The following is a 112,436-nucleotide window of genomic DNA, read 5'->3' as shown; positions in this document are numbered from 1 at the left end:
CGACAATTCTCAATGCGTTGAAAGCACCACTGCTTGCGCCTGAGTAAGCCAGTTTATCCATCGTGAAGATGAATTCGGCGCCGCCCGCGGTATTACTGAGGCCGTTGACGACAGCTTTGGAATAACGTCCAGGCGTCGGGTCTAAATACTTGGTGTCGACCACAACCTTGCCGAACTCGGGTGCTTGCAATGCCTTGCCGATATTGGTCGGGTTGCCCATCGCAGGTACAAATCGATTGGGTTCGCCTTTATCCTTGAATGCGAGGGCGGGGATCTGGCGATCGGAAGCTGTGGCAATGACCGGTTCCCACAAGCCATTGGCCAACTGTTTACGGGTAACCGCTCCGTCGCTATCGATATAGGTAACGGGGTTGTTCAGTGCCATTGTGTAGAGGTTGCTCCCATCGATATAGCCTTTGGGATCCGGGTTCATCCAGCGCTGTAACCACGGGATGTAATACCGATAGCCGTAGTAATACAGACCCGTTGCATCGCGCTCTTTACCGGAGTAGCGAATCGTTCGATAACTGACTTCAGACTCCCGGTTCCATGCCGTCTCGCCGAATGGGTAGAACGTTTCCTGACTGATGATTCGCCCGTCTTCGGCCAGTTCAAGACTGGCCGATCCGAGGTGGTCGCAGAAGTGGTAACGGTACTGATCATCATTGTCCGAAGATGGTCGATCCTGCGGGTGCAACACGTTTACGCTGTTGAGTCCGGTCTGTGCCGAAATGACCTGCATTACCTCGCCAGCACTGTCGGTACGCAACTCCAGCCCCGGCAAATAGCGCACTTCGTTGATGACGGTGCGCGCGTTAGTCTGCAGCGAACGGATCTTGCGCACACGCTGACCACTGGCGTCATACACATACACTTCGCGATCGTCGAGCCCGCCGCGCCTTTCCACCGGGGTGACTGATTGCAACTGATTACGCAGGTTCCACTGCACGTTATGCCCTTGATCCAGCGCGAGCAGATTGCCACGAATGTCATAGGCCGCCGCGATCTGCGCTTCGCTGGGCGGCACACCGTTGAGATAGGGCAAACCGCGATTGCTGTAACGGGCAACTTGCAACTCACGTCCTTGGCCTTGTCCGCCGAGATGATTCAGCTTCGTCAGATTGCCGCCCGTATCGTAGTGATAAGTCTGCTGATAGTTGCTGACTGCCGCTGGGTCAGTACGACCGGGCGTACTCGCCCCCTGACTCGCTGCACCCGTCCCCCACCCGGTCGCCACGATCAACCGGTAAAGGCTGTCGTAGACAAACTCGCTGAGCGGATCGATACGCTGGTTGGCGAAATAGCGGATCGGCATTGCCTGATCCCTGATGCTGACAACGTTGCCCATGCGGTCATAGGCGTAGATCAGATCCTGCAATATCACACCGCCAGTTTTGCGCGCGTGACGATTCATCAGGCGACCGTCCTGCGGCCGGTACTGCAAACTCGTTCGCACACCGTTGCCGGCCGTTTCCCGCTCGACCTGGCCGTCGGCGTTGTAGTGGATATCACTGACCAGAACCTGCTCGACGGGCTCGTCCTTGAGTTGCAACCGGATAGCGTGCAACCGGCCATCGACAGTCTGGGTGAACCTCTGCCGATTGCCACGGGCATCGATTTGTTCGAGTACTTGCCCGTGTGCTCCGATACACCAACTACTGACCGCACCGTCGCCAGGCTCCAGTAACTGCAAACGCTCGTCGATCGGTTCGGGCCAGTCCGCACTGGTCAGTTGCAACGTGAAGTGGCGAGTGCTTTCGAGGCGATGGCCGCTGAGTGCAAAACGGTTGAACTGCAGGCTGCCGGCCGGATCGTCGTGACGGATCAACTGACCGAACTGGTTTCGCGCTTGCTCGCCTTGACCCGGCGCGCCGTAGACAAAACGCTCGGCACATGACCGCGGCTGCGCAGGAGCAGTTTCGAACACCGCTAGCGGACGCCGCATCAGGTCATATTCAATTTCACGCACACTGCTGCGGCTGTCCCAGGTCATCAGCACCTCAGCCGCGAGCCCCCGCAGTTCGATTTGCGTCCCGGCATCGACACTGTCAGTGCGCAACTCCTGACCGCTGAGGGCATACACCGTCGTCAGGTTGGCCGGTGTTTGCGGGTCGGTGGCTTGCTGCGCCCACAATCGCGGATCCCACTGCCGGATCGTGCGCCCGGCCTCGTCACAGACCATTCGGCTGGTACGCGATTGCGCCGCAAGACTGGCGTCGGCACGCCAGTAATCGAGGCTGCAAATGGTTAACCCGCGAGGGTCGACCACTACGAGTCGAGGAGTTTTGTAGTGCAAATCCATAGCGCTACTCCGCAGGACAAGTCGATTTCAACTGCTGCAGAGCATCTGAGCAGTTGGACAACGCTCAGGCTACTGACAGAAATGACAGTGCCGACCGGCGGCAAATCCCGCTCGCGTTCATGTCCATTTGCTTTGCCCTTCGGTAGGATGAAGTTCACGTGATTGCGGAGACTCGAACATGTTCATCGGCATCCTGCTGGTCATCACCTGGCTGGTCCTGTTACTGCGCTACCCGGCCAAGGCCTTGCCGGTTTCGGTGGCCGCCGCGATAGGTCTCGGTCTGGTGGCGATGTGGGTCGTCTGGCTGGACAACCGCGAGATCAAGCAATTGGCGCGGCTTGAGTTGCGCATCAGTTATGCGCCCGAACAGTGCCCGGCTGATCGTCCCTTGCAGCTGAAAATGAACAATGGCAACAATGTACCGCTGACCGAATTGCGCTGGCGCATCGCCGCCTACGCGCCGGGCGATACGGTCAACCTTGCCGACAATCAGTACACTGCCCCACGTTATCGCGGCCCCGGTGAATTACAGGCCGGCGGCAATTGGCAGGATTGTCTGCCGCTGCCGCCGCTGCGCCCCGGCTATCGCCCGCAGACCCTGGAGTTTCGCGCCGAGCGTTTGCAAGGCAGTTTCTCCGACTGATCGACCTTCTCCGATTTTTTGCACAAGGAATGCGCCATGCCCGTTGCGTTGATTACCGGTTGTTCCAGCGGCATTGGCCGCGCCCTTGCCGATGCGTTCAAAGCGGCGGGTTATGAAGTCTGGGCCAGTGCGCGCAAGGCTGACGATGTAGCAGCTCTGAGCCGTGCCGGATTTACTGCGGTGCAGCTGGACGTCAATGACAGCGTGGCGCTGGAGCAACTCGGCGAGCGGATCAACCAGCAACATGGCGGCCTCGATGTGCTGATCAACAACGCCGGTTATGGCGCCATGGGGCCACTGCTCGATGGCGGTGTAACGGCAATGCAACGCCAGTTCGAGACCAATGTATTTTCGATTGTCGGCGTCACGCGTGCACTGTTCCCGGTATTGCGCCGGGCCAAGGGGCTGGTGGTGAACATCGGCAGTGTGTCCGGGGTTTTGGTCACCCCGTTTGCCGGTGCGTATTGCGCGTCGAAAGCCGCCGTACATGCTTTGACCGATGCCTTGCGCATGGAGCTGGCGCCGTTCGGTATTCGTGTGATGGAGGTGCAGCCGGGGGCGATTCAGTCCAGCTTTGCCAAGAATGCAGGGCACGAGGCCGAGCAGTTGATCAATGAACAATCGCCGTGGTTTCCGTTGCGCGAGGGCATTCGCGCCCGGGCCAAGGCCTCGCAGGATAAGCCGACGCCGGCCAGCGAGTTTGCTGCCGAGTTGCTGCAAGCCGTGCAACAGAGCACGCCCCCACGGCTGATCCGCATTGGCAATGGCAGCCGGGCGTTGCCGCTGTTGGCGGCGTTGTTGCCGAAGGGGTTGCTGGAGTCGGTGTTGATGAAGCGGTTCGGGTTGGGTGGGCAACTTTGAGACCGGGTTGACGCCTTCGCGAGCAGGCTCGCTCCCACATTTGAAATGCGTTTTCCTGTGGGAGTGAGCCTGCTCGCGAAGAGGCCTGGCCTGGCAACGCATACCCTCAGCCCCAACCCTTCATGAAATCAATGAACGCTCGCACCTTCAACGGTAAATGCCGGGTATCCGGATACAGCGCATACACCCCTTGCTGAGCAAAACGGTAGTCCGCCAACAACCGTTGTAACCGTCCCGCATCGAGATCGTCCTGAATCAGCCATTGCGGCAAAATCGCCACACCCTGCCCGGTCAACGCAAACGCCCTGAGCGTCGCCGAGTTGTCCGCAACGATAGCCGTGGTACCCGGTTTGGGCTGGTAGAAATGCTCCACGCCGTGTGGATCGCTCACGGTCATTTCCGGCACCCGTCCGTGCCCCAGCGTTGGCATCGACTCCAGCGTCGCCAGTGTGGCAACCGGGGCAAAACGCTCGATCAACGCAGGCGTGGCCACCGCAAACACCTCGAATGTCGACAGCTGCACCGCGCGTAGATTGGAGTCGTGCATGCGCCCCAGGCGAATCGCCATGTCGAAGCGTTCGGAGATCAGATCGGCGTGAGTCGAGGAGGTCGACAGGTGAATATTCAACTGTGGCTGCTGTTGACGAAACACCTCCAGCGCCGGCACCACCTGTGCCAGGGCAAACTCCACCGTGGTGGTGATGCGCAACGTGCCTTTGAGCTGTGAATGCTCCGAACGCGCTTCCTCGATCGCCAATCGTGCCTCGTCCAGGGTACGTAAACAGCGTCGATAAAAACGTTCGCCAGCGTCAGTCAGCGCCAGTTGTCGCGTATTGCGGGTGAGCAAAGTCACGCCCAGCTCTTCTTCTAGCCGTTTGAGATTGAAGCTCACCACCGCTCGCGTCTGGCCCAGAGTTTCGGCCGCAGCGGTCAACGACCCGGCCTCGACCACGGCTTTAAAGGTGTCAAAACGATCCAGACTGACCATATTCAGCCCACCCCCATGTCAAAAATATTTTGACAAACTAGCAGCCAAACCAGCGTTTTCCTATGACTGAAAGCCCCCTACCCTGCACGTCTCATCACAGGGAAGCTGCCATGGCTTATCGCTCGAAAGTCGCGCTGGTGTATCTGTTGGGGTTCGCCCTCGACTTGTTGAACATGTTCGTCGCCAGCATTGCCTACCCTGACATCGCCGGACAAATGCAAGCGTCGGTGACACAACTGGCGTGGATCACCAATGCCTACATGCTCGGCCTGACGCTGATCATTCCGCTGAGCGTATGGCTGGCGGCGCGATTCGGTGAACGTCGACTGATCCTCGCATCGCTGCTGTTGTTTGGCTTCGGCTCTGCTCTGGTGGCGCAAGCGGGCTCGATTGAAAGTTTGATCGGTTGGCGGTTGTTGCAAGGGCTGGGTGGCGGGTTGCTGCTGCCGGTCGGCCAGGCGTTGGCGTATCGACAGTTTGCGCCGTCGCAGCGCGCGCATTTCACCGGTGTGGTGTTGCTGGTGGCGCTGATGGTGCCGGCACTGTCGCCGGCAGCGGGCGGATTGATTGTTCAGGCGTTGTCCTGGCGGTGGATTTTCTACCTGAATTTGCCGGTGGCGCTGCTCGCTTTTGGCCTTGGCCTGTTCTGGTTGAAACCCGATCAGCCTTCGACTGAACGCCCGACGCTGGATGCTCGCGGCCTGCTATTGGCCGCGACGGCGCTGAGTTTATTGTTAATCGCCGTAAGCCTGGTGAGTGAAACAGACACCCGCATCCCCGGCCTCTTCACCCTCGCGCTCAGCTTCTTGGCACTGTGTATTTATCTGCGTGACGGCTGGCGCAAACCCGACGCGATCCTCGAACTGCAACTGATCAAGAATCCGTCTTTGCGCCTGGCGATGCTGATCTACCTGTGCGTGCCTGGTGTCTTCACCGGCACCCACATGATCGCCGTGTTGTACCTGCACAACCTTGGCTTAGGTGCAGCGCAAATCGGGGCGTTGATGCTGCCATGGGCAGTGGGTTCGGGCGTGGCGATCCTGCTCGGAAAACGCAGCTTCAACCGAGTCGGGCCCAAGCCGTTGCTGAGTGCCGGCATGCTTTTGCAATGCCTCGGTATCGTCTTGCTGATGCGCATCGAACAACCCGCCAGCACGCCGCTGATCATCGCCTACGCCCTGATGGGCCTGGGCGGCAGCCTGTGCAGCGTCAGCGCGCAGACATTGGCGTTTGTCGGTATCACACCAGAAAAAATGGGCCACTCCAGTGCCTTGTGGAACATCAATCGTCAGCTCGGTTTCTGCCTCGGCGCGGCGTTGCTCAGCTCCTTGTTGGGGGCTTTGGGTGGTGAGGGTTTTCGCTACTGCTTCCTGGCCGCTGCGCTGCTCACGTTGCTGCCGATGGTCAGTGTTTTGCGGTTCGATTCGACGGCAGTGCTCGCGCTGCTGACTTCACAATTACCCAAGGAAAAATCTACATGACTGACTACAGCGAATATTTTGAGGAAGTGATTCAGGCACACGAAGCCATCGAGCGATGGTTTGCCGTGGAGGGAGACGACGCTGAGCTGGAGCGACTGCTAGCGCGATTTTCGCCTGAGTTCTCCATGGTTTCGCCGCTCGGCCGGGTGTTGGATTTCGAGGTGTTGAGCGGCTTGTTTCAGATGGCTGGAGGTAAGAAGCGCGGGTTCAAAATTGAGCTCAGCGAACTCTGCGGGATTGCATTACACGAGCGCGGTGCGACGGTGAGTTACCGCGAGCAGCAGACGGACGCGAGTGGATTGAATACGGATCGGCGTTCGACGGTGGTGTTTGAACAGACCGCCGCCGGGCGGGTGGTCTGGCGGCATTTGCAGGAGACGTTTTGCGCTGAGTGATGGTTCGGTATTGGTCTGAAATACCGGGTCGCTCTTATCGCGAGCAGGTTCACTCCTACAGGGATCTTCGGTGTGTAGGAGTGAGCCTGCTCGCGATGCAGACGACGCGATCTATCAGTTATCAACAGATTCCTGACTCACCACCACCGTACAGGTAATCCCCGCCGCCAACAGCACACCCTCCGGCACTTCATCGATGTGAATGCGCACCGGCACGCGCTGCGCTAACCGAACCCAGTTAAAGGTGGGATTCACATCGGCGATCAACTCACGGCTTTCCGGGTTGTCGCGGTCGTAGATGCCACGGGAAATACTTTCCACATGGCCCTTGAGCACTTCGCCGCTCATCAACTGCATGTCGGCTTTGTCGCCGACTTTCACGTGGGGCAGTTTGGTTTCTTCGAAGAAGCCGTAAACCCAGAACGAGTTCATGTCGACCACGGCCATTTTCGCTTCGCCGATGCGCGCATAGTCACCGCGATGCACGTTGAGGTTGGTCACATAACCGTCGACGGCGGCGCGCACTTCGGTGCGTTTGAGATTGAGTTCGGCGGCCTCAAGTTGCGCCTGCGCGTGTTGGTAATCGGCCAGGGCGGCGTCGGCGATGTTGCTGGCGTCGTCGCGGTTTTCCTTGGAGATCACCAGGTTGTCGAGGTCGGCGCGGCGATGGGCGTTGACCTTGCGCATCTCCCACGTCGACTTGCGCGAAGCGACCAGCGACTGCGCCTGCTTGACCGCAATGCGGTAATGCTCGGGGTCGATCTGCATGAGCAAATCGCCTTTCTTCACCAGTTGGTTGTCGCGCACCGGCACATCGATCACTTCGCCGGTAACGTCGGCGGCGACGTTGATGATATCGGCACGCACGCGGCCATCGCGGGTCCACGGCGTGTTCATGTAGTGCTCCCACAACGTGCGGCCGATCCACAATGCCAGGGCCAGCACCAGCAGGGTCGCGAGCAGGCTGAAAAACTTTTTCATCGGGACGTTCTCAACGGTAGACAGTCAGCGCCATCGCGCCGAACAGACAGGTGAACAGACTCAGACGCAGCAGCGCCGGGTGCCAGAAAAAACGGTACAAATCGAAACCGGACAAAAACCGGTCCACCGCCCAGGCCAGTGCCGCAGCGATGAAAAACATCAGGGTCATGGTCGGCATGTACACGCCGTGGAAGGCGATTTCACGAGGCATGGGCAAGTCCTTCGGGCTTGGCGGGGGCGAACGCGGCGAGCGGTGATTGCGGGTCGAGCAGCGAGGTGCGGATAAAGTGCAGATAGCTCTTCACCCGGCGCAACGCCGAGGTATCGAAGTGCGGCGCAAACGGTTCGTCAGTGGCCGCTACACGACTGATCGCATGGTCGACCGCGACCAGTGCGCGTTCGAGATTGCTGGAGTTCGGTTGCAGGAACAATCGCACCAGCGCGCGACCCATCACGCGAATTGCCTGGCGCCACGGCTGCGTTTCGGCATAGGCCGGGTGCACCGGCAGGATCGCCTGCTCCTTGCGCAACTCGATGATCGCGTGGCCGACTTCGAGCACCACGAACATCCAGCGCAGCAGGTTCTTTTGCACCTTCGGCTCACCCGCCGCGAGACCGTAGGCCTGATGCAGCAAATCGCGGGTGCGGCTCTCGAAACTCGAGGCCAGGCCTTTGAGTTTGCCGCTGATCGCGTAGACCACTTGCCCGCGCAGATCCTGCTCCAGACGTTTCCACAGCCAGCGGCTGTTCGGCGGCAAAATAATTGCCCCGGCTGCCGCGCAAACGAGCATGCCCATGACCATGGCGATGTAGTCGTTGATAAAGGTGTAGGGGTTGTAAATGGTCAGGTTGTCCGGCACTGAACCGGTACTGAAGAAGATCAGCAAACCGAGGCCGACCCCGGCGTATTGCGGCCGCGAGGTGAGGAACGAGCCGAGCACGATCACTGGCGCGAGCATCACGCAAAGCAAAGGGAAACCGTCGATCCACGGGAAGATGAAAAACATCTCGACGAAGCCGATCAATGCGCCGAGGAAGGTGCCGCAGGCCATTTGAAATGCCATGCGTTTCGGGTTCGGCGTAGCGGCGGAGAGGCCCACGGTGGCGGCGGCGATCAGGGTCATGGTCGCGCCACTTGGCCATGCGGTGGCAACCCAATAACTGCCCAACACTACTAGAATGAACGAGGCGCGAATGCCCGAGGCAGCGGCGGCCCACCAGTTGGTTTGCGGAGTAAAGGGCTCGTCCCAGCGCTCGCGTTCGTGGCGGTGATCGGCCAATGAGGCGTGAGTCTGTGCATAACTGTGCAGGTCGTCGACGAAGCGATAGAGCAATTCGTACGCGGTGTGGAAATCCAGTTGTTCGGCTTCACTTGGATCGGTGTCCTGAAAGATCCCGCGAAGGGTTCGCACACGCGTCGGCAGGCCTTCTTTGTAGCTCGCCAGCGCTGTCGCCAAACGAGCGGCATCGGGGCTGGTCAGGGCGCGGCCGCTGAAGCCGTCGAGCACTTCGGCGAGATCCTGCAGGCCCGGTCTGATCGCCGCGACAACGTGCTCTTCGCCGTTGACGCGCAGGCGTTCAAGCAACTGATGCAGGGCGTTGAAGCGCGTGGTGATGCCCATGAATTCGCTGTTCAAACGGCTCAGGCGACCGTTGCGTCGGCGCATGTGCGGGTCTTCGAAAACGGTCACACTGCGCAAGCCTTCAAGGCCCACCGCTTCGGCGATGAAGCGCACGTTGCTCGCCTCGAAAGACTCGGCTTTACTGCGCCCGCGCAGGCCATCGGTGACGAACAGCGCAAACACGCCGAAGCGCTGATACAAGGCGTTGCGCATGGCGGCGCTGGCGGTTTGCGGGAGGATCGCGGCGCTGACCAGGGTCGAGCAGAGAATACCCAGCGAGATCTCCAGTACCCGCCACACCGCCGCCATGAATGCGCCGTCCGGGTGCGCCAGTGCGGGCAAGCCGACCATCGCTGCCGTATAACCGGCGAGGACAAAACCGTAGGCGCGGAAGTTACGGCAGCGCGCGGCACCGGCCGAGCATATGCCGACCCAGATCGCCAACGAACCGAGGAACAGTTCGGTGTTCTGCGCGAATAACGCAATCAGCGCGACCATCATCGCCGACCCGGCCAGCGTCCCGAGGAAGCGATAGAAACTCTTGGCGAACACCTGGCCGCTTTGCGGCTGCATGACGATGAACACGGTGATCATCGCCGTGCGCGGCTGCGGCAATTCCAGGCGCATGGCCAGCCACAGCGTGAGGAATGCGGCGAGCAACACCTTGAAGATGTAGACCCAGGTCACGCCATCGCTGCGCGCCCAGTCGAAGAAACCACGGCGCCATTCCAGGGAGTAGAGCCAGCGCAGAGGTGCGGGCAAGGGAGTCATTTAATTGTGCTCATGGATTCAGGCAAGACGCGGTCCCTGTAGGAGTGAGCCTGCTCGCGATAGCCATTTCACATTCAACATTTCTGTCGACTGATGCACCGCTATCGCGAGCAGGCTCACTCCTACAATGGGTTGTGTGTTCAACGTAGGAGGGCCGGGGTTTTCGGCGCTTGGGTTTTCTCGGCCGACGGTACGTCGTTGCCGGCACCAAGGCCCCCGCCCAGCGCAGTCACCAACTCCGCATGCGCACTCAACCGCGCCGCCTGCACCTGCTGCTGCACTTGCTGCTGCTTGAACAGCAACGTCTGCGCATTGAGTACGTTGAGGTAATCGGTGAGGCCGCGCTGATACGCGATCATCGCGATGTCGTAGGTCTTCTGCGCCGTGGCCACCGACTCGGCAGCGAAGCCTTGCTGCTTGTCCATCGACTCGCGGCGGATCAACTGATCCGAGATGTTCTTCAGTGCATTCACCAGCGTCTGGTTGTAATGCGCCACGGCGATGTCGTAACTGGCGGAGGCTTCACCCAATTCGGCACGCAGTCGGCCACCGTCGAAGATCGGCAGCGAGATCGCCGGGCCGACGTTGTAGTTGAGTTTCTTGCCGGTCAAAAACTCCAGCGCGCCTCCGCCGGTGGCCATGTAACCGAGGCTGCCGACCAGATCGACGTTGGGATAAAACCCGGCGTGCGCCACATCGATCCCGCGAGCCTGTGCCGCGACTTGCCAGCGACTGGCGACCACGTCCGGACGCTGGCCGAGCAGTTCGGCGGGCAATGCCGACGGCAGTTTCAGCGCAGCGCCGAGAGACAGTGTCGGGCGCTGCAACTGCGCGCCCTCGCCCGGCCCTTTACCGGCTAACGCTGCCAACTGATTGCGACTGAGGGCAATCTCTTCGTCCAGCGCATCGATTTGCCGATGGGTTTCCGGCAGCGGCGTCTCGGCCTGGCTGACTTCGAAGTGCGTGCCGATCCCGCCGTTCAAACGCTTCTGCGCCAGATCGAGAATCTGCTGTTGCTGCTTGAGCGTCGCGTCAACAATGTCGCGCTGCGCGTAATGCAGCGACAGTTCGATGTAGGCGCGAACGATGTTGTTCTGCAATTCCAGCTGCGCCAGCCGCGCCTCGGCGGCGCTCATGTGCGCCAGATCCACCGCCCGCTCGCTGCTATTGCTTTCGCGGCCCCAGAGGTCGAGGGCGTAGCTGAAACCCAGTGCCGCGTTGTTGTCCCAGGTGGTGGTGTTGGCCAGCTCGCCCGGACCGTAGAACTGATCGGTCGGCCAGTTGTGTCGTTTTAGGGTCGACTCGCCATTGATCTGCAACGACTCCGCCGCTTCGGTAACGCCGGCCAGGGCTTTGGCCTGACGCACCCGCGCGGCGGCCATGGCCATGGTCGGGCTGCCTTGCACGGCGAGGTCGATCCAGCGGTTGAGTTGCGGGTCGCCGTAGGCTTGCCACCATTGCGCGGTGGGCCAGTTGGCGTCACGGGCGGCGTGGGCGATGGCGTCGTCGGTGGCCAGTGTATTGGCGTCCAACGCGTTGCCCTGCGGGGCAATTCCGTCCGTTGAGATGCAGCCGCCAAGACCCAGGGTAAAAGCCAGAACACTGAGCGGCAAAAGCGCTCTGTTGATGCGACGCGGCACAGCTGCGAATTCCTGAGAAGAGGATAAGGCGGGGCGTGTTCTCTGTAGGAGCTGCCGCAGGCTCGGGCCGCGTTCGGACGATCTTTTGATCTTGATTCCCTTAAAACAAAATCAAAAGATCGCAGCCTTCGGCAGCTCCTACAGGAATCGGCGCAATTCTAGGGGGCGCCCTCAATGGCGATAAGCTGGGATTTCTGTGAATCTTTGTTACGGTTAACGAGATAATCCCTTGGTCGGGGGTCTCGCCCCTGAAACTTCGTGTCACAATTTGCCATCTCCCTTGAGAGCACCCCATGGACACTTTGCAAAACATGCGCGCCTTCAGTTGTGTCGCCGAAGCCGGCAGCTTCACTGCCGCCGCCGTGCAACTCGACACCACCACCGCCAACGTCTCGCGCGCGGTCTCCAACCTGGAAGCCCACCTGCAAACCCGCTTGCTCAACCGCACCACGCGGCGCATCGCCCTCACCGAAGCGGGCAAACGCTACCTGCTGCGCTGCGAACAGATCCTCGCCTACGTCGAAGAGGCCGAAGCCGAAGCCAGCGACGCCCACGCGCGCCCGGCCGGGCAATTGAAAGTGCACACCATGACCGGCATCGGCCAGCACTTCGTCATCGACGCCATCGCCCGCTACCGCAAGACTCACCCGGATGTGACCTTCGACCTGACCCTGGCCAACCGCGTGCCGGACCTGCTCGACGAGGGCTACGACGTGTCCATCGTGCTCGCCAGCGAATTGCCGGACTCGGGCTTCGTCTCGCAACGCCTGGGCATCACCTACAGCATCGTCTGCGCCTCCCCCGCGTACGTGAAAGCCAACGGCGCCGCGCAAAAGCCCAGCGACCTGCTCAACCACGCCTGCCTGCGCCTGGTCAGCCCGGTGATTCCGTTGGAGAAGTGGGCCTTCGACGGCCCGGAAGGCCAGGAAATGGTCACCATCAACAGTTCGCCGTTTCTGGTGAACTCCGCCGATGCGATGAAAACCGCGATCACCAGCGGCATGGGCGTGGGCGTGTTGCCGGTGTATGCGGCGATCGAAGGTTTGCGCAACGGCACACTGGTGCGGGTGATGCCGAACTACCGCTCGCAAGAACTGAACCTGTATGCGATCTACCCTTCGCGGCAATATCTGGATGCGAAGATCAAGACGTGGGTTGAGTATTTGCGTGGGTCGTTGCCGGAAATTCTTGCGGCGCATCAAGCCGAATTGGCCGCCTACGAACTCAGCGGCAGCCTCGCCGGCGCCCGAGTCGCCAACTGACGTTTAAACACACCACGCCCCTGTAGGAGCTGCCGCAGGCTGCGATCTTTTGATCTTGCCGTTTAAAAATCAAAAGATCGTCCGAACGCGGCCCGAGCCTACGGCAGCTCCTACAGATTGAGGATTTCGCGGATGTTTCCGACAGGTCGCGTCGGTTGTCTGTCGGAAGTGAGGTGGATAGGCTTTGGGTGTCGCTGACGAATCAGCGACCGGGCTTGGTCGTCCGAATTATGAATGGAGCACTTCAAGGAGTTTCACCGTGCTCAATCCTGCTCAAAATCCATCTGCAAACGAAGATACCACCCCCTACGAATTCCCCGGCTCAAAAAGATTCCACGAAGCCGCCGAACGCGCCCTCGACCACTACCTCAAACCCAACGCCCTCACCCTGCGCTTCCACAAACCCAGCACCATGTTCCAGGTCGCCCCGGAACAGGACAGCGAAAGCCTGCTGGTCCACGCCTGCGAATCCCTGGCACAGGCCAGCCTCATGACCAGCGACATCGCCGCCTACATCGACCTGCCGCAACGACGGACGATCCTGGCGATCCAGCAGATCATCATGCTGGCTGAACTGGCGGTGAATCGAGTGCTGGATAACCACGAAATAGCCCAACCCCCAACCCACAACTGATTCCCCTGTGGGAGCGAGCCTGCTCGCGAAGACGTCAGCACACTCAATATTTACGGCGTCTGACACACCGCTATCGCGAGCAGGCTCACTCCTACAGTTGGATTGAGTACATCTGGCAGGAACTGGTCGGCTGTCAGGCCGCCATCGCTGGCAAGCCAAGCTCCCACAGGGATTGAGTGCGGTCTGAAAGAAATGGGGCGGCTGTCAGGCCGCCATCGCTGGCAAGCCAGGCTCCCACAGGAATTGTGTGCGGTCTGAAAGAAATGGGGCGGCTGTCAGGCCGCCATCGCTGGCAAGCCAGGCTCCCACAGGAATTGTGTGCGGTCTGAAAGAAATGGGTCGGCTGTCAGGCCGCCTTCGCGAGCAAGCTCTACTCCTACAAAAAGCACAAGCAAGATCAAAGGATCGCAGCCTGCGGCAGCTCCTACACAGGATGAGCGCAAGCTCGACAAAGCTTTTGATCTTGATCCACGAGCGACGTCGGAAGGCTGAGTGGAGGGATTGATCCGGGGGTGGGAGCGCAGCGACCGTTTGGCGCAGCCAAACACAGCGAGAGGAGGTGCAGCGAAGCAAACCGTAGGCGCTGCCCCCCGGATCGATCCCGGAGCGAAGGAACCCCGAGCCCCAGCGAGCGGGCCGAACGCAGGAGCAAAGCCTTTTCGGTTACCTTTTCGGCGTTTGGAAAAGGTGACTCGCCGTAAGGGCGAAACCGCCAGTCGCAACCCCAAAAAAAACGGATATACACCCAAAACCCCAAGAACATGGCCGGCCCAAAGGCCGCCAAGACATCCCCAAGGCAAAAATGTTAGCTTGCTTGGCATCAAGCCCGACAACGAGCCAAAACCAATGAAAAAAACTGTCCTGGCCTTCAGCCGCATCACCCCGCCAATGATCGAACGCCTGCAACAAGAGTTCGACGTCATCGTCCCCAACCCAAAAACCGGCGACATCAACGCCCAATTCAACGAAGCCCTGCCCCACGCCCACGGCCTCATCGGCGTCGGCCGCAAACTCGGCCAGGCCCAACTCGAAACCGCGACCAAACTCGAAGTGGTCTCAAGCGTCTCCGTCGGCTACGACAACTACGACCTCGACTACTTCAACCACCGCGGCATCATGCTCACCAACACCCCCGACGTCCTCACCGAAAGCACCGCTGATCTGGCCTTTGCACTGATCATGAGCAGCGCCCGCCGCGTCGCCGAACTCGACGCCTGGACCAAGGCCGGCCAATGGCAAGCCAGCGTCGGCGCCCCGCTGTTCGGCAGCGACGTACACGGCAAAACCCTCGGCATCGTCGGCATGGGCAACATCGGTGCCGCCATCGCCCGCCGTGGCCACCTCGGCTTCAACATGCCGATCATCTACAGCGGCAACAGCCGCAAAACCGACCTTGAACAACAACTCGGCGCGCAATTTCGCAGCCTCGACCAACTGCTGGCTGAAGCCGACTTCGTCTGCCTGGTCGTGCCACTCAGCGACAAAACCCGCCACCTCATCAGCCACCGCGAATTGGCCTTGATGAAACCAAGCGCCATCCTCGTCAACATCTCCCGTGGCCCGGTCGTCGACGAACCCGCGCTGATCGAAGCCCTGCAAAACAACCGCATTCGCGGTGCCGGTCTGGACGTTTACGAAAAAGAACCGCTGGCCGAGTCGCCACTGTTCCAGTTGAAAAACGCCGTAACCCTGCCGCACATCGGCTCGGCCACGAATGAAACCCGCGAAGCCATGGCCAACCGTGCCCTCGCCAACCTGCGCAGCGCCTTGCTCGGCGAACGCCCGCAGGATCTGGTCAACCCGCAAGTCTGGCGCGGATGACAGAACGGGCAAGTACGACAGTACTTGCCCGTTTTATTAAAAAACACAATGAAACACACACCTTGTAATTGAACCCGAACCAAAACCCGAAACAACCGTTATAAACTCTCCTCAACTATCGAATTCACGACAATAAGTTATGGAGAGATTTAACCTTGAACAGCCTTAGCACCGACGAAATAGTACGATATAGTAAAGTCATCCTCATGGCACTTATAAGCTTTTTTGGAATTCTGGTGATGTTCAGCAACTTTACCGACTATGCTTCAAATTATGAGTATGTCGGCCATGTTCTGAGCATGGACACCAGTCTGAAAAACCCCAATATACGCTATCGGGCAATCACTTCCCCCATGCTGCACCACCGGATCTACTGGCTGATCATAACGCTGGAGGCGCTCTATACAAGTTTCTGCCTCGTGGGCACTTATCACCTTTACCGAAAAATAAAACAATCGGCAGCGGTTTTTCATGAAGCCAAAAAGTATGCGGTTATCGGCTTGTTGATCGCAATATTCATTTACTACTTCTGCCTGCAAGTCGTTGGCGTCGAATGGTTCGACATGGACAACTCGGAAATCTGGAACGCCAAGGACTGGGCAAGGCATATAGTCGACTTTATATTCCCGCTAATGATTTTTATCATTCTGAAGATCGAGCAGTGATAAATAAGCGCTCGATCTTCAAAGCGATCAGGCTAACTTTTCCTGCGCTGAAAGTTGCGCTGGCCGAGGCTTGCGAAATACCAATAAGTTACCCAGCATCACCAGTACCAGGCCGGCCAGTGCTGGCGCTGTCCACTGATAACCTTCAGCAAACGCAGAAACGTTCAGTGCCACCACCGGGAACAGCACCGTGCAATAGGCAGCCCGTTCCGGCCCCATGCGCCCGACCAGCGTCAGATAAGCGGTGAAGCCGATGACTGAACCCGGTATCACCAGATACAAAAGCGCCCCGACATAGCGTGATGACCAGTCCATGTCGAACGGAATACCTTTGACCAGGCACCACAGCGATAACATCGCAGCACCGTAGGCCATGCCCCAGGCATTGGTGGTCAGCGGCTTGAGGCCGGCCTTCTGTTGCAGGCTCGAGAGCATGTTGCCCGCCGAGAAACACAGCGTGCCGCACAGCGCCAGACCGAGACCGAACAAGGTTTGCGGGGTAGCCTGATGCCCGGCCAGTTCCGGCCAGAACAACATGCCGAGGCCAGACAGCCCCAGCGCACCGCCCATCAGCACATTGCGCGCAATACGCTGAGCGAAGAACACCCGCGCATTCAGCGCGTTCCACAATGTCGCGGTGGAAAACACCACTGCTACCAGGCCACTGGGAATCCACTGACTGGCCGTCAGGAAACACATGAAATTCACGCAGAACAGGCACAACCCCTGCGCGACACAGATCAGGTGACCGCGCCGGTTCATCGGTTGCAGACGCCGACTGAGCAGCAGCAATGCAAACAGCACCAGTGCAGCGAGGCCGAAGCGATAAACGATCGACACCGCAATCGCCACCACGCCCAGTTGCCATTTCAGGGCAATCCAGGTGGTGCCCCAGATCAGCACGGTCAGCAGATACAACGAAAGATTCATGACAGAGGCTCCTCGATAGGCCTTGAGTGTCGACTGCATCTGCCAGACTGCGCTTGCACAATCTTGCGCTTTTGTCGCCCGCCGGGCTGGCAGGGCGGCGCCTACGGAGTAGGATGCAAGGCGTTGGAGAGAAACGATCATGTCCGCCATCGATACCCTGCAAGTCTTTCAGGCACTTAACCGTTCGCCCAATGCACGTCTCGTGCATAGCGCCGAACTCGGTGACGGTTTGTCTGCGGCCCTGTGGACCAATCACCATGACGCCCAGGAATACGAGGCGCCGAGTCATCACACTCTTTCCTGCTATATCGCGGGCGGCACCGGCACCTTTCGTCGCGGGCAACCGGGGCACAAAGGCGGGCCGGACAAGTTGTGCATTCTGCCGGCGGATCACCAGTCCGGCTGGGTGATCAACGGCGATATTCGCCTCGCGCACCTGTATTTCAGCGCCGAACAATTTGCCCTGGGTTGCGTCACGCTGCTGGATCGCGAGCCACGGGAAATGCAATTGCGTGAACAGACCTTTCTTGAAGACCCGCAGCAGGCGCAGCGCTTTCGCCAGTTGCTGACGTTGAACTGGGATGAGCCCGCGGAACGTTTGCTGACCAGCAGCCTCGCCCATGAACTGCTCAGCCACACGCTGCTCAGCCAGGTCGGTGCTCGTCAGGGCTTGCGGCTAAAGGGCGGCCTGGCGCCGCATCAGCGCCGGCAATTGGTGGAGTTCATCGACAGTCAGTTGGCCGAACCGATCAGCCTCGGTCAACTCGCGGGACTGTGTGCGTTGTCGGAATACCACTTTGCGCGGATGTTCCGTACGAGCTTCGGCCTGCCACCGCATCAATACGTGCTGGCGCGGCGCTTGAGCCGGGCGCGGGAGTTGTTGCGCAGCACTTCGCTGCCGTTGGGGGAGATTGCGCTGGCGTGCGGGTTTGCCAGTGCCAGTCATTTCACTAATCGGTTCAAGCAGGTTCTGGGCGGGACGCCGGGCGAATATCGGCTGGCGTTTTTGCGTTGAAGCCTTTTCCCCTCACCCCAGCCCTCTCCCTGAGGGAGAGGGAGCCGACCGAGGTGTCTGGCGCTATACGTCGACCTGAAACACCGAAGCGATTATGTATTCAAAGCATCACGTTCAAGTCGGTGTACCTTTGGAATATCCCCCGGTCAGTCCCCTCTCCCCCCGGGAGAGGGTTAGGCGGGCGGCGTTCCGATGAGGGGTTTTTGATCTTGGCTTAAAACTCCAAAGTGCTGGACAGCGAAACCTGCCGCGAATCGCCCATCGACACGAAGAACCGGCTCGCCGCCGAGGTGTAGTAAGTGCGATCAAACAGGTTCTTCACATTGAGCTGAAACTTGACCTTCTGCCCTTCAACCTTGGTGTCGTAAGTGGCAAACGCATCGGCCACGGTGTAGCTCGGCAGATCAAAATCATTCACCGCGTTACCGGCACGCTCACCGACATAACGAGCGCCAGCGCCAACGCGTAGCTGATCACCGCCGATCACGCTGCCGAAGTCATACACCGCCGACAATGAACCGGAATTCTTCGCCACATTCTGCAAACGCTTGCCTTTGTAGTCCGGGTCTTCGGTGACTTCGGCATCGGTGTAGGCGTAGCTGCCGATCATGCTCCAGTGCTCGCTCAACTGACCGGTCAGATCCATTTCCAGACCACGGGAGCGCACTTCGCCGGCCGCACTGTAGATCGTCGTCGGGCCTTCGGAATTGGCCACCAGCACGTTGCGTTTCTTGATGTCGAACAGCGCGATGTTGCCGGTGATTTGTCCCGGCATATCGAGGCGCGCGCCCAGCTCCCATGACTTGGCTTCTTCCGGTGCAATGCTGCCGTCGAGCACGGTGCTGCTGCCGCTCAACGGGGCGATGGTCGAGTTGGGTTTGAACGATTCGGTGTAGCTGCCGTAGAACGACAAGGCGTCGGTGTAGCGATACACCAGACCGGCGCGTGGCACCCACTTCTGGCCGTTGCTGTCGGTGTTGGCCTTGAACGGCATGCCTTTGCCTGCGTACTGGTCGTACTCCTGAAAGCGCCCACCAGCGACCAGAATCCACTGGTCGGTGAGGTGGATCGAGTCCTGCAGGAAGATCGAATCGCTGCGCAGTTCATCGGTCTGCGCGCTGTCGGCGGCACTGACGGTGGTGCCTTCGACTTCACGGCCATACACCGGATTGACGTAGCTGAAAGTGCTCAGGCTTTTCTGGCGGATCAGGTCGGCACGGTAGATCTTGCGATATTCGTCGTCGACGCCGAACACCAGGTCATGCTGCAGGCCCAGCACGTTGACTTTGCCTTCAAGGCTGGCGGTGGTGAAACGGTCGGTGCTGATCGCGCCTTGGGTGCCGTCCATGCTGCGGGTCAGTGTGCCGTTTTTGGTGTTGATGGCGGTGACACGCACCTGGCTGGCGTCGTAGGTTTCACGGTTCCAGCTGTAGCCGAAGTGGGCCTTCCAGTCGTCGTTGAGTTCGTGGTCAGCTTCGAAATGGTAGAGGTCGGAACGCCCTTCCATGTCGTTGAACGGCTCGTCCAGACGCTCGTCGCGCGAGATATCCAGCGGATGATTGGTGCGCGGATCGATCAGCGTGCCACGGTCGAACGGCGTGAGGAATTCACGGTGTTCGTAAGCGAACAGCAGCTTGGTGCTTTCGCCGAACCAGGCCAGCGACGGCGCGATCAGGGTTTCGCGATGGGTGCCGAAATTGCGCCAGTAATCTTCGTCTTCATGATCAAGCACCATGCGATAGGCCAAACCGGTATCGCCCAGTGCACCGGTGCTGTCGAAGGTGCCGCCACTGCCATTCTTGCCATCGCCGTAGGTCGAGCCACGCAAGGTCAGCGCGTTGTACGGCGTCAGTTCGGGTTTCTTGCTGACCATGTTGACCACGCCGCCCGGGTCCTGAATGCCATAGAGCAACGAGGCCGGCCCCTTGAGCACTTCGACGCGATCGACCGTGGCGTTCATGCCACGGCCCTGCACGATCGGCATGCCGTCGCGCATGATCGAACCGTTGCGGTTGTCACCGAAGCCGCGCGTCATCACCGAGTCTTGCGTGCTGCCGAGCGTGTTGCCTTGAGTGATGCCACTGACGTTGGCCAGCGCATCGTCGAGATTGCGCGGGGCCTGATCGCGGATGACCTGGGCCGCAATCACGTTGACTGTCTGCGGGACTTCCTGCAGCGAGGCCGAGGAACGCATCACCGAGCTGGTTTCCGGTGGCTGATAGCTCATTGAGTCGTTGCGCAACGAGGTTATGGTGGTGGCGCCGAGGTTCAGCGCGCCTTCAGTCGGTTTCGGTTCCAGCGCCAAGGTATGGCTGTCGGTGCGGCGGAAGCTCAGGCCCGAGCCGCTGAGCAGGCGCTGCAACGCCTGTTCGGCGTTCATCTGGCCGTTGACCGCCGGTGCAGTGAGGCCGTACGGCGCTTCATCGGTGTAGACCACGCTCTGCCCGGTGACACGACTGAAGTCGCTGAGGGCTTGGGGCAGCGGTTTGGCGGCCAAGGCGAAATTGAACTGTTTTTGCGTCTGACTGCTGGCCGCTTCAGCGGCGAGCGCCATGCTCGTCGGCAACAACGCCAATGCCGAAAAACTCAACGCCGACACGCCCAACCACTGTTTGACCGAACCCGATTTTGCCCTGGACTTCATTGCTCAATGACCTGTGTAGAACCGCTACGGATGCGAATGGATCGCAGTTTCAGTCACTACACGGATGGGGCAGATGTTTACCTCACCAACATTTGAAAATTATTTTTTGTGGTGTTCGATCGGGCGCCATCGCGAGCAGGCTCACTCCTACATTTGGAATGCGTTCCCCTGTAGGAGTGACCCTGCTCGCGATGGCTTTAGCCGCCTCAACGCAAAATAATCAGATGCCCCAACACCTGATGCTGCTCAAACCCCATCACTCCCTGCAGGGAACTGAGCACCGCCTGTGGATCCTTGCTCGGAAAACTGCCACTGACCTTACGCGCCGCCAACTCGTCGTTGAGCACAACAATCCGCCCCGGGTAATAACGCCGCAGATCTTCAACCACCTCGGCCAGCGTCGATTTGTAATACGTCAGCCAGCCCTGGCGCCAAGCCAGTTGCGCCTCACTGTCCGTCGCGTGAAGTTTTTCCGCCGCGCCGTCACCGTAAGCCACCTGCTGCCCGGCCGTGAGAATCTGCTGTTCGCCTTGACGATCGGCCTTCACCCCAACGCGCCCGGACAGCACCGTGACCTGCGCGCCGTGTGGCTGCAGGCGCACTTCGAATTGCGTACCGAGCACCCGCGCCTCGCCCTGCTCGGCCTCGACCACAAACGGATCACCGGTGTGCGTCACGCTGAAAAAACCGGCACCGCGACGCAGTTGCACATGCCGCTCGCCGTGACTGAAATCCACGGCAATGGCGCTGTCGCCATCGAGCGTGACTTGCGATTGATCGGCCAGGGTCACCGTACGAATTTCACCGGGGGCCGAGACGTAATCCGCGCCGAGATCTTCGACCCAACGCTGCGGCTGCCAGCCCGTACCGAGGCTGACCATCAACAGCAGACACGCCGCCATCGCCAGCGCTGCGGAGCAACGCAACAGCGGCGAACGACGCGGGCGCGCCATCGCATCGAGATAGCCCTGCAACGCCAACGCCTCTTCAGCGGCCAGTGTCTGCGCCGGACCTTCGCTCAATTCCCAGAGCACTTGCGCCTGCGCGTATGCCTCGGCGTGGGCCGGATCGGCGCGCAGCCATTGGCTGAATGTCAATTGATCGCCAGCACTCGGACGATCGTGCAACAGGCTCAGCCAGGCCAGTGCGGCCTGCTCCTGAGCGGGCGTCGGACGGATGCAATCGGTGTGCTTCACGGTGCTTTCCCTGGCGGACGTGGCGCGGGTTCGCGCAGGCTGGCCTTGCAGGCCTCGAGGGCGCGCATCATATGTTTTTCCACAGCACTTTGGGAAAGGCCCATGGCTTTGGCGATTTGCGCGTACTTGCGACCGTGGATGCGATTGAGCAAAAAGATCTGTCGAGTACGCTCGGGCAACGCACGCAACGCCGCTTCGACATGGCGCAAATCGTTGCCCGCTTCCAGCGCGGCTTGCGGCTCGCTGCCGTGGCTGTGCGGTTCGTCCGGTTGCCAGCCTTCATTGACCCGTGTGCGCGTGCCTTCGCTGCGCAGATGGTCGATGGCAATGTTGCCGGCACAGCGCAACAGGTAGGTGCTGAGTTCTTCGACCTGCACCAGCGGCCGTCGCCAGAAGCGCAGAAACAGGTCCTGCACCAGATCCGCCGCCGTCGCCCGGCAACCGACGCGCCGGCTCACCAGCGCTTCCATTTGCGAACGCTGGGACAGAAAAACCTGGAGAAAATGCGCACGTGCGCCACGCGGCTCGTCGTCGCGCGATTCTGGCGGCAGACCGATCAGCACCTCAGCATTGCGCCCAGGCTGCGACCGGACTGGCCAACAGGCTCAATCCGGCCAGTGCCAAGGCCAAACGCGGGCGATACGGCAGCAGCAACACCAAGGCCAGCGCACTGAGCATCAGCACGGCGAACCAGTCGACCAGACCGAAGCTCAAGCCGTTGGCCTTCACCGCTGCCGCGAGCGACAAGCACAGCAACAACCATCCGCCGATTTTCAGGCCTTGACGACGACGCTCAGAAGGCTTCTGCCCGAGTAGTTCATCGTGGTGCCGAGGCATCGACAGGCACAACGCGGTGAATCCGGCGTAGGTGAGCAACAAAGGCAAAAGCATCAGTTCGCCCCTTGCTCAAGGATGATCGGCGCAGCCTTTTCGCGACGGGGCTTTTTGGCGCTGGCGGTGTTTGCGGCGCGCTGCATTTTCCACGCAGCCCACGCCAGGAAGAGACCTGTTGCGACGCACGTCAGATCAAAACCGGCCAAGGTCCAATCGCCCTGCATCAGGGTTGCAGCAAGGTTCCACGGCGTGGTCAGCGCATTGATAAGCGGCACCGCGACGAACAGTACAGCGCCCAGCACAAGCTGTTCAATCCAGGCCTTGCGCCCCGGACGCCACAACGCATGCACCACACTCAAACCCCAAGCGATGAAGAACGCATTCACTTCCCAATCCGCACGTCCGGCAAGGCTCACCGGCAACAGACGATTGGCCAGAAAGAACACCGCCACCGCCGAAACCAGCCCGGCCATGCTGGCGATGTTCAGCACTTCCACCATTCGCAACTCGAACGGCATCACACCGCTCTTGGCGTGTTTGAGTTGACGCTTGCCGAGCCAGATCACCAGCCCGGTGCCGATCATTGCCGTCCCGGCCAGGCCACAGATGAAGTACAGCCAGCGCAAAACCGGGCCGGCGAAATGGCCCATGTGCAAACCATAGAACGCGCCGCCGACGGCCATCGCCACCGGTTGTTCCGGTGTGCTGCCGAGCCGCTCGCCGGTGACGCCGTTGAAGGTCACGGCGCTGCCGAAATCATGCACCACGCGATCACTGGCGCGTGACAGCACCACGCTGGCATTGGCGTCGCCCGGATTGTTCACTGACAGGCGTGCGGTGGCGCCACCCGACCATTGCTCGCTGGCCTTGGCCAACAGCGGCGCCATCGGCGCGAGTGTTGCGCTCACGTTGGCCCGCTCGGGAGTCTTCGAGGCGGGAAATACTTCGTCGTAGAACTTGCGCACGTCGCTGCCGTAAGACGCGACGATGCTCGCCGGCATGACCATCGACATGAAAATCACCAGGCTGCTGTAAGTGATCATCAAGTGAAACGGCAGCACCAGCACGCCGACGGCGTTATGCCCGTCGAGCCAGGAACGCTGGCCTTTACGCGGGCGGAAGGTGAAGAAGTCCTTGAAGATTTTCTTGTGGGTGATGATGCCGGTGATCAGCGCGACGAACATCACCATCGCAGCGATGGTCGCCAGCCAGCGGCCCCACGGGTAAGGCATCTGCAACTGAAAGTGGAAGCGGTAGAAAAACTCGCCGCCCATGCTTGCGCGGCCCTGCACTTCGGTGCCGGTTTGTGCGTCGAGGGTTTTCGATTCGAAGCGCCCGCGCTCGCCGGGATTGGCCGGCGCTTGCTGCCAGCGCACGGTCAGCCCGGGATCGCGGGCATCAGGCATATCGATCAGCCAGCGTGAGGCGCCAGCGGCATGTTGCTGCAGATAATCCTGGGCCAGGGTCAGGCTCGTCTCGGCACTCACCGAGCGCGCCGGGATTTCCGGCTGCATCCAGTGGCTGATTTCATCTTTGAAATAGGCCAGCGTCCCGGTCAGAAAAATCGCAAACAGCAACCAGCCGAACAGCAATCCGGTCCAGGTGTGCAGCCAGGCCATCGCCTGACGGAAACCTTCTTTCATGCCAGCCCCAATCCACGTGCAGCACCGGAAATGGTCGCCAGAATCACGCTCGGCACCAACAAACCGACCCACGCCGACCATGCGGTGCGGCATGCGAAACACCACAGTACGGCGACCAGATAGACCAGAAACGAAATGGTCATGCCGGTGACCACGGCTTCAGCGCGGCTCAACGGCAACCACAATGTGAGGGTGACGCTGGCCAGCGCGGCAACCAGATAGCCGCCGAACACCGCCGCCAATACTCGCGAGGTGACCGCCAGACGGTAGGACATGGGAAGTGTGGCGAGTTTGCCTTTCATGTTTCGACCCTGAAACGAAAAACGTCCGGCCGATGTGCCGGACTGCTAGGCGAGCAATATTAATGATAAATATTCTCATATGCAAAAGCATCTGATTGCCGGCTGAGCGCTTCACCCCCTACAATGCGAACAGTTCTTGTTCTCTAACGTACTCTCTACCGCGTCAAGAAAGCGCCCGGAGTTCACCGTTGTCGTCCGCCCACCCCGTCGAATCGCTCTATCAGGCTCATCACAGCTGGCTGACTGGCTGGCTGCGGCGCAAACTCGGCTGCCCGGACAGCGCAGCGGACCTGGCGCAGGACACGTTCATCAAGCTGCTGACCGCCCGCGAGCCGCCTGTGATCATCGAGCCGCGCGCCTTTCTAACAACGTTGGCCAAGCGCGTTCTGTTCAATCATTACCGCCGTCAGGATCTCGAGCGCGCCTACCTCGACACGCTGGCGCAGATGCCGGAGATGGTCGCGCCGTCGGAAGAAGACAAAGCGATCATCTTGCAAACCCTGATGGAGCTGGATCAATTGCTTGACGGCTTGCCGCGTCAGGTCAAACGCGCCTTTCTGCTGGCACAGGTCGATGGCCTGACGTATCCACAGATCGCTGCGGAACTCGGCATTTGCGTGGCCACGGTCAAACGGCATCTGAACAAAGCGGCGATGCGTTGCTACTTCGCCCTATGAATCGCGCCCCGGATTTCTCTTCGCAAGTGGCCGAACAGGCCGTGCACTGGCTGCTGGAAATGCAGCAAGGCGCGCTCACCCCGCGTCAGCAACAGGCCTGGCAACAATGGCTGGACGCACACAGCGAACATCAGCGCGCATGGGAACACATTCAACGGGTCAACCAGCGCTTGCGCGGTGTGTCTTCACCGTTGGCGCATGCGGCGCTGAACGGACCGAAGTCGGGTAGCCGTCGTCAGGCGCTCAAGCTGCTGCTGATTCTTGGCGCCGGATCAGCCGTCACCTGGAGCGTGCGCGAACACAACCCGCTGCCGTCAATGCTCGCCGATTACCGCAGTCCGGTCGGCCAGCGGCGCAAAGTGGCGCTCGGTGCTGGCGATCAGTTGCAGCTCAACACTGCCAGTGCGGTGGATGTGAACACTTCGGCACGTTTGATTCGTCTGCTCGAAGGCGAAATCCTCCTGACTGCCGCGCAATCCTTCGAAGTGCGCACGGCGCAGGGCACGCTGAAAACCCACGGTGCACGTCTCAACGTGCGCCAGTTTGCCGATCGTACGCAGGTCGCGCTGTTCGACGGTCGCGTCGAACTGAGCAGCAATGGACGCGCGCCAATGTTGCTGCCGGTCGCGCGCGAATCGAGTTTCACCTCGACATCCGTCAGCGCAGCAAAACCGCTGAATGCCAACAGCGGCGCCTGGGCCGACGGCATGCTGGTCGCGGCGCACATGCGCCTCGGCGACTTCCTTGATGAACTCGGCCGTTACCGTCGCGGGCAGCTCAATTGCGATAAAACAGTCGCCGATCTGCTGATCTCCGGGACGTATCCGCTGGACGACAGTGAGCGAATTCTCGATCTGCTGGAAATCAGCTTGCCGGTGAAAGTGAAGCGCTTCACCCGCTACTGGGTGACCGTCGAAGCGCGGGTTTAAAAAGCAAGATCAAGAGATCGCAGCCTTCGGCAGCTCCTACATTTGGAATGCATATTTCCGGTAGGAGCGGCCGAAGGCTGCGATCTTTTGATCATTGAAAAATAAATGAGCCGTTTTTCGGATCTGGCGTGACAGAGAAGGAAAGCCCCCTTGATTCAACCTTCTCAGGATCATCCGACATGCACCCCACCCGCCTCACGCCAATGGCTCGCAGCCTGCGCAACCTCGTCTTCGGCGCCAGCCTGAGTTTCAGTGCCATGCCTGCCGCACTGGCCGCCGATGCCAAGGCTTATCACATCGCGCCATCGTCGCTGGAAAGTGCGCTCAACCAGTTTGGCCGAGAAGCGGGTGTGCTGATTTCTTTTCGCTCGCAAGTCACCAGCGGCGTGCAAAGCCGTGGCCTGGAAGGCAGCTACACACCCGAGCAAGGTTTGAATGCATTGCTCGAGGGCACCGGCCTGCAAGCACGCGCCGAGGGCAATAACGCCTTCAGCCTGCAATCGGCGGGCGATGCGGCGCTGGAGCTGGACACCTCGAAAGTCGTCGGTGACTGGCTCGGCGACGCGGCGCAGATCAACGTCTTCGAACATCCTGGTGCCCGTGACGTGATCCGCCGCGAAGAATTCGAACGCCAGGGGGCGACCCAGGCCCGCGACGTGCTCAACCGTATCCCCGGCGTCAACGCCCCGGAAAACAACGGCACCGGCAGCCACGACATGGCACTCAACTTCGGTATTCGTGGATTGAACCCGCGTCTGGCTGCACGTTCGACGGTGTTGATGGACGGCATCCCGGTGCCGTTCGCACCTTACGGTCAGCCACAGTTGTCGTTCGCACCGATCAGCATGGGCAACATGGATGCCGTCGACGTCGTACGCGGCGGCGGCGCTGTGCGCTATGGCCCACAGAACGTCGGCGGCGTGGTCAACTTCGTGACACGCGCCATCCCGGATGAGCCGACGGTCAAGGGCGGCTTCCAGACCGAAACCAGTCCATCGTCGAGCCATGACGGCTTCAAGACCAGCGCCAACCTGCTGGCCGGCGGCACCAATGCCAACGGTCTCGGCGGCGCCCTGCTTTACTCCGGCACGCGTGGCGGTGACTGGCGTGAACACAGCGACACCGAGATCGACGACCTGATCCTCAAGGGTAAATATCAGCTCGACGAGGCCAACAGCTTCAACGCAATGGCCCAGTATTACGAAGGCAAGGCCGACATGCCCGGCGGCCTGAATGTCGCCGATTACGACGCCGATCCCTATCAATCGACGCGCCTCAAAGATCAGTTCTGGGGCCGCCGCACCCTGTTCAACTTTGGCTATCGCTATCAGGAAGATCGCCGCGAGTTCACCGCCAACACGTTCTTCACCAAAACCCTGCGCAGCGGTTATCTGGATCAGGGCACATTCCTTTCGCTGTCGCCGCGCGAGTATTGGGTACGCGGCCTGGAAACCCGTTTCGCCCAAGGCTTCGACCTCGGTCCGACCAGTCATGAAGTCGGCGTCGGCTACCGCTACATCAACGAAGCCGGCCACGAACTGCGGTACCGCACGCCGATCGCCAGCAATGAATACCCGACCACCAACAGCCGCAATGACCGCGACACCCGCGGCGGCACCGAGGCCAATGCGTTCTTCGTCGATGACCGAATCGACATCGGCAAATGGACGATCACCCCGGGCGTGCGCTACGAGATGATCGACTCGCAGCAGACCAACAACCTGACCAACGTCAAATACAAGGGCGACTACAACACCGCGCTGCCGGCGCTGAACGTGCTCTATCACCTGACCGACAGCTGGAACCTGTACGCCAACACCGAAGGTTCGTTCGGCAGCGTGCAGTACAGCCAGATGCCCAACCGCGTGAGCAGCGGCGAAGTGAAACCGGAAAAGGCCCGCACCTGGGAGCTCGGCACGCGCTATGACAACGGCGCGTTGCGGGCAGAGATTGGCGTATTCCTGATCAACTTCGACAATCAGTACGAAAGCAACCAGACCAACGACTCGGTGATCGCCCGTGGCGAAACTCGCCATCAAGGCATCGAGACCAGCGTCAACTACGCGCTGGATGACTTGAGCCCGGCGCTGGCCGGTTTCGATGTCTACGCCACTTACGCCTACGTTGACGCGACCATCCGCGAAGACGGGCCGAACAAAGGCAATCGCGTGCCGTTTTCTTCGAAGCACAAAGGCACGCTTGGCGTCGGATACACCGAAGGGCCGTGGAAGTTGAACCTCGACAGCAGCTTCCAGAGCGACCAGTTCGCCGACAACGCCAACACTTCGAAAGAAAGCGCCGACGGCAGCACCGGCAAGATCCCCGGTTACATGCTGTTCAGCAGCCGCGCGGGGTATGACTTCGGGCCGCAGCTGGCGGATCTGAATGTCGCGGTGGGGGTGAAAAACATCTTCAACACGCAGTACTTCACGCGTTCGTTTGATGACAACAACAAGGGCAAGTATGTGGGGGAGCCTCGGACGGTTTATGTGCAGACTTCTGTGGCGTTCTGAGGATTGAAAAGCCCCTCATCGGAACGCCGCCCGCCTAGCCCTCCCGAAACGTCGGACCGCCCAGAGGGAGAGGGGACTGATTGGGGGATGCTTGCGAGCTACGCCGACCTGAACGTGCTGTGCCGAATCCATAATCGACTCGACCTGAAACCGCTTTGCCGAATCTATAATCGACTCGGTCTTCAGGTCGATGTACCCCGCAAGACACCTCGGTCGGCCCCCTCTCCCTCCGGGCGGTCCGACGTTTCGGGAGGGCTGGGGTGAGGGTCAGCAGGTCAGCGGGTCATGGTCTAAAGTAAAACTTCAAACCAACTTCACAAGGATCGTGAAGCATGCAAACTCGCCCTACCCTCGCCCAATTCGCTCGCCATCTACGCGTCAATCAAACCGACTGCGAACACCTGCTGTGGCAAAAACTCCGCTCCCGCCAGATCGCCAATCTGAAATTTCGCCGGCAGTTTCCCTGTCCGCCCTATGTGCTGGACTTTTACTGTGCCGAGCTGAAATTGGCGATTGAACTGGACGGTGGTCAGCACTATGAAACCTCGGGACTGATTCATGACCAGCGCCGGACACGCTATCTGAACCAAAAGGGCATTGAAGTCGTGCGCTTCAGTAATTTTGAGATGATCCAGCAGATGGACGATGTGCTAGAGCAAATCATAAGAATTGCGGCGAATCGAAAAATGCCCTCACCCTAACCCTCTCCCAGAGGGAGAGGGGACTGACCGGGGGATGCTTTAGAAATGCATCGACCTGAACGTATTGGACCGAATCCATAATCGACTCGGTCTCTCAAGTCGACGTACCTCTTCAGACACCTCGGTCGGCCCCCTCTCCCGGAGAGAGGGGGCACTGATGGCGGGATGCTTCAGAAATTCATAAACCTGAAAGTACATCAGCCGAATCCATAATCGACTCCGTCTTTCAGGTCAACGTACCTCTTCAGACACCTCGGTCGGCCCCCTCTCCCGGAGGGAGAGGGCTGGGGTGAGGGGCCGCTCTCTTATGCCCTGCGCAAAAACCGCCACAAACAAAAACGGGCCTGCTTCCGCAGGCCCGTTCTCATTGGGTGGCTTACAAAATCAGCGCATCAACTGTTGATCGCTGCCTGCTCATTCTCATCAAATTCTTCCGCCAAGAGCTTGTCATTGGCCTTGCCGGTGAATGGCACTACAGCGGCGCGTGGTTTACCTCGCAGTTTGCCGAACAGGTGCTCCAGTGCGTGCTCGAGTTTTTCGGCAGCGCCGTCGATTGCCTGTTCCAGCGAATCGGCTTTATGGGTCACGGAAATCGGTTGATGGCCTTTTGGCCGCGCTTCCAGTTGGCAGCGCAAGTCATGGGGACCTGGTTTGTCACCGTTCTCGTCGCTCAGGTGGACTTCGACACGGGTCAGGTCTTCTTCATAACGGTCGAGCGTGCTCTCAATGGTTGTACGTACCCACTCCTCCAGTCGTTTACTGCCTTGAACATGGTTATCGCTGTTGACTTGGATTTGCATAGTTCATCCCTTATTTCAGCTAGCTCGTGAGAGGCCTTGAGTTGAATTTCCTGACCTCCTGGTTACAACAATCGGCCCGACCGGCGAACATTTCAACCCCTGAAAAAAGATAAATATTCATTCGCAAAAAAAGCCGGACAACCGAGCAAAGCATTGTTAAGGTCGGGAGTTGGGTCGCTTTGCAATCCGGCAAAATTTGCTCACAATTGCCCGTCGTTCAACGGGTGCAAGCTGCGAAAAATCCCCGCCTCTTCCACCAGCCAATCATGCACCGCACGCACGCCCGGATGGCTCAAGGCCCCCGGCGCATAGAGCAACACGTAGCGTTTGTGATTGGGCACCGACAGGCCGAACGGCACAATCAACGTCCCCCGTTCCAGCTCATCGTTGAGCAACGTGCGCCGGGCAATCGCCACGCCCATACCGGCAATCGCCGCTTCGATGGTCAGGTGATTGCGATTGAAAGTGTGCCCGCGCCGTACGTCGGCGCCCTCGAAGCCGATCGCGTTCAAATAAAATTCCCATTCCGCGTATTCATAACTGCCACGCCAGGCAGTGATGTCGTGCAGCAGCGGAAAATGCACCAGATCCGCCGGCCCATGCAGTGGCGGTCGTCCACGCAACAGGCTCGGCGCGCACACCGGGAAAATCTGCTCATCGAGCAACGCTGTGGATAACAACCCCGGGTAACTGCCGTCGTTCAAGTCGATAGCCAGATCAAAGTCACCCTCGTGCAACGGCACGCTGCTGTCCTCGGCCACCAGCCGTAGCTGAATGTCCGGATAGCGCTGCTGCAGACGTGGCAAACGCGGCGTCAGCCACTTGCTCAAGAACGAGGGAATCGAACGCACCCGCAAGATTCCGCTGATCATCCCGGCATCCAGTCGACGCAATTCCGCATCAATGCTGCCGTACGCCTCGTTGACGGTAATGGCCAACCGCTGCCCTTCTGCACTCAATTCCACGCCGCGCGCACGCCGGTGAAACAGGCGAAAACCGAGGCGCTCCTCCAGTTGGCGAATCTGCTGGCTGACCGCTCCCGGCGTGATGTGCAGCTCTTCCGCACAGCGGGTGAACGACAGGTGCCGCGCGGCACAGGAAAACACCTGCAGCCAGACGTATGTCTGGGCATGCAATTGACGACTCATCGTTTAGTCCTGCTAAAGGCTTACTTAGGAAGTTTCGTTAGTCACGTAGGACCGAGGTAGGCAGTATCGCCGACATTGCGCTTGTCCTACAAAAAATGGCAGCGATTCCTACTCCATTGCTTGTAAGGGTTTAGCATGGCTATCAGTGTTTTCGATCTATTCAAAGTCGGCATCGGCCCGTCCAGTTCCCACACCGTCGGCCCGATGCGTGCTGCCGCGACCTTCGCTCAGGCGCTGATTGATCAGCATTTGTTGAACGATGTGCGTCGTGTGGAAATCCGCTTATACGGCTCGCTGTCGGCTACTGGCGTCGGTCATGCCACTGACCGCGCCACGGTCATGGGCCTGATGGGTGAGTGGCCGGACAGCATCGATCCGGCGACCATCGATCCACGCATCCAGCAATTGCGCGAGACAGGCCAACTGTCCCTCGCCGGGCAAAGAGAAATTGCCTTCGACTGGCAGCGCGATCTCCTGCTGCTGGACGAGAGCCTGCCCTACCACCCCAACGCCATGTCGCTGACAGCCTTTGGCGAAACGGCTGAGCTGTTCGAGCAAACGTACTACTCGGTCGGCGGCGGTTTCATTATCGAAGCGGCCGAAGCGGAGTCCGGCGTAGCGCCGGCCGGTGATGTGGCGTTGCCGTACGACTTCTCCAGCGCCGCCGAACTGCTTGCACTGTGCAAACAGCACAACCTGCGCGTCTCCGAACTGATGATGGCCAACGAGCGTGCGTGGCGCACTGACGCGGAAATCCGTCAGGGCCTGCTGCACATCTGGTCGGTGATGCGCGAATGCGTCGAACAGGGTTTGCGACACGAAGGCATCCTGCCCGGCGGGCTGAATGTGCCGCGCCGCGCCGCGAAATTGCATCGCAGCCTGTTGGAAATCGGCAAGCCGAACGTGATCAGTTCGACGCTGTCGGCGATGGAATGGGTCAACCTGTTCGCCCTCGCCGTCAACGAAGAAAACGCCGCGGGCGGGCGCATGGTCACCGCACCGACCAACGGTGCAGCGGGGATCATCCCGGCGGTTCTGCACTACTACATGAAATTCAATCCGGATGCGTCTGACGATGACGTCGTCGCTTTCTTCTTGGGCGCGGCCGCCGTCGGCATTCTCTGTAAGAAAAATGCCTCGATTTCCGGCGCTGAAGTCGGCTGCCAGGGCGAAGTCGGTTCGGCCTGCGCGATGGCCGCTGCCGGTCTGGCTGACGTGCTCGGCGCCACCCCGGAGCAACTGGAAAACGCCGCCGAAATCGGCCTTGAGCACAACCTTGGCCTGACCTGCGACCCAGTCGGCGGCCTGGTGCAAGTGCCTTGCATCGAGCGCAACGCCATCGCCGCCGTAAAAGCGATCAACGCTACGCAAATGGCCCTGCGCGGCGACGGCAACCACTTCATTTCCCTCGACCGGGTGATCCGCACCATGCGCGACACCGGTGCCGACATGCATGACAAATACAAAGAGACTTCACGGGGCGGCCTGGCTGTGAACTGGGTGGAGTGCTGAGGCGCATTCCCTGACTGCCCCGGCAGACCGCATTCGACGGTCTGCCAACCGTGAGCCCGAGCAAGAATAATAACGAGGCGATACCGATGACCGATGTACGTACACCTGCTGCCGAAAAACCCGCTGTAGACCGCACACGCAATACAGAAACCACCCACAAGGGCTGGAGCAAATTCGACACCACCTGGATGCTTGGCCTGTACGGCACGGCGATCGGTGCTGGCACCTTGTTCCTGCCGATCAACGCCGGTGTCGGCGGTTTCTGGCCGTTGCTGATTCTCGCCGTGCTGGCCTTCCCGATGACGTTTTTTGCCCACAGGGGCCTGACTCGCTTCGTGCTGTCCGGGCGCTCCGGGGACATCACCGAGGTGGTCGAAGAACACTTCGGCATCGGCGCCGGCAAGTTGATCACGTTGCTGTATTTCTTCGCGATCTTCCCGATCCTGCTGGTGTACAGCGTGGCGCTGACCAACACCTTGAGCAGCTTCCTCGAACACCAACTGCACATCGCCCCGCCGCCTCGGGCGATCCTCTCGCTGGCGTTGATTCTGGGTCTGATGGCCATTGTCCGCTGTGGCCAGAGCGTCATCGTCAAAGCCATGAGCGTGCTGGTTTACCCGTTCGTCGCCGCCTTGCTGCTGCTCGCGGTCAGCCTGGTCCCGAACTGGAATGGCGCGTTTTTCGCCAGCGCCCAAGAGGCGATGCCGATGTCGGTGTTCCTCAAGACAATGTGGCTGGCGATCCCGGTAATGGTGTTCTCGTTCAACCATTCGCCGATCATTTCCGCCTTCGCCGTTGATCAGAAGCAACGTTACGGCGATCAGGCCGAACGCAAGAGCAGCGGCATCCTTGCCATGGCTCACGGCATGATGGTCATCACGGTGATGTTCTTCTGCTTCAGCTGTGTGCTGGCGTTGTCGCCGGCAGATCTGGCAGCGGCGAAGGCGCAGAATATTTCGATCCTGTCGTACCTGGCCAACCACTTCCAGACTCCGGTCATCGCTTACGCCGCGCCGCTGATTGCACTGGTGGCGATCACCAAATCCTTCCTCGGTCACTACATCGGCGCCAGCGAAGGCTTTCAGGGCATGATCGTGAAAAGCCTGCGCAGCCGTGGCCGGGTGATGTCGGCGAGCTGGCTGAACCGAGCGACCGCGCTGTTCATGATCCTCAGCTGCTGGGCGGTGGCAACGTTCAACCCAAGCATTCTCGGCATGATCGAAACCCTCGGCGGGCCGGTGATTGCCTGCCTGTTGTTCCTGATGCCGATGTACGCCATCCGCCGCGTGCCGGCCTTGCGCCAGTATTCCGGCCAGGCTTCCAACGTGTTTGTGGTTCTGATCGGCCTGATTGCACTGTCAGCGATCATCTACTCGTTTCTGCCCTGAAAACGCGCCATAAAAAAAGGCGAGCCATGTGGCTCGCCTTTTTTTATGCCCGTGTTCATTGTTCGACAATTTTCCCGGCACAGCCCTTGCAAACTCCCCCTGTAGGAGCTGTCGAGTGAAACGAGGCTGCGATCTTTTGACCTTCATGACCGAAATCAAAACATTGAAGATCAAAAGATCGCAGCCTTCGGCAGCTCCTACATGAGTAACCAGGACAGGACACGGAATGGCCGGTGATCCGGTTTGGCGAACCAACCCGATCACGGCCGGTCAACAACTGCACGTTCAATCAGGCGGTGACGCATCATGGACAACCCTTTTCAGATCATTACCGATGCCTTCGCGCCGGACTATCAGATCAATCTGAGCATTCAGGGCCTGGACGGCAGCATCATGCTGACCCTGTCCAACAGCGGTCACATCGTGGCCAAACGCATGATCAGTGCCGAGCAGCGCAACGATCCTGCGCGCCTCAAGCGCCTGGTGCAGAGCATTCAATTCGGCATCGCCATCGAACAGGGTCACAGCGCCATGGCAATCCTCGAAGCGATGACCAGCGGCACCGGGCTGACCCCGCCACCGCCACGCGTCATCGGCCAGCCCCGACCGACGGCCGGGCTTTAAAGCTCGCCCTTTTCGACTTCAGGATGCTCGCTGGAACCTGTACCGAGGGTGCGCTGCGGTTTCTCGATCTTCACCGAAGGAAATTGTGACGAAGCGTAACGCACCACCAGAATCGCCAGCGCCAGCAGCAGAATCCCGCCGCACAGGTAGATGATGCCCATGTCCGGCGGGTTGTGGTGCGAGACGTTGGAGATCAGCAAACGGGTCAGCGCAGTGATCGCCACGTAGATCAGGAAGCGCACCGGCATGTGGTTGGTCTTGAAATAAATCCCGACCATCGCCCCCAGTTCGAGATAGATGAACAGCAACAGAATGTCATCGATCTTGATGTGGCCTTCCTCGAGCATGCCGAGAAACTCCATCACCGCCGCGTATGCCGTCACCGCACCGATGGCAAACAGCGCCAGGTAGTGGAAGGTCTCGACGAACAGGTTGCCCAGGGACTCGGCCAGTTGATGCACGTTTTGCCGCAGTTTCTCGGCCCAGTTGATTTTCACGATGAGGTTCCTTAGCCCGATTCGAGCGGATGATGCGTGTTGGACGTGACGGTTTTCTGCACGTAACGGTTTTCATGCAGAAAAGAGGCCACGCCATCATGGCGAGCCGCCGCGAAACCCGCGCCGTGGCGTTTGGTCGCACCGCTGTGCTTTTGTGGGAGCGAGCCTGCTCGCGAATGCAGCGACACGGTCTCCCTGACAAACCCGAAATCCGGTCTACATTAAAAAGCCACTACCCATGGCGCAGGGATTCGCTTATCCTTTTCGCTGTATATGGATACAGTAGTCGTCAAGACAACTTAATGTGAAGGCATGTGAGGTGGTGAATGGCCGTCGAAGTGGTATACCGCAGCAGCCGAGATCTGGAGCGCTTGTTCATGGATAAAGCCGAAGCTGACCGTCATGACAAAATGCTCGAACTGGCCGAATATCTGGCCGATGTGCTGCAAAAAGCCGTTCCGTCCCTGACGGAGCAGCAAGTGGAGGAAGCCGGGATCTACATGGCGAAGAACCGCGATGTGTTCGCCCGGGCATTCAAGAGCCAGCCTGACGCATTGTCCGAGCTGCTCAACGCCCCGGCCGAGGCTGCTGAACAAGCTGAGGTGGTGGAAGCAGTTGAAGCGCTGGCCAAGCCTGCTAAAGCGGCAAAAGCGCCGAAGTAATCAGCTCCACATCAAAAGATCGCAGCCTTCGGCAGCTCCTACAGGGATAAATATTCCAAATGTAGGAGCTGCCGAAGGCTGCGATGTTTTGCTTTTCAGCGATACAAAACCTTTTCCGCCAACTCATCCGCCACCCGCGCCGGCGAACGCTTCTCCGCCTGCGCATGGGCGAACACCTCGGTCAACCGCGAACTGATCTTCGACAGATGCGCGGTGATCGTCGGCAATTCCTCTCCGCGATGCTTTAGCGAAACATAGATCAACCCTCCGGCGTTGATCACATAATCCGGCGCATACAGAATTCCGCGCCGCTCCAGATGATCAGCCACGTCCAGATGCGTCAGTTGATTGTTCGCTGAGCCCGCCACTGCCGAGCAACGCAATTGCGTGACGGTGTGACTGTTCAGAACTGCGCCCAGACCGCACGGCGCAAGAATGTCGCAAGGCGTACTGAGCAACGCATCGTTGGCGATCGGGTGGGCATTGAGCTGCTCCATCGCCAACTGCACCTTACCGTGGTCGATGTCGCTGACCAATAGTTCGGCGCCCGCCGCATGCAGTTGTTCGGCCAAGGCGAAACCGACGTTGCCCAGCCCCTGGATAGCCACGCGCAAGCCTTCGAGGTTATCGCTGCCCAGACGAGCCATGGCCGTCGCGCGAATGCCGGTGAACACCCCCATCGCCGCGTGCGGGGCCGGGTCGCCGGCCGAGGTTGTGCTGGTGACGTGTTGGGTCTGTTGGGCGATGCAGTCCATGTCGGCCACCGAGGTGCCGCTGTCGATGGCAGTGATGTAGCGGCCATCGAGCTGATCGATGCAGCGACCGAACGCTTCAAACAGCGCTGCGCGGTTCTCCACATGCGCCGCACGCACGATCACGGCGACGCCGCCGCCCTGCTCCAGCCCCGCCAGCGCAGCCTTGTAGCTCATGCCCTGGGCGAGGCGAATGGCGTCCTCGACAGCCGATTCGTCATTGGGGTAGGCAAGGTAACGACATCCGCCCAAGGCTGGCCCGAGGCGACTGTTATGAATGGCAATGACCGCCTTCAACCCGGACACCGGGTCAACGCTAAGGTGCAGCGATTCCAGGCGAGTGCTTTGCATGAGCGCAAACATCGTTGGGCTCCCGAATCACTTCTTGTAGAACGCCAGTATAGGCCTGCGCCTGAAAATTGCTGGAGCGCACCGGAATAAGCGCCCGTAGCGACAAGCGCTTTGCGGCATAACCGTTGCGCGGCGAACCCAGGCACTGGACGAATGACACGGACGGGGCTAAAACGAGGCATTCCCCGGAGATTTCAATGAGTCCGCGCCAACGTTTTTTCGACTGTCTGCACCGCTCACCACCCGCGCTGTTCGAAGCCGCGCTGTGGATCGCGGCCGAGCACGATAAAGCCGTCGATCCCGCGGTACTCTTGCTCGATTTCAAAGAGCTGCAACAAAAGGTCAGCTACGGTTTGCCGATGCTGCCGGTCAGTGAACTGGCGCAGCCGCTGCTGCGGCGCATGATTGAACTGGGATTCGCCCAGGACGACTTCTTGCCGCTGCGCCCGCAGGCGGCGTTGCTTCATAAAGTCTTGCAGACGCGGCGCGGTCAGCCCCTGGCGCTGGCGTTGATTGCCCTCGAACTGGCACGCGGCCTGGAGATTCCACTGGTCGGCGTCAATTTCCCCGGGCATTTTTTATTACGCGTACCCGGCGCGGATCATTTGCTCGATCCTTGCGGCGGTCGACGCCTGTATCCGAATGATTGTCGCGAACTGTTGCAGCGCCAATACGGGCCGAACATGAAAATCAACGCCGAGCACCTGTTGACCGCCACGCCGGTGCAGATGCTCCAGCGCCTGTCGCGCAACTTGCGCCAGTTGCACCTGACGCATGATGACTTTATTGCCGCATTGATCGACGCCGAGCGCGTACTCGAGTTGGGCGATGGCGCTGCCGCCGATTACCTGGCGCGGGCCAGTCTGTATCAGCGGCTTGATTGCCCGAATGCCGAACGCTTCGACCTTGAGCATGCCCTGCTGCTGAGCGACGACCCGATTCAACGACTGCGCCTGACCGAACGCCTCGGCCACCTGCCGCCCAATTCCGTGGTCCATTAAATGCAAAAGATCGCAGCCTGCGGCAGCTCCTACAGGTGATCTCATGTAGGAGCTGCCGCAGGCTGCGATCTTTCGATCTTCAGGATTTGACCGGCGTCCCGACACCCACCGCCGAACCATTTTCGGAGGGCGAACGCACCTGAATGATCAGCAGCGCAGCAATCACCGCCGGAATCGCGCAGAAAAAGAAAATCTGCTCCACCGGAATGTGCATCGCCAGCAGCAGGCTGCCGAACAGCGGCCCGAGGATTGAACCAAAACGCCCCACGCCCAACGCCCAACCGGTACCGGTCGCGCGCACATGCGCCGGATAGAAATTGCTGGCAAAGGCATTCAACGTCAGTTGCCCGCCAATGATGCAGAAGCCAGCGGCGAAAACGCAGGCCACCAGATAACGCGGATTGTCATGATTGAGTCCGAGCAGAATCGTGCACAGCGCTGCACCTGCCAACACCGCCGACAGCAAACGCACCTTGCGCTTCAAACGGTCGGCGAACCAGGCCATGCAGATCGCGCCCAGGGTACCGGCGAACAGGAACATCGACGTCACCAGATTGGCTTCGTTGAGTTTCAGGCCACTTTCCAGCAGCAGCGTCGGCAGCCAGCTGATCATGAAATACAGCAGGATCAGGCTGACAAAAAACGTCGCCCAGATCAGCAAGGTCGGTCGCGCGTAGCCGTTGCGGAACAACTCGACCACCGTCAGCTTGCTGCCCTGCTCGCGTTCGTTCTGTTCGAGGCTGGCAACGGGTGGCTGCCAGTCCGGCAACATCCGCGCGGTGACTTTGCGCAGTCGCGCATACGGCGGCGCATCACGCAGCAGACGTGGCAGCGACTCCGGCAGCTTCCACCACAGAAACGGAAACAGCAGCAACGGCGTGACGCCACCGGCGAGGAACACCGCTTGCCAACCGAATTGGTCGATGAAACCTGCGGCGACGAAACCACCGGCTGCCCCACCGAATGAAAAGCCACAGGCCGCCAGCGTCACCATCAAGGTGCGCAAACGCGGTGGCGAGTATTCCGACATCAACGCCATGGCACTGGGCATCGCCCCGCCCATGCCGATGCCGCAGATAAAGCGCGCGATCATCAGCGTATTGAGCGAATCAGCGAAGACCATCAGCACGGTCAACGTGGCGTAGATCAGTACGCAAGCGAGCAGAATCCGTCGCACGCCAAAGCGATCGGCCAGCGGCGTAACCGCCAGTGAACCAAGGGTGAGGCCAAGCAGGTTGGCACTGAATACCGGGCCGAACGCCGATTTTTCCAGGCCCCAATCCTGCGCCAAAGCAGGTACCACGTAACCGAGAACCTGGGCGTCGTAGCCGTCGGTGACCAGCAACAGCGCGAGCAGGATCAACAGTAACCACTGATAGCGGGACACAGGACGGGCGTCGAGTGCCGTCCGGAAGCTGGCAATCTGGTTGTGCATCGCAAGGTACCTGTTTTGTTTTTATGATTATGCGAATAGCGATATTCCCTTGTAGGAGTGAGCCTGCTCGCGATAGCGGTGGTTCAGTCAGAACATGAGTGACTGACACTCCCTCATCGCGAGCAGGCTCACTCCTACAGGGTTATGGGGTGTCTGGTTGGTTGGCGGGATGGGCCTTGATGAACGCTGGATGTTCAGCCGCAAGTGCGGCGACCCGGCGGATTTTCGGGTAAGCCTCCAGCGAAACATTGAACCGCTCCGCCGCATACAACTGCGCAATCAGGTACACATCCGCCACACAAGGCCACTCGCCGAAACAGAAACCCTCGTCGCCAATCAACTCCTCCACCGTCGCCAACCCTTGACCGATCCAGTGGCTGATCCACTCGACCACCTGCGGCTCGTCCTGCCCCGACTGGCGCAGGCGATTGAGCACGCTGACGTTGTGCAACGGATGCACATCGCAACCGATCACCGCCGCCACACCGCGCACATGGGCACGGGCAACCAGATCTTCCGGCAATAGCGGCACCTGTGGATAACGCTCCTCCAGATACTCGATGATCGCCGGCGATTGAATCAGCAACTCACCGCTTTCAGTACGCAGGGCCGGCACGCGGCCCTGTGGGTTGATCGCCAGATACGCCGCTTGCCGATGCTCGCCGCCGGCCGGCGCAATCAGGTTGACCGGCAATGCCTGATAGTCGAGCCCCTTCAACGCCAGCGCGATGCGCACCCGGTAAGACGATGTCGAGCGGTAGTAGGTATAGAGATCCATGAGCCGCTCCTGTCAGCGCGCCGCGAGCACTTTGCCGCGGCACTCACCGAAGCCGATCGACGCGAAACCGTCACGGGCACAACGTGCGCGAAGGATGATTTCGTCACCGTCCTCGAGGAATTTACGCACTTCGCCAGACGCCAGCTCGATCGGTTTTTTACCGCCCTCGGTGATTTCCAGCAGGCTGCCGAACTGACCGTTTTCAGGACCGGACAATGTGCCCGAGCCGAACAGGTCACCGGCCTGCAACTGGCAACCGTTGACGCTGTGATGCGCAACCATCTGCGCCACGGTCCAGTACATGTAACGGGTGTTGCTCAGGGTCAGGCGATGGGCCGGCAGGTTCTGCTCGCGCATGGCTTCGGTGAGCAGCAGCACTTCCAGTTCGATGTCGAAGGCGCCGCCGTCCTGATCACGCTTGTCGAACAGATACGGCAACGGTTGCGGATCACCTTCAGGACGCTTCGGCTGCGCGGTACGGAAGGGTTCCAGCGCTTCGGCAGTGACGACCCACGGCGAAACGCTGGTGATGAAACTCTTCGACAGGAACGGCCCCAGCGGCTGGTATTCCCAGGCCTGGATATCACGCGCCGACCAGTCGTTGAGCAGGCAGAAACCGGCGATGTGATCAGCGGCATCACCGATGGCGATCGAGTCGCCCATCTCGTTGCCCTGACCGATCCAGATGCCCAGTTCCAGTTCATAGTCCAGGCGTGCGCATGGGCCGAAGGTCGGCTCGCTCGCTCCCGCCGGCAAGGTCTGACCTTTAGGGCGGCGTACATCGGTGCCAGAAGCACGCACTGTAGAGGCGCGGCCGTGATAGCCGATCGGCACGTGCTTGTAGTTCGGCAGCAGCGGGTTGTCCGGGCGGAACAGTTTGCCCACATTTTGCGCGTGCTCGATACCGACGTAGAAGTCGGTGTAATCGCTGATGCGGGCCGGCAGATGCAGTTGGCAATCGGCAGCCAATGGCAGCAGTTTTGCGCCTTGGGCTTCGATGCTGCCTCGGTGCGTGCTGCCTTCGCTGAACAGTTCCAGCAGGCGCGTACGCAGGGCAACACGCGCCTCGCGACCGAGATTGAAAAACGCGTTCAGCTGTCCGCCCTGCATGGCTTCCACTGCACTGCGCGCAGCACCGTCGAACAGCCCGGCTTCCAGCGCCACTTGCAGATCGAAGATGTGCTCGCCAATCGCCACCCCAGCGCGCGGTGCCGAACCATCGCGGCTGAACACACCCAGCGGCAGATTCTGCAGCGGGAAATCGGCGTGGCCGTTGGCCGAAGCGACCCAACTGCGAGTGATGGAATTCTGCGTCATGGGTTATCTCCGGGTAGGGTCGAACGTAGCGGGCAGCGTGGCCCAGCAAGCGTCGTAAGTGGATTGCAGTTGTGGGCAGTCGAGGGCGAAGCGGCTTGGGCGCAGCACCTGGCTGGTCTCGAACATGAAGGCCATGGTGTTGTCGATCTTCGCCGGTTTGAGTTCGGCGTTGATTGCTTTGGTGCAGGTCTCGCCATCCGGGCCGTGCGCGCTCATGCAACTGTGCAGCGAGGCGCCACCGGGCACGAAGCCTTCGGCCTTGGCATCGTATTCACCCTGGATCAGGCCCATGAATTCGTTCATCAGATTGCGATGGAACCACGGTGGCCGGAAGGTGTTTTCAGCGACCATCCAGCGTGGCGGGAAGATCACGAAGTCGAGGTTGGCCAGGCCGTGCACGCTGGTCGGCGAGGTCAGCACGGTGAAGATCGACGGATCCGGGTGATCGAAACTCACCGTACCGATCGTATTGAAACGGCGCAGATCGTATTTGTACGGCACGTTGTTGCCGTGCCAGGCGACCACGTTCAACGGCGAATGATTGAGTTCGGTAGCCCACAACTGACCGAGGAATTTCTGCACCAGCGTGGTCGGTTGCTGGAGGTTTTCGTAGGCCGCGACCGGCGTCAGGAAGTCGCGCGGATTGGCCAGACCGTTGCTGCCGATCGGTCCCAGATCCGGCAGGCGCAGTGGCGCGCCATGGTTTTCGGCGACGTAACCGCGTGCTTGCGGGTCGAGCAATTCAACGCGGAACTTCAGGCCGCGTGGCAGCACGACGATTTCCAGCGGTGCGACGTCCAGCACGCCCAATTCAGTGGCGATGCGCAGACGGCCGAGTTGCGGCACCAACAGCAATTCGCCGTCAGCGTTGAAGAACACGCGCTCCATCGAACGGTTGGCAACGTAGTTGTAGATGCTGATCCCGGCCGGTTTCTCCGCACCGGTGTTCGCCGCCATGCTCACCAGACCGTCAATGAAATCGGTCGGCTCGGCCGGGATCTCCAAAGGATTCCAGCGCAGGCGATTGGGCGTCACTTCTCCCAGCGGCCCACCGGCCAGTTTCCGTTCCAGTTTGACGAACGCCGGGTGATTGGCCGACGGCTGAATGCGGTACATCCAGGTGCGCCGCGCTTCACTGCGGGTCATGGTGAACGCGGTGCCGGAGAACAATTCGGTGTAGAGACCGTACGGGGCTTTTTGCGGGGAGTTCTGGCCGACGGGTAGCGCGCCAGGCAACGCCTCAGAGCTGAATTCGTTACCGAAACCGGACTGATACGCCAGCGCCTGCGCGGTTGAATCGAGGTTCATGGAGCCTCCTGAACAGGGAGTCGGCAGTGGCCCATCGCTCTGGCTCAGAGGTTTCGGCACGCCGGGGTTGTTATTATCGTAATTCGATTACGCATAACGTAATTTGCTCGCTATCCAGCGTCAAGCTATAAAGACGCCCATTCGTATCGGAACCCGGCCGCACCATGGAAAAAACCAGCGACAGCAATGGCAAACAGAAAGTCCGCTCCGCCGAGGTCGGCACCGACATCCTCAAGGCCCTGGCCGAGTTGTCGCCATCGACTTCGTTGTCGCGCCTGGCCGAACATGTGCAGATGCCGGCGAGCAAGGTGCATCGCTATCTGCAGGCCTTGATCGCCTCCGGATTTGCCGAGCAGAACGCCGCTACCAACCATTACGGTCTTGGCCGTGAAGCGCTGCGCGTCGGCCTCGCCGCACTCAACAGTATGGACGTGCTGAAAGTCGCCGCCCTGCCACTGGCCGAATTGCGCGATGAGCTCAACGAAACCTGCTTCCTCGCGGTCTGGGGCAATCAGGGCGCAACCGTGGTGCACATCGAACCGGCGGTGCGCGCGGTGACCGTTGTAACCCAATTGGGCTCGGTGCTGCCGCTACTCAGTTCATCGACGGGATTGGTGTTCAGCGCATATCTGCCGCATCGGGAAACCGATGAACTGCGCGAAAAGGAGATCGCCGTAGCCGATCATCCGCTGAAGGATGACAAAGCCTACGCGACGCAGTGCGAACAGATCCGCGCGCGCGGCTTGCATCATGTCCACGGCCTGCTGATGCCCGGTGTCGATGCGTTGTCGGCGCCGGTGTTCAATGCCGTCGGCCAGATCGCGGCGGTACTGACGATTGTCGGCCCGACCTCGTTGTTTCACGCTGACGAAAATGGCCCTGCCGCCCGGCGCTTACTCGCGGCAACGCGCGCGGTGAGCTGGCGCATGGGCTATGACGCGGGCTAATTGACTTCGACCCTGTTCACATCAACACAGCCCGAGCACTTTAGCCTTTGCCACCGCTTGCGTTCTGCGCTCCACGCTTAACTTGGCGTTTATCCTGCGCGCATGGGTCTTGACGGTATGCAGCGAAATGTACAGTTGCTCGGCGATCTTCTGATTGGACTCGCCTTGGGCAATCAGCTTCAGCACTTCAACTTCACGCCGGCTCAACAGCGCCTCGGCGCCGACCGCAGGGGTTGCAGCGATGGCCTCGGCGGCTGCGCGGATCAGCGTTGTTTCAGGATGACGCAAGCGCCACTCGAGCAGCGATTGCTGCAACTGACACCGCGCTACCAACGCTTGCCCCTGATGCAGCGCTCGTTGAGCCAATGACACTTCACCTTTGTGCCAGGCGAGTTGCGCCAGCACCAGGTGCAACTCGGCTTCGAGGTTCAACATGCCTTTTTGCTGCGCGCCGATCAACGCGTGCTGGATCTCAACCAGATCGATCAGCTCAGGCTGCATCTGCGCCCTGGCGGTGAGCAACAGATATTCGAGACGCGGAATCAGCTCCAGAGTCGCCGGTGGCGCTTGCCGCGCCTGCGCCCCTTGAAAGTGGCGCAATACCCTGCTCAGCGCTTCATGCGCCAGCTCCGCCCTGCCCTGCTGCAACCAGAATTGGCTGCTGACCTGCAACAAGACGCCGCGATACACCGTGTCCGGAATCTGCCGCTGCTGCATCAACCGCTCAGCATCGCGCAGGTACACAAATGCTCGCGCGTAATCCTGCTGATTGGCCGCCAGTTGGGCCAGCCCCAGAAAACCATACAGCACGCGCTTGTCATGACTGCGCAGGCAGTCCTCCAGCCCCCTCTGGAATAGCTCGGCGGCGCGTGTTTCCTCACCCATGCACAGGGCCAGTCTGCCACGCCGCAACGCGATGCGACCGAGCAACGGCACAGGGCGATGTTCACGCTGACAAAGCAATTGCTGCATGCCGGCCAACAAACTGTCGGCGCGGGCCGGCGCACCGCGCTGCTCCAGCAGTTGTGCGTGATCGAGCTCCAGCAACCCCTCGAACAGCAATGACCCTTGAGCGCGCGCCAGACACAACGCCTCGCGGTTTATGCCCTGGGCCAGTTCCAGTTCGCCACAAAGCAAGGCTTGCTGGGTTTGCCCCGACAGGCACAACAGCCGCGCAGGCCAGGCATCGCTTGCCAACTCGGCCAGCGCTTGACGGAAATGCTCACGCGCAGGCGCCATTCGCCCCTGCAAATGTAGCAACCAACCTTGCAGCGCCTGCCATCGCGCCACCCATTGCCGCTGCTTTTGCGCCGAAGGTTGCGGAACGAATCTCGACATATGTTCGATGCTGGCAGCGGCCTGATCAAAACGGCCGGCGAACAGCAGCGCCGCCGTCATCAATCCGACCAATTGCGGCGAGCCCAACGTCAATTCTTCGCCTTGCTGCTCGTGCAGGCGCAACAGCAGCACTACCGTTTGATCGTCAAACAGATGCTCGAAAGTGAAGTGCTGCAACAAGCTCACCGCCACCTCGAACTCTTCGGCCAAAAGAGCTTGCTCGAACGCCGAGCGCCAGTCCTCCCGCGCGGTAAACCACTGGCACGCGCGCCGATGCCAAGAGCGCCCCTGTGGCCAGCGTGACTGCTGAATCACACGGGTCAGCGGCGGAAAAATCTGCAGCCATTGCGCCGAATCCTGCCACGGTTCGATAAAACAGCCGAGGCTGTGCAACGTGCGCAAGAGATCCGCGCCTTCGCCGGCTCCGAACAGATGCTCACACAGTTCATTATTGAAGCGCGGTAAATGCGCCAATACACGCCAGGCCTCCGCCAGCTCCGGCGACAGGCTGTTGAACAGTTCGTGTTGCAGGTAATCGAGCAAGGTGTCCACCCGTTGCTGCGGCTGATTGCTCTGCGCCCAATCGCACTTTTGCAGCAACGCCATGCGCACGCCGGCGCACCAGCCACCGGTACGTTGCACAATGCGCCCGGCAACACTCAGCGCTTGCTCGGCAGGCAAATGGTGCAGCACCTGAGCGATTTCACTTTGGCTCAAGGCCAGCGTCACGGGTTCACACTCATACAGCTCATCGTCGAGCAACAGGCGCGGCCAGTTGCACTGCGGGCGCCGGCGCGTGCCGATCCACCAGATCAAGGCCGGACTGCTGACTGCCAACAATCGATCGAGCAAAGCATCCAGCACCGGATCCGGCTGACGGCAATAATCGTCGATAAACAGCCACGTCGATACCGACCAGCGAGCCAGGGCAGCAACCAGGCCGGCTTCATCCGTGTCGATCAAGCCCAGCGCTTGCGTCAACCGCCGACAGAATTCACCCTTACTGAGCGCGCCGCCCGCCAGCGCTATCCAGTGCACCGAACACTGTGCCGGCGCCTGCAACAGGCATTCGGTGAGCAGTGCACTCTTGCCGCTGCCGGCCGGCGCGCAGATCAGCCTCACCCGTGCCACTGACGCCAGCAATGGTTCGCACAAGCGTGCGCGCGCCTGGTGGTGAGAGGACAGTCGGGGAAGAAATCCGGGGCGATCCAGGCACGGTGTCATGGCGGTCATCGGGTGAGCCTTTTTATCGTTGTACGGTCACCCTAGCCCTCTCCAGTGAGCTTGTTGACGAGTATTCAGCGCGCTGATTGCCAGCCATAAAAAAGGCGACCGTGCGGTCGCCTTTTGTGCAGCCGGTGTATCGCAAACGTTACCGAACGCCCTCTGCGCGCAGGGCCGACGGGGTGTAGTCGGCGGCCTTGGCTTCGAAGCCGAATTCGAAGCTGTGTTTCTCTTCGTTCTTCATTCCCAAGGCAATGTAGCGGCCGGCAATGATGTCGTAGAGGGCTTCCAGCGTATAAGCCTGAGCCTGGTGATCGTAGTAGTACTGCGCATGTCCTTCCGCGACCCGCCACAGTTGACCGCGGCCATCGTAGTGATCAACCAGTGCCACCTGCCAGCTGTCCTCGTCGATGTACATGTGGCGCTTGGCATAGATATGCCGCTCGCTCGGCTTCACCGTGCCGATGACTTCCCAGACACGGTGCAATTCATAACGGGTCAGGTCCTGGTTGATGTGCCCGGCCTTGACGATGTCGTCGTACTTGAGCGTCGGTGAATCAAGCTTGTAGCTGTTGTACGGAATGTACATTTCCTTCTTGCCGACCAGTTTCCAGTCATAGCGATCCGGGGCACCGGAAAACATGTCGAAGTTGTCCGAGGTACGCAGACCATCCGCTGCGGTGCCCGGACCGTCATACGCCACCTGCGGCGCGCGGCGCACCCGGCGCTGACCGGCGTTGTAGATCCACGCCAGACGCGGCTCCTTCACCTGATCGAGGGTCTCGTGCACCAGCAGCACGTTACCGGCCAGACGCGCCGGCGCAGTCACCGATTGCTTGAAGAAGGTCAGCACATTGGCCGCTTTGTCCGGATCGAGATCCTTCATCAACTGCGGCACGGCGATTTCTTCTTCGAAGCGGATAGGCGTGTAGCTGCCGTTGGTCTGCGGCGTCACCTGCGTGATGATGCGTTTGACGTTGCCACCGTGGTAACGAGTGATGTGGTTCCACAACACCTCGACGCCGTTTTTCGGAATCGGGAAGGCGTAATAGCGATTGCCAGTGAAATTGGCCAGGCCGTTACCGTCGTTGATCGTCGTCACGTTCAGCGCACTGCGTTTGGCCGACTCGTAGATGTCCGCCGGGGCGGCGACGGTTCGGTGAGTCGGATAGACCGGGATCTTGTAGGTTTGCGGGTAGCGTTTGAACATCGCCACCTGGCCTTCGGAAAGCTTGTCCTTGTACTTGTCGACGTTGGCCGGGGTGATGGTGAACAACGGTTTTTCGTTGGCGAACGGATCGGCGAGAAAACCCTTGCTGTCCACCGCCCCGGCGCTCTTCGGAATCCCGCCGGTCCATGGCGGAATCGAACCGTCAGCGTTACCGGCCTTCTCGGCGCCGAGCGGGGTCAGGCTGGTGCCAAGCTTGTTCGCCTCATCCGCTGACACCGCCGCCATCACGTTGGCCGCCAGCAGACTCAGGGCGAGGACACCACATTGCAGAATCATTTTGCGCATTGCTTTCATCCTTCTCGGGCAGATCAGAAGTTCACGCCGAAGCTCAGGGCCACGAAGTCACGGTCTTCGAGAACGTTGTAGTCACCACCAAAAAAGTCGGTGTAACTGAGGCTCGCGGTGTAGGTGTTGCGATAGTCGGCATCGACGCCGACGCTGATCGCTTTCGCCCCTTCGTTGAACAGCCCGTTAGGGCCGTAGCCGGCGACGTCATGCGACCACGACAGGTTGGGTTTGAGGTTGATGCCGCCGATCACGTTGGCGTAGTCGAGGATGGCCCGGGCGCGGTAGCCCCACGAAGTCGAGGTGACAAAACCGTCGGTGTCGCCACCGAAACCATACTGGCCGTAGACCGAATCGCGGCCATAACGCAGCTGGCTGCGCGACTCCAGCCCGCCGACATGCACGACCGCCGCTTCACCGACCACGGTCAGACGCTCAGCGCCCAGCACCTGATCGAAGAAGTGCGTGAGCGTGCTCTGGATCTGCGTGACTTCCTTGCGGCGATAGCCCTTGTTGTCCGCACCCGGCGCGGTTACCAGTGGAGATGCCGTGCCACCGGCAATCGGGTTGAGCAGTGCCAGTGTCAGGTCATTGGTGTTGACCTGTACCGGCGCGTTTGGCCGATAGCTGATCTCGCCGGTCCAGGCAGTGCCGGTGGGCAGCGTGGTCGAGAAGCTCGCGCCGTAGAGACGAATGTCTTCCGGGTATTCAAGGTAGTACTGACCGCGCCCGAGCATCACGCTTTGCGCCAGGCCTGAGCCGCTGCCAGGCGCCAGCCCGTTGGCGATACCGACCATCGCCGGCAACGCCGAGAGGGTCGATAGCCCCGCCGTGGTAGTACCCACCGACGGCGTGCGACTGTGATAATTCATGAAATAGAGACCGTACTCGGTGTCATCACCGAGCCAGCGCAATGCCGTACCCCACTGCCCGGAATCGCGCGCATCGCGGTCGCCGCCACGGGGAATCACCACGCCTTCGCGCGTCACCTGAATGCCTTGGCCAAACGCGGTGGTCAACGGCACCAATGGTGCGATCGCCGGGTTGCCAACGGTGTAACCGTTGTTGCAACCGTCCGCTGCCACATCGACGCCGAAGAACGTGCCGCAGTTGTCGAGGACGGTCTGGTCCCATTCCAGCTGATAGAAACCTTCAACCGAGAGTTTGTCCGTCAGGCTTTGCGAGCCGAACAGCATGTTCACCGGGATCAGGCCTTCCTTGATTTCCGCACCGGGACGCCGGAACGCGGAGACATCGATCGGGTTGATGCTGTTGATCGAGTTGCCAATGAACGTGCTCTCGCCCCAACTCACCACCTGTTTTCCCGCGCGCACGGTGCCCGGCAGGTCAGCGATGGTGTAGTTGTGATAGACGAAGGCATCGAGAATCTGCGCACCGGACGACTTGGCGCCCTCCTTGCGGCCACTGTCACTGATCGGCTTGAACTCGCGGTCTTCGTCCTTGAGCTCGAAGTCATACCAATACTTGCCACGCACAAACACACCGGTGTCGCCGTACTTGAGTTCGAGGTCGTGAATACCTTTGAAGATTTTCGAGAAGGTCTCGCCCTTCTTGAAGTTCAAACGCCCGTCATCCCCGGTGGAAGATTGCCCGGTGCCGCCGTTGACCGTGCCGACCAACGACTTGTCGGCATCGCGCAGGCCCCAACTCGCGCCCACCGACAGCGACGAGTCGAACGTCCCCTCGATCTCGCCGATATTGAACGAAACCGCGTGCGCCTGGGCGCAGCAACCCAGAGCCACCGCAGCGGCCAGCGCCTGCGGTGTGAAGATGGCGCGCATTGTTGTTTTTGTCATGCGTCTTCCCCGGTGAGTGACAGAAGACCCCACCCTACTGCCGGGCAATCTGGTCGATAAGCGCTCCAAGGAGGTATTCGCGTTGTCGCTCGAAAGGATGAATGCCCGCACGCACCGTGGCTTTGCGCAACTCATGAGTGAGCTGGATGGAGCATCATCAATGCAGCGCATGGCGCACATCGGGTCACGGGACTGTTGCATGCCCCGCAACAGTGCATGTCCGGAATCGGTATTTTTCCTACGCGCTCATGACCTTATTCTGAACGCGCTTTCACGGCAGCCGCCGAAAAGCGCGAAGCCAGCTACGCTGATTCACTGAAGCGATTGGCAACAGATTTCAGAGGAATCGAAGGATTCGGTTTCTTAACCCCGTGTTCACTGACGTTGATTTGTAGCTCCTTGATCCAACGTCTTACCTTGGCCGCTGCGTTTGCAGCGGCCTTTTTTATGCCTGATGAAAAGTTAAACGCCTCCCTCAGCGAAAAACTTCCGAGAACAATGTCGGACGTTTCTCTGTTCGCAGGAGAACGATGACCGACAAATTGAAAGTCCTGGAAAGTTCTTCCAAAACAAAACCTGTTTACTTACGAAGTTCTCAGATTTTGCAACTTGAAATCTGTTGTAACTTGAAACGCCTCAAACACTCGCCGGTGACATGGACGTCACTATTGGCCGCACTGACTTGCCGGCGACTTATCGCGCACATTCAAAAGGATATGAATATGCAAAAGCCTCCACCATGGGAATTGACCGAAGCTATCCATACAACGGCAATAGCGAGCAAAGGCCTGTCACCAAGTGCAGACATTGCAGAACACATTGGCAAGAGAAGAAAATTTGAAATCCACCATATCAATCCGATAAATGAGGGTGGCTCAGTCTACGATATATCCAACCTGACCCTATTAACACCAAAGCAGCATATCGATGCACATTCCAAAAAAGGCGAGACTCCATGATCAAACTTAAAAGCAAACTTGAAGAGTACACAGAGTCGGAATATGCGAGCCTTATCAACAGATTATTTGAGGGAAATTACTCCTCAGAAAAAGAACACGACGCGATAGTCGATAACATTGTGGATACATCGCAGCATCCCAATGGGACAAATATTTTGTATTATCCTGAAGACGGTGTCGAAGACAGCCCTACTGGTGTGCTGACAGCGATAAAACAATGGCGCGCTGCCAACGGAAAACCAGGCTTCAAACCTGAAGAATAACAACCAAGCGAGCAGGCATCTTGGCCTGCTCGCTTGGTTCTCCATTTACAACGAATACTTCTGCAAATTCGCCATCATTTCCTTCAGCGCTTCAATATTGTCCTTCGGATGCGCCGCCCCCTCAAAATCGCAAATCTGCTGCCAGTGCGCCGCGACATCTTCCGGCGAGAACCCGACTCGTGGATCAAAGCCGGCGCCGAGGCTACGCTCCCAACGCACTTTGCCCATCCAGCCACCGCCGACCTCGAACAACCCGGAAGTCTCCTGGCATTGCTCGCTGGCCAGATACACCACCAACGGGCTGACCAGTTCCGGTTTGAGTTGCTCGAACACTTGCGGTGGAATCAAACCCTCGGTCATGCGCGTGCCGCCGGTTGGCGCGATGGCATTGACCAGAATGTTGTTCTTGCGGCCTTCGATGGCCAGGGTGCGGGTCAGGCCGTACAGGCCGAGTTTGGCCATGCCGTAGTTGGACTGGCCGAAGTTGCCGTAGATGCCTGAAGTCGAAGCGGTGAAGATCACCCGGCCATAATTTTGCTCGCGCATATGCGGCCACGCGGCGCGGGTGACTTTGTAGGCGCCTTCGACGTGAACCCGGTAAACCAGATCCCAATCGGCGTCATCCATTTTGTGGAAGGTCTTGTCGCGCAAGATGCCGGCGTTGTTCACCACCACGTCAACACGGCCGAACACATCGAGGGCGTTCTGCACCAGTTTGTCGCCGTCGGTGACGGAGTCGTGGTTGGCCTCGGCGATGCCGCCGGCCTCACGGATTTCCGCGACCACGCGGTCGGCGGCGGAGGCATTGGCGCCCTCGCCCTGAGCCGAGCCGCCGAGGTCGTTGACCAGCACTTTCGCGCCTTGTTTGGCGAACAGCAGAGCGTGCGCCCGTCCGAGGCCACCACCGGCTCCGGTGACGATTACGACTTTATCTTCGAAACGCACAGACTCATTCATCAGGGCAACTCCAGCAGTCCAATGGAACATTGACCCCGAGTGTCAGGCACGGGGCTTTTGGTCACAATGAACACGGTTGGGGCTGAATGGTGTGCGATAAGGCTGAGGGATAGTGAGACACGGTAGTACTAAAAATCAAAAGATCGCAGCCTGCGGCAGCTCCTGCACAAATCCATGTAGGAGCTGCCGCAGGCTGCGATCTTTTGATCTTCAGGAGCAGGCGACTTTGCGCGGCGGCTGCACAAAACGCTCGCGAAACTCCAGATAATGCTTGAGCACCTGCACCGGCGCTTCGGTCTGTGGATAGTGACCGATACCCGGTAACTGCACGGTGTCTGCGTCAGGAATCAACTCCCGATAGCGCTCGACCATGTGCGCACCGGAGATCGGGTCGACATCACCATCAATCAACCGCAGCGGAATTTCCCCACGCTGCATGGCCGCCACCCAGCGGTCGCGCTGAACGCGGCGCTCGGGAATATAGTTGATCAACTTGTGCATGATGCGCGGCCCGCGATTGCTGTCGACCAGGCTCCAGAAATCATCCATCTCGCTTTCACTGGGCCGAGTCTGCGGGCCGAAGATCTGGCGAAAGCTTTTCACCAGGGCATCACGGGTAAACGCGCGGCCGATCATCCAGCCCAGCGGACTGAGCAGCAGCTTTTGCATCAGCACCGGACGATGGGTTTCCGGAAACAGGCCACCGTTGAGGAATACGCAACTGGCGATTTCGATGCGATCTTCGTAATGCCGGGCCAGCAGTTCTTGCGCAACGCTGTCGCCGTAATCGTGCGCCAGCACATGCACCGGTTGCTCGATCTGCAAATGCGCGAGCAATGCCTGTTGCAGATCGGCCTGTTCCAGCAGGCTATAGGTGTGATTGAGTGGTTTCGCCGAGTCGCCAAAACCAAGCATGTCACAGGCGATCATCCGATAGCGCTGAGCCAGTGGCTGCCACAGGTAATGCCAATCCCAACTCGCCGTCGGGAAGCCATGGATCAGCAGCAGCGGCTCACCTTGCCCCGTCGTCCAGTAACGAATCGGCTGGCCACGGAAGACAAACGTCTGGCTGCGTTTGCGCCAGACACACAGAGGAATCTCGGCGAGAGGCATTAGAGTTTATACCCCGGGTCTTGTTTATCGAGTTTGCGCAGCAACGCTGGCCAGGCCAGCGCGCCACCCATGCCTTGAGCACTTTTGGTGACGCCGGCGATCATCGCTTTGGCGCCCGCCAGAATCTGCGGTTCGATGGCGATGAGTTCCGCGCCACCGGTTTGCGCCATCACCTGGATGTCGCAGGCGCGCTGGAAGGTGAACATCATCAGAAAGGTGTCGGCGATGGTGCCGCCACAGGTCAGCAGTCCGTGGTTGTGCAGCATCAGGAAATTGTTTTCGCCCAGATCGGCCTGCAAGCGCGCCTTCTCTTCGTGGTTCAGCGCGACACCTTCATAGCCGTGATAGGCCAGGCTCGACAGCACGAACAGCGACTGCTGGCTGATCGGCAACACGCCTTGCTTTTGCGCCGACACCGCGACGCCCGACGCGGTGTGGGTATGCAGCACGCAAACCACATCGTGCCGCACTTCGTGCACAGCACTATGGATGGTGTAGCCAGCGGGATTGATCTCGTAAGGGCTGTCCATGAGCTTGTTGCCGGCCTGATCGACTTTCACCAGGCTCGACGCAGTGATCTCATGAAACATCAGGCCGAACGGATTGATCAGGAAATCTTCGGTGCCCGGCACCTTGGCGGAAATGTGCGTGAAGATCAGATCGTCCCAGCCATGGGCGGCGACCAGACGATAACAAGCGGCGAGATCGACACGGGTCTGCCATTCTGCGGCACTGACCTGGTCTTTGACATTCAGGGACGATTGGACGGGGGCTACGCTCACTGTATGCACCTCTGCGTTCTTATTGTTCTGCACGTGACAGCAGTCTAGTCAGGTGCAGGCAATCGCGTAGTTGCATTGGCAGCCAGCTTGATGACTGATCGAGTCAGCGATGCAAACAGCTTGGATCCATGTCAAAGCAACGACGCCAACAAAGGCGCGGCGAACAGATTGAGCAGTCCGGTGAGGACCATCACCAGGCCCGCCACAGAGCCTTCTTCACCGCCGACTTCGCGCGCCCGACTGACCCCGGCACCGTGTGCGCCCACACCGAACAACGCGCCCCGCGCCAGGGCGCTCCGCAACGGCAGCCACTTGAGCAGAACCCCGCCAAGCATCGCGCCGAACACGCCAGTGAACATCACGAACACGGCGGTCAATTCTGGTACGCCGCCGAGGTTTTGTGCCAACGGCATGGCGAACGGCGTGGTGATCGAGCGTGGCACCAGCGACAGGGTCACCGAACTGTCGAGCGCCAATGCCTTGGCCAAGCCGAACGAGGTGCCAATCGAAGCCGCACTGCCCGCCACCATGCCCAGCATCAGCGCCGACCAGTGCCGTATCAATAAATGTCGTTGCTGCCAGATCGGCACGGCGAAGGCGACGGTCACCGGGCCCAGTACCAGCATCAGCCAATGAGTGTTGCTGGAATATTCGGCGTACGCGGTGTGCAGCGGTACGGCGAGCGCGAGGAGCAACGCCGGCACCAGAATCAGCGGCGACAACACATAACGCCCGGTGCGCCGATAAATCCAGCGGCTGAACAAGTACGCCAACAACGTGAAGGCGAGCCAGAACATCGGCATCCATTCAAGCTTCATGGGAACGCCTCGCGCGCACGGCCAGTTCCACGGTGAACGCGGTCACCAGCATCACCATCAGGGTGCTGGCGGCGATCACCAGCAAAATCCGCCAGCCGTCATCGCGCAGCAACGTGCCGTAATCGAGCAGGCTCATCAACGCGGGAATGAAAAACAGCAACATCTCGGCCATCAACAGGCCCGCGCCCAATTGCAGCGCTGCCGGTTTGACCCAGCCGAACGCGAACGCCAGCAGCAACAGCGCCATGCCAATCACCCCGCCAGGAATAGGCCAGGGCAACCACGCGGCGATCAGGCAGCCGAGCAGGTAGAGACCGAGCAGTACGGCAAGTTCGACGAACAGACGGGAAAAGTGTTTGAGACGGGCGGCGTTCATGAGGTTGGCTCCTTACAGAAGCCTATTTTACGAAGCGACCTGCCATCCCCGAAGCGAATTGTTAGACTCGTAGCCATTCCAAAATGGAATCAGACTTATGGAACTCAAACAGCTGCGCAGTTTTGTCGAAGTCATGCATCAGGGCGGTTTTACCCAAGCGGCGAAAACCCTGCACATCAGTCAATCAGCGGTGAGTAAACAGGTCGCGCAATTGGAGCAAAGTCTCGGCACGCCGCTGCTCGAGCGGCTCGGCTCACAGCTGCGCCTGACCGCCGCTGGCAGCGTGGTGCTGCAACGCGCCGAAGCCATGCTGCGTTTGCGCAATGAGCTGCTGGTCGAGTTGGACGACCTCAGTCATCTGGCCCGTGGCGAGCTGCGCCTCGGTCTGCCGCTGTTGGGCAGCGATGCCCTGTTTGCCGGGCTATTCGCCGAATACCGCCGGCGCTATCCGAACATCAGCGTGCAGTTACTCGAGGGCGGCAGCCGTCATATCGAGCAAGCTGTGCTCAACGGTGAACTGGAATTGGGTGGCAGTCTGTTGCCGAAGGATCCGCAGTTTGACTGTCAGCCGTTCTGCGACGAGAAGCTCGATGCGTTGCTGCCGGTCGATCATCCGCTGGCCGAGCGCGGCGAGATCGGCCTGGAGGAACTGGCCGACACACCGTTCCTGCTTTATCAACGCAGCTTCGTGCTCAACGACCGCTTGCTGCAGGCGTGCCAGCAAATGGGCTTCACGCCGAAGGAAGGCGGGCGCAGCGGGCAGGCGGATTTTCTCGCAGCGCTGGTCGCCGCCGGGCAAGGCGTGGTCCTGTTGCCCAGGGTGGTCGCACGCGGGCTGGTGCGGCCAGGCGTGGTGCGCCTGACCTTGCGCGCGCCGGATTATCTGCGTTGGGACATCGCGTTTATCTGGCGTCAGGGCGCTTATCTGTCGAAAGCCGCGCAGGCGTGGCTGGCACTTTTACGCGAGCGGCCGATCAGCCCTTGAGTGCGTCGATCAACTGCGCCAGCCATGGCTCGGCGTCGGTTTCCGGGGTCACGCTTTCGCTGGCATCAATGCGCAGCATGTCCTGCACCTCACGCACGCCCAGTTCGCCGAACAGTTCGCGCATCTGCTCGCCACCACCGCAGAACGTGTCGCCATAACTGGCGTCGCCCAACGCAATAACGGCACCGGGCAAACCGCGCCAGGCTGCCGGCAACTGATCGCGAATGGTCGAATACAACGGTTGCAGGTTATCCGGCAACTCACCCATGCCAGTAGTCGAGGTCACGGCGAGCAACGCTTCGGGACCGAACGCTTGAAGGTCCGTCAGGCTGGCGCGCGAGTTGTAGAAGGTTTCAAAGCCAGCGGCTTTCAACAGGTTCTGGGCGTGGCGGGCGACTTCTTCGGCGGTGCCGTAGACCGAACCGGAGAGGATGGCGACTTTCATCAATCTGATCCTGAAACTGAAAAAATGAGCGGCGATAGTAGCAGCCTGAACTGCAAAGCTGCGATTGGATCTCATCTGCCGATAATGGCCAGTAGACAGCGCCGATGGTTCTTCTAGAATGCGAGCCACTGACAACTCTTGAAAGGATTCAAAGATGATCAAAGCCAGTCTGCTGCAAATGGTGATCAATGCGTCGAACGACGGCATCGTGGTCGCCGAAAAAGAAGGTGAGCAGGACAACATTCTGATCTACGTCAACCCCGCTTTCGAACGTCTCACCGGTTACAGCAGCGAAGAGATTCTCTACCAGGACTGCCGGTTTTTGCAGGCAGGAGATCGCGATCAAGAGAGTCTTGAGCTGATTCGCAACACGCTGCGCGACGGCGGAACATGCCGGGAAATCCTGCGTAACTATCGCAAGGATGGCACGCCGTTCTGGAATGAACTGTCGCTTTCAACGGTGAATGCTGATGATGGAATGACTTATACCGTCGGCGTGCAGAAAGACGTAACGGTTCAGGTCAAAGCTCAGCAGCGTGTTGTACAGCTCGAAGCAGAGGTTGCGGCGCTGCGTGCAGAGCTGGCGCAGCTGAAAGCGACGAACGGTTCAAACAAAACAGCGAACTAATTGTCATTAACTACAATCACCAATGACTTTGTAACTATTCCTTTCGAGTTAGCCATGCAGCGCGACGCCCTCCTCACTCAGGATGAGCTGGATTTCATCCAGACCATGCAGCACAACCCGCAACTGAACGTGCGGGATGCGACGTCGAGTCTGCTGGTCAATGGCGGATCGCAGATTCGTGATTTGCTCACGCGTCTCGCGGCTCATGAGCAAGTGACCATTCAGGCCAACTTCGAAAATCAACAAATGACTTTTCCGTTACACCTGGTGGAAGACGAGTTTCATGCGCTGCATTTGCGCCTCGGCGTTCCGAGCATTTACGAAGACGGCCCGATGGTGCGCCCATGGCGGCTGGTGCTCGAAGAGCCGGTAGCGCTGGAAAATGCCAAAGGCCAGCCAGGCATGATGTGGGTGCACGAGGTGTCGCACAAAGGTGTGTTGCTGGAAATGCGCAACAAGACCAAACCACCCAAGCACTTTGCCTTGTGGTTCAGCCCTTCGGGGTATGAGCGGATTGCATTGCGCGGCAATTTCGAACGGGAAACCGAACACGGCTTCTACGCTTACGAGCTGAACCAGACCGATGCCGATGAAACCGAACGTCTGCGTCAGTTCATCCTGCAACAGCATCGCTTGACCCATCCTGCCCTGCACACCTGATTTTCAGGTATCCAGTTTTCCGGCAAGAAATTGCGTCAGACGCTGACGCATGGTTGCTCCTTCGTTACCAATACAGCCAATCGAACTTGCCGCCAGACTGTCCTGCGCCAGATCGGCTGCATCCCCCGCCAGTAATAGCTGACAATCGAGACTCAACGCCAGCCGATGCAGGCGCCGTGGCAATTGCGCGCTGGGCGCATGATTGGAAAACAGCACCAGCGCTTCGGGTTTGATCTTCTCGCAAATCAGTGTCAGCTCGTCGAACGGCTGGCCTGTGGTCAGCACCCGCACGCCCGATTCGCTGGTACTCAGAAATAACGCCGCCACCAGCAATTCCAGTTCGCGGCACTGACCGGCCAAGGCGCTGACGACGATCCTGCGTGGCTGGGAAGCGCGCAACGTGACGATTCGCTGCAACACTCGCGCGCGGAGAAAACCATCGAAAAACAGCCATTCGCTGGTTTGCCCGAACGCGTCCTGGCGCTGCAACAATGCTCGCCAGAGCGGCATCAGAATGTCCTGAAAGACCACGGCCAATGAATACGAAGAAAATATCTGGCCATAGACCCGATCCATTTCCTGATCATCGAACGAACTGATCGCGCGCTGCACCTGATGCTGCCATTGCAGATAGTCCGCCTGCACCAGATCGTCGGAAATGATGTGCGCCAGCGCTTTCAAGGGTTCGGTCTTGGCGAGAATCCTGCCGATCTTGCTGACCGCTACGCCACGGTCGATCCATTCGACGATGCTGCGAACGCGCTCGATATCGTTCATCGAATACAGCCGATGCCCACTTTCGGTGCGTGTTGGCTCGATTAATCCGTAGCGTCGCTCCCATGCACGCAAGGTAACCGGGTTGACGCCGGTCAACCGCGAGACTTCGCGGATGGGGAACAGATCCTCGCGTTCAATCGCCGTAGATGCCTGAGAAACAGGGAGTACGTCAGTTATGACGGGCATTGTGCGGTCAACTTCCATGCTGGTTAATTGGATCCCATTCTACTCCTGACCGCCCTTCATCGTTCAAGTACAGATCTGCGACGAATGTCGCTGGTGTAATCGCTAAAATCAGGAATAATCCTTGCTAGTTGAAAAGCGCAGGCCTCTACCCCGGCCTGCGTCAGGCGAACTTCCTACCCGGAACGACGCAACCGAAATACGGAGATACACAATGTCTACTTCCCCCGTCACGTTGATGGTTGCGCGTCGCGTTGCCGATGGCCGCTATCAGGATCTGATTGCCTGGCTGCGCGAAGGCGAACAGCTGGCCACCGACTTTCCCGGTTATCTCGGCTCCGGCGTGCTCGCTCCGCCGCCCGGCGATAACGAATTCCAGATTATTTTCCGCTTCGTCGATGAACAGACCCTGCATGCCTGGGAGCACTCCGCTTCGCGCACTGCGTGGCTGGATCGTGGCAGCGATCTGTTTGCGCATCCGAAGGAACATAGAGTCAGCGGTATCGAAGGCTGGTTCGGTGCAGCCGGTCAGCGTCCTGCTCGCTGGAAGCAGGCGGTAGCAATCTGGCTGGCGTTCTTTCCAGTGTCGCTGCTGTTCAACTTTGTCCTCGGCCCACTGCTCGCTGAAATGAGCTTGTTGCCGCGTGTGTTGATCAGCACGGCGTGCCTGACACCTTTGATGGTTTACTTCTTTATTCCACTGTCGACGCGCCTGCTGGCGAACTGGCTGAACAGCACGCCGGTGCGACTGCCTGTTTCAGCGACACCTCAGAAACATTAAAGATCGCAGCCTCGTTGCACTCGACAGCTCCTACGGGAACGTAAGCCGGCCCGTGCAGGAGCTGCCGCAGGCTGCGATCTTTTCCGGCGTGTCGCTGTTATAGTTTTTGCTCCCTCCGCGATGCGAGCCGTTCATGCCAGATTCCGCAGCCCCGATCCTCATCACCGGTGCCGGCCAGCGGGTCGGCCTGCATTGTGCGCAGCGTTTGCTCGAGGATGGTCATCGCGTCATCTTCACCTACCGCACCGAACGTCCCGGCGTGCAGACATTGCGTGATCTGGGCGCCCTCGGAATGTTCGCCGACTTCTCCAGAGAAGCCGGGATTCTCGCCTTCATCACTGAACTGAAAAACCATACCGACAGCCTGCGCGCCATCGTGCATAACGCCTCCGAATGGCTGGCCGAAACCCCGGGCAGCGAGACCGAAGCCTTCACGCGCATGATCAATCTGCACATGCTTGCGCCCTACCTGATCAACCTGCACTGCGCCGATTTGCTGCAGTGCTCGACGCCCGCCGACATCATCCACATCAGCGACGACGTCACGCGCAAGGGCAGCAGCAAACACATCGGATATTGCGCCACCAAGGCCGGACTCGACAGTCTGACCCTGTCCTTTGCCGCGCGTTATGCGCCAGCCATCAAGGTCAACGGCATCGCGCCGGCCCTGCTATTGTTCAATCCCGACGACGACGCGGCGTACCGCGCCAAGGCCCTGGCCAAATCCGCGCTGGGTATCGAACCCGGCAGTGAAGTGATCTATCAGAGCCTGCGCTACCTGCTCGACAACCCCTATGTCACCGGGACGACCCTGACCGTCAACGGCGGACGGCACATCAAATAAGCCGCTTCGCGAGGATGTTCCATGACCCGCTCACTGCCCGAGAACTACCGCGACATCCTCATCGGCCTCGGTGAAGATCCCGACCGTGAAGGACTGCTCGACACCCCGGCGCGCGCGGCCAAGGCCATGCGATACCTGTGTCACGGTTATGAACAGAGCGTCGACGAGATCGTCAATGGCGCGCTGTTTGCCTCGGACAGCGACGAGATGATCATCGTCGCCGACATCGAGCTGCATTCTTTGTGCGAACATCACCTGCTGCCCTTCATCGGCAAGGTCCATGTGGCTTATATTCCGACGGGCAAGGTGTTGGGGTTATCGAAGATCGCGCGGCTGGTGGACATGTTCGCCCGGCGCCTGCAGATTCAGGAAAACCTTACCCGACAGATCGCCGATGCGGTGCAACAGGTCACCGATGCCGCCGGTGTCGCCGTGGTCATCGAAGCCAGACACATGTGCATGATGATGCGCGGCGTTGAAAAACAGAATTCGACGATGAACACCTCGGTCATGCTCGGCGCCTTCCGCGAGTCGAGCAACACCCGCCAGGAGTTCCTGCAATTGATTGGACGGAGCAAGTAAATGCCACAACTTCAACCGGGAATGGCGCGCATCCGGGTCAAGGATCTGCGCTTGCGCACCTTTATCGGGATCAACGAGGACGAAATCCTCAACAAGCAGGATGTACTGATCAACGTGACAATCCTGTATGCCGCACAAGAAGCGGTGCGTGACAACGACATTGATCACGCGCTGAACTACCGCACCATCACCAAGGCGATCATCGCCCACGTCGAGGGCAATCGCTTTGCGCTGCTCGAACGCCTGACTCAGGAATTGCTCGATCTGGTGATGAGTAACGGTTCGGTGCTGTACGCCGAAGTCGAAGTCGACAAGCCGCATGCGCTGCGTTTTGCCGAGTCGGTATCGATAACGCTCGCGGCAAGCCGCTGAGCTTCAAGCTTCAAGCTTCAAGCTTCAAGCGGTAAGCTAACGGCCGACCCCGATCCAATCTTGCAGCTTGAAGCTTGCCGCTCAAAGCTGTCTCGCAGAGACCCCCATGACCGATCAACAACGCCTCGAACTCGAAGCCGCCGCCTTTCGCCGGCTGGTCGCCCATCTGGACAGCCGCAAGGACGTGCAGAACATCGACCTGATGAACCTCGCCGGCTTCTGCCGCAACTGCCTGTCGAAGTGGTACAAGGCCGAAGCCGACGAGCGCCAGATCGAGGTCAGCCTCGACGACGCCCGCGAAGTGGTTTACGGCATGCCGTACTCCGAATGGAAAGCCCAATATCAGCAAGAAGCCAACGCTGAACAACAAGCAGCGTTCGCCAAAGGAAAAACCCATGAGTGATCTGAATACCCTGCGCGCCAGTCTCAACAGCGGTGAACACGCTTTCGCCGACACCTTGGCCTTCATCGCTGCCGGTTACGACTACCAGCCGCAAGCGTTCAACAACGGTGGCGTGGAGAACGCTGCCGGGCAGAACGAAGGCTCGTGCAAGACCTTGGGTCTGGCGCTGCTGGAAGGGCTGAGTGATCAGGAAGCGCTGTTGGCGTTTGGTGAGCATTACCGCTCGGTGGTCGCGACGCCAGAGGGCAGCGATCACGGCAATATTCGTGCGTTGATCCAGCACGGTCTGGCCGGCGTCAAATTCACCGCGCAACCCCTGACCCGCCGCTGATCAAGATCAAAAGATCGCAGCCTTCGGCAGCTCCTACACCGTGATCGTTCCCACGCTCCGCGTGGGAATGCAGCCGGGGACGCTCCGCGTCCCATCGGACGCAGAGCGTCCAGATGATCATTCCCACGCAGAGCGTGGGAATGATCATCACGTGGCTGAATCTGCGGGCACAAAAAAACCGGCCAATATGGCCGGTTTTTTTATGTCTGCGATTTAGAACGAAGCGTTCTGCAGACCGTCCAGGTAACGCTCGGTGTCCAGTGCCGCCATGCAGCCGGCGCCGGCCGAGGTGATCGCCTGGCGGTAAACGTGGTCAGCCACGTCACCGGCGGCGAAGATACCTTCAACGCTGGTCGCAGTGGCATTGCCTTCACGGCCGCCCTGCACCACCAGGTAACCGTCTTTCAGGGTCAACTGGCCTTCGAACAGCGAAGTGTTCGGGGTGTGGCCGATGGCGATGAACACGCCGTCGACGGTGATTTCGTCGAAGCTGCCGTCGTTGTTCTTCAGACGCGCGCCGGTCACGCCCATGTTGTCGCCCAAGACTTCGTCGAGGTTGGCGTTCAACTTGAGGATGATCTTGCCTTCAGCGACGCGAGCGTTGAGCTTGTCGATCAGGATCTTCTCGGCGCGGAAGGTTTCGCGACGGTGGATCAGGGTCACGGTGCTAGCGATGTTGGCCAGGTACAGTGCCTCTTCAACAGCGGTGTTGCCGCCGCCGACCACTGCAACTGGCTTGTTGCGATAGAAGAAACCGTCGCAGGTCGCGCAGGCCGAAACGCCTTTGCCCATGAACGCTTCTTCCGATGGCAGGCCCAGGTAACGCGCGCTGGCGCCAGTGGCGATGATCAGGGCGTCGCAGGTGTAAGTCGCGCTGTCGCCGGTCAGGGTGTAAGGCTTGGCGGCGAAGTCGACGGCGTTGATGTGATCGAACACGATCTCGGTTTCAAAACGCTCGGCGTGTTCACGCATGCGCTCCATCAACACTGGGCCGGTCAGACCGTGGACGTCGCCCGGCCAGTTGTCGACTTCGGTGGTGGTGGTCAGTTGACCGCCGGCCTGCATGCCGGTGATCAGCAGTGGCTTGAGGTTGGCACGGGCCGCGTATACCGCAGCGCTGTAACCGGCAGGGCCGGAACCGAGAATAATCACTCGCGAATGACGGACTTCAGACATGACCTGCTCCTGTTGACCGGGCCGAAAAACAGACCCGGATCGCCGGACTGCCGGCGGGAATAAAAAAGGACTGTGGATAACCTTGGGGAAGGCGTGAGCTCGACAGTCCTGTAAAAAGTTGGGTGCAGCGTATCGAGGGGGGCAAGATTAAGGAAATACGGTTTAACAATCCAGCTCATAGGTGGTCTCTATGCCGACACACTGACGAGATGGACGTCTTTGTTACAGTGAATGTCGATCGCTCTGCCGCGCTTTCGCCACCCGTGCAAAGTCGGTAAGGTCGGCGCGTTTTCCCTTGCTCGGAGCACCTTATGCCCGCCCCCGTTCTGTCCGGCCCGCAATACCTGCGCGAAGGCCTCAAACTGGTCTTGAGCCCAGGCTTGCGCCTGTTCGTGTTGTTGCCGCTGCTGATCAACCTGGTGCTGTTCGTCGGATTGATTTATCTGGCCGGCCACCAGTTCAGCCTCTGGGTCGATACGCTGATGCCGTCGCTGCCCGAATGGCTGAGTTTCCTCAGTTACATCCTCTGGCCTTTGTTCGTGGTGCTGGTGGCGCTGATGGTGTTCTTCACCTTCACCATGCTCGCCAACGTCATCGCCGCGCCGTTCAACGGTTTCCTTGCGGAAAAAGTCGAAGTGGTGGTGCGCGGCACCGATGACTTTCCGGCGTTCAGCTGGGGTGAACTGATTGCGATGGTCCCGCGCACCCTCGCCCGGGAAATGCGCAAACTGGGCTACTTCCTGCCCCGCGCGATCGGTCTGTTCATCCTCTCGTTCATCCCGGTGGTAAACATCATCGCTGCACCGCTGTGGCTGCTGTTCGGCGTATGGATGATGGCGATCCAGTACATCGACTACCCGGCGGACAACCACAAACTGGGCTGGAACGAGATGCTCGCCTGGCTGCGGCAGAAGCGCTGGCAGAGCATGAGTTTTGGCGGGATCGTCTATCTGGTGCTGCTGATTCCGGTGGTCAACATTCTGATGATGCCGGCGGCTGTCGCTGGCGCAACGCTGTTCTGGGTGCGTGAGCGCGGTGCCGAGAACCTGGTAACGCAGCGCTAAGCGCTGACCGACCGCGCGTCACAAATCCATCATCCGAACGTCACAAGCACGACATGGCCTCAGCCGACACTGAGGCCATGACGACAGCTCTACATATCACCCTGATCAGCGAAACCTTCCCACCGGAAATCAACGGCGTGGCCAATACGCTTGGCCGCTTGTGCGATGGACTGCGCGCGCGTGGGCATCAGGTCGAATTGGTGCGCCCGCGTCAGGCCGGCGATCCGCAGCGCAGTGAGGATGATGCGCTCCTGTTATGTCGGGGCTGGCCACTGCCGGGGTACCCGGGGCTGCAATGGGGGCAGTCGTCGATGCATAAACTGCTGCGGCGCTGGAAGCGCCAGCGTCCCGATGTGCTGTACATCGCCACGGAAGGCCCGCTCGGGTTGTCGGCGCTGCGGGCGGCGCGCCGTTTGGGGATTTCGGTGGTCAGCGGTTTCCATACCAATTTTCAGCAGTACACCAGTCAGTACGGCCTCGGCTTGCTGACGCGGATGCTCACGCATTATCTGCGCTGGTTTCACAATCGTTCGGCCATGACGCTGGTGCCGAGTGTCAGCCAACGCCTGGAGCTGGAGCGGCGGCATTTCGAGCGGTTGGCGTTGTTGTCGCGTGGTGTCGACAGCCAGTTGTTTCATCCGAGCAAACGCCTGAATGCCTTGCGTGAGCAATGGGGGCTGGGCGAGCGCGATATCGCCGTGATTCACGTAGGACGCCTCGCCCCGGAGAAAAATCTGGGCTTGCTCAAGCGCAGTTTCGACACCCTGCGCAGCAGTTATCCACAGCGCAATCTGAAACTGATCGTGGTTGGCGACGGTCCGCAACGGTTAGCGCTGGAAAAGGAACTGCCCGAGGCGATTTTCTGCGGTGCGCAGCGCGGTGAAGCGTTGGCGGCGCACTATGCGTCCGGGGATCTGTTTGTGTTTCCAAGCCTGACGGAAACCTTCGGCAATGTGGTGCTGGAGGCGTTGGCTTCAGGGTTGGGTGTGGTGGCTTACGATCAGGCTGCGGCGGCGCAACATGTTCGCCATGGCTACAACGGCGTGCTGGCGATGCCGGGTGATGAGCAGGCGTTTTGTGAGGCGGCGGCGTGGTTGCTGGAGGAGGATGAAGCGTTGCGCTGCGTGCGTTTGAATGCGCGGCAGCATGCGAGTCGCCAGGGGTGGGCGGCGATCATTGAGCAGTTTGAGGAGCACTTGCGTGGGGCTTGTGTGGGGGAGCAAGTGGTGCCGAATGCGCAGACATTGCCTTGAGTTCAGGCGACTCGGAGACCGTCATCGCGAGCAGGCTCACTCCTACAGGGGAACGCATTCCAATTGTAGGAGTGAGCCTGCTCGCGAAGGGATCATTGAGAACGCCGCTTAAACCAGCGTCATCAACGCCTCACGGCTGAACGGCAGAATATCCTGCTCACGCCCTTCGCGAACTTTTTGCGCCCAGTCCGGGTCGACCAGCAACGCACGGCCCACGGCCACCAGATCGAATTCCTCTTTGTTCAGACGCTCCAGCAGATTCTCCAGACTGGCCGGTTGCGCGACCTTGTCGGTGTTGACCATGAATTGCAGGAACTCGCCATCGAGGCCAACACTGCCGACGGTGATGGTCGGTTTGCCGGTCAGCTTGCGGGTCCAGCCCGCCAGGTTCAGCTCGGAGCCGTCGAACTCCGGCTCCCAGAAACGCCGCGTCGAGCAGTGGAAAATATCCACGCCGGCGTCAGACAAAGGCTTGAGGAACTCGCCCAGTGCTTCTGGGGTTTGCACCAGACGCGCGGTGTAATCCTGCTGCTTCCACTGCGAGAAGCGGAAGATGATCGGGAAACCTTCGCCGACTGCCGCACGCACCGCTTGAATCAGCTCGATGGCGAAACGTGAACGATTGGCCAGGCTGCCGCCGTATTCGTCGGTGCGCTGGTTGCTGCCTTCCCAGAAGAACTGGTCGACCAGATAGCCGTGGGCACCGTGGATTTCCACGCCGTCCATACCGATGCTTTGTGCGTCCTTGGCGGCTTGGGCGAATGCGGCGATTACGTCCTTGATGTCCTGTTGGGTCATGCCGTGCACCACGACCTGACCGTCCTTGAGTTTTTCCGACGGACCGTAAGCCGGCACGCTGGCGTCCGGCTCGGTGCCGATGCGGCGTACGCTGCCGACATGCCAGAGTTGCGGAACGATCTTGCCGCCTTCAGCGTGAACAGCGTCGACGACTTTCTTCCAGCCGGCCAACGGCGCTTCACCAAAGAATTGCGGCACGTTCGGGTAACCGTTGGAGGCGATGTGGCCGACGGTGGTGCCTTCGGTGATGATCAGGCCGACACCGGCGGCTGCGCGACGGCGGTAGTACTCAATGACTTTCGAATTCGGCACGCCACCCGGGGAGAAGGAGCGGGTCATCGGCGCCATGACCACGCGGGTCGGCAGTTCGAGGGCACCGAGGTGGAAGGGTTTGAACAAGGCTTGAACGGGCATCGAAGGGCTCCACAGAAAAGGCTTTATGACGGCGATAATATGGAGAGTCGAAGCCGTTGAACAGCACTATTGATTTGGGTGATTAAGGATCAGAAACGAAAAGACCGCAGCCCCGTCAGTCCCGTGTAGGAGCTGCCGAAGGCTGCGATCTTTTGATCTTGCTGTTTCAGCTCAGCGCTTTTTCAATCGCATGAACAATGGTCGGATCATCCGGCGCCGTGCGCGGCGAGAATCGCGCCAATACGCGGCCGTCCTTGCCGAGCAAAAACTTTTCGAAATTCCAGGTGATGTCACCGGGAAACTCCGCGCCCTCGCCCGCCAGCAGGCGATAGAGCTGATGCCGTTCGTGACCGTTGACTTCGAGCTTGCTCGACAACGGAAACGTCACGCCATAGTTAAGGCTGCAGAAATCCTGAATTTCCTTTTCAGAACCGGGTTCCTGGCCGGCAAACTGGTTGCACGGCAGGCCCAGCACACTGAAGCCTTTGCCTTTGAATTGCTGATAGAGGTTTTCCAGCGCCGCGTACTGAGGGGTCAAGCCGCACTTGGAGGCGACGTTGACCACCAGCACGACTTGGCCCTTGAACGGCGCCAGCGGTAGCTCCTGACCATCCAGGGCTGTCAACTTAAGGTCGTGAAAAGCACTCATGACGAACTCCAGGATTCCGATGTTCTACTCGAAACAGCCACTTGGCGAGGCCACCAAGGACAGCCGCGGACTAAAAAGGCGCCCGCAGGCGCCTCTCCAGTACTCGAAGCTTAGCGCAGAAAATCAGTGGTGATGGCCACCTTCGCCATGGACGTGGCCATGAGCGATTTCTTCCTGGCTGGCATCACGGATGTCAACGATCTTCACTTTGAAGTTCAGGCGCTGACCGGCCAACGGGTGGTTGCCGTCGACGGTCACGTCGTCGCCGTCGAGGTCACGGATGGTGACGATCTGCATCTGGCCGTCCGGCGCCGAAGCGTGGAACTGCATGCCGACTTCCAGCTCGTCAACGCCTTCGAACATGCTGCGGCTCAGGGTGCTGACCAGCTCGGCGGCGTATTCGCCGTAAGCGTCTTCCGGTTCAACGGCGACTTCCAGTTCGTCACCAACCGTTTTGCCTTCCAGCGCTTTTTCCAGGCCCGGGATGATGTTGCCTGCGCCTTGCAGGTAGACCAGCGGAGCGCCGCCGGCGGAGCTGTCGATGACCTCACCAGCGTCGTTGGTCAGGGTATAGTCGATGGAGACAGCCTTATTGGCGGCGATCAGCATGTGGCGAGACCTTTTGCAGAAGAATATAGAAAGGCCAAGTTTAGCGAAGCAATCGCGCGAAAGCGAACACAACCCGGACAAACGGGTTTCGACGATCACAGGCTTCCATCAGGACGAAGACGCTCATTGGGTGGTCGAGCTTTCCTGTGGCCACACCCAGCACCTGCGCCACCAGCCGCCGTGGCAATCCCGCGCCTGGGTGCTCGACCCGGCGCAACGTATTGAAAAAATAGGCCAACCCTTTGCCTGCGGTTGGTGCGCACAAGGCTCGGTTAGCGATAACCTTGGCGACTGAATTTCGGTAGGTCGTCAGACATAAGCGACCGCCATTGCCATGCAACTTTAGAGAATTCGCATGCAAACTTTTTTTATCGCCCCCACCGATTTTGGCGTGGGTCTGACCTCCATCAGCCTCGGGCTGGTGCGCACGCTTGAGCGCGCAGGCCTCAAAGTCGGCTTCTTCAAGCCGATTGCCCAGCCGCATCCGGGCGACACCGGGCCTGAACGCTCCACCGAACTGGTGGCACGCACCCACGGTCTGAAACCGCCGCAACCGCTGGGCCTGGCCCACGTCGAGCGGATGCTCGGCGACGGTCAGCTCGATGAACTGCTTGAAGAAATCATCACCCTCTATCAGCAAGCGGCCATTGGCAAAGACGTGCTGGTCGTCGAAGGCATGGTGCCGACCCGCAGCGCCAGCTACGCCGCACGGGTCAACTTGCACCTGGCCAAGAGCCTCGACGCCGAGGTGATTCTGGTCTCGGCGCCGGAAAACGAAGTGCTCGCCGAGCTCTCCGGCCGGGTCGAATTGCAGGCGCAATTGTTCGGCGGGCCGAAAGACCCGAAAGTCCTCGGCGTGATCCTCAACAAGGTCAAAACCGACGAGAGCATGGACGCCTTCGCCACGCGTCTGAAAGAGCATTCGCCGTTGCTGCGCAGCGGTGATTTCCGCTTGCTCGGTTGCATCCCGTTCCAACCCGAACTCAACGCACCACGCACCCGCGACGTCGCCGACCTGATGGGCGCGCAAGTGCTCAATGCCGGCGACTACGAAACCCGACGGATGACCAAAATCATCATTTGCGCACGGACCATGCGCAACACCGTCGAGCTGCTCAAGCCCGGAGTGCTGGTCGTGACGCCAGGGGATCGCGACGACATCATCCTCGCCGTCAGCCTCGCGGCGATCAACGGCGTGCCGCTGGCCGGCCTGCTGCTGACCAGCGACACGCTGCCGGATCCGCGCATCATGGATCTGTGCCGTGGCGCGTTGCAGGCCGGTTTGCCGGTGTTGTCGGTGAGCACTGGCTCTTACGACACGGCCAACCTGCTCAACGGTTTGAACAAGGAAATCCCCATTGATGACCGCGAGCGCGCGGAGATCATCACCGATTTCGTCGCCAGCCATCTCGACGCCAAATGGCTGCATCAGCGTTGCGGCACGCCACGGGAAATGCGCCTGTCGCCGGCGGTGTTCCGTTATCAATTGATCCAGCGCGCGCAAGCGGCGAACAAACGCATCGTCCTGCCCGAAGGCAGCGAGCCGTTCACTGTGCAAGCGGCGGCGATCTGTCAGGAGCGCGGGATCGCCCGTTGCGTGTTGCTGGCGAAACCGGAAGACGTCGAAGCCGTCGCCCGCGCCCAAGGCATCGTCTTGCCGCCTGGGCTGGAGATTCTTGATCCCGATCTGATCCGCGAGCGCTATGTCGAGCCGATGGTAGCCCTGCGCAAAACCAAAAGCCTTAATGCGCCGATGGCCGAGCAGCAACTGGAAGACACCGTGGTGATCGGCACCATGATGCTCGCGCTGGATGAAGTCGACGGGCTGGTCTCGGGCGTGATCAACACCACCGCCAACACCATCCGCCCGGCTCTGCAACTGATCAAGACCGCACCGGGCTGCACGTTGGTGTCGTCGGTGTTCTTTATGCTGTTTCCGGAGGAAGTGCTGGTCTACGGCGACTGCGTGATGAACCCGCACCCGAGCGCTACGGAACTGGCCGAGATCGCGTTGCAAAGCGCCGACTCGGCAGCGGCATTCGGCATCACCCCGCGCGTGGCGATGATCAGTTACTCCAGCGGCGAATCGGCGACTGGCGAGGAAGTCGAGAAAGTCCGCGAGGCCACCCTGCTCGCCCACGAGCAACAACACTCGCTGCTGATCGACGGCCCGCTGCAATACGACGCTGCGGCCAACGCAGAAGTCGCCCGGCAATTGGCGCCGAACAGTCAGGTCGCCGGTCGCGCTACGGTGTTTGTGTTCCCCGATCTGAACACCGGCAACACCACCCACAAAGCGGTGCAACGCAGCGCCGATTGCGTCAGCCTCGGGCCGATGCTGCAAGGCCTGCGCAAACCAGTGAATGACTTGCCGCGCGGCGCGCAAGTCGATGACATCGTCTACACCATCGCCCTCACCGCGATTCAAGCCGCCAACCGACCTATGGATGTGTAAATGCTGGATTTTCTACCTGCACCCGTGCGCGGCGTGATCGCCTCGCTGCTGTTGGCCCTCAACACGATTCTGCTCTGCTCGTTTCTGTTCTGCGTGGCGCTGGTCAAGGCGTTGCCGTTTGCCTTCACCCAGCGCATCGCCGGGTGGCTGATGAGCCACACCCATGAAGCGTGGATCAGCAATAACAAGGGCTGGATGAACCTGGTGCGCCGCACGCGCTGGCACCTCAGCGGCTTGCAAGGCCTCGACTATCAGCACTCGTATCTGATCACCAGCAACCACCAGAGCTGGGTCGATATTCTGGTGCTGCAATACGTGCTCAACCGCCGGATTCAGCCGCTGAAATTCTTCCTCAAGCAGGAGCTGATCTGGGTGCCGGTTATCGGTCTGGCGTGGTGGGCACTGGGCTTTCCGTTCATGAAGCGCTACTCCAAGGCGTACCTGGCCAAGCACCCGGAGAAGAAAGGCAAAGACCTCGAAACCACGCGCAAGACGTGTGCGAAGTTTCGCAATAACCCGGTGGGGATTTTCAACTTCGTCGAGGGCACGCGCTTTACCGACGGCAAGCATGCGCAGCAGCAGTCGCCGTTCAAGTACCTGCTCAAGCCCAAGGCTGGCGGGATTGCCTTTGTGCTGGATGCGATGGGCGAGCAACTGGAGTCGATCGTCAACGTGACCATTCACTATCCGGCCGGGCGTCCGGGGTTCTGGGATTTGCTCTGCGGTAATGTGCGTGATGTTGTGGTGCACTTTGAAGAGCTGAAGATTCCACAGCAGTTCATCGGCAAGAACTACGATCAGGACGGCGAATATCGTTTGCAGTTTCAGGGATGGATCAATCAGCTGTGGCTGGACAAGGATGCGCTGCTGGAACAGATGCACCGCGAATATCCTTCCGTATGATCGTTCCCACGCTCCGCGTGGGAATGCCTCACTGGACGCTCTGCGTCCGCTTTAGAGGGGACGCGGAGCGTCCCGGGCTGCGTTCCCACGCAGAGCGTGGGAACGATCACGAAAAGATCGCAGCCTTCGGCAGCTCCTGCATTGGATCGACGTACATCCTCTAGGAGCTGCCGAAGGCTGCGATCTTTTGACATTCTCAAAGCGACAAAAAAGCCCGCCGATGACTACTCATCGGCGGGCTTTTTCTTGCAGCTTGAAACTCGAAGCTTGCCGCTGCTTTATTGCTTAGATCGCGCCACGCTGACGCAGCAGATCCAGCACTTGCTTGACGCTTTCTTCCAGACTCAGTGTCTGCGTGTCGATCACCAGATCGGCATTCAGCGGCACGTCGTACGGGAAGGATTCGCCCGGGATGTTGTCGCCAGCGGCGGCATACAGACCTTGCGGATCACGCTCGGCGCACACGGCCGGCGAGGCCTGCACGTAGACCGTCAGCAGACGATCCTTGCCGATCAGATCCTTGGCTTGCTCGCGGCCTTCAGCACTCGGCGCAACGAACGCGGCCAGAGTCAGCAGACCGGCTTCGTTGAACTGACGCGCCACGTGCGCGGCACGACGCCAGTTCTCGGTACGCCCGGCGCGATCCTGTGGCAGACCTTTATTGAGGTCGTGACGCAGGTTCTGACCATCCAGTACAAACACCGCACGCCCCATGTCGAACAGCTTGCGCTCGACCGCATAAGCCAGCGTGCTCTTCCCCGCGCCCGACAGGCCGCTGAACAGCACGGTCGCCGGTTGCTGACCAAAGCGCTGAGCACGCTCTTCAGTCGCAACATGCGCCAGTTTGCCGTGGTGCGTGGCAGTGCCATGGGTCACCGGCTGGGCGACGATCATGCCGGCGCCAACGGTGCCATTGGTCAAACGGTCGATGATGATGAACGCGCCGGTGGTGCGGTTGCTTTCGTAACCGTCGAGGGCGATCGGCGCGTCGAGCGCGATCTTCACCTTGCCGATTTCGTTGAGCTGCAACGCGCTCGCCGGGCCTTCTTCCAACGTGTTGACGTCGACCTTGTTGACGATGCTGGCGATCGAGCCTGGCACGTAACTGGTGGCGCGTTTGATGTCGTATTTCTTGCCCGGCAGCATCGGCTCTTCAGCCATCCACACCAGCATCGCTTCGAAGCTGTCGGTAACCGGCGGCACGTTGTCGGCATGCACCAGCAGGTCGCCACGGGAGATGTCGATTTCGTCTTCCATGGTCAGCGTCACTGCCTGACCTGGACCGGCGTGTTCCAGTTCACCTTCGAAGGTGACGATGGATTTCACGCGGCTGCTCTTGCCCGACGGCAGCACCACGACTTCGTCGCCTTTCTTGACGATGCCGCTGGCCAGCGTGCCGGCGAAACCACGGAAGTTCAGGTTCGGACGGTTGACGTACTGCACCGGGAAACGCAGATCGGTGAAGTTGCGATCGCCCGCGACTTCCACGGTCTCGAGAATTTCCATCAGCGACTGGCCTTTGTACCAAGGCGAGCGCTCGGACTTGTTCACCACGTTGTCGCCTTTGAGGGCTGACATCGGCACGAAGTGCATGCTGGTCGGCTTCATCTTCAAGCCTTCGGCAAACTTCAGGTAGTCGGCCTTGATCGACTCGAACACGCCTTCATCGAAGCCCTTCAAGTCCATCTTGTTGATGGCAACAACGATGTGTTTGATACCCAACAGGGAGGCGATGAAGCTGTGGCGACGGGTCTGGGTCTGCACGCCGTAACGCGCGTCGACCAGAATGATCGCCAGGTCACAGGTTGATGCACCGGTGGCCATGTTGCGGGTGTACTGCTCATGGCCGGGGGTGTCGGCGATGATGAATTTGCGTTTGGCGGTGGAGAAATAGCGATAGGCGACATCAATGGTGATGCCCTGCTCGCGCTCGGCCTGCAGGCCGTCGACCAGCAACGCCAGGTCGATGTCGTCACCGGTGGTGCCGACTTTCTTCGAGTCGCGGGTGATCGCCTCGAGGTGATCTTCGTAGATCATCTTCGAGTCGTGCAGCAGGCGCCCGATCAGGGTGCTCTTGCCGTCATCGACGTTACCGCAAGTCAAAAAGCGCAGCAGCTCTTTACGTTCGTGCTGGCCCAGGTAGGCGAGGATGTCCTCGCTGATCAAATCAGATACGTGCGACATGACAGCCCCTTAGAAATAGCCTTGACGTTTTTTGTCTTCCATTGAGCCTGCGCCATCGTGGTCGATGACTCGGCCCTGGCGCTCGGAAGTTCGCGTCAGGAGCATTTCTTGAATGATGTCCGTGAGGCTTTCGGCCTCGGACTCCACGGCACCCGTCAACGGGTAGCAGCCAAGGGTACGGAAACGCACTTTCTTTTTGACGATGCGCGCTTTGTCTTCGTCGGACAGGTGCTCGAGGATGCGCTCGTCGTCGATCATGATCAGCGTGCCGTTCTTCTCGATCACTTCGCGTTCGGCGGCGAAGTACAGCGGCACAATCGGGATGCCTTCGAGGTAGATGTACTGCCAGATGTCCAGTTCGGTCCAGTTCGACAGCGGGAACACACGAATGGATTCGCCCTTGTTGACCTTGCCGTTGTAGACGTTCCACAGCTCCGGGCGCTGGTTTTTCGGATCCCAGCGGTGCTTGCTGTCGCGGAACGAGTACACGCGCTCTTTGGCGCGGGATTTCTCTTCATCGCGACGGGCACCGCCGAAGGCTGCGTCGAAACCATGCTTGTCGAGCGCCTGCTTCAGGCCCTCGGTTTTCATGATGTCGGTGTGCTTGGCGCTGCCGTGGATGAACGGGTTGATGTTCTGCGCCACGCCATCGGGGTTGATGTGGGTGATCAGGTCCAGGCCCAGTTCTTCGACCATCTTGTCGCGGAACTTGTACATCTCCTGGAATTTCCAGCGGGTGTCGACGTGCATCACCGGAAACGGCAGTTTGCCCGGGAAGAACGCCTTGCGTGCCAGGTTCAGCATCACGGAGGAGTCTTTACCGATGGAGTACATCATCACCGGGTTATCGAACTCGGCGGCCAACTCGCGGATTATGAGGATGCTTTCAGACTCCAGATGTTTCAGATGCGTCAGTTTGTCGACCATGGCTACTCACGAAAGCTTTCTTATGAACGGCCAGCGGGCCGTGTTCGAGCGAGGAATCCTAGCACAGCGACCTCTTCTAATCAGGACGCCAACTAGATCGAAAGGGTATATGAATATGCCTGCCAGTTCGGCCGTCCACCCCTGTAGGAGTGAGCCTGCTCGCGATAGCGGTGTGTCAGTCACCGCTATCTTGAATGTGACAAAGCTATCGCGAGCAGGCTCACTCCTACAGGGGAAATGCGGTGGATTCAGATCGGGTTGGGGCAGTCGATGAAGATGTGTTCGACGGCGAAGCGTTTTGCCAGGTAATCGCCCAGCGCCTGCACGCCGTAGCGTTCGGTGGCGTGGTGGCCGGCGGCGATGAAGCTGATGTCGTTCTCGCGCGCGCTGTGGAAAGTCTGCTCGGACGCTTCACCGCTCAAATACAGATCGACGCCTGCGGCGACGGCTTGATCGATGTAGCCTTGGCCGCCGCCAGTGCACCAGCCGACTCGACGGATCATCGGATTGCCTTCAATCAGCAGCGGCTCGCGCCCCATGACTTCCTGCACCTTGCGGGCGAAATCGCGGGCGGTCATCGGCTCTTTCAAAGACCCGACAAGGCCGACGATTTTCAGGTTATCCGGATCCAGTGGTCCTTCGACGGTGATGTCCAGTTGGCGAGCAAGCTGCACGTTATTGCCGACATCCGGATGCAAATCCAGCGGCAGGTGGTACGCAAGCAGACTGATGTCGTGCTTGAGCAGGGTCTTCAGTCGACGCTGCTTCATGCCGGTGATGCACGGGTTTTCGCCCTTCCAGAAATAACCGTGATGCACCAGCACCAGATCGGCCTCGGCCTCGACGGCTGCATCGAGCAACGCCTGGCTGGCGGTGACGCCGCTGACAATGCGCATCACCTGCGGACGGCCTTCGACCTGCAATCCATTCGGGCAATAATCGGCAATTTTCGCACTGCCAAGGTAACGGTCGGCTTCTTCGACGAGGGTGCTGAGGGCAACGGCCATGAAAGACTCCTAAATATCCCGTTCAGAGGCACGCGCGGCCTCGTATAATGCGCGACATTATGGGCGGTCTGACCCCGCCTGCAACTCTTCCAGGACGTGCTTAATGTTCAAGGCGCTGCGTTTTATGGGCTGGCCGCTGTTGGCCGGCGTGCTTATCGCTCTGTTGATTATTCAGCGTTACCCGCAGTGGGTCGGGCTGCCGAGCCTCGACGTCAACCTGCAACAGGCCCCGCAAACCACCAGCGTGCAGCAGGGCCCGGTGTCCTACGCCGATGCGGTGACCATCGCGGCGCCCTCGGTGGTCAACCTGTACACCACCAAAGTCATCAACAAACCGGCGCATCCGTTGTTTGAGGATCCGCAGTTCCGCCGTTTCTTCGGGGACAACTCGCCGAAGCAGAAACGCATGGAATCGAGCCTCGGCTCCGGCGTGATCATGAGCCCGGAAGGCTACATCCTCACCAACAACCACGTGACCAGCGGTGCCGACCAAATTGTTGTCGCATTAAAGGATGGCCGTGAAACCCTCGCCCGGGTGATTGGCAGCGATCCGGAAACCGATCTCGCGGTGTTGAAGATCGACCTGAAAACCCTGCCGGCGATCACCGTCGGCCGCTCCGACAACATTCGCATCGGCGACGTCGCGCTGGCCATCGGCAACCCGTTCGGCGTCGGCCAGACGGTGACCATGGGTATCATCAGCGCCACCGGCCGCAACCAACTGGGCCTGAATAACTACGAAGACTTCATCCAGACCGACGCGGCGATCAACCCAGGCAACTCCGGCGGCGCGCTGGTCGATGCCAACGGCAACCTTACTGGCATCAACACGGCGATCTTCTCCAAGTCCGGCGGTTCGCAGGGCATTGGCTTTGCGATCCCGGTGAAACTGGCGATGGAAGTGATGAAGTCGATCATCGAGCACGGTCAGGTGATTCGCGGCTGGCTGGGCATTGAAGTGCAGCCGCTGACGCAAGAGCTGGCCGAGTCGTTTGGTCTGTCCGGACGTCCGGGGATTGTCGTTGCGGGGATCTTCCGTGATGGCCCGGCGCAGAAAGCTGGCCTGCAATTGGGTGATGTGATTCTGAGCATTGATGGCGAGCCGGCCGGCGATGGTCGTCGTTCGATGAACCAGGTGGCGCGCATCAAACCGACGGACAAAGTGACCATTCAGGTGATGCGCAACGGCAAAGAGCTGAAGCTCACGGCTGAAATCGGCCTGCGTCCGCCACCGGCGCCGGTGAAAGAAAAAGAAGAGTAAAACTTTTCTCGCGCCAGATGCGCGAATAAAAGACATTCTCAAAAGGCATGTTATATTGTTTCAATTCTAAGAATTGGAACAACATAACATGTCGTCTCGAACAAAGGCCTCCCTGCTCGGTATGAGCCTTGGCTTGCTGGTCGATCCAGCCTTCGCCGAAGAATCAAAACCCCTCGAACTCGACGCCATCAGCGTCATCTCCGACTACGAATCGCCGACTGGCCCGGTCAAAGGCTATCGCGCTACGCGCTCGTCCAGCGCGACCAAAACCGACACGGCGATCCGCGATATCCCGCAGGCAATCAGCGTGGTGCCCGCCAGCGTGCTCAAGGATCTGGGCAGCACCAGCGTCGAACGCGCGCTGGATTTTGCCGGCGGTGTATCGAAGCAGAACAACTTCGGCGGCCTGACCCTTTACGAGTACAGCGTGCGCGGCTTCACCACCTCGGAGTTCTACAAGGACGGTTTCAGCGCCAACCGGGGTTATCCGAGCACGCCGGATGCAGCCAATATCGAGCGCATCGAAGTGCTTAAAGGCCCCGCCGCCAGTCTGTACGGCCGCGGCGATCCCGGCGGCACAGTGAACATCGTCACCAAGAAACCGCAGCCCGAAGCCTTCACCACGTTGCAAACCAGCGCCGGCAGTTGGGACCGCTATCGCACCGCGCTGGACGTCAACACGCCGCTGGATGATCACGGCAATGTGCTCTCGCGCATCAACCTCGCGGTCGAAGACAACAACAGCTTCCGCGACCACGTCGACAGCCAGCGCGTATTCGTTGCGCCTTCGATCAGTTGGCAACTGAACCCGGACACCTCGTTGCTGGTGGAAAGCGAAATCGTCCGCCACAGCTCGACCTTCGATCGCGGCATCGTCGCACCGAACAACAAATGGAGCGGCGTGTCGCGCTCGACCTTCCTCGGCGAGCCCAACGACGGCAACATCGATAACCGCAACAATCTGCTGCAGGCCACGCTCGAACATCACCTCAATGACAGTTGGAAACTGCGCCTGGCCAGTCACTACAAGGAAGGCAAACTCTGGGGCGACGCCTCTGAATCCCGTCCGTTGAACGCCGATGGCCACACCGTCAACCGCCGCTATCGCGAGCGTGATACCAACTGGCATGACAGCATCACCCAACTGGAGCTGCGCGGTCTGTTCGACCTCGGTCCGTGGCAGCACGAACTGCTGATCGGCACCGAGTACGAAAACTTCCGCAAGAACGAACGTGTCACCACCATTGCCGGCGGCCCCTACGCCATCGACATCTACAAACCGATCTACGGCCAGCCAAAACCCAACGGCGCCCGCTCGGGCACGGATACGTTCGAACACGTCGAAAGCCATGCGCTGAACCTGCAGGATCAGATCGTCTTCACCGACAAACTGCGCGGGATGATCGGCGCACGCTTCGAGCATTTCGATCAGCACATCGACGATCACAGCCGCCACGCCACGAGCAACCAGCGTCACGCTGCCCTCACCCAGCGCGCCGGCCTGCTCTACCAACTGACGCCGAACACCGGCCTGTTCGCCAACGCCTCGACCTCGTTCAAACCGAACAACGGCCTCGACGCCTCCGGCAAATCCTTCGACCCAGAAGAAGGCGTCGGCTACGAAGTCGGGATCAAGAACGAACTGTTCGACGAGCGCCTGAGCAGCACCCTCGCCTTCTTCCACATCGACAAGGAAAACGTCCTCGCCCTCGACCCTGGCACCGACACCAGCCGCGCGATGGGCAAGGCGCGCAGTCGCGGTTTCGATTGGCAAGTCACCGGGCAAGTCACCGAAGCCGTGCGGATCATCGGCGCCTTTGCCTGGATCGACGCCGAAGTGACCCAAGGCGACGCGGTAATTCCCACCGGCAGCCGCATCCTCGGCGTGGCCAAGCGCAGCGGCAGCCTGCTTGGGGTTTATGAGTTTCAGGATGGGCATTTGCGCGGCTCGGACGTCGGCGCCGCGTTCACTTATGTCGGCGACCGCTCGGGTGAAGCCGGCAGCGATTTTGAATTGCCGGCCTACCAGACCGTCGACCTGCTCGCGCATTACAAGGCCAGCGACAACGTCACCGTCGGCCTGAACCTGAACAACCTCTTCGACGAGAAGTACTACGAGCGCTCCTACAGCAACTACTGGGTCAACCCCGGCGAACCGCGCAACTTCACCGTCAGCCTGACACTCAACCTGTAAAAGGACGTCACCATGCAATACGGCAAAACCTCTGTGCTCATCGCCGCTTTGTTCGCAGGCCAGGTTTCGGCCCATGGCCTGTGGACCGAACAACGGCGTGGCAACATCGAAGTGGTCTATGGCCACGGCGCTGAAGACAACGCGTTCAAGGCACAGAAAATCAGCGGCGCGTGGGCTTATGACGGGGGCGGCAAGATGATTCCGGTCAGCGTCGAGCGTCTGGCGGATCACGCGCGTTTGAAACCTTTGAAGGCGCCTGCGGTGATGGCCGTGGCGCTGAATAACGGCATGTGGTCGCAAACCACCGACAAAAAGTGGGTCAACGAAGGTCGCAGCAAAGTGCCGGGCGCTGTCGAGGCAACCGAGACGTTTAAATACAGTCTGGCGATTTATCAGCCGGGGGCGAAGTTACCCAAGCTTGATCAGATCAAGTTGCTGATTCTGCCGGAGGTTGATCCGCTGACCGTTGGTCCGGGCAAGTCATTGCCGGTGCGGGTGTGGCTCGATGGCAAACCGGCGGCCGGGGTGAAGTTGATTGGTGATTATCGCAGTGCGCCGAACACGTTGAGCACCGAGACTGACAAGGACGGCCGCGCCCAAGTGTTGGTGAGGAATGAAGGGTTAAATGTGATTGCGGCGCAGGTTGAGGTGCCGGTGAAAGGCAGCGCGGATGTGGATAGTCGTGGGTTGTTTACCTCACTGACTTTCCTTGGCGAGCCGCATCACGAGTAACCACCACAAATCCCCCTGTAGGAGTGAGCCTGCTCGCGATTGCAGTGCGTCATTCAACTAACATGTTGAATGCTGAAACGCATCGCGAGCAGGCTCACTCCTACAGGGTGCAGCGGTGATTCAGAGGTCGCCGAGGCCGTCGATCAGCGCCTGATTCTGCTCCGGCGTGCCAATCGAAATCCGCAAAAACTGCGCAATCCGCTCCTGCTTGAAGTGCCGCACGATCACGCCCTGCTCACGCAGCTTGGCCGCCAGCCCCGCCGCATCATGGCGTGGATGCCGGGCGAAAATGAAGTTCGCCGCCGACGGCAACACGTCAAACCCCTTGGCCTGCAACTGCGCGATCACCCACTCACGGCTCTCGATCACCAGTCGGCACGTATTGGCGAAATACTCGCGATCCTCGAAGGCGGCTGCCGCACCAACAATCGCCAGACGATCCAGCGGATACGAGTTGAAGCTGTTCTTGATCCGCTCCAGCGCCTCGATCAGATCCGGATGCCCGACCGCCAGACCAACGCGCAAGCCCGCCAGCGAGCGCGATTTGGAAAGGGTCTGCGTTACCAGCAGGTTCGGATAACGGTCCACCAGACTGATTGCCGTCTCGCCGCCGAAGTCGATGTAAGCCTCATCCACCACAACCACCGAATCCGCGCTGGCCTTGAGGATTTGCTCGACCGCTTCCAGCGCCAGCAGGCAACCGGTCGGTGCGTTCGGGTTGGGAAAAATGATCCCGCCGTTCGGCTTGGCGTAGTCGGCCGGGTCAATCTGGAACTGCGCGTCCAGCGGCACCGCGTCGAACTCGATGCCGTACAGACCGCAGTAAACCGGATAGAAGCTGTAGCTGATGTCCGGGAACAACAGCGGCTGATCGTGTTGCAGCAAACCGTGGAAAATGTGCGCGAGCACTTCGTCCGAACCGTTGCCGAGGAACACTTGATTGCTCTGCACGCCGTAGTAGTTGGCGACCGCAGTTTTCAGCAGATCGCTGTTCGGGTCCGGGTACAGGCGCAGGTTGTCGTTGAGTTCGACCTGCATCGCCGCCAAGGCTTTTGGCGATGGGCCGTACGGGTTTTCGTTGGTATTGAGCTTGACCAGTTTGGTCAGCTTCGGCTGTTCGCCCGGCACGTACGGCACCAGATCTTTAACGAACGGGCTCCAGAATTTGCTCATCGCTCAGTTCCCCTGCCCTTTTAGAAAGTCTGCGTCTTTGATGCGGTACTCGGCGCTGCGCGCGTGGGCGCTCAGCGATTCGCCACGGGCCAGTACCGATGCCGTTTTACCCAGCTCGGAAGCACCGGCCTCGGAGCAAAAGATGATCGATGAACGCTTCTGGAAGTCATACACACCCAGCGGCGACGAAAACCGCGCAGTGCCGGAAGTCGGCAATACGTGGTTCGGGCCTGCGCAGTAATCGCCCAGCGCTTCCGATGTGTGACGGCCCATGAAGATCGCGCCGGCGTGGCGGATCTGCGGCAGCCAGGCCTGTGGGTCGGCAACCGACAACTCCAAGTGCTCCGGAGCGATGCGGTTGGCGACTTCGATGGCCTGCGCCATGTCCTTCACGTGAATCAGCGCACCACGGCCATTGATCGACGTTTCGATGATGGTCGCGCGATCCATGGTCGGCAGCAGTTTGTCGATGCTGGCGGCAACCTTGTCGAGGAACTCGGCGTCCGGACTGACCAGAATCGCCTGCGCATCTTCGTCGTGCTCGGCTTGCGAGAACAGGTCCATGGCGATCCAGTCTGGATCGGTCTGGCCGTCGCACACCACGAGGATTTCCGAAGGGCCGGCGATCATGTCGATGCCGACCTGACCGAACACGTGGCGCTTGGCGGTGGCGACATAGATGTTGCCCGGGCCAACGACCTTGTCGACTTTCGGCACGCTTTCGGTGCCGTAGGCCAACGCAGCGACGGCTTGCGCACCGCCGATGGTGAAGACGCGGTCAACGCCAGCGATGCAAGCGGCCGCCAGCACCAGTTCGTTGATTTCACCGCGCGGGGTCGGCACGACCATGACCACTTCGGTCACACCGGCGACCTTGGCCGGAATCGCGTTCATCAACACCGACGACGGGTACGACGCCTTGCCACCCGGCACGTACAGACCGGCGCGATCCAGTGGCGTGACCTTCTGGCCGAGCACGGTGCCGTCTGCCTCGGTGTAGCTCCACGAATCCTGCTTCTGTTTTTCGTGGTAGCTGCGCACGCGGGCGGCGGCTTTTTCCAGTGCTTCGCGCTGTGGCACAGTGATGCGCGTCAGGGCCAGCTCGAGACGTTCACGCGGCAGGATCAGGTCAGCCATCGAGGCCACTTCGAGGCCGTCGAATTTCTGGGTGAACTCGACCAGCGCCGCGTCACCACGCTCGCGCACAGCTTTGATGATGTCCAGCACCCGCTGATTGACCGAATCGTCAGACACACTTTCCCAGCTCAGCAGATGATCCAGATGATGCGCGAAATCCGGGTCAGCAGCGTTGAGTCGGCGAATTGCAGTCGTTGCGGTCATAGCGAGAGCCTCATAGGAATGGCAAAAAACTCAGGCGCCCGAAACTATCATTCGATCCGCTTAGGCACCTGAGAATTCTGGCTATGAGGCGGATAGACGGCGCGACCTGGGGTCGCGCAGGTAAATCAGCCGCGGTGTCGCGATTCCACTGCGTTGCGCAGGGTATCGATCAACGCCTGGATTCGGGCATGTTGCATTTTCATCGAAGCCTTGTTGACCACCAGGCGCGAGCTGATCGTGGCGATCAGTTCCTGAGGTTCCAGGCCGTTGGCGCGCAAGGTGTTGCCGGTGTCGACCACGTCGATGATCTTGTCAGCCAGACCGATCAGTGGCGCCAGCTCCATCGAGCCGTACAGCTTGATGATGTCGACCTGACGGCCCTGCTCGGCGTAGTAACGCTTGGCAACGTTGACGAACTTGGTCGCTACGCGCAGACGGCCCTTGGGCTCCGGCGCGCCGATCTTGCCGGCGGTCATCAGTTTGCACTGGGCAATCTGCAGATCCAGTGGTTCGTAAAGACCCTGGCCGGTGTATTCCATCAGCACGTCTTTACCGGCAACGCCCAAATCGGCCGCGCCATGCTCGACATAAGTCGGCACATCGGTAGCGCGCACGATCAGCAGACGAACGTCGTCCTGGGTCGTGGGGATGATCAGCTTGCGGCTCTTGTCCGGATTCTCGGTCGGCACGATGCCCGCTTCGGCGAGAAGCGGCAGGGTGTCGTCAAGGATGCGGCCCTTGGACAGTGCGATGGTCAACATGGGAAACGTCAGTCCTTATCAAGGTACTCATGTCCGGTCGCAATCGGCGCCGGACACACATCGAGCCGGAAACCGGCTCGACTCTTAAACTCAGTGGACACGTCCCTGTGTCCCAATCCAGCAATCAGCCCGGAACGCGACGGATCTTGGCGCCCAGCATCTGCAGTTTTTCTTCGATGCACTCGTAACCACGGTCGATGTGGTAGATGCGGTCGATCAGCGTGTCGCCTTCAGCAACCAGTGCCGAGATCACCAGGCTGGCCGAAGCACGCAGGTCGGTGGCCATCACTGGCGCGCCCTTGAGGACTTCAGTACCGGTGACGATGGCCGTGTTGCCTTCGACCTGGATCTTGGCGCCCATGCGGTGCAGTTCGTACACGTGCATGAAACGGTTTTCGAAGATCGTCTCGATCACCGCACCAGTGCCTTCGGCAATGGCGTTGAGCGAAATGAACTGCGCTTGCATGTCAGTCGGGAATGCAGGGTACGGCGCAGTGCGCACGTTGACTGCTTTCGGACGCTTGCCGTGCATGTTCAGCTCGATCCAGTCTTCACCGCAGGTGATTTCTGCGCCGGCTTCACGGAGTTTTTCCAGAACGGCTTCGAGGATGGTCGGATCGGTGTCCTTGACCTTGACGCGACCACCGGTCACGGCAGCAGCCACCAGGTAGGTGCCGGTTTCGATACGGTCAGGCATGACCTTGTAGAAAGCCGAACCCAGACGCTCGACGCCATCGATGGTGATGGTGTCGGTGCCAGCGCCGGAAACCTTGGCGCCCATGGCGTTGAGGAAGTTCGCCAGGTCAACCACTTCAGGCTCGCGGGCGGCGTTCTGCAGCACGCTGCGGCCCTTGGCCAGAGCCGCGGCCATCATGATGTTCTCGGTACCGGTCACACTGACGGTATCGAAGAAGAAGTGTGCACCGCGCAAGCCGCCTTCAGGCGCCTTGGCCTTGATGTAGCCGCCTTCGACGTCGATGACCGCGCCCATGGCTTCAAGACCACGGATGTGCAGGTCGACCGGGCGCGAACCGATGGCGCAACCGCCAGGCAGTGCCACTTCGGCTTCACCGAAACGGGCAACCATCGGGCCCAGTACCAGGATCGACGCACGCATGGTTTTCACCAGTTCGTACGGGGCGATCAGGGTCTTGATGGTGCGCGGGTCGATTTCGACGCTGAGTTTCTCGTCGATCACCGGCTCAATGCCCATACGACCGAACAGCTCGATCATGGTGGTGATGTCGTGCAGGTGCGGCAAGTTGCCAACGGTCACCGGGCCATCGCACAGCAGGGTGGCGGCCAGGATCGGCAGGGCGGAGTTTTTTGCGCCGGAAATGCGGATTTCGCCATCAAGACGAGCGCCACCGGTAATAATCAATTTATCCATAAGAATCTCGACGCCCTTAGGCTCAGGTGCGCTCGGCCCAGGCCGCGCTGCTGAAAAATTTCATAGTGACCGCGTGGATGCTGCCATCGGTGATCCACGGGTTCAAATGGGCATAGACCTGCTGCTGACGCTTCACCGGGCTCAACGCCGCCAGTTCATCGCTAATCACGTTCAGCTGGAAATTGCAGCCTTCGCCCTCAACTTCTACCAACGTTCCGGGCAGCTTTCCTTCAAGGAAGCTCTTCACTTCTACGGCCTGCATGCTCAACCTCAATCGGCGCCCTGTGCGCACGGGTCGGACATCATACAAAAAAGCCCCGCGCCTGCGAACCCCGCATGGCAGGACTCTGACGGGGGGCTTCTTTATAGATGCGGGTTCAGGGGTGCGCCAACAGCTCGGTCAGTTCACTGACCTGGGCGATTTCGCGCATGTCTTCGGGCATCGCGCGGATGCTCACGGCCTTGCCAGCTGCCTGGGCATCACGCATGAAGCACAGCAGCAACGACAAGCCGACGCTGCTGGATTTCTTCACCGCCGAGCAATCGATGACCAGCGATGAGGCCTTGCTGGACTTGATCAGCGCCTGGCCTTCCTTGCGCAAGTCAGGGCCGGTGCGGTAATCCAGCACTCCACTGAGCAGAAGCTCATCGACATCACTCATACGAACGGCGGCCTCACTCATTGTGCTGGGTTCTTTTCGGTAGATTCCTTGGCCTTCGCCACTTCACCGGCCCAACCATTGATGGTCTTGTCCAGATCGTTGCCATTGCGCTGCATCGCGTCGGCGAACTGGTCACGGAACAGCTTGCCGATGTTGATGCCGTTGATGATCACGTTGCGCAGCTTCCACTCGCCGTTGATCTTCTCCAGCGTGTACTGCACAGGGTAGATCGCGCCGTTGCTGCCCTTGACGGTCATGTTGACGCTGGTGCGATCGCCCGACTCGTCCTTCGCCGGATCTACGGTGATGCCCTGGTTGTTGTACTCGAGCAAGGCGTTGCCGTAGAACTGGAACAGTCCTTTCTTGAAGTTTTCCTGGAAGGTCTGCATCTGCGCAGGGGTGGCCTTGCGCGAGTATTTGACCGTCATGATGCTTTTGGAAATGCCTTCGGCGTCCACCACCGGCCCGACGATGCTGTTGAGCGCGGCGTAGAAATCAGTCGGATCCTGCTTGTATTTCTCTTTGTTGGCAGCCAGGTCGGTCAGCAACCGGTTGGTTGTGTCCTGCACCAGATCGTGTGCCGAAGTCGCAGCCGCCACGGCGTTACCCATCAACGGCAAGGCTGCCAACAGCACCAACAGACTGCGTCGCAAGATAGAGATCATTCAAAAGCTCCTCATTTGGCGTCTTTGCTAACGGTATTGAGCAGGAATTTACCGATCAGGTCTTCCAGTACCAGAGACGACTGCGTGTCGTGGATGGTTCCGCCATCCGTCAGCGGTTTGTCTTCACCGCCAACGCTGATACCGATGTACTTCTCGCCCAGCAGACCCGCGGTCAGGATAGACGCTGTGGAATCGGTCGGCAGGTTGTCGACCTTTTTATCCACTTGCAGGGTGACCCGACCGGTGAAGCTGTCGCGATCCAGATCGATCGCTGTGACCTTGCCAATGGTCACACCGGCCATGGTCACTTTGGCTCTGACCGTCAAACCGGCGATATTGTCGAAGTAGGCATACAATTTATAGGTGTCGGTGGTCGACGTCGGAGACAGGCCACTGACCCGCAACGCAAGCAGCAACAAAGCCAGGATCCCTGCCAGCAGGAACAGGCCGACACCGATTTCCAGGGTGCGGTTTTGCATCAGAAATCTCCAAACATCAAAGCGGTCAGAATAAAGTCCAGGCCGAGTACTGCCAGCGAGGCGAACACCACGGTCTTGGTAGTGGCACGACTGATCCCCTCGGAAGTGGGCTCACAGTCATAGCCTTGAAATACGGCGATCCAGGTCACGACAAAGGCGAAAACGATACTTTTGATGACACCGTTGAGCACATCACTGGTGAAGTTCACGCTGTTCTGCATGTTCGCCCAGTAGGAACCTTCATACACGCCCAGCCAGTCGACAGCCACCCACGAACCGCCCCAGATGCCCACCACGCTGAAAATCATCGCCAGCACCGGCAGGGAAATGAAGCCCGCCCAAAGCCGCGGCGCAATGATGTACTTGAGCGGGTCGACACCGATCATTTCCAGGCTGGAAAGCTGCTCGGTGGATTTCATGTTGCCGATTTCTGCGGTCAATGCCGAGCCGGCACGTCCGGCAAACAACAGCGCGGTCACCACCGGGCCGAGCTCACGCAGCAGGGTCAAGGCAACCATCTGCCCCACCGCCTGCTCCGAACCGTAGCTGGAGAGAATGCTGAACCCCTGCAGCGCCAGGACCATGCCGATGAAAATGCCGGAAACGACGATGATCACCAGCGACATGACGCCGACCGAATGCAACTGTTTGACCAGCAGACCGAAGCCGCCGCTGATCCCGCCACGACCGAGCAGTGCGTGGAACAGGAACAGCGTCGCGCGACCGAACACCGCGACGGCGTCGATCGCCGACTCGCCGAACCGGCGTACGCGTTCTATCAATGAAATTCTGCGCATCAGCGCTTCCCCAGAAGATCTGCGCGGTAATCCGTCGCTGGAAAATGGTACGGCACCGGGCCATCGGGATCGCCACTCATGAACTGACGGATACGCGGCTCGTCCGAGTTCATCAATTCATCCGGCGTGCCCTGCCCCAGTACCTGACCATCACCCACTACATAGATGTAGTCGGCAATGCTCGCGGTTTCGGCCAGATCGTGGGAAACCACGATACTGGTGATCCCCAGCGCATCATTGAGCAGACGGATCAGGCGCACCAGCACGCCCATGGCGATCGGATCCTGGCCGACGAACGGTTCGTCGTACATGAGAATCTGCGGGTCGAGCGCAATCGCCCGGGCCAGCGCGACGCGACGCTTCATGCCGCCGGACAGCTCGTCGGGCATCAGCTCGATAGCGCCACGCAGACCGACCGCCTGCAATTTGAGCAGGACGATGTCGCGGATCATTTCTTCCGGCAATTCGGTATGAACGCGCAGGGGAAAAGCGACGTTCTCGAAAACATCGAGGTCGGTGAACAGCGCGCCGCTCTGGAACAGCACACCCATATGCTTGCGCGCATCGAACAGATCACTGCGCGACAGCTTCGGCAGGTTCTGGCCGTTGACCCAGACTTCGCCGCTGGTTGGGCGCAACTGTGCGCCCATCAACCGCAGCAGCGTGGTCTTGCCACACCCGGAAGGTCCCATGATGCCGGTGACCTTGCCGCGCGGGATGCGAATATCGACGTTATTGAAAATGCTGCGCGCACCGCGCTTGAAGGAGACTCCCTTCAGCTCGACCGCGTAGGCGTTATCGGCACTCATCTAAACTCCTTGCGATGCAGCCTCTCACTCGGACGCCTGGCTTTCCTGAGAAAGCACATACCCTCCGGGCAGGCCGAACTGGCGGCGAACTATATCACTGCAAAGGCCAAGCGCCCAAGGTCTGTGCCGGCCTGTGTTCGGCGATCTGACAGGGTTGGAGCGGCTTTTTCAGGGTTTTGGTAACGAGGAATGACAAAGCACGACGAACTTGCGTGAGGCTTTGCAACATAACCGCTATAATCGCCGCCTTTTCATCGGGCTATACGATTTCTGACATGAGCCAATCCAGCGACCTGATTCAATCGGCACAACGCACCATTCGCCTCGAAGTGGAAGCCGTACAAGGCTTGTTGCCCCATATCGACGCCGATTTCGTACGCGCTTGCGAGATGATTCTGGCCAGCAAGGGCCGTGTGGTCGTAGTCGGCATGGGTAAATCCGGGCATGTCGGCAACAAGATTGCCGCGACGCTTGCCAGCACTGGCACTCCGGCTTTTTTCGTACATCCAGCCGAAGCCAGTCACGGCGACATGGGCATGATTACCCGCGACGACGTGATTCTGGCCCTGTCGAACTCAGGCTCGACCAACGAAATCGTCACCCTGCTGCCGCTGATCAAACGACTGGGCATCCAGCTGATCAGCGTCACCGGCAACCCGCAATCGCCGCTGGCCAAGGCTGCCGAAGTCAACCTCAACGTTCACGTCGAGCATGAAGCCTGCCCACTGAACCTGGCACCGACCTCATCGACGACAGCGGCACTGGTGATGGGTGATGCGCTCGCCGTAGCGTTGCTCGAAGCGCGCGGTTTCACTGCCGAAGATTTCGCCTTTTCTCATCCGGGTGGCGCGCTGGGCCGTCGCCTGCTGCTGAAAGTGGAGAACGTCATGCACGCCGGCCAGGAGCTGCCGCAAGTACAACGCGGTACGCTGCTCAAGGACGCACTGATGGAAATGACCCGTAAAGGTCTGGGCATGACCGCCATTCTCGAAGCCGATGGCAAGCTCGCCGGGATCTTCACCGACGGCGATTTGCGCCGCACGCTGGATCGCAGCATCGACATCCGCAGCGCCACCATCGACCAGGTGATGACCGCGCACGGCAAGACCGCCCGGCCCGAGATGCTCGCCGCCGAGGCCCTGAAAATCATGGAAGACCATCGAATCAACGCATTGGTAGTCGTCGACGAAGAAGATCGCCCGATTGGCGCCTTCAACCTCTCCGATCTGCTGCGCGCAGGAGTCATGTAAATGAGCACCGATCTGCTGCAACGCGGCAAAGCGATCAAACTGGCGGTTTTCGACGTTGACGGCGTCCTCACCGACGGGCGCCTGTACTTCCTTGAAGACGGCAGCGAATTCAAAACCTTCAACACCCTCGACGGCCAAGGCATCAAAATGTTGATGAACGCCGGCGTGCAGACCGCCATCATCAGCGGTCGCAAGACTCCGGTGGTCGAACGGCGCGCAAAAAATCTCGGCATCCCGCACCTGTTTCAGGGGCGTGAAGACAAATTGGTGGTTCTCGACGGTCTTCTCGAGCAACTGGGCCTAAGCTATGAACAGGTCGCCTACCTCGGTGACGACCTGCCCGACCTGCCGGTGATCCGCCGCGTAGGCCTGGGCATGGCTGTCGCCAACGCTGCCGATTTCGTCCGCGAACACGCCCACGGCGTTACTTGCGCCCGTGGTGGCGAAGGTGCTGCACGCGAATTCTGCGAATTGATCCTGCGCGCCCAGGGCCGCCTCGATGCGGCCAACGCCGCGTACCTGTGAGCCAAACCATGTTTAGCAAAAAATTTCGCAACTTCCTGCTGTTCGGCTGCATTGCTGCGTTGTTCGCAGCGGTAGGCTACTGGAACATCAGCCCGGAGCGCTTCCTCGACAAGCCTCCGGTCTCGTCCGTGGACACCCCGATCGACTGGTACGCGACCAACACGCATACCCTGCAATACCTGCCGGACGGTAAAGTGCAATACGAAATGACCTCCGACAAGGCCGAGCACGTCAAGGCGACCGACATCACCCTGGTCACCAAACCCGACCTGAACATGTACCGCGGCACCGATTTTCCGTGGCACGTGACCAGTGAGCGTGGCGAAGTGAACTCGGGCGGCACCGAAGTCGAATTGATCGACTCCGTACGCGTCAAACGCACCGATGAAAAGAAGCGCGACACGCTGATCACTTCCACCCGCATGACAGTGTTCCCGCAGCAGCAATATGCGCAGACCGAGCAACCCGTTAGAATCGACGGCGCTGGCGGTGTATCAACTGGCGTTGGAATGAAAGCGTACCTGAAGGAAAGCAGGATACACCTGCTATCGAACGTAAGAGGACAGTATGAGGCTCGTTAAAACCCTCCCTATTTTGCTCAGTCTGGGCGCAGCACTGGGAAGCGTGAGCGCCTGGGCTCTGCCGAACGATCAAGAGCAGCCAATCCGCATTCAGGCCGACGATGCCCAACTGGACGACAAGAATGGCGTTGCCACCTATAAAGGTGACGTGATCATCACCCAGGGCTCGATGAAGGTTACCGGCAATACCGTGACCATCACGCGCACCCCGACCGGTGATATCGACGTGGTGACTTCGGTCGGCAACCTCGCCTACTTCGAACAACTGCAGACCGCTGGCGATACCAAGCCTGTTCAAGGCTGGGGCGTGACGATCCAGTATCACGCCGCGCAAAACCGCGTCGTGCTGATCGACAAGGCCAAGGTTGTCGACAAGGACAACAACACGACTCAGGGCGAGAAAATCGTCTACGACACCGTGAAGAAACTGGCCAGCGCCGGTCGCGCTACCGGTAGCAAGGTCACCGAAGCGCGTCCGCGTATCGACATGGTGATCCAGCCGAAGAAGAAAACCGACGAGAAAACCCAGTAATGGCAACTCTGAAAGCTCAGCACCTGGCCAAGGCCTACAAAAGCCGCCAGGTCGTGCGTGACGTCAGCCTGTCGATCGACAGCGGCCAGATCGTCGGCCTGCTTGGCCCCAACGGCGCCGGCAAGACCACGTGCTTCTACATGATCGTCGGCCTGGTGCAGGCAGATCAGGGCCGCGTGCTGATCGATGACCTGGACGTCAGCCACCAGCCAATGCACGGTCGTGCCAAGGCCGGTATCGGCTATCTGCCGCAAGAAGCGTCGATCTTCCGCAAACTGTCGGTGGCCGACAACATCATGGCCATCCTCGAGACCCGTCAGGAACTCGACAAGGCCGGTCGTCGCAAGGAGCTGGAAAGCCTGCTGCAGGAATTCCACATCAGCCACATCCGCGACAACCTCGGCATGAGCCTGTCCGGTGGTGAGCGCCGCCGGGTGGAAATCGCCCGTGCACTGGCGACTGCACCGAAATTCATCCTGCTCGACGAACCGTTCGCCGGTGTCGACCCGATTTCGGTCGGCGACATCAAGCAGATCATCCACCATCTCAAGGCCAAGGGTATCGGTGTGTTGATCACCGACCACAACGTGCGTGAGACGCTGGATATCTGCGAAACCGCTTACATCGTCAACGACGGTCAGCTGATCGCCGAAGGTGACGCAGAAACCATCCTGGCCAACGATCTGGTCAAGGAAGTCTACCTGGGTCACGAGTTCCGTCTGTAAGCATGCTGGTGCCCCCGGTGAGCTGCGAGGGCGCTGTATCGATGAAGCAGCCTTTTTATACGCTTTGATTGTTACAGCGCTCCAGGCAAGCACCTCGCCTCTAAGGTCTTCAGCGCTCGCTTGAGTGATGCGTCAATAAAGTTTTCTATCTTTTTATTGTTACAGCGCTCTAGGCAAACACTTCAGTTTCAGGCATATAATTTGCTTAAGTTTGGCGCTCCGGCGCCCTGTAGTGGATGGCGCATAGCGCCGGCGAATAAGGTGTTAAGCCCCTGCCATGAAACCATCGCTAGTCTTGAGAATGGGCCAGCAGCTGACGATGACACCGCAGCTGCAACAGGCCATCCGTCTGCTCCAATTGTCGACCCTGGATCTGCAACAGGAAATCCAGGAGGCTCTGGAATCCAATCCGATGCTCGAACGCCAGGAAGAAGGCGACGACTTCGACAATTCCGATCCGATGGCCGACAACGTCGAGCAGAAGCCCAACACCGAAATCCAGGAACCCTCCTATCAGGAAACGGCCCCGACGGTAGATAACCTCGAGGACGGCGAATGGAACGAACGCATTCCCAATGAGCTTCCGGTCGACACGGCCTGGGAAGACGTCTACCAGACCAGCGCCAGCAGCCTGCCCAGCAGCGATGACGACGAATGGGACTTCACCACCCGCACCTCCGCCGGCGAAAGCCTGCAAAGCCATCTGCTGTGGCAATTGAACCTGGCCCCCATGTCCGACACCGATCGACTGATCGCTGTGACCCTGATCGATTGCATCAATAATCAGGGCTACCTGGACGAAACCCTCGAAGAAATTCTCGAAGCTTTCGACCCGGAACTGGACATTGAACTGGACGAGATCGAAGCCGTCCTGCACCGCATCCAGCAGTTTGAACCGGCCGGTATCGGTGCACGCAACCTCGGCGAATGCCTGCTGCTGCAATTGCGCCAGTTGTCTGCCAAGACCCCGTGGCTGGCAGAAGCCAAACGCCTGGTCAGCGACTACATCGACCTGCTCGGCAGCCGCGACTACAGCCAGCTGATGCGCCGCATGAAGCTCAAGGAAGATGAACTGCGTCAGGTCATCGAACTGGTCCAGAGCCTCAATCCACGCCCTGGCTCGCAGATCGAGTCCAGCGAAGCCGAATACGTCGTCCCCGACGTCATCGTGCGCAAGGACAACGAACGCTGGCTGGTCGAGTTGAATCAGGAGTCGGTGCCGCGCCTGCGGGTCAACGCGCAGTACGCCGGTTTCGTGCGCCGCGCCGACACCAGTGCCGACAACACTTTCATGCGCAATCAGTTGCAGGAAGCCCGCTGGTTCATCAAGAGCCTGCAGAGCCGCAACGAAACCCTGATGAAAGTTGCCACCCAGATCGTCGAGCATCAGCGCGGTTTTCTCGAGTACGGCGACGAAGCCATGAAACCGCTGGTCCTGCATGACATCGCCGAAGCGGTCGGCATGCACGAGTCGACGATTTCCCGGGTGACCACACAGAAATTCATGCATACCCCGCGCGGTATTTATGAACTGAAATACTTTTTCTCCAGCCACGTCAGCACCTCCGAGGGCGGCGAATGCTCGTCCACGGCGATCCGCGCGATCATCAAAAAACTGGTTGCAGCGGAAAATCAGAAAAAGCCGTTGAGTGACAGCAAGATCGCTGGTTTACTGGAGGCACAAGGCATTCAGGTGGCTCGCCGCACCGTCGCCAAGTACCGCGAATCTCTCGGGATCGCGCCGTCGAGCGAACGCAAGCGGTTGATGTAAGCCACGTTACAGCGTTCCAGTGGCAGGCTATCCCGCCTGCCGCTTTATGCACTGGCAACGAAGGAGAAGCTGTATGCAAGTCAACATCAGTGGACACCAACTGGAAGTGACCCAACCTCTGCGTTCCTACATCGAGGAAAAACTCCAACGACTGGAGCGCCATTTCGACAAGATCACCAACGTGCAAGTCACGATGTGCGTCGAAAAGCTGAAGCAGAAAATCGAAGCCACCTTGCATATACCCGGCAGCGAAGTGGTCGCCAACGCAGAAGATACCGACATGTATGCTGCGATCGACTCACTGACCGACAAGCTGGATCGCCAACTCAAAAAGCATAAGGAAAAGACCCAGAGCCTCCTTCAGGGCGCGACCGGTCGTTAACATCCCTAACCCATGATCCGACTTGAAACCATCCTGACCCCCGGCCGTTCCCAAGTGAACGCGCCGGGCGGCAGCAAGAAAAAAGCCCTCGAACAGATTGCCAACCTGATCCATCGCGAAGTGCCGGATCTGGCGATGCAAGATGTCTTCGAGGCGTTGATTGCCCGTGAAAAACTCGGTTCTACCGGTTTTGGCAACGGCATCGCCATTCCACACTGTCGCCTCAAGGGCTGTGAAGCGCCGGTCAGTGCGCTGATGCACCTTGAAGCCCCTATCGATTTCGACGCCATCGATGGCGCTCCGGTTGACCTGCTGTTCGTATTGCTGGTGCCCGAAGCTGCGACCGATGCGCACCTGGAGTTGCTCCGTCAGATCGCCAGCATGCTGGATCGCAAGGAAGTGCGCGACAGACTGCGCAGCGCCCAGACAAACGAAGCCTTGTATCAGGTTGTCCTGGACGAGCAAAGCGGGCAGTAATCATGCGTTTGATCATCGTCAGTGGCCGTTCCGGCTCGGGTAAAAGCACCGCACTGGATGTTCTCGAGGACAACGGTTACTACTGCATCGACAACCTGCCGGCGGGATTGCTGCCAGAATTGGCAGAGCGCGCCCTGATCCACACCGAACTGGCGCAACCGCTGGTGGCGGTGTCGATCGATGCGCGTAACCTGCCTAGTCATCTGTCGCGTTTTCCCGAACTGCTTGAAGATGCCCGAAGCAAGCATATTCAGTGCGATGTCCTGTATCTGGATGCCGACGAGGAAACCCTGCTCAAGCGTTTTTCCGAGACTCGCCGCCGCCACCCCTTGAGCAATGCCAATCGCTCACTGGCCGAAGCGATCCACGACGAAACCGCTCTGCTCGGCCCGATTGCCGATCTCGCCGACCTGAAAATCAATACCACCAATCTGAACCTTTATCAGTTGCGCGACACCCTCAAGCTGCGCTTGCTGAATCAACCGGAGCCGGGCACCGCCTTTCTGGTCGAATCATTCGGTTTCAAGCGCGGCATGCCGGTCGATGCCGACCTGGTGTTTGACGTGCGCTGCCTGCCTAACCCGTACTGGAAGCCGGAACTGCGCGAGCAATCCGGTCTTGATGCACCAGTGGCCGAGTATCTGGCGGCGCAGCCGGAGGTCGAAGAAATGTTCCAGGACATCTTTACCTACCTGCACAAGTGGCTACCGCGCTTTGCCGCGAGCAACCGTGCCTACGTCACCATTGCCATTGGCTGCACCGGCGGGCATCACCGCTCCGTCTACCTGACCGAACGTCTGGGTCAGGCCCTGCAGAAAACCCTGAAGAACGTCCAGGTTCGCCACCGCGACCTCACTTAAAGGATTCACACCGCGATGCCTGCTCTGGAAATCGAAATCATCAACAAACTGGGCCTGCATGCCCGCGCGTCGGCCAAGTTCGTTGGCGTGGCGGGTCAGTATCCGGATTGCACGATCAGAGTAGGCCGCACGCCGGAGACGACGGTCGACGGCAAAAGCATCATGGCGATGATGATGCTGGCGGCTGGCAAGGGCACCAAAATTTATTTGAGCACTGAAGGGCATCAGGAACAGGAAGCGCTCGATGCGCTGGTGGCGTTGATCAACAACTACTTCGATGAAGGTGGCTGACCGCCAGAAAAAAGAGTTCGCAGCCTGCGGTAGCTCCTACGCAGGAATGCATTCCCTGTAGGAGCTGCCGCAGACTGCGATCTTTTGATCGACTTCAACCCAACGCGGTATCCATCACCATCATCAGACAGAACCCGATCAACAAGCCAAGACTCGCCAGTTTGTCATGACCATTGCGTCGCGACTCGGGAATCACTTCATGGGTCACCACCAGCAACATTGCCCCCGCCGCCAATGCCAGCCCTAATGGCAACAACACCTGCGCCAGGCTGACCAGCCACGCACACAACAGTGCAAACACTGGCTCGACCAGACCTGACGCCGCGCCGATCAGGAACGCCTTGACCCGCGACATCCCGGCCCCGGCCAATACCAGCGCAATCACCAGACCTTCCGGCACATCCTGCAAAGCGATGCCCATGGCCAGGCTGTCGGCGTCCGGCATGCCGCCGCCAGCAGAAACGCCGACGGCCATGCCTTCAGGGATGTTATGAGCAATGATGGCGAACACGAACAACCAGATGCGCGGTGGAATCACCGGGTGCTCGACGGTGCCGACGAGCATTTCCGCAGACGCGCCAGACACCTTGCGATCGACCAGATACAGGCCGAAGGCTCCAAGCATGATGCCGAAGCAGATCAGACCACTAGCGCTCCAGGGTGTCAGACCAAGGCTTTCGGCGGCGGCGATGCCCGGCACGATCAGCGAAAATGCAGTCGCCGCCAGCATCACTCCCGCGCCAAAGCCCAGCAACGTATCGCTGAGTGCCTGAGGCATGCGCCGAATCACCAACACCGGGACAGCGCCCAGCGCCGTGCCAAGGGCACAGATCGCACCACCCTGCAACGCCCGTGACAGCCTCGGTTCGAGATTCAGCCATTGCAGCCCGTGGGCGACCAGCAAGGTCATACCCGCCAACAGCAATAGCGATCCCACTGCGTAACGAAACATACGCCCACTTCCGATCGCCAGTGTTTCAGTGCCCATAGTCAGCCTTGGATTGTTTTTATAGAAGACTTAAACCAGTGCGGCCTGATAGCGCGCAGCCACTTCAGGCCAATTGATCACGTTGTAGAACGCGTTGATGTATTCCGGGCGACGGTTCTGATAACGCAGGTAATAGGCGTGCTCCCAGACGTCGAGACCGAGAATCGGCGTGTTGCCGTTCATCAACGGGCTGTCCTGGTTACCGCTGCTTTCCACGATCAACGCCTTCTCGGGGGTCACGCTGAGCCAGGCCCAGCCGCTGCCGAATCGGGTCAGTGCGGCTTTGGTGAAGGCTTCCTTGAAGCTGTCGAGGCCACCCAGATGCTCATCGATGGCCTTGGCCAGTGCGCCATCCGGTTTGCCGCCACCGTTGGGCACCATCACTTCCCAGAACAACGAGTGGTTGGCGTGTCCACCGCCCTGGTTGATTACCGCTGCGCGGAGTTTTTCCGGCAATTGCTGAACGCTGGCGACCAGTTTCTCCACCGGCCACTCGGCGTATTCGGTGCCTTCAACCGCCGCGTTGAGGTTGTTGATGTAGGTCTGGTGATGCTTGGTGTAGTGAATCTCCATGGTCTGCGCATCAATGTGCGGTTCCAGTGCGTCGTAGGCGTAAGGCAAGGCAGGCAGGGTAAAAGCCATTTCAGTGGACTCCATGGTGATGAGGGGCAGGCGCGCGGCGCGCATTGCCGGTATCCGGGTGCAGCAGGCGCTGGGTACGCGGGTATTCGCCGTGCTCGCTGATGAAATTCAGCAGCTCGACGTAGGTCTTGCTGCTCTGGCGCAGCGCCGCTTCGCGCAATGCCAGACGCTGGCGTTCGTCCTGCATGGTCTGCAACAGCCGTTGATGGATAGCGCAAAGGTATTCGGCGCTCTCCTCCGGCTGGTTCAGGCGCAAGTGCAGATCCGCCAGGTTGTGATGGGAGATGACGCAAGCCGCCACCGCTTCGTCGGCGTCCGCCCAGCGCTCGAACAACACTTGCGCCAGGGCCAGGGCTTGCAGGTAAGCCTCACGGGCGTCGATCAGTTCGCCCAGCATGAAGCAGCGATTGGCCCGTTCGATCGTGCGTTTCCAGTGCTCCATGGTGAGCCTCCAAAGCGGTTGCGGGGGGGTTACACGCCGCCGGCGGTGAGTTTCTCGGGATTGAGCAACTCTTCCAGTTGGCTGCGCGAAAGGTCGGTGTGTTCCAGGGCAACGTCGATCACCGCGCGGCCTTCCTTGTAGGCCTGCTTGGCGATTTCAGCGGCTTTCTGGTAACCGATGATCGGGTTGAGCGCGGTAACCAGAATCGGGTTGCGCGACAACGCTTCTTTCAAGCGAGATTCATTGACCTTGAAGCTGGCGATAGCCTTGTCAGCGAGCAAACGGCTGGAATTGGCCAGCAGCTCGATACTGCTCAACAGGTTCTGCGCGATGATCGGCAGCATCACGTTCAATTCGAAGTTGCCCGACTGGCCAGCAATGGTGATCACCGAATCGTTGCCGATGACCTGCGCGGCGACCATGGCGGTGGCTTCCGGGATCACCGGATTGACCTTGCCCGGCATGATCGACGAGCCCGGTTGCAGGGCTTGCAGTTCGATTTCACCGAGGCCTGCGAGCGGGCCGGAGTTCATCCAGCGCAGGTCGTTGGCGATTTTCATCAGCGACACGGCGGTGGCTTTGAGCTGGCCGGAGACGGCAACGGCGGTGTCCTGCGAACCGATCAGCGCGAACAGATCCTTGCCCGGGGTGAATTGCACGTCGGTCAGTTGGCTGAGCTGGCGGCTGAAGCGCGCGGCGAATTCAGGATGCGCATTGATCCCGGTGCCGACTGCAGTGCCGCCCTGCGCCAGGGATTGCAGACTTGGCAGCAAATCCTGCAGATGGCCGATGTTGGCCTTGAGTTGCTGCGCCCAGCCGTTGAGCACCTGGCTCATGCGTACCGGCATTGCATCCATCAAATGCGTGCGACCGGTTTTGACGTGGTGATGCACTTGCCCGGCCTTGTCCTCGATCACTTGCACCAAGTGCAGCAGTGCCGGCAGCAACTGCTCGTGCAGGGCCAGCGCAGCGCTGACGTGGATGGTGGTCGGGATGATGTCGTTACTGCTCTGGCCACAGTTGACATGATCGTTGGCATTGACCGGTTCATCGAGCAGGCGGCTGGCCAGCGTAGCGATCACTTCGTTGGCGTTCATGTTGGAACTGGTGCCGGAACCGGTCTGGAAGATATCCACCGGAAAATGTTGCATGAAGTCGCCTTCGAGCAGGTCTTGCGCGGCATCGCTGATGGCTTTGCCTTGTGCGGCGCTGATCTGGTTGAGTTCGACGTTGGCGCGCGCGGCAGCGGCCTTGGCGAGGATCAGTGCGCGGATGAATTGCGTCGGCATCGGTTTGCCGCTGATCGGAAAGTTATCCACTGCGCGCTGGGTCTGCGCGCCGTAGAGAGCGTCCACCGGCACCTGCAGTTCGCCCATGCTGTCGCGCTCAATACGTGTCTTGGTCATCGGTAAATCCTTGGACTAATTCAATGAGAGGAATCGATGGAAGCAGTTCGCAGGTGGCGAGCTGCCAGGTGTAGCGTTGCCAGCGCTTGAGCCGGCAGTTGCACAGGGACAGGCGCTCCATTTCACGTAATGGGCGCCAGGCTTGATCGAGACAGAAGCTGCGCCAGTGCCACGGCAGTGCGATGTCGGTGGCGGTGTCGAGCAGCAGACGGAAAGAGGTTTCGGCGACCGTCCAGGGTGAGGTCGCGGTGCAACAAGACAGATACCGGCCTTCAGCCAGGTAATGTTCGATCAGGCGCGGCTCGTCGGGATCCATCGCGCAACGGATCTGGCGACTCATCCAGCGCCAGCTTTCGAGATAGGGCTGCTCGTGCAAGGCAGAACTCATGATTCGGGGCTCGTCCGATAATGAGATTTATTATTAGATGATAATGAGAACCAAAACAAGAGTCCCGGTTACACGGACTCCATTGTGGGAGCGAGCCTGCTCGCGAAGGTGCCGTGTCAGTCAACGCTGCGGTCGGCTGTTAAATCGCTTTCGCGAGCAGGCTCGCTCCCACAGGGTATTGTGTGGAGCCAATAAAAAAAGCGCGCCACCCGATGGGGTGGCGCGCCTTTTTTGTCACGGTTGGAGCTTAGCTACCCGCGACTGTCATACGCTCGATCAACACCGAACCGGTGCGAATGTTGCTGCGCAGTTCCAGGTCATTACCCACCGCAACGATCTGCTTGAACATGTCGCGCATGTTGCCGGCGATGGTGACTTCCTGCACCGCGAACTGGATTTCACCATTCTCGACCCAGAAACCTGCCGCACCGCGCGAATAATCGCCGGTGACCATGTTCAGTCCATGGCCCATCAATTCGGTGACCAGCAAGCCACGGCCCATGCGCTTCAACAGCGCCGCCTGGTCTTCGTCGCCGTGGGTGACAAACAGGTTATGCACGCCGCCAGCGTTGGCCGTGCTCGGCATACCCAGTTTGCGACCGGAATAGGTGCCGAGAATGTAGGAGACCAATTCGCCCTTTTCGACGAACGGTTTAGCGTACGTCGCCAGACCATCACCGTCGTAGGAGGCGCTGCCCATCGCGCGCATCAGGTGCGGACGCTCATCGATGGTCAGCCATTCCGGGAACAGTTTCTGCCCCAGGGAGCCTTCAAGGAACGACGACTTGCGATACAGACTGCCGCCAGACACTGCCGAGAGGAAACTGCCGAACAGGCCACCCGCCAATTCCGCGGAAAACAGCACCGGCACTTCACAGGTCGGTACCGGACGCGCGCCCAGACGGCTCGCCGCCCGTTGCGCTGCACGCTGACCGATGCTGACCGGATCAGCCAGCAAAGTGCCCTGGCGGCTAACGTCATACCAGTAATCGCGCTGCATCTGGCCATCGGCCTCGGCGATCATCACGCAACTCAGGCTGTGGCGGGTCGACGCATAACCGCCGATAAAACCGTGACTGTTGCCGTAAACCCGGCAGCCCTGGTGGGTGCTGAGGGTGGTGCCGTCGGCGTTCTTGATCCGCGCGTCGGCGTCGAATGCCGCCGCTTCACAGAGCAACGCCTTCTCGATGGCCTGCTCCGGGGTGATGTCCCATTCGTGGAACAGGTCAAAATCGTGCTGTTCCTTGGCCATCAGCGCAGCATCAGCCAGACCCGAGGCCTCGTCTTCTGAAGTGTGTTTCGCGATGGCCAGTGCCGCGGCGACGGTTTCGCGAATCGCATCCGGGCCAGTCGCCGAGGTGCTGGCCGAGCCCTTGCGCTGGCCAACATACAACGTGATGCCGAAACCCTGATCGCGGTTGAATTCGACCGTCTCGACCTCGCGCTGACGCACCGACGTCGACAGGCCCTGCTCCAGCGACACCGCGACTTCACAGGCACTGGCGCCCTGACGCTTGGCTTCGGCGATGATCTGTTCGACTTGATCCTGCAGTGCCGGCAACGCCTGCGGGCCGACGCTTTCAACTGCACTCATGCTCATCTCCACTCAAATTCTGCTTTCGGCTAGGGTCATCGAGCGACCGGGCCGGACAAGCGGCCCCCGACTGGTTATCATGGCGGCGTTTCTTTGCGGACTGCCACCAATGGTTGATTCTTACGACGACTCCCTCGATACGGGAGAAAAAAGCAAATCTCAGGTCAAACGCGAGCTGCATGCTCTGGTTGACCTTGGCGAGCGCCTTACAACACTCAAGCCCGACTTGCAGGCAAAACTGCCATTGACCGACGCTTTGCGCCGGGCGCTGGCCGATGCGCCGAAGCACACCGCGAACATCGCGCGTAAACGGCACTTGCAGTTCATCGGCAAGCTGATGCGCGATCAGGACACTGACGCGATTCTCACGCTGCTCGATCAACTGGATGCCTCGACTCGTCAGTACAACGAGCGTTTCCACAACCTCGAACGCTGGCGTGACCGCCTGATCGCGGGCGACGACGCCGTGCTGGAAAAATTCGTCGTCGAGTACCCGGACGCCGACCGCCAGCAACTGCGTTCCCTGATCCGTCAGGCTCAGCACGAGGTTGCGCAAAACAAACCTCCTGCTTCCAGCCGCAAGATCTTCAAGTACATCCGTGAGCTGGACGATACCCAACGCGGTCTGCGTTGAGATATCGCCACTTGCAGGAGCTGCCGCAGGCTGCGATCTTTGCTTTTAAAGATCAAAAGATCGTCCGATCGCGGCCCAAGCCTGCGGCAGCTCCTGCACAGGATGTTTCCATCCTTATGCGCCCGTACCACCCACGGTGATCGCATCGATCTTCAGCGTCGGCTGACCGACACCCACCGGCACCGATTGCCCATCCTTGCCACACGTGCCCACACCGCTGTCCAGCGCCAGATCGTTACCGACCATCGACACCCGGCTCATCGCCTCGGGGCCGTTGCCGATCAACGTTGCGCCTTTCACCGGAGCGGTGATTTTTCCGTCTTCGATCAGATACGCTTCGCTGGTGGAAAACACGAACTTGCCGCTGGTGATGTCGACCTGACCACCGCCAAGGTTGGCGCAGTAGATGCCCTTCTTCACCGAAGCAATGATTTCCGCCGGATCGCTTTCACCGCCGAGCATGTAAGTGTTGGTCATGCGCGGCATCGGCAGATGCGCGTAAGACTCACGACGACCGTTACCGGTACGGGCCACGCCCATCAGACGCGCGTTGAGCTTGTCTTGCATGTAACCCTTGAGCACGCCGTTTTCGATCAGCGTTGTGCACTCGGTCGGGGTGCCTTCGTCGTCGACACTCAGCGAGCCGCGACGGCCACTCAAGGTGCCGTCATCGACAATGGTGCAGAGTTTCGAGGCAACCATTTCACCCATGCGTCCGCTGTAGGCGGAACTGCCCTTGCGGTTGAAATCGCCTTCCAGACCGTGACCGACCGCTTCGTGCAACAACACGCCAGACCAGCCTGAGCCCAAGACCACCGGCAATGTGCCGGCCGGCGCAGGAATCGCTTCGAGGTTCACCAGCGCCTGACGCAACGCTTCACGGGCGTAACCCATGGCGCGGTCTTCGGCGAGGAAATAGCGGTAGTCGGTACGCCCGCCGCCGCCATGCCCGCCGCGCTCGCGACGGCCATTTTGTTCAACGATCACGCTGACATTGAAGCGCACCAGCGGTCGTACGTCGGCAGCCAGGCCACCGTCAGTGGAAGCCACGAGAATGCGCTCCCAGACACCGGCCATGCTCACGCTGACTTGTTGAATGCGAGGATCGAGCGCCCGAGTGGCGACGTCGATGCGTTTGAGCAGCTCGACTTTCTCGGCGCGAGTCAGCACTTCCAGGGGGTTATCCGGCGCGTACAACTGCGCTACGTCTTGAGTGCTGAACGCCTGCACCTTGCCGTTTTGCCCGGCGCGGGAGATCGAACGTGCGGCACGGGCCGCGGCTCCCAAAGCTTCGAGGGTGATTGCGTTGCTGTAGGCAAAACCGGTTTTTTCACCGGACTGCGCACGCACGCCAACGCCCTGGTCGAGGTTGAAGCTGCCTTCCTTGACGATGCCGTCTTCCAGCGCCCACGACTCGGAAATCTGGCCCTGAAAATACAGGTCGGCGGCATCGATGCCCGGACCGGCCAGATCGCCGAGCACGCCTTGCAGGCTCTCGATCGTCACGCCACCGGGCGCCAAAAGATGATCACTGACTGAGGACAACAACTCGCTCATAGGTTTACGCCTTAAATTCGTGTTCTGAAGCAGGTCGCTGTGCGCCCTGCGAGAAAAACCGCCGATGACGCGTCACCGGCATTCGCGCCCTGATGGACGCTTGTTCATCGCTATCGCGTTCGGCCAACAACACCGCTTCGCCTTGATCCTGATGCGCCAGCACGCGGCCCCACGGGTCGACGATCGCCGCATGCCCGAAGGTTTCGCGCGGTCCCGGATGGCTGCCGCCTTGCGCTGCGGCCAGCACATAACATTGTGTCTCGATGGCCCGCGCCCGAATCAGAACATCCCAATGCGCAGCGCCGGTCACCGCAGTAAACGCCGCCGGTGCGGTAATCAATTCGGCACCGGCAGCGCGCAATTCGCTGTACAGCTCGGGAAAGCGCAGGTCGTAACACACGGTCAGACCCAGTTTGCCAACCGGAGTGTCCGCGACCACCACGCCACTGCCATAAGCATAGTCATCGGATTCGCGGTAACGGCCGCGATTGTCCGCCACATCGACATCGAACAGATGCAGCTTGTCATAGCGTGCAACGATTTCGCCGTGTTCATTGACCAACAACGAGCAGGCATTGGCCTTGGCCGTCGGCTGATCCACCGGCGGCAACGGCAAAGTACCGGCCACTATCCATAACTTGAGGTCGCGCGCGGTCTGTTTCAACCACGGCAGGATCGGCCCCTCGCCCAAAGCCTCGGCACGGCCGATGTCGGCGACGTCGCGACGGCCCATGGCGGCGAAGTTTTCCGGCAGCACTGCGAGCTTCGCGCCGCCGGCCGCGGCCTGTTCGAGCAGGCGTCGGGCCTGAGCCAGATTGGCCAGCACGTCACTCTGGCTGACCATTTGAATCACCGCTAAAGACATGGCCGTTCCTCGGAATCTGCACACAACCTTGTAGGAGCTGCCGCAGGCTGCGATCTTTTGATCAGGCTCTTAAAAAACAAAATCAAAAGATCGCAGCCTTCGGCAGCTCCTGCCGAGGGTAGTGTCTGCTAGTTAAAAAGGCTTGTCGAAGGTGATTTTCGGCTCTTTCCACGGGCCTTTGACGGTGTATTTGACACTGGCAAAGCGCGCCACACGATCACCGATCAACTTGTCGATCAAGAACAATGCGCCGCCAACCGCCGGAGCGCCCACGAGTAGCGCGGCAATCGGCAAGTTGTTGGTCACCGGCAAAGTCACCAGCAACTTGGCGTCGACCTGTTCCGCCACCAGATCCAGCTTGCCGTTGAGCTCGATATTGCTCGATGGCCCAGTCAGGCGAATCGGCTCTTTCGTATCGTAAACACCGTTGGTCGCCACCAGCAGGCCTTTGACCCGGTCGTAGCTCAAGCCTTTGCCGAACAAGTCGGAGAAATCCAGACGCAGGCGTCGGCCAATGGAGTTGAAGTTGAGCAGACCGAACACGCGCAATGCCTGCGCGCCGCCATCCACTTCAACGAACTGGCCCTTGTTCAGTGACGCGTCAAGGGTGCCGGAGAAGCGCTTGGTCGCCAGCCATGCCGGTGAACCCGGCCAGCGGCCATCAACATCCATGTGGAACTCTTCGCTGGTCACACTCGGCGCAAAGCCCCAGCCCTTGAGTACATCGGCGAGGTTCTTGCCGCCGATTCGCCCCTTGAACCAGCTATTGGTCGAGCCCGGCGCCCCTTCCCAGCCGCCATTGCCTTGCAACAGGATGCCTTTAAGGCCCATATCGAGATTATTCAGGGCGATACCCTTGGCCGTCGGACGCACCTTGAGCGACCAGCCGCCAACCAGATCCGGCCCCTGGAACAGCTGATTGATGGTGATATCCAGCGCCGGAATCTTCGTCGGGTCGACGGACACCAGTGGATCAGGAGCGTTCTCGTCAGCCTGCACCGTAGGATCCGGCGCCGGCAGTTTCACGTATTGCATGTTCACCGCAATGGGCGTGCCCTTGGCATCCGGCAGACTGGCCGTGCCTTTGGCCTGCTGACTGTCGAGCGCCAGATTCCACGCCGCCTGCTTGCGATTCAATTGCACCGAAGCCTGATCCAGCGTGGTGCCGAACGCCGTCAGCTTGCCGACCTTGAAGTCTGCGCTGCTGAGCAACTTGCTGGCACTGCCACCCGGATCCTGTCCGGCGTATTTGCTAACCAGATCCTGCCACGGCGCCACGTCCAGCTCCGACAGCACGCCGCGAATCCGCAAGCCTTTGGGCCCCGGCAGCACAGCTTCGCCAGCGCCGAGGAACAATTCGCCACGACCATCGGCAAAATTGCTCGGCGGCGCGGCAAAGGTGAAATTGGCCAGTTGGTCATAGTTGACCCAATAACGCCGCTCCTGCCCTTGCAATGTCATGCGGAACACCGTGTCGCGCCCCGTTTCCGCCGTCATGCCGAACGGCGCCGGCAGATCGATCGCTACCCCCTGCATGCTGGAGCTGACCATCAATTGGCTGTCAGCACCGTCGAGGTTCAGTTGCAACTGATACGGAATCGTCCCGGAAACCGGCAGTGGCTGCGTCACGCCCAACCAATCGGTGAGTTTCTTCACCTCGACCTGCCCCGACGCCGCGACCCGGGTTCTGAGCTTGCCAGGGCTGCCATCGGCAAAAATCTGCGCGGTGACCGGTTTGTCGAAAGCGCGCGCCGCGATGTTCTGCCCGCTGAGGCCCTTGGCGCTGTCGAAGCGGAAATCGCCTTTGAGCTGAGTCAGCTCCAGCTTGGGTTCGGCGAGTTTCAATCGCGCATTGGCGGTCTTGAAGTCAACGAGGATCTTCGGTTGATCGCCCTTGGCCAGCGGTACGTCCAGTTTGAGCTTGCCTCGCAGGTCGCCCGAACCTTCCCAGCCGGCGAACGTGTCCGCCGTGCCGATCGGTGCTTCCTGAAGAATTTTCAGTCCGTCCCCCAAACCACCGGAAAATGCACCGTCGAGGAACAGGTGGCTGTTCTGTCCGCTCGGCACATGGGGAATATTAACGAAGACATCTTTGACCTGAGTGTCGAGCAACTGGCCCTTGCTGGCCCAGATGCGCACGCCGCTGTCTTCGATAAACACATCGCCGCTGACGTTGCTGACATGCGGCCAGCCTGGCTGAAACGCCAGCTCGGCGTCATGCACTTTGAAGAAGAGGCTGATGCTGCGGTCAGCCTCCCCCGCATTCTTGCTCAACGACCCCTGATACTGGAAAAAACCCTGATCGACCGCGCCCTTGAGAATCGCTGTACGCAGCCACTCGTCGAGCGCCGGGCTCAAGACTTCGGGCAGGTATTTGGCGGTGTAGCGACCGTCGCCATCGACCAGACCGACGCGCAGGTCCATGTAGTCTTCCTGGCTGTGATCGAAATGCAGGCGGATCAGGAAGTCACCGGCAATCTTGCCCTCCTCGCCCAACACCTTCAGGTACGGCGCGATCAGGGTGAAGCCTTCTTTATCGAGCTTCCAGGTCAGCCGCGCATTGGCTTGCAGGTATTGCCACGGTTTGGCGAAGATCGGGTCGAGGTGCAGAACGAAGTCCTTGCTGTCCATGCGCAGCTCGCCACCGTCGAGGTTACCGGTGAGGCTGCCGCTGACATTTCTTGCCGCTGGTGCACCGTGATAGGCATCGAAACCGACCTTATCGAGATTGGCGGCAAAGCTGAATTTAGTGCCGTCAGTGGCCGCTGGCCGGAAATCCAGCAGCACGTTGCGCAAGCCGCCGGTCACGTTCAAATGATCGACCACCTCAGCGAAACCTTTTGGCAGCGGTCCAAGTGCATTGAGCAACGGCGTGATCGGTGTCAGATCGAGGCGATCGGCCTGCAAGTGCCAGAGTTCTTCGACTTTATCGGTGGCGCGGGTCTGTTGCAGCTGGACGCGAGACTCCCAACGGTTTTCGCCGAAGTTCATCGCCAGCGAATCGAGGGTCACCGACGCGCCTTCGTCACTGTTCCGGTAATACGCGTTGAGTGCCAGATTGTTGATCTGGATTGGCTTGCGCTCGGCGTAGGCGCCGGTCACTTGTGGTGCATTGAGGCGCAGCGCGGCGCTTTGCAAAGTGCCGTCGCCCCAGTTGACCCAAAGTTCGCCACCGGCGTTGATCGCGGAAAAATTCCATTGTTGGGTCATGCGCTCGGGCAGCCATTTTGCCCAATCGCTTTGCGGCAGACTGGCGTAACCGTCGACGACGCTGTTCTGCCATTGGTCTGGACGCAGGCGCGTGCGCAGGCTCAGCGCGACCGGCTGACCATCGGGCAATGTCAGGCGCGCATCCAGGCGTTGACGACTGGCACCGGTCTTCAGATTGAGGCCGACATAGGTCAGGGTCATCGGCGCGTGATCCTGCGGCTGCAGCGTGACCTGACTGTCGAGCACCGAGAGTTGCTGAATCATTTGCGAACGATTGAACAACTGCTGCGCATCGAGTGGTTGATCTTTCTTCACGGGCAGACCTTCCAGCGCCCAACTGCCGTCCTCCGCTTCCTTGAGGCTGATCTTCAGGCCATTGAGTTCCAGATGCGCGATGCGCACTTCGCGAGCCAACAGGCTGGCCCAAAGATCCGGCACCGCGCGCACTCGGTCCAGGCGCAAGGCATTGGCACCGTCCCCGACCATAACGTCATGGGCCAGCAAGATCGGTGCAAAACCGCTCCAGTTACCTTCCAGCTCGCCGATCTGCAACGGCATCCCGAGCGCAGCACTGGCTTTGGCTTCGATATCGGCACGATACTCGGCCACCAGCGGGGTCAGTTCACGGCCGAGACTGACGTACAACGCCATCAATACCAAAACCAACGCGCACAGGCCCAGCCCCCAGCGGGTGATTGCGGCCAAAATGCGTGTCAGACGTTCCATGTCAGTTGGCTCCCATGGCAAAAATACTGCGAAAAGCTGAGGCCAGCCGCGGTGAAAAGGGTGTGACGCAAGGGTTCAGAGCAGCACCACGTCATATTGTTCCTGGGAATACATGGTTTCCACCTGGAAGCGAATGGTGCGGCCGATAAACCCTTCAAGCTCGGCGACGTTGCCAGACTCTTCATCCAGCAAACGGTCGACCACTTTCTGGTTCGCCAGTACGCGATAACCCTCGGCCTGATAGGCACGGGCCTCGCGAAGAATCTCGCGGAAAATCTCGTAACAGATGGTTTCCGGGGTTTTCAGCTTGCCGCGCCCCTGGCAACTGCTGCACGGCTCGCACAACACTTGTTCAAGGCTTTCGCGTGTGCGCTTGCGGGTCATCTGCACCAGGCCCAATTCGGTGATGCCGATGATGTTGGTCTTGGCGTGATCGCGCTCCAGCTGTTTTTCCAGCGTGCGCAGAACCTGACGCTGATGCTCTTCATCTTCCATGTCGATGAAGTCGATGATGATGATCCCGCCGAGATTGCGCAGGCGCAGTTGCCGGGCAATCGCCGTCGCGGCTTCGAGATTGGTCTTGAAGATGGTTTCTTCGAGGTTGCGGTGACCAACGAACGCCCCGGTGTTGACGTCGATGGTGGTCATGGCTTCTGCCGGATCGACCACCAGATAGCCACCGGATTTCAGCGGCACCTTGCGTTCAAGGGCTTTCTGGATTTCGTCTTCGACACCGTAAAGATCGAAAATCGGTCGTTCGCCCGGGTAGTGTTCCAGACGATCGGCGATTTCCGGCATCAGCTCGGCGACGAACTGCGTGGTTTTCTGGAAGGTTTCCCGGGAGTCGATGCGGATCTTCTCGATCTTCGGATTGACCAGATCGCGCAGGGTGCGCAACGCCAGGCCGAGGTCTTCGTAGATCACGCTCGGCGCGGAAATGGTCTTGATCTGTTCATTGATCTGATCCCACAGGCGTCGCAAGTAACGGATGTCCATAAGGATCTCGTCGGCGCCGGCACCTTCAGCGGCGGTACGCAGAATGAAACCGCCCGCCTCTTTGATCCCTTCCTTGGCCACGCAATCGCTGACCACTTGCTTGAGGCGCTCACGCTCGGCTTCGTCTTCGATTTTCAGTGAGATGCCGACGTGGGCGGTGCGCGGCATGTACACCAGATAGCGCGACGGGATCGACAACTGCGTAGTCAACCGCGCGCCTTTGGAACCGATCGGATCCTTGGTGACTTGTACCACCAGGCTTTGACCCTCGTGCACCAGGGAGCTGATGCTCTCCACCGCCGGGCCCTCACGCAGAGAGATTTCAGCGGCATGGATGAACGCGGCGCGATCCAGGCCGATGTCGACAAATGCTGCTTGCATGCCCGGTAGCACCCGGACGATCTTGCCTTTATAGATGTTGCCGACAATCCCGCGCTTTTGCGTGCGCTCGACATGGACTTCTTGCAGCACACCGTTTTCGACCACCGCCACGCGCGATTCCATCGGCGTGATGTTGATCAGAATCTCTTCACTCATGGCAGGATCTCGTTCAGGCATGTTCACGATAATGGCCGCATCTGGATGGGTACGACGCTTATTGCGCGTTCAGGTTTTGCCAACAGGGTATGCCGAAATGGCCCAACAGTTCTGCGGTTTCGCAAACGGGTAACCCGACCACTGCCGAATAGCTGCCATTGAGCCCGGCAACGAACACCGCGCCGAGGCCTTGAATGCCATAACCGCCGGCCTTGTCGCCGGGCTCGCCGCTGGCCCAGTAGGCGGCGGCTTCTTCGCGGCTGATCGGCCGGAACCGCACCAGGCTGCGGACCACTCGCGACTCGCAGCGCTCACCTTCGAGCACGGCGATGGCGGTCAGCACTTCATGTTCCTTGTCGGACAACATCATCAGCATGGCGCATGCGTCGGCTTCGTCCACCGGTTTACCGAGAATTTTGCCGTCGAGCACCACGGCGGTATCCGCGCCCAGCACGCAGAAAGGCCGGGCGCAATTGACCGTGCGTCGGCCGGCCTCGGCCTTGCCACGCGCGAGACGCTCGACATAGGCCGATGGCAGTTCTGCGGGAAGTGGAGTTTCGTCGATATCCGCACTGATGGCGGAGAACGCAACGCCGATCTGCGTGAGCAATTCACGTCGACGCGGCGATCCGGAGGCAAGGTAAAGCGGCTTCATCAAAACATCTCCCTGTTCAGTGCCCTGCTTCACCGGCTCAATTGATCTTGTAGCGTCGGCGTAATCCGCGGAGGGCAAAGCTGACCCAAGGCCAGAGCAAGGCACTGACCAGCGCCGGTAGCACCAGTGCCAACGTTGGCTGACGATTACCGGTCAAAGCGCTGAGCCACAATTGCACCAGTTGCGCGAGGCCGAAGATCACCAGAATCACCAGGCATTGCTGCCACATCGGGAACATTCGCAAGCGTTGCTGCAACGACAGCACGAGGAAGGTGATGAGCGTCAGGATGAGCGCGTTCTGGCCAAACAAGTCGCCCTGCAGCACGTCTTCAGCCAGGCCCAGGCAAAACGCCGTGACCATGCCGACCGTGTGCGGCATGTACAACGCCCAGAATGTCAGGAGCAACGCCAGCCATAACGGGCGCAGGATCTCCATGAAAATCGGCAACGGTGACACGCTGAGCAGCAGGCCAACGAGAAACGTCAGCCAGACAATCCAGCCGTTTCGCGATGCGGTAGCGCCGACCATTATTCTTGTCTCCCGGTTGTCGCCGGGGCACTGACTGGCGGTTTCGCCGCTGGTCGCACCGCTGGCTGGGCAGCTGGAGGTTTGCTGGCCGCCGGCGTCGCTGCCGGGGGTTTGCTCGCAGCCGGTTTGGCCGGTGCAGTGGTCGCAGCAGGCGTGACAGCCGTCGCCGGGGTTGGCGCTGCAGCAGGGGCGGTCACGGTCTTGGGCACGGTGGCCGGAATGACCGGACCGCCGCCAAAGGCATCGAGATTTTCCTGAGCCTGCGCGGCATCGTTGATGCGTTCTTCAGCCGTGCGGTTGTCGCTGAACACCAGCAGCAGGTAGCGGCTGCGGTTCAACGCAGCAGTCGGCACCGCGCGAACGATCGCAAACGGCTGACCGGAATCGTGAATGACTTCTTTCACCGTGGCGACCGGGTAACCCGCCGGGAAGCGCTGGCCAAGACCCGAGCTGACCAGCAGATCGCCTTCCTTGATGTCCGCCGTGTCGGCAACGTGACGCAATTCCAGGCGTTCCGGGTTTCCGGTGCCGCTGGCAATCGCGCGCAGACCGTTACGGTTGACCTGCACGGGAATGCTGTGGGTGGTGTCGGTCAACAACAATACACGCGAGGTGTACGGCATCAACTCGACCACCTGGCCCATCAAGCCGCGCGCATCGAGCACCGGCTGACCGAGCACCACACCGTCACGCTCACCTTTATTGATGATGATGCGATGGGTGAAGGGATTGGGGTCCATGCCGATCAACTCGGCCACTTCGACCTTTTCGTTGACCAGTGCGGAAGAATTGAGCAACTCGCGCAGCCGAACGTTCTGCTCGGTGAGAGCAGCAAGCTTTTGCATGCGCCCCTGCAGCAGCAGGTTTTCGGTCTTGAGTTTTTCGTTTTCGGCGACAAGCTCGGTGCGGCTGCCGAACTGGCTGGCAATCCCTTCCCACAGACGTCCGGGCAGGTCAGTGATCCAGTAGGCATCCATCAGCACCAGCGACGCTTGTTTGCGCGCAGGCTTGAGCAGATCAAAGCGGGCATCGACCACCATCAGCGCGACCGACAGCACGGCCAGCACCAACAGGCGTACGCCCAACGAAGGGCCCTTGGCGAAAAGCGGTTTAATAAGCCGCTCCTCCCAGGCAAATGTTCTGTTTATTCATACGGCATCAAACCGGCCTGGATGAAGACTGACAGAAGATAAACGCCAACAGGCAGCACTGCAAAGTGCTGCCTGCGCGTTCACCCACGTATTGCAAACCAGCACTTATTCGCTGGAGAGCAGATCCATGGTGTGTTTATCCATCATTTCCAATGCACGGCCACCGCCGCGAGCAACACAGGTCAGCGGATCTTCGGCAACGATCACCGGCAGGCCGGTTTCCTGGGCCAGCAACTTGTCGAGGTCACGCAGCAGCGCGCCACCACCGGTCAGCACCAGGCCACGCTCGGCGATGTCGGAAGCCAGTTCCGGCGGCGATTGCTCCAGGGCGCTTTTCACAGCCTGAACGATGGTTGCCAGGGACTCTTGCAGAGCTTCCAGCACTTCGTTGGAGTTCAGGGTGAATGCGCGTGGAACGCCTTCGGCCAGGTTGCGACCGCGAACGTCGACTTCGCGTACTTCGCCGCCCGGGTAGGCCGTGCCGATTTCCTGCTTGATGCGCTCGGCAGTGGATTCACCGATCAGGCTGCCGTAGTTACGACGTACGTAGGTGATGATCGCTTCGTCGAAGCGGTCGCCGCCAACACGGACGGATTCGGCATAGACCACACCGTTCAGGGAGATCAGCGCGATTTCGGTAGTACCACCACCGATATCCACGACCATCGAACCGCGCGCTTCTTCTACCGGCAGGCCGGCACCGATCGCAGCCGCCATTGGCTCTTCGATCAGGAACACTTCACGGGCACCGGCACCGAGGGCCGATTCACGGATGGCACGACGCTCAACCTGGGTGGATTTGCATGGAACGCAGATCAGCACACGAGGGCTAGGCTGCAGAAAGCTGTTTTCGTGAACCTTGTTAATAAAGTATTGCAGCATCTTTTCGCAGACG

111 protein-coding genes and 1 pseudogene (1 of these 112 running past the window's edge) are annotated in these 112,436 nt (G+C 59.7%); 49 read left to right on the top strand and 63 right to left on the bottom strand.

The genetic code is table 11. The annotated features are described in order from the left end of the window. On the bottom strand, positions 1-2,302 hold the 5' portion of the coding sequence (locus ACIPIZ_RS09860) for an RHS repeat domain-containing protein (RefSeq protein WP_401165130.1). It extends 524 nt beyond the left edge of the window; 2,302 of the gene's 2,826 nt are visible here — the first part of the coding sequence; its start codon is at positions 2,300-2,302; its stop codon lies beyond the left edge, outside the window. 178 nt (positions 2,303-2,480) lie between these two features. Between ACIPIZ_RS09860 and ACIPIZ_RS09855 the strand changes: the two genes are divergently transcribed. Both ACIPIZ_RS09855 and ACIPIZ_RS09850 read left to right on the top strand, forming a co-directional pair. Then, positions 2,481-2,945, top strand: coding sequence for a multidrug transporter (locus tag ACIPIZ_RS09855; protein ID WP_122662299.1), 465 nt, complete (start codon positions 2,481-2,483; stop codon positions 2,943-2,945). 36 nt (positions 2,946-2,981) lie between these two features. Continuing rightward, positions 2,982-3,806, top strand: a complete 825-nt coding sequence (locus tag ACIPIZ_RS09850) for an SDR family oxidoreductase (RefSeq protein WP_253480119.1) — start codon at positions 2,982-2,984, stop codon at positions 3,804-3,806. 106 nt (positions 3,807-3,912) lie between these two features. Here ACIPIZ_RS09850 and ACIPIZ_RS09845 read toward each other — a convergent pair whose 3' ends face one another. After that, entirely contained in the window at positions 3,913-4,794 is an 882-nt protein-coding gene (locus ACIPIZ_RS09845) for a LysR family transcriptional regulator (protein ID WP_064393318.1), read from the bottom strand. A 110-nt stretch (positions 4,795-4,904) separates the two neighbouring features. Here ACIPIZ_RS09845 and ACIPIZ_RS09840 point away from each other — a divergent pair, with 110 nt between their 5' ends. Both ACIPIZ_RS09840 and ACIPIZ_RS09835 read left to right on the top strand, forming a co-directional pair. Next, positions 4,905-6,275, top strand: a complete 1,371-nt coding sequence (locus ACIPIZ_RS09840; RefSeq protein WP_122853515.1) for an MFS transporter — start codon at positions 4,905-4,907, stop codon at positions 6,273-6,275. Next, positions 6,272-6,670: a hypothetical protein gene (locus ACIPIZ_RS09835; RefSeq protein ID WP_064393320.1), complete on the top strand. Its 399-nt coding sequence runs from the start codon at positions 6,272-6,274 to the stop codon at positions 6,668-6,670. Before ACIPIZ_RS09840 ends, ACIPIZ_RS09835 begins: the two co-directional genes overlap by 4 nt. 114 nt (positions 6,671-6,784) lie before the next feature. On the opposite strand, the gene ACIPIZ_RS09830 is transcribed toward ACIPIZ_RS09835, so the two are convergent. The 4 genes from ACIPIZ_RS09830 to ACIPIZ_RS09815 form a co-directional block, all read right to left on the bottom strand. Beyond that, entirely contained in the window at positions 6,785-7,651 is an 867-nt protein-coding gene (locus ACIPIZ_RS09830; protein WP_064393321.1) for an HlyD family secretion protein, read from the bottom strand. Between the two features lie 10 nt (positions 7,652-7,661). After that, positions 7,662-7,862 (bottom strand): DUF1656 domain-containing protein, encoded by a 201-nt coding sequence (locus ACIPIZ_RS09825; protein WP_007914106.1) that lies wholly within the window; start codon positions 7,860-7,862, stop codon positions 7,662-7,664. After that, a complete protein-coding gene (locus ACIPIZ_RS09820; RefSeq protein ID WP_401165127.1) occupies positions 7,852-10,044 on the bottom strand; it encodes an FUSC family protein in 2,193 nt (730 codons plus the stop codon). The genes ACIPIZ_RS09825 and ACIPIZ_RS09820 overlap by 11 nt, the downstream gene beginning before the upstream one ends. 140 nt (positions 10,045-10,184) lie before the next feature. Continuing rightward, positions 10,185-11,684 carry an efflux transporter outer membrane subunit gene (locus ACIPIZ_RS09815; protein WP_401165125.1) on the bottom strand — a complete coding sequence of 500 codons (1,500 nt, stop codon included), beginning with the start codon at positions 11,682-11,684 and terminating at the stop codon, positions 10,185-10,187. Positions 11,685-11,977: 293 nt separating this feature from the next. On the opposite strand from ACIPIZ_RS09815, the gene ACIPIZ_RS09810 reads away from it, so the two are divergent. The 4 genes from ACIPIZ_RS09810 to ACIPIZ_RS09795 all read left to right on the top strand — a co-directional run bounded on the left by ACIPIZ_RS09810 (position 11,978) and on the right by ACIPIZ_RS09795 (position 16,066). Continuing rightward, positions 11,978-12,946: a LysR family transcriptional regulator gene (locus tag ACIPIZ_RS09810; protein ID WP_007914118.1), complete on the top strand. Its 969-nt coding sequence runs from the start codon at positions 11,978-11,980 to the stop codon at positions 12,944-12,946. 259 nt (positions 12,947-13,205) lie between these two features. Then, positions 13,206-13,580, top strand: coding sequence for a DUF6124 family protein (locus ACIPIZ_RS09805; protein ID WP_401165123.1), 375 nt, complete (start codon positions 13,206-13,208; stop codon positions 13,578-13,580). A gap of 846 nt (positions 13,581-14,426) precedes the next feature. Beyond that, positions 14,427-15,401, top strand: a complete 975-nt coding sequence (locus tag ACIPIZ_RS09800; RefSeq protein ID WP_401165121.1) for a 2-hydroxyacid dehydrogenase — start codon at positions 14,427-14,429, stop codon at positions 15,399-15,401. Positions 15,402-15,556: 155 nt separating this feature from the next. Continuing rightward, positions 15,557-16,066, top strand: a complete 510-nt coding sequence (locus ACIPIZ_RS09795; RefSeq protein WP_064387942.1) for a DUF2165 family protein — start codon at positions 15,557-15,559, stop codon at positions 16,064-16,066. Positions 16,067-16,093: 27 nt separating this feature from the next. Here ACIPIZ_RS09795 and ACIPIZ_RS09790 read toward each other — a convergent pair whose 3' ends face one another. Next, positions 16,094-16,996, bottom strand: coding sequence for a DMT family transporter (locus tag ACIPIZ_RS09790; protein WP_064387943.1), 903 nt, complete (start codon positions 16,994-16,996; stop codon positions 16,094-16,096). A 139-nt stretch (positions 16,997-17,135) separates the two neighbouring features. Here ACIPIZ_RS09790 and ACIPIZ_RS09785 point away from each other — a divergent pair, with 139 nt between their 5' ends. Continuing rightward, positions 17,136-18,011, top strand: a complete 876-nt coding sequence (locus ACIPIZ_RS09785) for an AraC family transcriptional regulator (protein ID WP_122662310.1) — start codon at positions 17,136-17,138, stop codon at positions 18,009-18,011. A 214-nt stretch (positions 18,012-18,225) separates the two neighbouring features. Here ACIPIZ_RS09785 and ACIPIZ_RS09780 read toward each other — a convergent pair whose 3' ends face one another. From ACIPIZ_RS09780 to ACIPIZ_RS09755, 6 genes are all read right to left on the bottom strand, one after another. Beyond that, positions 18,226-20,655 (bottom strand): TonB-dependent siderophore receptor, encoded by a 2,430-nt coding sequence (locus ACIPIZ_RS09780; RefSeq protein WP_401165119.1) that lies wholly within the window; start codon positions 20,653-20,655, stop codon positions 18,226-18,228. Between the two features lie 206 nt (positions 20,656-20,861). Then, positions 20,862-21,851, bottom strand: coding sequence for a FecR family protein (locus ACIPIZ_RS09775; protein ID WP_401165118.1), 990 nt, complete (start codon positions 21,849-21,851; stop codon positions 20,862-20,864). Beyond that, entirely contained in the window at positions 21,848-22,414 is a 567-nt protein-coding gene (locus tag ACIPIZ_RS09770) for an RNA polymerase sigma factor (RefSeq protein WP_105705549.1), read from the bottom strand. The genes ACIPIZ_RS09775 and ACIPIZ_RS09770 overlap by 4 nt, the downstream gene beginning before the upstream one ends. Before the next feature lies 1 nt (position 22,415). After that, positions 22,416-22,742, bottom strand: coding sequence for a DUF3325 domain-containing protein (locus tag ACIPIZ_RS09765; protein ID WP_105705547.1), 327 nt, complete (start codon positions 22,740-22,742; stop codon positions 22,416-22,418). Then, the gene (locus tag ACIPIZ_RS09760; RefSeq protein ID WP_401165116.1) at positions 22,742-24,328 is read right to left on the bottom strand and encodes a PepSY-associated TM helix domain-containing protein; all 1,587 of its coding nucleotides are present in this window, start codon (positions 24,326-24,328) and stop codon (positions 22,742-22,744) included. The genes ACIPIZ_RS09765 and ACIPIZ_RS09760 overlap by 1 nt, the downstream gene beginning before the upstream one ends. Beyond that, positions 24,325-24,630, bottom strand: coding sequence for a DUF3649 domain-containing protein (locus tag ACIPIZ_RS09755; RefSeq protein WP_016986986.1), 306 nt, complete (start codon positions 24,628-24,630; stop codon positions 24,325-24,327). The genes ACIPIZ_RS09760 and ACIPIZ_RS09755 overlap by 4 nt, the downstream gene beginning before the upstream one ends. Before the next feature lie 188 nt (positions 24,631-24,818). Here ACIPIZ_RS09755 and ACIPIZ_RS09750 point away from each other — a divergent pair, with 188 nt between their 5' ends. From ACIPIZ_RS09750 to ACIPIZ_RS09735, 4 genes are all read left to right on the top strand, one after another. Further along, positions 24,819-25,307, top strand: coding sequence for a sigma-70 family RNA polymerase sigma factor (locus ACIPIZ_RS09750; RefSeq protein WP_122662318.1), 489 nt, complete (start codon positions 24,819-24,821; stop codon positions 25,305-25,307). Beyond that, the gene (locus ACIPIZ_RS09745) at positions 25,304-26,236 is read left to right on the top strand and encodes a FecR domain-containing protein (RefSeq protein WP_401165113.1); all 933 of its coding nucleotides are present in this window, start codon (positions 25,304-25,306) and stop codon (positions 26,234-26,236) included. Before ACIPIZ_RS09750 ends, ACIPIZ_RS09745 begins: the two co-directional genes overlap by 4 nt. Before the next feature lie 179 nt (positions 26,237-26,415). Beyond that, entirely contained in the window at positions 26,416-28,749 is a 2,334-nt protein-coding gene (fecA, locus tag ACIPIZ_RS09740) for a TonB-dependent Fe(3+) dicitrate receptor FecA (RefSeq protein ID WP_401165112.1), read from the top strand. Positions 28,750-29,081: 332 nt separating this feature from the next. Further along, on the top strand, positions 29,082-29,450 hold the full coding sequence (locus ACIPIZ_RS09735) for an endonuclease domain-containing protein (RefSeq protein WP_401165110.1): 369 nt from the start codon (positions 29,082-29,084) through the stop codon (positions 29,448-29,450). Positions 29,451-29,842: 392 nt separating this feature from the next. On the opposite strand, the gene ACIPIZ_RS09730 is transcribed toward ACIPIZ_RS09735, so the two are convergent. Both ACIPIZ_RS09730 and ACIPIZ_RS09725 read right to left on the bottom strand, forming a co-directional pair. Beyond that, a complete protein-coding gene (locus ACIPIZ_RS09730) occupies positions 29,843-30,250 on the bottom strand; it encodes an HPF/RaiA family ribosome-associated protein (RefSeq protein WP_064119419.1) in 408 nt (135 codons plus the stop codon). A 200-nt stretch (positions 30,251-30,450) separates the two neighbouring features. Next, positions 30,451-31,398: a LysR substrate-binding domain-containing protein gene (locus ACIPIZ_RS09725; protein ID WP_007914183.1), complete on the bottom strand. Its 948-nt coding sequence runs from the start codon at positions 31,396-31,398 to the stop codon at positions 30,451-30,453. Positions 31,399-31,533: 135 nt separating this feature from the next. Here ACIPIZ_RS09725 and ACIPIZ_RS09720 point away from each other — a divergent pair, with 135 nt between their 5' ends. The 3 genes from ACIPIZ_RS09720 to ACIPIZ_RS09710 all read left to right on the top strand — a co-directional run bounded on the left by ACIPIZ_RS09720 (position 31,534) and on the right by ACIPIZ_RS09710 (position 34,922). After that, positions 31,534-32,910, top strand: a complete 1,377-nt coding sequence (locus tag ACIPIZ_RS09720; protein ID WP_064387954.1) for an L-serine ammonia-lyase — start codon at positions 31,534-31,536, stop codon at positions 32,908-32,910. An 86-nt stretch (positions 32,911-32,996) separates the two neighbouring features. Further along, positions 32,997-34,298 (top strand): serine/threonine transporter, encoded by a 1,302-nt coding sequence (locus ACIPIZ_RS09715; RefSeq protein WP_064387955.1) that lies wholly within the window; start codon positions 32,997-32,999, stop codon positions 34,296-34,298. Between the two features lie 306 nt (positions 34,299-34,604). Beyond that, the gene (locus ACIPIZ_RS09710; protein ID WP_064387956.1) at positions 34,605-34,922 is read left to right on the top strand and encodes a DUF3509 domain-containing protein; all 318 of its coding nucleotides are present in this window, start codon (positions 34,605-34,607) and stop codon (positions 34,920-34,922) included. Here the strand turns inward: ACIPIZ_RS09710 and ACIPIZ_RS09705 are convergent. Together ACIPIZ_RS09705 and ACIPIZ_RS09700 are read right to left on the bottom strand one after the other, a co-directional pair. After that, positions 34,919-35,419 carry a phosphate-starvation-inducible protein PsiE gene (locus ACIPIZ_RS09705; protein WP_053117232.1) on the bottom strand — a complete coding sequence of 167 codons (501 nt, stop codon included), beginning with the start codon at positions 35,417-35,419 and terminating at the stop codon, positions 34,919-34,921. The genes ACIPIZ_RS09710 and ACIPIZ_RS09705 overlap by 4 nt on opposite strands. A gap of 11 nt (positions 35,420-35,430) precedes the next feature. Beyond that, entirely contained in the window at positions 35,431-35,607 is a 177-nt protein-coding gene (locus ACIPIZ_RS09700; protein ID WP_163030263.1) for a hypothetical protein, read from the bottom strand. Positions 35,608-35,745: 138 nt separating this feature from the next. Between ACIPIZ_RS09700 and ACIPIZ_RS09695 the strand changes: the two are divergent. Beyond that, a pseudogene (locus tag ACIPIZ_RS09695) lies at positions 35,746-36,000 on the top strand (YebG family protein); the annotation flags it as partial. A gap of 176 nt (positions 36,001-36,176) precedes the next feature. On the opposite strand, the gene ACIPIZ_RS09690 reads toward ACIPIZ_RS09695, so the two are convergent. Next, positions 36,177-37,196: a Glu/Leu/Phe/Val dehydrogenase dimerization domain-containing protein gene (locus ACIPIZ_RS09690; protein WP_064387959.1), complete on the bottom strand. Its 1,020-nt coding sequence runs from the start codon at positions 37,194-37,196 to the stop codon at positions 36,177-36,179. Positions 37,197-37,381: 185 nt separating this feature from the next. Here ACIPIZ_RS09690 and ACIPIZ_RS09685 point away from each other — a divergent pair, with 185 nt between their 5' ends. Continuing rightward, the gene (locus ACIPIZ_RS09685; protein WP_105705532.1) at positions 37,382-38,185 is read left to right on the top strand and encodes a SirB1 family protein; all 804 of its coding nucleotides are present in this window, start codon (positions 37,382-37,384) and stop codon (positions 38,183-38,185) included. A gap of 79 nt (positions 38,186-38,264) precedes the next feature. Here the strand turns inward: ACIPIZ_RS09685 and ACIPIZ_RS09680 are convergent, their stop codons facing one another. From ACIPIZ_RS09680 to hmgA, 4 genes are all read right to left on the bottom strand, one after another. Then, on the bottom strand, positions 38,265-39,620 hold the full coding sequence (locus ACIPIZ_RS09680) for an MFS transporter (protein ID WP_401165106.1): 1,356 nt from the start codon (positions 39,618-39,620) through the stop codon (positions 38,265-38,267). Positions 39,621-39,762: 142 nt separating this feature from the next. Then, positions 39,763-40,398, bottom strand: coding sequence for a maleylacetoacetate isomerase (gene maiA / locus ACIPIZ_RS09675; RefSeq protein ID WP_401165105.1), 636 nt, complete (start codon positions 40,396-40,398; stop codon positions 39,763-39,765). Positions 40,399-40,410: 12 nt separating this feature from the next. Continuing rightward, positions 40,411-41,715 carry a fumarylacetoacetase gene (gene fahA / locus ACIPIZ_RS09670; protein WP_064387963.1) on the bottom strand — a complete coding sequence of 435 codons (1,305 nt, stop codon included), beginning with the start codon at positions 41,713-41,715 and terminating at the stop codon, positions 40,411-40,413. A 3-nt stretch (positions 41,716-41,718) separates the two neighbouring features. After that, positions 41,719-43,023, bottom strand: a complete 1,305-nt coding sequence (hmgA, locus tag ACIPIZ_RS09665) for a homogentisate 1,2-dioxygenase (RefSeq protein WP_401165102.1) — start codon at positions 43,021-43,023, stop codon at positions 41,719-41,721. 164 nt (positions 43,024-43,187) lie between these two features. Between hmgA and ACIPIZ_RS09660 the strand changes: the two genes are divergently transcribed. Continuing rightward, positions 43,188-43,970, top strand: coding sequence for an IclR family transcriptional regulator (locus ACIPIZ_RS09660; RefSeq protein ID WP_105705524.1), 783 nt, complete (start codon positions 43,188-43,190; stop codon positions 43,968-43,970). A gap of 21 nt (positions 43,971-43,991) precedes the next feature. Here ACIPIZ_RS09660 and ACIPIZ_RS09655 read toward each other — a convergent pair whose 3' ends face one another. The 3 genes from ACIPIZ_RS09655 to ACIPIZ_RS09645 form a co-directional block, all read right to left on the bottom strand. Then, positions 43,992-46,541 (bottom strand): LuxR C-terminal-related transcriptional regulator, encoded by a 2,550-nt coding sequence (locus ACIPIZ_RS09655; RefSeq protein WP_064387966.1) that lies wholly within the window; start codon positions 46,539-46,541, stop codon positions 43,992-43,994. 139 nt (positions 46,542-46,680) lie between these two features. Then, entirely contained in the window at positions 46,681-48,048 is a 1,368-nt protein-coding gene (locus ACIPIZ_RS09650) for a DUF1329 domain-containing protein (protein ID WP_401165100.1), read from the bottom strand. 23 nt (positions 48,049-48,071) lie between these two features. Then, the gene (locus ACIPIZ_RS09645; protein ID WP_064387968.1) at positions 48,072-49,865 is read right to left on the bottom strand and encodes a DUF1302 domain-containing protein; all 1,794 of its coding nucleotides are present in this window, start codon (positions 49,863-49,865) and stop codon (positions 48,072-48,074) included. Positions 49,866-50,395: 530 nt separating this feature from the next. Here ACIPIZ_RS09645 and ACIPIZ_RS09640 point away from each other — a divergent pair. Both ACIPIZ_RS09640 and ACIPIZ_RS09635 read left to right on the top strand, forming a co-directional pair. Then, a complete protein-coding gene (locus ACIPIZ_RS09640; protein ID WP_401165097.1) occupies positions 50,396-50,824 on the top strand; it encodes an HNH endonuclease signature motif containing protein in 429 nt (142 codons plus the stop codon). Continuing rightward, on the top strand, positions 50,821-51,087 hold the full coding sequence (locus ACIPIZ_RS09635) for a bacteriocin immunity protein (protein WP_205125813.1): 267 nt from the start codon (positions 50,821-50,823) through the stop codon (positions 51,085-51,087). The genes ACIPIZ_RS09640 and ACIPIZ_RS09635 overlap by 4 nt, the downstream gene beginning before the upstream one ends. A 45-nt stretch (positions 51,088-51,132) precedes the next feature. Here the strand turns inward: ACIPIZ_RS09635 and ACIPIZ_RS09630 are convergent, their stop codons facing one another. From ACIPIZ_RS09630 to ACIPIZ_RS09610, 5 genes are all read right to left on the bottom strand, one after another. Continuing rightward, positions 51,133-52,044, bottom strand: a complete 912-nt coding sequence (locus ACIPIZ_RS09630; protein WP_064387970.1) for an SDR family oxidoreductase — start codon at positions 52,042-52,044, stop codon at positions 51,133-51,135. A gap of 210 nt (positions 52,045-52,254) precedes the next feature. After that, positions 52,255-53,157, bottom strand: a complete 903-nt coding sequence (locus ACIPIZ_RS09625; protein ID WP_401165095.1) for an alpha/beta fold hydrolase — start codon at positions 53,155-53,157, stop codon at positions 52,255-52,257. Beyond that, a complete protein-coding gene (locus tag ACIPIZ_RS09620) occupies positions 53,157-53,939 on the bottom strand; it encodes a class II aldolase/adducin family protein (protein ID WP_401165093.1) in 783 nt (260 codons plus the stop codon). The genes ACIPIZ_RS09625 and ACIPIZ_RS09620 overlap by 1 nt, the downstream gene beginning before the upstream one ends. A 131-nt stretch (positions 53,940-54,070) precedes the next feature. Then, positions 54,071-54,757: an LrgB family protein gene (locus tag ACIPIZ_RS09615; protein WP_401165092.1), complete on the bottom strand. Its 687-nt coding sequence runs from the start codon at positions 54,755-54,757 to the stop codon at positions 54,071-54,073. After that, positions 54,747-55,133 carry a CidA/LrgA family protein gene (locus ACIPIZ_RS09610; RefSeq protein ID WP_064387974.1) on the bottom strand — a complete coding sequence of 129 codons (387 nt, stop codon included), beginning with the start codon at positions 55,131-55,133 and terminating at the stop codon, positions 54,747-54,749. The genes ACIPIZ_RS09615 and ACIPIZ_RS09610 overlap by 11 nt, the downstream gene beginning before the upstream one ends. A 97-nt stretch (positions 55,134-55,230) precedes the next feature. On the opposite strand from ACIPIZ_RS09610, the gene ACIPIZ_RS09605 reads away from it, so the two are divergent. Further along, complete coding sequence (locus ACIPIZ_RS09605) at positions 55,231-56,118, top strand: LysR family transcriptional regulator (protein WP_064387975.1); 888 nt, start codon at positions 55,231-55,233, stop codon at positions 56,116-56,118. Here the strand turns inward: ACIPIZ_RS09605 and ACIPIZ_RS09600 are convergent. After that, positions 56,108-56,563, bottom strand: coding sequence for a flavodoxin (locus ACIPIZ_RS09600; RefSeq protein WP_064387976.1), 456 nt, complete (start codon positions 56,561-56,563; stop codon positions 56,108-56,110). The two genes, ACIPIZ_RS09605 and ACIPIZ_RS09600, sit on opposite strands and share 11 nt — an antisense overlap. Before the next feature lie 154 nt (positions 56,564-56,717). On the opposite strand from ACIPIZ_RS09600, the gene ACIPIZ_RS09595 reads away from it, so the two are divergent. Beyond that, positions 56,718-57,191, top strand: coding sequence for a PAS domain-containing protein (locus tag ACIPIZ_RS09595; RefSeq protein ID WP_150646895.1), 474 nt, complete (start codon positions 56,718-56,720; stop codon positions 57,189-57,191). A 54-nt stretch (positions 57,192-57,245) separates the two neighbouring features. Then, a complete protein-coding gene (locus ACIPIZ_RS09590) occupies positions 57,246-57,851 on the top strand; it encodes a hypothetical protein (RefSeq protein WP_064387978.1) in 606 nt (201 codons plus the stop codon). A 3-nt stretch (positions 57,852-57,854) separates the two neighbouring features. Here ACIPIZ_RS09590 and ACIPIZ_RS09585 read toward each other — a convergent pair whose 3' ends face one another. After that, a complete protein-coding gene (locus ACIPIZ_RS09585) occupies positions 57,855-58,814 on the bottom strand; it encodes a MerR family transcriptional regulator (RefSeq protein WP_064388013.1) in 960 nt (319 codons plus the stop codon). A gap of 211 nt (positions 58,815-59,025) precedes the next feature. Here ACIPIZ_RS09585 and ACIPIZ_RS09580 point away from each other — a divergent pair, with 211 nt between their 5' ends. The 6 genes from ACIPIZ_RS09580 to ACIPIZ_RS09555 all read left to right on the top strand — a co-directional run bounded on the left by ACIPIZ_RS09580 (position 59,026) and on the right by ACIPIZ_RS09555 (position 62,124). Then, positions 59,026-59,592 carry an antibiotic biosynthesis monooxygenase gene (locus ACIPIZ_RS09580; RefSeq protein WP_253480153.1) on the top strand — a complete coding sequence of 189 codons (567 nt, stop codon included), beginning with the start codon at positions 59,026-59,028 and terminating at the stop codon, positions 59,590-59,592. Between the two features lie 133 nt (positions 59,593-59,725). Continuing rightward, positions 59,726-60,436: a dihydromonapterin reductase gene (folM, locus tag ACIPIZ_RS09575; protein WP_401165090.1), complete on the top strand. Its 711-nt coding sequence runs from the start codon at positions 59,726-59,728 to the stop codon at positions 60,434-60,436. A gap of 21 nt (positions 60,437-60,457) precedes the next feature. Then, positions 60,458-61,018, top strand: a complete 561-nt coding sequence (folE, locus tag ACIPIZ_RS09570; RefSeq protein WP_401165088.1) for a GTP cyclohydrolase I FolE — start codon at positions 60,458-60,460, stop codon at positions 61,016-61,018. Continuing rightward, positions 61,019-61,390: a dihydroneopterin triphosphate 2'-epimerase gene (gene folX / locus ACIPIZ_RS09565; protein WP_053117178.1), complete on the top strand. Its 372-nt coding sequence runs from the start codon at positions 61,019-61,021 to the stop codon at positions 61,388-61,390. It begins immediately after the preceding gene. A 106-nt stretch (positions 61,391-61,496) separates the two neighbouring features. Beyond that, the gene (locus tag ACIPIZ_RS09560; RefSeq protein WP_401165086.1) at positions 61,497-61,793 is read left to right on the top strand and encodes a DUF1244 domain-containing protein; all 297 of its coding nucleotides are present in this window, start codon (positions 61,497-61,499) and stop codon (positions 61,791-61,793) included. After that, positions 61,786-62,124, top strand: a complete 339-nt coding sequence (locus ACIPIZ_RS09555; RefSeq protein WP_401165084.1) for a HopJ type III effector protein — start codon at positions 61,786-61,788, stop codon at positions 62,122-62,124. Before ACIPIZ_RS09560 ends, ACIPIZ_RS09555 begins: the two co-directional genes overlap by 8 nt. Before the next feature lie 213 nt (positions 62,125-62,337). Here ACIPIZ_RS09555 and trxB read toward each other — a convergent pair whose 3' ends face one another. Further along, a complete protein-coding gene (gene trxB, locus ACIPIZ_RS09550) occupies positions 62,338-63,300 on the bottom strand; it encodes a thioredoxin-disulfide reductase (RefSeq protein ID WP_064387984.1) in 963 nt (320 codons plus the stop codon). Positions 63,301-63,611: 311 nt separating this feature from the next. Here trxB and cysZ point away from each other — a divergent pair, with 311 nt between their 5' ends. Then, positions 63,612-64,364 (top strand): sulfate transporter CysZ, encoded by a 753-nt coding sequence (cysZ, locus tag ACIPIZ_RS09545; RefSeq protein WP_064387985.1) that lies wholly within the window; start codon positions 63,612-63,614, stop codon positions 64,362-64,364. A gap of 53 nt (positions 64,365-64,417) precedes the next feature. Further along, complete coding sequence (locus tag ACIPIZ_RS09540) at positions 64,418-65,617, top strand: glycosyltransferase family 1 protein (RefSeq protein WP_105705503.1); 1,200 nt, start codon at positions 64,418-64,420, stop codon at positions 65,615-65,617. A gap of 108 nt (positions 65,618-65,725) precedes the next feature. Here the strand turns inward: ACIPIZ_RS09540 and ACIPIZ_RS09535 are convergent, their stop codons facing one another. The 3 genes from ACIPIZ_RS09535 to ACIPIZ_RS09525 all read right to left on the bottom strand — a co-directional run bounded on the left by ACIPIZ_RS09535 (position 65,726) and on the right by ACIPIZ_RS09525 (position 68,087). After that, positions 65,726-66,829, bottom strand: coding sequence for an NADH:flavin oxidoreductase (locus tag ACIPIZ_RS09535; protein ID WP_105705501.1), 1,104 nt, complete (start codon positions 66,827-66,829; stop codon positions 65,726-65,728). Between the two features lie 166 nt (positions 66,830-66,995). Next, positions 66,996-67,478, bottom strand: a complete 483-nt coding sequence (locus tag ACIPIZ_RS09530) for a glutathione peroxidase (protein WP_064387988.1) — start codon at positions 67,476-67,478, stop codon at positions 66,996-66,998. A gap of 123 nt (positions 67,479-67,601) precedes the next feature. Continuing rightward, on the bottom strand, positions 67,602-68,087 hold the full coding sequence (locus ACIPIZ_RS09525) for a peptidylprolyl isomerase (RefSeq protein ID WP_064387989.1): 486 nt from the start codon (positions 68,085-68,087) through the stop codon (positions 67,602-67,604). Between ACIPIZ_RS09525 and ACIPIZ_RS09520 the strand changes: the two genes are divergently transcribed. The 3 genes from ACIPIZ_RS09520 to ACIPIZ_RS09510 are packed head-to-tail and all read left to right on the top strand — an operon-like array spanning position 68,056 to position 71,445. Further along, positions 68,056-68,382, top strand: a complete 327-nt coding sequence (locus ACIPIZ_RS09520; RefSeq protein ID WP_401165081.1) for a DUF3565 domain-containing protein — start codon at positions 68,056-68,058, stop codon at positions 68,380-68,382. The genes ACIPIZ_RS09525 and ACIPIZ_RS09520 overlap by 32 nt on opposite strands. Positions 68,383-68,442: 60 nt before the next feature. Then, the gene (gene pta / locus ACIPIZ_RS09515) at positions 68,443-70,542 is read left to right on the top strand and encodes a phosphate acetyltransferase (protein ID WP_236430960.1); all 2,100 of its coding nucleotides are present in this window, start codon (positions 68,443-68,445) and stop codon (positions 70,540-70,542) included. Next, a complete protein-coding gene (locus tag ACIPIZ_RS09510; RefSeq protein ID WP_401165079.1) occupies positions 70,543-71,445 on the top strand; it encodes an acyltransferase in 903 nt (300 codons plus the stop codon). It begins immediately after the preceding gene. Positions 71,446-71,730: 285 nt separating this feature from the next. Here the strand turns inward: ACIPIZ_RS09510 and cysN are convergent, their stop codons facing one another. The 3 genes from cysN to ACIPIZ_RS09495 all read right to left on the bottom strand — a co-directional run bounded on the left by cysN (position 71,731) and on the right by ACIPIZ_RS09495 (position 75,563). After that, positions 71,731-73,629, bottom strand: coding sequence for a sulfate adenylyltransferase subunit CysN (cysN, locus tag ACIPIZ_RS09505; protein ID WP_064387993.1), 1,899 nt, complete (start codon positions 73,627-73,629; stop codon positions 71,731-71,733). Positions 73,630-73,638: 9 nt separating this feature from the next. Further along, the gene (gene cysD, locus ACIPIZ_RS09500) at positions 73,639-74,556 is read right to left on the bottom strand and encodes a sulfate adenylyltransferase subunit CysD (protein WP_401165077.1); all 918 of its coding nucleotides are present in this window, start codon (positions 74,554-74,556) and stop codon (positions 73,639-73,641) included. Positions 74,557-74,804: 248 nt separating this feature from the next. Beyond that, positions 74,805-75,563 (bottom strand): Nif3-like dinuclear metal center hexameric protein, encoded by a 759-nt coding sequence (locus tag ACIPIZ_RS09495; RefSeq protein ID WP_038357546.1) that lies wholly within the window; start codon positions 75,561-75,563, stop codon positions 74,805-74,807. 103 nt (positions 75,564-75,666) lie between these two features. On the opposite strand from ACIPIZ_RS09495, the gene algW reads away from it, so the two are divergent. The 3 genes from algW (at position 75,667) to ACIPIZ_RS09480 (ending at position 79,750) form a co-directional block, all read left to right on the top strand. Continuing rightward, a complete protein-coding gene (algW, locus tag ACIPIZ_RS09490; protein ID WP_064387994.1) occupies positions 75,667-76,824 on the top strand; it encodes a Do family serine endopeptidase AlgW in 1,158 nt (385 codons plus the stop codon). 88 nt (positions 76,825-76,912) lie between these two features. Further along, a complete protein-coding gene (locus ACIPIZ_RS09485) occupies positions 76,913-79,018 on the top strand; it encodes a TonB-dependent siderophore receptor (protein WP_401165075.1) in 2,106 nt (701 codons plus the stop codon). Positions 79,019-79,030: 12 nt separating this feature from the next. Then, positions 79,031-79,750: a DUF4198 domain-containing protein gene (locus ACIPIZ_RS09480; RefSeq protein ID WP_401165074.1), complete on the top strand. Its 720-nt coding sequence runs from the start codon at positions 79,031-79,033 to the stop codon at positions 79,748-79,750. A gap of 120 nt (positions 79,751-79,870) precedes the next feature. Here ACIPIZ_RS09480 and hisC read toward each other — a convergent pair whose 3' ends face one another. The 10 genes from hisC to ACIPIZ_RS09430 all read right to left on the bottom strand — a co-directional run bounded on the left by hisC (position 79,871) and on the right by ACIPIZ_RS09430 (position 87,827). Beyond that, positions 79,871-80,923, bottom strand: coding sequence for a histidinol-phosphate transaminase (gene hisC / locus ACIPIZ_RS09475; RefSeq protein ID WP_401165073.1), 1,053 nt, complete (start codon positions 80,921-80,923; stop codon positions 79,871-79,873). A 3-nt stretch (positions 80,924-80,926) separates the two neighbouring features. After that, on the bottom strand, positions 80,927-82,264 hold the full coding sequence (gene hisD / locus ACIPIZ_RS09470) for a histidinol dehydrogenase (RefSeq protein WP_064387998.1): 1,338 nt from the start codon (positions 82,262-82,264) through the stop codon (positions 80,927-80,929). A gap of 125 nt (positions 82,265-82,389) precedes the next feature. After that, positions 82,390-83,025 (bottom strand): ATP phosphoribosyltransferase, encoded by a 636-nt coding sequence (gene hisG, locus ACIPIZ_RS09465; RefSeq protein WP_007912384.1) that lies wholly within the window; start codon positions 83,023-83,025, stop codon positions 82,390-82,392. Between the two features lie 124 nt (positions 83,026-83,149). Continuing rightward, positions 83,150-84,415 carry a UDP-N-acetylglucosamine 1-carboxyvinyltransferase gene (murA, locus tag ACIPIZ_RS09460; RefSeq protein WP_007912385.1) on the bottom strand — a complete coding sequence of 422 codons (1,266 nt, stop codon included), beginning with the start codon at positions 84,413-84,415 and terminating at the stop codon, positions 83,150-83,152. A 22-nt stretch (positions 84,416-84,437) separates the two neighbouring features. Next, positions 84,438-84,677, bottom strand: a complete 240-nt coding sequence (locus ACIPIZ_RS09455; RefSeq protein WP_008085051.1) for a BolA family protein — start codon at positions 84,675-84,677, stop codon at positions 84,438-84,440. A gap of 115 nt (positions 84,678-84,792) precedes the next feature. Then, complete coding sequence (locus ACIPIZ_RS09450) at positions 84,793-85,098, bottom strand: lipid asymmetry maintenance protein MlaB (RefSeq protein ID WP_064387999.1); 306 nt, start codon at positions 85,096-85,098, stop codon at positions 84,793-84,795. Next, complete coding sequence (locus ACIPIZ_RS09445) at positions 85,095-85,742, bottom strand: phospholipid-binding protein MlaC (RefSeq protein WP_064388000.1); 648 nt, start codon at positions 85,740-85,742, stop codon at positions 85,095-85,097. The genes ACIPIZ_RS09450 and ACIPIZ_RS09445 overlap by 4 nt, the downstream gene beginning before the upstream one ends. 11 nt (positions 85,743-85,753) lie before the next feature. Next, complete coding sequence (gene mlaD, locus ACIPIZ_RS09440; protein WP_053117111.1) at positions 85,754-86,221, bottom strand: outer membrane lipid asymmetry maintenance protein MlaD; 468 nt, start codon at positions 86,219-86,221, stop codon at positions 85,754-85,756. Next, the gene (gene mlaE, locus ACIPIZ_RS09435) at positions 86,221-87,018 is read right to left on the bottom strand and encodes a lipid asymmetry maintenance ABC transporter permease subunit MlaE (protein WP_064119368.1); all 798 of its coding nucleotides are present in this window, start codon (positions 87,016-87,018) and stop codon (positions 86,221-86,223) included. The genes mlaD and mlaE overlap by 1 nt, the downstream gene beginning before the upstream one ends. Beyond that, positions 87,018-87,827, bottom strand: a complete 810-nt coding sequence (locus tag ACIPIZ_RS09430) for an ATP-binding cassette domain-containing protein (RefSeq protein WP_064388001.1) — start codon at positions 87,825-87,827, stop codon at positions 87,018-87,020. Before ACIPIZ_RS09430 ends, mlaE begins: the two co-directional genes overlap by 1 nt. 275 nt (positions 87,828-88,102) lie before the next feature. On the opposite strand from ACIPIZ_RS09430, the gene ACIPIZ_RS09425 reads away from it, so the two are divergent. From ACIPIZ_RS09425 to ACIPIZ_RS09380, 10 genes are all read left to right on the top strand, one after another. Then, entirely contained in the window at positions 88,103-89,077 is a 975-nt protein-coding gene (locus tag ACIPIZ_RS09425) for a KpsF/GutQ family sugar-phosphate isomerase (RefSeq protein ID WP_064388002.1), read from the top strand. Further along, positions 89,078-89,602 (top strand): HAD family hydrolase, encoded by a 525-nt coding sequence (locus ACIPIZ_RS09420; RefSeq protein WP_150646887.1) that lies wholly within the window; start codon positions 89,078-89,080, stop codon positions 89,600-89,602. It begins immediately after the preceding gene. Positions 89,603-89,610: 8 nt separating this feature from the next. Continuing rightward, positions 89,611-90,183: an LPS export ABC transporter periplasmic protein LptC gene (gene lptC, locus ACIPIZ_RS09415; protein ID WP_105705486.1), complete on the top strand. Its 573-nt coding sequence runs from the start codon at positions 89,611-89,613 to the stop codon at positions 90,181-90,183. Then, complete coding sequence (gene lptA / locus ACIPIZ_RS09410) at positions 90,170-90,715, top strand: lipopolysaccharide transport periplasmic protein LptA (protein ID WP_064388005.1); 546 nt, start codon at positions 90,170-90,172, stop codon at positions 90,713-90,715. The genes lptC and lptA overlap by 14 nt, the downstream gene beginning before the upstream one ends. After that, positions 90,715-91,440, top strand: a complete 726-nt coding sequence (gene lptB, locus ACIPIZ_RS09405; RefSeq protein ID WP_008085069.1) for an LPS export ABC transporter ATP-binding protein — start codon at positions 90,715-90,717, stop codon at positions 91,438-91,440. Before lptA ends, lptB begins: the two co-directional genes overlap by 1 nt. A gap of 277 nt (positions 91,441-91,717) precedes the next feature. Further along, the gene (locus ACIPIZ_RS09400) at positions 91,718-93,211 is read left to right on the top strand and encodes an RNA polymerase factor sigma-54 (RefSeq protein ID WP_064388006.1); all 1,494 of its coding nucleotides are present in this window, start codon (positions 91,718-91,720) and stop codon (positions 93,209-93,211) included. Between the two features lie 73 nt (positions 93,212-93,284). Continuing rightward, positions 93,285-93,593 carry a ribosome hibernation-promoting factor, HPF/YfiA family gene (gene hpf, locus ACIPIZ_RS09395; RefSeq protein WP_007912419.1) on the top strand — a complete coding sequence of 103 codons (309 nt, stop codon included), beginning with the start codon at positions 93,285-93,287 and terminating at the stop codon, positions 93,591-93,593. 12 nt (positions 93,594-93,605) lie between these two features. Beyond that, positions 93,606-94,070 carry a PTS IIA-like nitrogen regulatory protein PtsN gene (gene ptsN / locus ACIPIZ_RS09390; RefSeq protein WP_064388007.1) on the top strand — a complete coding sequence of 155 codons (465 nt, stop codon included), beginning with the start codon at positions 93,606-93,608 and terminating at the stop codon, positions 94,068-94,070. Positions 94,071-94,072: 2 nt separating this feature from the next. Further along, complete coding sequence (rapZ, locus tag ACIPIZ_RS09385) at positions 94,073-94,930, top strand: RNase adapter RapZ (protein WP_122853495.1); 858 nt, start codon at positions 94,073-94,075, stop codon at positions 94,928-94,930. Between the two features lie 15 nt (positions 94,931-94,945). Continuing rightward, entirely contained in the window at positions 94,946-95,221 is a 276-nt protein-coding gene (locus tag ACIPIZ_RS09380) for an HPr family phosphocarrier protein (RefSeq protein ID WP_008085079.1), read from the top strand. 94 nt (positions 95,222-95,315) lie between these two features. Here the strand turns inward: ACIPIZ_RS09380 and ACIPIZ_RS09375 are convergent, their stop codons facing one another. The 6 genes from ACIPIZ_RS09375 to pmbA all read right to left on the bottom strand — a co-directional run bounded on the left by ACIPIZ_RS09375 (position 95,316) and on the right by pmbA (position 100,681). Further along, positions 95,316-96,209 (bottom strand): ZIP family metal transporter, encoded by an 894-nt coding sequence (locus tag ACIPIZ_RS09375; protein ID WP_064388009.1) that lies wholly within the window; start codon positions 96,207-96,209, stop codon positions 95,316-95,318. Between the two features lie 30 nt (positions 96,210-96,239). Next, positions 96,240-96,851, bottom strand: a complete 612-nt coding sequence (locus ACIPIZ_RS09370; RefSeq protein WP_064388010.1) for a superoxide dismutase — start codon at positions 96,849-96,851, stop codon at positions 96,240-96,242. A 1-nt stretch (position 96,852) separates the two neighbouring features. Continuing rightward, positions 96,853-97,293, bottom strand: a complete 441-nt coding sequence (locus tag ACIPIZ_RS09365) for a hypothetical protein (protein ID WP_016984162.1) — start codon at positions 97,291-97,293, stop codon at positions 96,853-96,855. Between the two features lie 29 nt (positions 97,294-97,322). Continuing rightward, on the bottom strand, positions 97,323-98,699 hold the full coding sequence (locus tag ACIPIZ_RS09360; protein ID WP_122662359.1) for a class II fumarate hydratase: 1,377 nt from the start codon (positions 98,697-98,699) through the stop codon (positions 97,323-97,325). Then, positions 98,680-99,087, bottom strand: a complete 408-nt coding sequence (locus ACIPIZ_RS09355; RefSeq protein WP_064388012.1) for a hypothetical protein — start codon at positions 99,085-99,087, stop codon at positions 98,680-98,682. Before ACIPIZ_RS09355 ends, ACIPIZ_RS09360 begins: the two co-directional genes overlap by 20 nt. A gap of 247 nt (positions 99,088-99,334) precedes the next feature. Next, positions 99,335-100,681: a metalloprotease PmbA gene (gene pmbA, locus ACIPIZ_RS09350; RefSeq protein ID WP_105705481.1), complete on the bottom strand. Its 1,347-nt coding sequence runs from the start codon at positions 100,679-100,681 to the stop codon at positions 99,335-99,337. A gap of 109 nt (positions 100,682-100,790) precedes the next feature. Here pmbA and yjgA point away from each other — a divergent pair, with 109 nt between their 5' ends. Beyond that, entirely contained in the window at positions 100,791-101,315 is a 525-nt protein-coding gene (gene yjgA / locus ACIPIZ_RS09345; RefSeq protein WP_025109468.1) for a ribosome biogenesis factor YjgA, read from the top strand. A gap of 114 nt (positions 101,316-101,429) precedes the next feature. Here yjgA and tldD read toward each other — a convergent pair whose 3' ends face one another. The 8 genes from tldD to mreB form a co-directional block, all read right to left on the bottom strand. After that, positions 101,430-102,872, bottom strand: a complete 1,443-nt coding sequence (tldD, locus tag ACIPIZ_RS09340) for a metalloprotease TldD (RefSeq protein ID WP_401165067.1) — start codon at positions 102,870-102,872, stop codon at positions 101,430-101,432. 4 nt (positions 102,873-102,876) lie between these two features. Continuing rightward, complete coding sequence (locus ACIPIZ_RS09335; RefSeq protein WP_401165065.1) at positions 102,877-103,737, bottom strand: carbon-nitrogen hydrolase family protein; 861 nt, start codon at positions 103,735-103,737, stop codon at positions 102,877-102,879. Between the two features lie 132 nt (positions 103,738-103,869). Further along, positions 103,870-107,673, bottom strand: a complete 3,804-nt coding sequence (locus tag ACIPIZ_RS09330; protein WP_064387934.1) for a YhdP family protein — start codon at positions 107,671-107,673, stop codon at positions 103,870-103,872. A gap of 75 nt (positions 107,674-107,748) precedes the next feature. Further along, positions 107,749-109,206 (bottom strand): ribonuclease G, encoded by a 1,458-nt coding sequence (rng, locus tag ACIPIZ_RS09325; protein ID WP_064387933.1) that lies wholly within the window; start codon positions 109,204-109,206, stop codon positions 107,749-107,751. A 58-nt stretch (positions 109,207-109,264) separates the two neighbouring features. Beyond that, entirely contained in the window at positions 109,265-109,861 is a 597-nt protein-coding gene (locus ACIPIZ_RS09320) for a nucleoside triphosphate pyrophosphatase (RefSeq protein ID WP_122662365.1), read from the bottom strand. Between the two features lie 37 nt (positions 109,862-109,898). Then, a complete protein-coding gene (gene mreD / locus ACIPIZ_RS09315; RefSeq protein ID WP_064387931.1) occupies positions 109,899-110,390 on the bottom strand; it encodes a rod shape-determining protein MreD in 492 nt (163 codons plus the stop codon). Further along, the gene (mreC, locus tag ACIPIZ_RS09310; RefSeq protein ID WP_082355403.1) at positions 110,390-111,505 is read right to left on the bottom strand and encodes a rod shape-determining protein MreC; all 1,116 of its coding nucleotides are present in this window, start codon (positions 111,503-111,505) and stop codon (positions 110,390-110,392) included. The genes mreD and mreC overlap by 1 nt, the downstream gene beginning before the upstream one ends. Before the next feature lie 141 nt (positions 111,506-111,646). Next, on the bottom strand, positions 111,647-112,436 hold a 790-nt coding region (gene mreB / locus ACIPIZ_RS09305), incomplete at its 5' end, for a rod shape-determining protein MreB (RefSeq protein WP_401165061.1).

The organism is Pseudomonas sp. NPDC087690 (assembly GCF_044743175.1).
Lineage (GTDB): Bacteria > Pseudomonadota > Gammaproteobacteria > Pseudomonadales > Pseudomonadaceae > Aquipseudomonas.
Note: the sequence above shows the minus strand (reverse complement) of the source record. Positions and strands in the feature narration are given on the sequence as shown.

Bases quoted from the DNA above. Each gene is read 5' to 3' on its own strand.
- ACIPIZ_RS09640 (WP_401165097.1), top strand. From the start codon at position 50,396: ATGACCGACAAATTGAAAGTCCTGGAAAGTTCTTCCAAAACAAAACCT.
- ACIPIZ_RS09610 (WP_064387974.1), bottom strand. From the start codon at position 55,133: ATGAACGCCGCCCGTCTCAAACACTTTTCCCGTCTGTTCGTCGAACTT.
- ACIPIZ_RS09825 (WP_007914106.1), bottom strand. From the start codon at position 7,862: ATGCCTCGTGAAATCGCCTTCCACGGCGTGTACATGCCGACCATGACC.
- ACIPIZ_RS09810 (WP_007914118.1), top strand. From the start codon at position 11,978: ATGGACACTTTGCAAAACATGCGCGCCTTCAGTTGTGTCGCCGAAGCC.
- ACIPIZ_RS09685 (WP_105705532.1), top strand. From the start codon at position 37,382: ATGAGTCCGCGCCAACGTTTTTTCGACTGTCTGCACCGCTCACCACCC.
- ACIPIZ_RS09650 (WP_401165100.1), bottom strand. From the start codon at position 48,048: ATGCGCAAAATGATTCTGCAATGTGGTGTCCTCGCCCTGAGTCTGCTG.
- ACIPIZ_RS09790 (WP_064387943.1), bottom strand. From the start codon at position 16,996: ATGAATCTTTCGTTGTATCTGCTGACCGTGCTGATCTGGGGCACCACC.
- ACIPIZ_RS09445 (WP_064388000.1), bottom strand. From the start codon at position 85,742: ATGATCTCTATCTTGCGACGCAGTCTGTTGGTGCTGTTGGCAGCCTTG.
- mlaE (WP_064119368.1), bottom strand. From the start codon at position 87,018: ATGCGCAGAATTTCATTGATAGAACGCGTACGCCGGTTCGGCGAGTCG.
- ACIPIZ_RS09540 (WP_105705503.1), top strand. From the start codon at position 64,418: ATGGCCTCAGCCGACACTGAGGCCATGACGACAGCTCTACATATCACC.
- ACIPIZ_RS09330 (WP_064387934.1), bottom strand. From the start codon at position 107,673: ATGGAACGTCTGACACGCATTTTGGCCGCAATCACCCGCTGGGGGCTG.
- ACIPIZ_RS09785 (WP_122662310.1), top strand. From the start codon at position 17,136: ATGTCCGCCATCGATACCCTGCAAGTCTTTCAGGCACTTAACCGTTCG.
- ACIPIZ_RS09320 (WP_122662365.1), bottom strand. From the start codon at position 109,861: ATGAAGCCGCTTTACCTTGCCTCCGGATCGCCGCGTCGACGTGAATTG.
- ACIPIZ_RS09400 (WP_064388006.1), top strand. From the start codon at position 91,718: ATGAAACCATCGCTAGTCTTGAGAATGGGCCAGCAGCTGACGATGACA.
- mreD (WP_064387931.1), bottom strand. From the start codon at position 110,390: ATGGTCGGCGCTACCGCATCGCGAAACGGCTGGATTGTCTGGCTGACG.
- ACIPIZ_RS09635 (WP_205125813.1), top strand. From the start codon at position 50,821: ATGATCAAACTTAAAAGCAAACTTGAAGAGTACACAGAGTCGGAATAT.
- ACIPIZ_RS09835 (WP_064393320.1), top strand. From the start codon at position 6,272: ATGACTGACTACAGCGAATATTTTGAGGAAGTGATTCAGGCACACGAA.
- ACIPIZ_RS09735 (WP_401165110.1), top strand. From the start codon at position 29,082: ATGCAAACTCGCCCTACCCTCGCCCAATTCGCTCGCCATCTACGCGTC.
- ACIPIZ_RS09425 (WP_064388002.1), top strand. From the start codon at position 88,103: ATGAGCCAATCCAGCGACCTGATTCAATCGGCACAACGCACCATTCGC.
- ACIPIZ_RS09420 (WP_150646887.1), top strand. From the start codon at position 89,078: ATGAGCACCGATCTGCTGCAACGCGGCAAAGCGATCAAACTGGCGGTT.
- ACIPIZ_RS09555 (WP_401165084.1), top strand. From the start codon at position 61,786: ATGAGTGATCTGAATACCCTGCGCGCCAGTCTCAACAGCGGTGAACAC.
- ACIPIZ_RS09480 (WP_401165074.1), top strand. From the start codon at position 79,031: ATGCAATACGGCAAAACCTCTGTGCTCATCGCCGCTTTGTTCGCAGGC.
- fahA (WP_064387963.1), bottom strand. From the start codon at position 41,715: ATGACGCAGAATTCCATCACTCGCAGTTGGGTCGCTTCGGCCAACGGC.
- folX (WP_053117178.1), top strand. From the start codon at position 61,019: ATGCCACAACTTCAACCGGGAATGGCGCGCATCCGGGTCAAGGATCTG.
- ACIPIZ_RS09760 (WP_401165116.1), bottom strand. From the start codon at position 24,328: ATGAAAGAAGGTTTCCGTCAGGCGATGGCCTGGCTGCACACCTGGACC.
- ACIPIZ_RS09355 (WP_064388012.1), bottom strand. From the start codon at position 99,087: ATGAGTTCTGCCTTGCACGAGCAGCCCTATCTCGAAAGCTGGCGCTGG.
- ACIPIZ_RS09365 (WP_016984162.1), bottom strand. From the start codon at position 97,293: ATGGAGCACTGGAAACGCACGATCGAACGGGCCAATCGCTGCTTCATG.
- ACIPIZ_RS09615 (WP_401165092.1), bottom strand. From the start codon at position 54,757: ATGAAGCTTGAATGGATGCCGATGTTCTGGCTCGCCTTCACGTTGTTG.
- ACIPIZ_RS09535 (WP_105705501.1), bottom strand. From the start codon at position 66,829: ATGCCCGTTCAAGCCTTGTTCAAACCCTTCCACCTCGGTGCCCTCGAA.
- ACIPIZ_RS09450 (WP_064387999.1), bottom strand. From the start codon at position 85,098: ATGAGTGAGGCCGCCGTTCGTATGAGTGATGTCGATGAGCTTCTGCTC.
- ACIPIZ_RS09580 (WP_253480153.1), top strand. From the start codon at position 59,026: ATGTCTACTTCCCCCGTCACGTTGATGGTTGCGCGTCGCGTTGCCGAT.
- ACIPIZ_RS09690 (WP_064387959.1), bottom strand. From the start codon at position 37,196: ATGTTTGCGCTCATGCAAAGCACTCGCCTGGAATCGCTGCACCTTAGC.
- hmgA (WP_401165102.1), bottom strand. From the start codon at position 43,023: ATGAACCTCGATTCAACCGCGCAGGCGCTGGCGTATCAGTCCGGTTTC.
- ACIPIZ_RS09595 (WP_150646895.1), top strand. From the start codon at position 56,718: ATGATCAAAGCCAGTCTGCTGCAAATGGTGATCAATGCGTCGAACGAC.
- lptA (WP_064388005.1), top strand. From the start codon at position 90,170: ATGAGGCTCGTTAAAACCCTCCCTATTTTGCTCAGTCTGGGCGCAGCA.
- ACIPIZ_RS09360 (WP_122662359.1), bottom strand. From the start codon at position 98,699: ATGACCAAGACACGTATTGAGCGCGACAGCATGGGCGAACTGCAGGTG.
- ACIPIZ_RS09630 (WP_064387970.1), bottom strand. From the start codon at position 52,044: ATGAATGAGTCTGTGCGTTTCGAAGATAAAGTCGTAATCGTCACCGGA.
- ACIPIZ_RS09560 (WP_401165086.1), top strand. From the start codon at position 61,497: ATGACCGATCAACAACGCCTCGAACTCGAAGCCGCCGCCTTTCGCCGG.
- ACIPIZ_RS09820 (WP_401165127.1), bottom strand. From the start codon at position 10,044: ATGACTCCCTTGCCCGCACCTCTGCGCTGGCTCTACTCCCTGGAATGG.
- ACIPIZ_RS09780 (WP_401165119.1), bottom strand. From the start codon at position 20,655: ATGAAGTCCAGGGCAAAATCGGGTTCGGTCAAACAGTGGTTGGGCGTG.
- ACIPIZ_RS09370 (WP_064388010.1), bottom strand. From the start codon at position 96,851: ATGGCTTTTACCCTGCCTGCCTTGCCTTACGCCTACGACGCACTGGAA.
- ptsN (WP_064388007.1), top strand. From the start codon at position 93,606: ATGATCCGACTTGAAACCATCCTGACCCCCGGCCGTTCCCAAGTGAAC.
- ACIPIZ_RS09745 (WP_401165113.1), top strand. From the start codon at position 25,304: ATGAATCGCGCCCCGGATTTCTCTTCGCAAGTGGCCGAACAGGCCGTG.
- ACIPIZ_RS09495 (WP_038357546.1), bottom strand. From the start codon at position 75,563: ATGGCCGTTGCCCTCAGCACCCTCGTCGAAGAAGCCGACCGTTACCTT.
- ACIPIZ_RS09455 (WP_008085051.1), bottom strand. From the start codon at position 84,677: ATGCAGGCCGTAGAAGTGAAGAGCTTCCTTGAAGGAAAGCTGCCCGGA.
- lptC (WP_105705486.1), top strand. From the start codon at position 89,611: ATGTTTAGCAAAAAATTTCGCAACTTCCTGCTGTTCGGCTGCATTGCT.
- folE (WP_401165088.1), top strand. From the start codon at position 60,458: ATGACCCGCTCACTGCCCGAGAACTACCGCGACATCCTCATCGGCCTC.
- ACIPIZ_RS09335 (WP_401165065.1), bottom strand. From the start codon at position 103,737: ATGTCTTTAGCGGTGATTCAAATGGTCAGCCAGAGTGACGTGCTGGCC.
- pmbA (WP_105705481.1), bottom strand. From the start codon at position 100,681: ATGAGTGCAGTTGAAAGCGTCGGCCCGCAGGCGTTGCCGGCACTGCAG.
- ACIPIZ_RS09850 (WP_253480119.1), top strand. From the start codon at position 2,982: ATGCCCGTTGCGTTGATTACCGGTTGTTCCAGCGGCATTGGCCGCGCC.
- ACIPIZ_RS09720 (WP_064387954.1), top strand. From the start codon at position 31,534: ATGGCTATCAGTGTTTTCGATCTATTCAAAGTCGGCATCGGCCCGTCC.
- ACIPIZ_RS09485 (WP_401165075.1), top strand. From the start codon at position 76,913: ATGTCGTCTCGAACAAAGGCCTCCCTGCTCGGTATGAGCCTTGGCTTG.
- maiA (WP_401165105.1), bottom strand. From the start codon at position 40,398: ATGGATCTCTATACCTACTACCGCTCGACATCGTCTTACCGGGTGCGC.
- ACIPIZ_RS09510 (WP_401165079.1), top strand. From the start codon at position 70,543: ATGCTGGATTTTCTACCTGCACCCGTGCGCGGCGTGATCGCCTCGCTG.
- rng (WP_064387933.1), bottom strand. From the start codon at position 109,206: ATGAGTGAAGAGATTCTGATCAACATCACGCCGATGGAATCGCGCGTG.
- cysD (WP_401165077.1), bottom strand. From the start codon at position 74,556: ATGGTCGACAAACTGACGCATCTGAAACATCTGGAGTCTGAAAGCATC.
- ACIPIZ_RS09800 (WP_401165121.1), top strand. From the start codon at position 14,427: ATGAAAAAAACTGTCCTGGCCTTCAGCCGCATCACCCCGCCAATGATC.
- ACIPIZ_RS09520 (WP_401165081.1), top strand. From the start codon at position 68,056: ATGGAGACAGCCTTATTGGCGGCGATCAGCATGTGGCGAGACCTTTTG.
- hisG (WP_007912384.1), bottom strand. From the start codon at position 83,025: ATGTTGACCATCGCACTGTCCAAGGGCCGCATCCTTGACGACACCCTG.
- ACIPIZ_RS09380 (WP_008085079.1), top strand. From the start codon at position 94,946: ATGCCTGCTCTGGAAATCGAAATCATCAACAAACTGGGCCTGCATGCC.
- algW (WP_064387994.1), top strand. From the start codon at position 75,667: ATGTTCAAGGCGCTGCGTTTTATGGGCTGGCCGCTGTTGGCCGGCGTG.
- ACIPIZ_RS09605 (WP_064387975.1), top strand. From the start codon at position 55,231: ATGGAACTCAAACAGCTGCGCAGTTTTGTCGAAGTCATGCATCAGGGC.
- hisC (WP_401165073.1), bottom strand. From the start codon at position 80,923: ATGAGCAAATTCTGGAGCCCGTTCGTTAAAGATCTGGTGCCGTACGTG.
- cysN (WP_064387993.1), bottom strand. From the start codon at position 73,629: ATGTCGCACGTATCTGATTTGATCAGCGAGGACATCCTCGCCTACCTG.
- ACIPIZ_RS09725 (WP_007914183.1), bottom strand. From the start codon at position 31,398: ATGAGTCGTCAATTGCATGCCCAGACATACGTCTGGCTGCAGGTGTTT.
- fecA (WP_401165112.1), top strand. From the start codon at position 26,416: ATGCACCCCACCCGCCTCACGCCAATGGCTCGCAGCCTGCGCAACCTC.
- ACIPIZ_RS09855 (WP_122662299.1), top strand. From the start codon at position 2,481: ATGTTCATCGGCATCCTGCTGGTCATCACCTGGCTGGTCCTGTTACTG.
- ACIPIZ_RS09530 (WP_064387988.1), bottom strand. From the start codon at position 67,478: ATGAGTGCTTTTCACGACCTTAAGTTGACAGCCCTGGATGGTCAGGAG.
- ACIPIZ_RS09375 (WP_064388009.1), bottom strand. From the start codon at position 96,209: ATGGGCACTGAAACACTGGCGATCGGAAGTGGGCGTATGTTTCGTTAC.
- ACIPIZ_RS09660 (WP_105705524.1), top strand. From the start codon at position 43,188: ATGGAAAAAACCAGCGACAGCAATGGCAAACAGAAAGTCCGCTCCGCC.
- ACIPIZ_RS09755 (WP_016986986.1), bottom strand. From the start codon at position 24,630: ATGAAAGGCAAACTCGCCACACTTCCCATGTCCTACCGTCTGGCGGTC.
- ACIPIZ_RS09840 (WP_122853515.1), top strand. From the start codon at position 4,905: ATGGCTTATCGCTCGAAAGTCGCGCTGGTGTATCTGTTGGGGTTCGCC.
- pta (WP_236430960.1), top strand. From the start codon at position 68,443: ATGCAAACTTTTTTTATCGCCCCCACCGATTTTGGCGTGGGTCTGACC.
- ACIPIZ_RS09590 (WP_064387978.1), top strand. From the start codon at position 57,246: ATGCAGCGCGACGCCCTCCTCACTCAGGATGAGCTGGATTTCATCCAG.
- trxB (WP_064387984.1), bottom strand. From the start codon at position 63,300: ATGTCTGAAGTCCGTCATTCGCGAGTGATTATTCTCGGTTCCGGCCCT.
- rapZ (WP_122853495.1), top strand. From the start codon at position 94,073: ATGCGTTTGATCATCGTCAGTGGCCGTTCCGGCTCGGGTAAAAGCACC.
- ACIPIZ_RS09730 (WP_064119419.1), bottom strand. From the start codon at position 30,250: ATGCAAATCCAAGTCAACAGCGATAACCATGTTCAAGGCAGTAAACGA.
- ACIPIZ_RS09525 (WP_064387989.1), bottom strand. From the start codon at position 68,087: ATGCTGATCGCCGCCAATAAGGCTGTCTCCATCGACTATACCCTGACC.
- ACIPIZ_RS09430 (WP_064388001.1), bottom strand. From the start codon at position 87,827: ATGAGTGCCGATAACGCCTACGCGGTCGAGCTGAAGGGAGTCTCCTTC.
- ACIPIZ_RS09625 (WP_401165095.1), bottom strand. From the start codon at position 53,157: ATGCCTCTCGCCGAGATTCCTCTGTGTGTCTGGCGCAAACGCAGCCAG.
- ACIPIZ_RS09715 (WP_064387955.1), top strand. From the start codon at position 32,997: ATGACCGATGTACGTACACCTGCTGCCGAAAAACCCGCTGTAGACCGC.
- ACIPIZ_RS09765 (WP_105705547.1), bottom strand. From the start codon at position 22,742: ATGCTTTTGCCTTTGTTGCTCACCTACGCCGGATTCACCGCGTTGTGC.
- lptB (WP_008085069.1), top strand. From the start codon at position 90,715: ATGGCAACTCTGAAAGCTCAGCACCTGGCCAAGGCCTACAAAAGCCGC.
- ACIPIZ_RS09600 (WP_064387976.1), bottom strand. From the start codon at position 56,563: ATGAAAGTCGCCATCCTCTCCGGTTCGGTCTACGGCACCGCCGAAGAA.
- tldD (WP_401165067.1), bottom strand. From the start codon at position 102,872: ATGAGCGAGTTGTTGTCCTCAGTCAGTGATCATCTTTTGGCGCCCGGT.
- yjgA (WP_025109468.1), top strand. From the start codon at position 100,791: ATGGTTGATTCTTACGACGACTCCCTCGATACGGGAGAAAAAAGCAAA.
- ACIPIZ_RS09845 (WP_064393318.1), bottom strand. From the start codon at position 4,794: ATGGTCAGTCTGGATCGTTTTGACACCTTTAAAGCCGTGGTCGAGGCC.
- hpf (WP_007912419.1), top strand. From the start codon at position 93,285: ATGCAAGTCAACATCAGTGGACACCAACTGGAAGTGACCCAACCTCTG.
- ACIPIZ_RS09655 (WP_064387966.1), bottom strand. From the start codon at position 46,541: ATGACCGCCATGACACCGTGCCTGGATCGCCCCGGATTTCTTCCCCGA.
- mlaD (WP_053117111.1), bottom strand. From the start codon at position 86,221: ATGCAAAACCGCACCCTGGAAATCGGTGTCGGCCTGTTCCTGCTGGCA.
- ACIPIZ_RS09680 (WP_401165106.1), bottom strand. From the start codon at position 39,620: ATGCACAACCAGATTGCCAGCTTCCGGACGGCACTCGACGCCCGTCCT.
- ACIPIZ_RS09645 (WP_064387968.1), bottom strand. From the start codon at position 49,865: ATGACAAAAACAACAATGCGCGCCATCTTCACACCGCAGGCGCTGGCC.
- hisD (WP_064387998.1), bottom strand. From the start codon at position 82,264: ATGACCGCAACGACTGCAATTCGCCGACTCAACGCTGCTGACCCGGAT.
- murA (WP_007912385.1), bottom strand. From the start codon at position 84,415: ATGGATAAATTGATTATTACCGGTGGCGCTCGTCTTGATGGCGAAATC.
- ACIPIZ_RS09710 (WP_064387956.1), top strand. From the start codon at position 34,605: ATGGACAACCCTTTTCAGATCATTACCGATGCCTTCGCGCCGGACTAT.
- ACIPIZ_RS09585 (WP_064388013.1), bottom strand. From the start codon at position 58,814: ATGCCCGTCATAACTGACGTACTCCCTGTTTCTCAGGCATCTACGGCG.
- cysZ (WP_064387985.1), top strand. From the start codon at position 63,612: ATGCCCGCCCCCGTTCTGTCCGGCCCGCAATACCTGCGCGAAGGCCTC.
- folM (WP_401165090.1), top strand. From the start codon at position 59,726: ATGCCAGATTCCGCAGCCCCGATCCTCATCACCGGTGCCGGCCAGCGG.
- ACIPIZ_RS09830 (WP_064393321.1), bottom strand. From the start codon at position 7,651: ATGAAAAAGTTTTTCAGCCTGCTCGCGACCCTGCTGGTGCTGGCCCTG.